The 115,343-nt window shown below is 63.0% G+C and carries 94 protein-coding genes and 1 pseudogene (2 of these 95 cut by a window edge); 38 read left to right on the top strand and 57 right to left on the bottom strand.

Features of this window, described 5'->3' with window-relative positions; genetic code table 11:
* From ACVMIH_RS25700 to ACVMIH_RS25680, 5 genes are all read right to left on the bottom strand, one after another.
* On the bottom strand, nt 1-151 hold the 5' end (the start) of the coding sequence (locus ACVMIH_RS25700; protein ID WP_456863828.1) for a recombinase family protein. 1,448 nt of this gene lie to the left of the window's left edge; the window shows 151 of its 1,599 coding nt (coding positions 1-151); the start codon lies at nt 149-151; its stop codon lies off the left edge, out of view.
* Between the two features lie 659 nt (nt 152-810).
* On the bottom strand, nt 811-2,484 hold the full coding sequence (locus ACVMIH_RS25695) for a RecQ family ATP-dependent DNA helicase (RefSeq protein WP_456863825.1): 1,674 nt from the start codon (nt 2,482-2,484) through the stop codon (nt 811-813).
* Nucleotides 2,485-3,197: 713 nt separating this feature from the next.
* Nucleotides 3,198-4,457, bottom strand: coding sequence for an arsenic transporter (locus tag ACVMIH_RS25690; RefSeq protein ID WP_456863822.1), 1,260 nt, complete (start codon nt 4,455-4,457; stop codon nt 3,198-3,200).
* On the bottom strand, nt 4,457-5,740 hold the full coding sequence (locus ACVMIH_RS25685; RefSeq protein ID WP_456863819.1) for an MFS transporter: 1,284 nt from the start codon (nt 5,738-5,740) through the stop codon (nt 4,457-4,459). The genes ACVMIH_RS25690 and ACVMIH_RS25685 overlap by 1 nt, the downstream gene beginning before the upstream one ends.
* A gap of 133 nt (nt 5,741-5,873) precedes the next feature.
* Nucleotides 5,874-6,323: a hypothetical protein gene (locus ACVMIH_RS25680; RefSeq protein WP_057021152.1), complete on the bottom strand. Its 450-nt coding sequence runs from the start codon at nt 6,321-6,323 to the stop codon at nt 5,874-5,876.
* A gap of 185 nt (nt 6,324-6,508) precedes the next feature.
* Here ACVMIH_RS25680 and ACVMIH_RS25675 point away from each other — a divergent pair, with 185 nt between their 5' ends.
* From ACVMIH_RS25675 to ACVMIH_RS25645, 7 genes are all read left to right on the top strand, one after another.
* Nucleotides 6,509-6,967, top strand: coding sequence for a hypothetical protein (locus ACVMIH_RS25675; RefSeq protein WP_199805383.1), 459 nt, complete (start codon nt 6,509-6,511; stop codon nt 6,965-6,967).
* A 105-nt stretch (nt 6,968-7,072) separates the two neighbouring features.
* Nucleotides 7,073-7,738 carry a response regulator transcription factor gene (locus ACVMIH_RS25670; RefSeq protein WP_076834811.1) on the top strand — a complete coding sequence of 222 codons (666 nt, stop codon included), beginning with the start codon at nt 7,073-7,075 and terminating at the stop codon, nt 7,736-7,738.
* Nucleotides 7,738-9,126, top strand: coding sequence for a sensor histidine kinase (locus tag ACVMIH_RS25665; protein WP_456863816.1), 1,389 nt, complete (start codon nt 7,738-7,740; stop codon nt 9,124-9,126). Before ACVMIH_RS25670 ends, ACVMIH_RS25665 begins: the two co-directional genes overlap by 1 nt.
* Before the next feature lie 213 nt (nt 9,127-9,339).
* Nucleotides 9,340-10,344, top strand: a complete 1,005-nt coding sequence (locus ACVMIH_RS25660) for a TAXI family TRAP transporter solute-binding subunit (protein ID WP_057021156.1) — start codon at nt 9,340-9,342, stop codon at nt 10,342-10,344.
* A 32-nt stretch (nt 10,345-10,376) separates the two neighbouring features.
* On the top strand, nt 10,377-10,970 hold the full coding sequence (locus tag ACVMIH_RS25655) for a hypothetical protein (RefSeq protein WP_225643109.1): 594 nt from the start codon (nt 10,377-10,379) through the stop codon (nt 10,968-10,970).
* 35 nt (nt 10,971-11,005) lie between these two features.
* Complete coding sequence (locus tag ACVMIH_RS25650; protein WP_057021157.1) at nt 11,006-11,620, top strand: DsrE family protein; 615 nt, start codon at nt 11,006-11,008, stop codon at nt 11,618-11,620.
* A gap of 123 nt (nt 11,621-11,743) precedes the next feature.
* Nucleotides 11,744-14,605 carry a hypothetical protein gene (locus tag ACVMIH_RS25645; RefSeq protein WP_456854478.1) on the top strand — a complete coding sequence of 954 codons (2,862 nt, stop codon included), beginning with the start codon at nt 11,744-11,746 and terminating at the stop codon, nt 14,603-14,605.
* Nucleotides 14,606-14,729: 124 nt separating this feature from the next.
* Here ACVMIH_RS25645 and ACVMIH_RS25640 read toward each other — a convergent pair whose 3' ends face one another.
* The 3 genes from ACVMIH_RS25640 to ACVMIH_RS25630 form a co-directional block, all read right to left on the bottom strand.
* Nucleotides 14,730-16,157, bottom strand: a complete 1,428-nt coding sequence (locus tag ACVMIH_RS25640) for an HlyD family type I secretion periplasmic adaptor subunit (RefSeq protein WP_057021159.1) — start codon at nt 16,155-16,157, stop codon at nt 14,730-14,732.
* Nucleotides 16,144-18,792: a type I secretion system permease/ATPase gene (locus ACVMIH_RS25635; RefSeq protein WP_456854480.1), complete on the bottom strand. Its 2,649-nt coding sequence runs from the start codon at nt 18,790-18,792 to the stop codon at nt 16,144-16,146. The genes ACVMIH_RS25640 and ACVMIH_RS25635 overlap by 14 nt, the downstream gene beginning before the upstream one ends.
* A gap of 576 nt (nt 18,793-19,368) precedes the next feature.
* Nucleotides 19,369-20,826, bottom strand: a complete 1,458-nt coding sequence (locus tag ACVMIH_RS25630) for a hypothetical protein (protein ID WP_456863813.1) — start codon at nt 20,824-20,826, stop codon at nt 19,369-19,371.
* A gap of 582 nt (nt 20,827-21,408) precedes the next feature.
* Here ACVMIH_RS25630 and ACVMIH_RS25625 point away from each other — a divergent pair.
* The gene (locus ACVMIH_RS25625; protein WP_456863810.1) at nt 21,409-22,146 is read left to right on the top strand and encodes a class I SAM-dependent methyltransferase; all 738 of its coding nucleotides are present in this window, start codon (nt 21,409-21,411) and stop codon (nt 22,144-22,146) included.
* Nucleotides 22,147-22,180: 34 nt separating this feature from the next.
* Here the strand turns inward: ACVMIH_RS25625 and ACVMIH_RS25620 are convergent, their stop codons facing one another.
* The 4 genes from ACVMIH_RS25620 to ACVMIH_RS25605 form a co-directional block, all read right to left on the bottom strand.
* Nucleotides 22,181-22,975, bottom strand: coding sequence for a hypothetical protein (locus tag ACVMIH_RS25620; protein ID WP_057021162.1), 795 nt, complete (start codon nt 22,973-22,975; stop codon nt 22,181-22,183).
* Between the two features lie 46 nt (nt 22,976-23,021).
* Nucleotides 23,022-24,335, bottom strand: coding sequence for an O-antigen ligase family protein (locus ACVMIH_RS25615; RefSeq protein ID WP_076834826.1), 1,314 nt, complete (start codon nt 24,333-24,335; stop codon nt 23,022-23,024).
* A gap of 132 nt (nt 24,336-24,467) precedes the next feature.
* Nucleotides 24,468-25,607 (bottom strand): glycosyltransferase family 4 protein, encoded by a 1,140-nt coding sequence (locus ACVMIH_RS25610; protein ID WP_076834944.1) that lies wholly within the window; start codon nt 25,605-25,607, stop codon nt 24,468-24,470.
* Nucleotides 25,608-25,670: 63 nt separating this feature from the next.
* Nucleotides 25,671-26,921, bottom strand: a complete 1,251-nt coding sequence (locus ACVMIH_RS25605) for a glycosyltransferase family 4 protein (protein WP_057021164.1) — start codon at nt 26,919-26,921, stop codon at nt 25,671-25,673.
* 200 nt (nt 26,922-27,121) lie between these two features.
* Here ACVMIH_RS25605 and ACVMIH_RS25600 point away from each other — a divergent pair, with 200 nt between their 5' ends.
* Together ACVMIH_RS25600 and ACVMIH_RS25595 are read left to right on the top strand one after the other, a co-directional pair.
* The gene (locus ACVMIH_RS25600; protein WP_156436591.1) at nt 27,122-27,268 is read left to right on the top strand and encodes a hypothetical protein; all 147 of its coding nucleotides are present in this window, start codon (nt 27,122-27,124) and stop codon (nt 27,266-27,268) included.
* Nucleotides 27,265-28,275 (top strand): polysaccharide deacetylase family protein, encoded by a 1,011-nt coding sequence (locus ACVMIH_RS25595; RefSeq protein WP_244559018.1) that lies wholly within the window; start codon nt 27,265-27,267, stop codon nt 28,273-28,275. Before ACVMIH_RS25600 ends, ACVMIH_RS25595 begins: the two co-directional genes overlap by 4 nt.
* Nucleotides 28,276-28,395: 120 nt before the next feature.
* On the opposite strand, the gene ACVMIH_RS25590 is transcribed toward ACVMIH_RS25595, so the two are convergent.
* The 4 genes from ACVMIH_RS25590 to ACVMIH_RS25575 all read right to left on the bottom strand — a co-directional run bounded on the left by ACVMIH_RS25590 (nt 28,396) and on the right by ACVMIH_RS25575 (nt 34,008).
* Nucleotides 28,396-29,337, bottom strand: coding sequence for an FkbM family methyltransferase (locus ACVMIH_RS25590; protein WP_244559019.1), 942 nt, complete (start codon nt 29,335-29,337; stop codon nt 28,396-28,398).
* A 70-nt stretch (nt 29,338-29,407) separates the two neighbouring features.
* Nucleotides 29,408-30,886, bottom strand: coding sequence for an oligosaccharide flippase family protein (locus ACVMIH_RS25585; RefSeq protein ID WP_245311904.1), 1,479 nt, complete (start codon nt 30,884-30,886; stop codon nt 29,408-29,410).
* A gap of 328 nt (nt 30,887-31,214) precedes the next feature.
* Entirely contained in the window at nt 31,215-32,342 is a 1,128-nt protein-coding gene (locus ACVMIH_RS25580; protein ID WP_076834827.1) for a GumC family protein, read from the bottom strand.
* Nucleotides 32,343-32,508: 166 nt separating this feature from the next.
* Nucleotides 32,509-34,008, bottom strand: a complete 1,500-nt coding sequence (locus tag ACVMIH_RS25575) for an undecaprenyl-phosphate glucose phosphotransferase (RefSeq protein ID WP_057021166.1) — start codon at nt 34,006-34,008, stop codon at nt 32,509-32,511.
* A 179-nt stretch (nt 34,009-34,187) separates the two neighbouring features.
* Here ACVMIH_RS25575 and ACVMIH_RS25570 point away from each other — a divergent pair, with 179 nt between their 5' ends.
* Together ACVMIH_RS25570 and asnB are read left to right on the top strand one after the other, a co-directional pair.
* Entirely contained in the window at nt 34,188-35,567 is a 1,380-nt protein-coding gene (locus ACVMIH_RS25570) for a polysaccharide biosynthesis/export family protein (RefSeq protein ID WP_253588587.1), read from the top strand.
* A gap of 233 nt (nt 35,568-35,800) precedes the next feature.
* A complete protein-coding gene (gene asnB, locus ACVMIH_RS25565) occupies nt 35,801-37,531 on the top strand; it encodes an asparagine synthase B (RefSeq protein WP_456854496.1) in 1,731 nt (576 codons plus the stop codon).
* A gap of 227 nt (nt 37,532-37,758) precedes the next feature.
* On the opposite strand, the gene ACVMIH_RS25560 is transcribed toward asnB, so the two are convergent.
* From ACVMIH_RS25560 to ACVMIH_RS25525, 8 genes are all read right to left on the bottom strand, one after another.
* On the bottom strand, nt 37,759-38,937 hold the full coding sequence (locus tag ACVMIH_RS25560; protein ID WP_253588589.1) for an acyl-CoA dehydrogenase family protein: 1,179 nt from the start codon (nt 38,935-38,937) through the stop codon (nt 37,759-37,761).
* Nucleotides 38,938-39,002: 65 nt separating this feature from the next.
* Nucleotides 39,003-41,015: a non-ribosomal peptide synthetase gene (locus ACVMIH_RS25555; protein ID WP_456854497.1), complete on the bottom strand. Its 2,013-nt coding sequence runs from the start codon at nt 41,013-41,015 to the stop codon at nt 39,003-39,005.
* Nucleotides 41,016-41,051: 36 nt separating this feature from the next.
* Nucleotides 41,052-42,092 carry a thioesterase domain-containing protein gene (locus tag ACVMIH_RS25550; RefSeq protein WP_244559021.1) on the bottom strand — a complete coding sequence of 347 codons (1,041 nt, stop codon included), beginning with the start codon at nt 42,090-42,092 and terminating at the stop codon, nt 41,052-41,054.
* 47 nt (nt 42,093-42,139) lie between these two features.
* A complete protein-coding gene (locus tag ACVMIH_RS25545) occupies nt 42,140-43,051 on the bottom strand; it encodes a 4'-phosphopantetheinyl transferase family protein (RefSeq protein WP_456863807.1) in 912 nt (303 codons plus the stop codon).
* Nucleotides 43,052-43,304: 253 nt separating this feature from the next.
* A complete protein-coding gene (locus ACVMIH_RS25540; RefSeq protein WP_076834834.1) occupies nt 43,305-44,468 on the bottom strand; it encodes a GNAT family N-acetyltransferase in 1,164 nt (387 codons plus the stop codon).
* A 381-nt stretch (nt 44,469-44,849) separates the two neighbouring features.
* Nucleotides 44,850-47,465 carry an AMP-binding protein gene (locus ACVMIH_RS25535; RefSeq protein WP_456863804.1) on the bottom strand — a complete coding sequence of 872 codons (2,616 nt, stop codon included), beginning with the start codon at nt 47,463-47,465 and terminating at the stop codon, nt 44,850-44,852.
* Between the two features lie 280 nt (nt 47,466-47,745).
* Nucleotides 47,746-48,756 carry a UDP-glucose 4-epimerase GalE gene (gene galE / locus ACVMIH_RS25530; protein WP_456854502.1) on the bottom strand — a complete coding sequence of 337 codons (1,011 nt, stop codon included), beginning with the start codon at nt 48,754-48,756 and terminating at the stop codon, nt 47,746-47,748.
* A 97-nt stretch (nt 48,757-48,853) separates the two neighbouring features.
* Entirely contained in the window at nt 48,854-49,774 is a 921-nt protein-coding gene (locus tag ACVMIH_RS25525; protein ID WP_057021175.1) for a LuxR C-terminal-related transcriptional regulator, read from the bottom strand.
* 460 nt (nt 49,775-50,234) lie between these two features.
* On the opposite strand from ACVMIH_RS25525, the gene ACVMIH_RS25520 reads away from it, so the two are divergent.
* Nucleotides 50,235-50,891 carry a LuxR C-terminal-related transcriptional regulator gene (locus ACVMIH_RS25520; protein ID WP_225162391.1) on the top strand — a complete coding sequence of 219 codons (657 nt, stop codon included), beginning with the start codon at nt 50,235-50,237 and terminating at the stop codon, nt 50,889-50,891.
* Nucleotides 50,892-50,943: 52 nt separating this feature from the next.
* On the opposite strand, the gene ACVMIH_RS25515 is transcribed toward ACVMIH_RS25520, so the two are convergent.
* Both ACVMIH_RS25515 and ACVMIH_RS25510 read right to left on the bottom strand, forming a co-directional pair.
* Nucleotides 50,944-51,360: a VanZ family protein gene (locus ACVMIH_RS25515; RefSeq protein ID WP_083715236.1), complete on the bottom strand. Its 417-nt coding sequence runs from the start codon at nt 51,358-51,360 to the stop codon at nt 50,944-50,946.
* A gap of 623 nt (nt 51,361-51,983) precedes the next feature.
* On the bottom strand, nt 51,984-52,220 hold the full coding sequence (locus ACVMIH_RS25510) for a DUF6894 family protein (RefSeq protein WP_028335246.1): 237 nt from the start codon (nt 52,218-52,220) through the stop codon (nt 51,984-51,986).
* A gap of 579 nt (nt 52,221-52,799) precedes the next feature.
* Between ACVMIH_RS25510 and ACVMIH_RS25505 the strand changes: the two genes are divergently transcribed.
* From ACVMIH_RS25505 to ACVMIH_RS25480, 6 genes are all read left to right on the top strand, one after another.
* Entirely contained in the window at nt 52,800-53,060 is a 261-nt protein-coding gene (locus ACVMIH_RS25505) for a hypothetical protein (protein ID WP_076834843.1), read from the top strand.
* A 221-nt stretch (nt 53,061-53,281) separates the two neighbouring features.
* On the top strand, nt 53,282-53,623 hold the full coding sequence (locus ACVMIH_RS25500) for a hypothetical protein (protein WP_456782899.1): 342 nt from the start codon (nt 53,282-53,284) through the stop codon (nt 53,621-53,623).
* A gap of 179 nt (nt 53,624-53,802) precedes the next feature.
* Nucleotides 53,803-54,519 carry a septum site-determining protein MinC gene (minC, locus tag ACVMIH_RS25495; protein WP_028335249.1) on the top strand — a complete coding sequence of 239 codons (717 nt, stop codon included), beginning with the start codon at nt 53,803-53,805 and terminating at the stop codon, nt 54,517-54,519.
* Nucleotides 54,520-54,540: 21 nt separating this feature from the next.
* Nucleotides 54,541-55,356: a septum site-determining protein MinD gene (gene minD / locus ACVMIH_RS25490; protein ID WP_057021178.1), complete on the top strand. Its 816-nt coding sequence runs from the start codon at nt 54,541-54,543 to the stop codon at nt 55,354-55,356.
* Nucleotides 55,356-55,634, top strand: coding sequence for a cell division topological specificity factor MinE (gene minE, locus ACVMIH_RS25485; RefSeq protein WP_026192121.1), 279 nt, complete (start codon nt 55,356-55,358; stop codon nt 55,632-55,634). Before minD ends, minE begins: the two co-directional genes overlap by 1 nt.
* Nucleotides 55,631-55,927, top strand: coding sequence for a hypothetical protein (locus ACVMIH_RS25480; protein ID WP_057021179.1), 297 nt, complete (start codon nt 55,631-55,633; stop codon nt 55,925-55,927). Before minE ends, ACVMIH_RS25480 begins: the two co-directional genes overlap by 4 nt.
* Before the next feature lie 156 nt (nt 55,928-56,083).
* Here the strand turns inward: ACVMIH_RS25480 and ACVMIH_RS25475 are convergent, their stop codons facing one another.
* Nucleotides 56,084-56,887, bottom strand: coding sequence for an NAD-dependent protein deacetylase (locus ACVMIH_RS25475; RefSeq protein WP_076834846.1), 804 nt, complete (start codon nt 56,885-56,887; stop codon nt 56,084-56,086).
* A 153-nt stretch (nt 56,888-57,040) separates the two neighbouring features.
* On the opposite strand from ACVMIH_RS25475, the gene ACVMIH_RS25470 reads away from it, so the two are divergent.
* The gene (locus tag ACVMIH_RS25470) at nt 57,041-57,421 is read left to right on the top strand and encodes a c-type cytochrome (RefSeq protein WP_229189985.1); all 381 of its coding nucleotides are present in this window, start codon (nt 57,041-57,043) and stop codon (nt 57,419-57,421) included.
* 20 nt (nt 57,422-57,441) lie between these two features.
* Here ACVMIH_RS25470 and ACVMIH_RS25465 read toward each other — a convergent pair whose 3' ends face one another.
* Nucleotides 57,442-58,599, bottom strand: coding sequence for an Ig-like domain-containing protein (locus tag ACVMIH_RS25465; RefSeq protein WP_456854504.1), 1,158 nt, complete (start codon nt 58,597-58,599; stop codon nt 57,442-57,444).
* A 185-nt stretch (nt 58,600-58,784) separates the two neighbouring features.
* Nucleotides 58,785-59,249, bottom strand: a complete 465-nt coding sequence (locus tag ACVMIH_RS25460) for an Lrp/AsnC family transcriptional regulator (RefSeq protein WP_057021181.1) — start codon at nt 59,247-59,249, stop codon at nt 58,785-58,787.
* Between the two features lie 161 nt (nt 59,250-59,410).
* Between ACVMIH_RS25460 and ACVMIH_RS25455 the strand changes: the two genes are divergently transcribed.
* Together ACVMIH_RS25455 and ACVMIH_RS25450 are read left to right on the top strand one after the other, a co-directional pair.
* Nucleotides 59,411-60,424: a 1-aminocyclopropane-1-carboxylate deaminase gene (locus ACVMIH_RS25455; protein ID WP_057021182.1), complete on the top strand. Its 1,014-nt coding sequence runs from the start codon at nt 59,411-59,413 to the stop codon at nt 60,422-60,424.
* A gap of 500 nt (nt 60,425-60,924) precedes the next feature.
* A complete protein-coding gene (locus ACVMIH_RS25450; protein WP_456866553.1) occupies nt 60,925-61,170 on the top strand; it encodes a hypothetical protein in 246 nt (81 codons plus the stop codon).
* 73 nt (nt 61,171-61,243) lie between these two features.
* Here the strand turns inward: ACVMIH_RS25450 and ACVMIH_RS25445 are convergent, their stop codons facing one another.
* From ACVMIH_RS25445 to ACVMIH_RS25420, 6 genes and pseudogenes are all read right to left on the bottom strand, one after another.
* Complete coding sequence (locus tag ACVMIH_RS25445; protein ID WP_456863801.1) at nt 61,244-61,567, bottom strand: hypothetical protein; 324 nt, start codon at nt 61,565-61,567, stop codon at nt 61,244-61,246.
* Complete coding sequence (locus ACVMIH_RS25440; RefSeq protein WP_456863798.1) at nt 61,564-61,737, bottom strand: hypothetical protein; 174 nt, start codon at nt 61,735-61,737, stop codon at nt 61,564-61,566. The genes ACVMIH_RS25445 and ACVMIH_RS25440 overlap by 4 nt, the downstream gene beginning before the upstream one ends.
* Nucleotides 61,691-62,260, bottom strand: a complete 570-nt coding sequence (locus ACVMIH_RS25435) for a type II toxin-antitoxin system VapC family toxin (RefSeq protein WP_456863795.1) — start codon at nt 62,258-62,260, stop codon at nt 61,691-61,693. Before ACVMIH_RS25435 ends, ACVMIH_RS25440 begins: the two co-directional genes overlap by 47 nt.
* On the bottom strand, nt 62,253-63,101 hold the full coding sequence (locus ACVMIH_RS25430) for a hypothetical protein (RefSeq protein ID WP_456863792.1): 849 nt from the start codon (nt 63,099-63,101) through the stop codon (nt 62,253-62,255). The genes ACVMIH_RS25435 and ACVMIH_RS25430 overlap by 8 nt, the downstream gene beginning before the upstream one ends.
* A gap of 6 nt (nt 63,102-63,107) precedes the next feature.
* A pseudogene (locus ACVMIH_RS25425) lies at nt 63,108-64,041 on the bottom strand (IS1595 family transposase).
* Nucleotides 64,042-65,286: 1,245 nt separating this feature from the next.
* On the bottom strand, nt 65,287-65,595 hold the full coding sequence (locus tag ACVMIH_RS25420; RefSeq protein WP_229193518.1) for a hypothetical protein: 309 nt from the start codon (nt 65,593-65,595) through the stop codon (nt 65,287-65,289).
* Between the two features lie 466 nt (nt 65,596-66,061).
* On the opposite strand from ACVMIH_RS25420, the gene ACVMIH_RS25415 reads away from it, so the two are divergent.
* A complete protein-coding gene (locus ACVMIH_RS25415; RefSeq protein ID WP_456863789.1) occupies nt 66,062-67,330 on the top strand; it encodes a S1C family serine protease in 1,269 nt (422 codons plus the stop codon).
* 159 nt (nt 67,331-67,489) lie between these two features.
* On the opposite strand, the gene ACVMIH_RS25410 is transcribed toward ACVMIH_RS25415, so the two are convergent.
* Together ACVMIH_RS25410 and ACVMIH_RS25405 are read right to left on the bottom strand one after the other, a co-directional pair.
* Entirely contained in the window at nt 67,490-68,431 is a 942-nt protein-coding gene (locus tag ACVMIH_RS25410; protein ID WP_456863785.1) for a metallophosphoesterase, read from the bottom strand.
* An 82-nt stretch (nt 68,432-68,513) separates the two neighbouring features.
* The gene (locus ACVMIH_RS25405) at nt 68,514-70,262 is read right to left on the bottom strand and encodes a flavin-containing monooxygenase (protein WP_456863782.1); all 1,749 of its coding nucleotides are present in this window, start codon (nt 70,260-70,262) and stop codon (nt 68,514-68,516) included.
* Between the two features lie 211 nt (nt 70,263-70,473).
* Between ACVMIH_RS25405 and ACVMIH_RS25400 the strand changes: the two genes are divergently transcribed.
* A complete protein-coding gene (locus ACVMIH_RS25400; protein ID WP_456863779.1) occupies nt 70,474-71,421 on the top strand; it encodes a DUF1186 domain-containing protein in 948 nt (315 codons plus the stop codon).
* Nucleotides 71,422-71,488: 67 nt separating this feature from the next.
* On the opposite strand, the gene recQ is transcribed toward ACVMIH_RS25400, so the two are convergent.
* Nucleotides 71,489-73,357: a DNA helicase RecQ gene (gene recQ / locus ACVMIH_RS25395; protein ID WP_456815159.1), complete on the bottom strand. Its 1,869-nt coding sequence runs from the start codon at nt 73,355-73,357 to the stop codon at nt 71,489-71,491.
* Nucleotides 73,358-73,489: 132 nt separating this feature from the next.
* Here recQ and ACVMIH_RS25390 point away from each other — a divergent pair, with 132 nt between their 5' ends.
* Genes ACVMIH_RS25390 through ACVMIH_RS25380 form a run of 3 tightly spaced genes read left to right on the top strand, consistent with a single transcriptional unit; the run spans nt 73,490 to nt 77,543 of the window.
* Nucleotides 73,490-74,833, top strand: coding sequence for a c-type cytochrome (locus ACVMIH_RS25390; RefSeq protein ID WP_456863776.1), 1,344 nt, complete (start codon nt 73,490-73,492; stop codon nt 74,831-74,833).
* Nucleotides 74,830-75,321, top strand: coding sequence for a (2Fe-2S)-binding protein (locus ACVMIH_RS25385; RefSeq protein ID WP_076834854.1), 492 nt, complete (start codon nt 74,830-74,832; stop codon nt 75,319-75,321). Before ACVMIH_RS25390 ends, ACVMIH_RS25385 begins: the two co-directional genes overlap by 4 nt.
* Nucleotides 75,318-77,543 (top strand): molybdopterin cofactor-binding domain-containing protein, encoded by a 2,226-nt coding sequence (locus ACVMIH_RS25380; RefSeq protein WP_456863773.1) that lies wholly within the window; start codon nt 75,318-75,320, stop codon nt 77,541-77,543. Before ACVMIH_RS25385 ends, ACVMIH_RS25380 begins: the two co-directional genes overlap by 4 nt.
* A 5-nt stretch (nt 77,544-77,548) precedes the next feature.
* On the opposite strand, the gene ACVMIH_RS25375 is transcribed toward ACVMIH_RS25380, so the two are convergent.
* Nucleotides 77,549-78,769, bottom strand: a complete 1,221-nt coding sequence (locus ACVMIH_RS25375; RefSeq protein ID WP_057021189.1) for a DUF2235 domain-containing protein — start codon at nt 78,767-78,769, stop codon at nt 77,549-77,551.
* A gap of 464 nt (nt 78,770-79,233) precedes the next feature.
* Between ACVMIH_RS25375 and ACVMIH_RS25370 the strand changes: the two genes are divergently transcribed.
* Nucleotides 79,234-79,761, top strand: coding sequence for a hypothetical protein (locus tag ACVMIH_RS25370; protein ID WP_210262845.1), 528 nt, complete (start codon nt 79,234-79,236; stop codon nt 79,759-79,761).
* Nucleotides 79,762-79,775: 14 nt separating this feature from the next.
* Here ACVMIH_RS25370 and ACVMIH_RS25365 read toward each other — a convergent pair whose 3' ends face one another.
* The 4 genes from ACVMIH_RS25365 to ACVMIH_RS25350 all read right to left on the bottom strand — a co-directional run bounded on the left by ACVMIH_RS25365 (nt 79,776) and on the right by ACVMIH_RS25350 (nt 83,524).
* Nucleotides 79,776-81,152 (bottom strand): vWA domain-containing protein, encoded by a 1,377-nt coding sequence (locus ACVMIH_RS25365; protein WP_057021191.1) that lies wholly within the window; start codon nt 81,150-81,152, stop codon nt 79,776-79,778.
* Nucleotides 81,153-81,158: 6 nt separating this feature from the next.
* On the bottom strand, nt 81,159-82,106 hold the full coding sequence (locus ACVMIH_RS25360; RefSeq protein ID WP_021078095.1) for an AAA family ATPase: 948 nt from the start codon (nt 82,104-82,106) through the stop codon (nt 81,159-81,161).
* Between the two features lie 300 nt (nt 82,107-82,406).
* Nucleotides 82,407-82,724, bottom strand: coding sequence for a hypothetical protein (locus ACVMIH_RS25355; protein ID WP_063790201.1), 318 nt, complete (start codon nt 82,722-82,724; stop codon nt 82,407-82,409).
* Between the two features lie 167 nt (nt 82,725-82,891).
* A complete protein-coding gene (locus ACVMIH_RS25350) occupies nt 82,892-83,524 on the bottom strand; it encodes an HAD-IA family hydrolase (protein WP_057021192.1) in 633 nt (210 codons plus the stop codon).
* A gap of 134 nt (nt 83,525-83,658) precedes the next feature.
* Between ACVMIH_RS25350 and ACVMIH_RS25345 the strand changes: the two genes are divergently transcribed.
* Nucleotides 83,659-84,420, top strand: coding sequence for a S1 family peptidase (locus ACVMIH_RS25345; RefSeq protein ID WP_057021193.1), 762 nt, complete (start codon nt 83,659-83,661; stop codon nt 84,418-84,420).
* Nucleotides 84,421-84,550: 130 nt separating this feature from the next.
* Here the strand turns inward: ACVMIH_RS25345 and ACVMIH_RS25340 are convergent, their stop codons facing one another.
* From ACVMIH_RS25340 to ACVMIH_RS25330, 3 genes are all read right to left on the bottom strand, one after another.
* Nucleotides 84,551-86,773: an acetate--CoA ligase family protein gene (locus ACVMIH_RS25340; protein ID WP_229191108.1), complete on the bottom strand. Its 2,223-nt coding sequence runs from the start codon at nt 86,771-86,773 to the stop codon at nt 84,551-84,553.
* Between the two features lie 170 nt (nt 86,774-86,943).
* A complete protein-coding gene (locus tag ACVMIH_RS25335; RefSeq protein ID WP_057021195.1) occupies nt 86,944-87,534 on the bottom strand; it encodes a class GN sortase in 591 nt (196 codons plus the stop codon).
* Nucleotides 87,535-87,760: 226 nt separating this feature from the next.
* A complete protein-coding gene (locus ACVMIH_RS25330) occupies nt 87,761-89,980 on the bottom strand; it encodes a marine proteobacterial sortase target protein (RefSeq protein WP_456856724.1) in 2,220 nt (739 codons plus the stop codon).
* A gap of 253 nt (nt 89,981-90,233) precedes the next feature.
* Here ACVMIH_RS25330 and ACVMIH_RS25325 point away from each other — a divergent pair, with 253 nt between their 5' ends.
* Nucleotides 90,234-90,998 carry a helix-turn-helix domain-containing protein gene (locus ACVMIH_RS25325; RefSeq protein WP_456815156.1) on the top strand — a complete coding sequence of 255 codons (765 nt, stop codon included), beginning with the start codon at nt 90,234-90,236 and terminating at the stop codon, nt 90,996-90,998.
* Nucleotides 90,999-91,269: 271 nt separating this feature from the next.
* On the opposite strand, the gene ACVMIH_RS25320 is transcribed toward ACVMIH_RS25325, so the two are convergent.
* Both ACVMIH_RS25320 and ACVMIH_RS25315 read right to left on the bottom strand, forming a co-directional pair.
* On the bottom strand, nt 91,270-92,490 hold the full coding sequence (locus ACVMIH_RS25320; protein ID WP_456815155.1) for an ABC transporter substrate-binding protein: 1,221 nt from the start codon (nt 92,488-92,490) through the stop codon (nt 91,270-91,272).
* Nucleotides 92,491-92,615: 125 nt separating this feature from the next.
* The gene (locus ACVMIH_RS25315; protein WP_456854515.1) at nt 92,616-94,157 is read right to left on the bottom strand and encodes an acyl-CoA synthetase; all 1,542 of its coding nucleotides are present in this window, start codon (nt 94,155-94,157) and stop codon (nt 92,616-92,618) included.
* A gap of 215 nt (nt 94,158-94,372) precedes the next feature.
* Between ACVMIH_RS25315 and ACVMIH_RS25310 the strand changes: the two genes are divergently transcribed.
* The 4 genes from ACVMIH_RS25310 to ACVMIH_RS25295 all read left to right on the top strand — a co-directional run bounded on the left by ACVMIH_RS25310 (nt 94,373) and on the right by ACVMIH_RS25295 (nt 98,630).
* Nucleotides 94,373-95,509, top strand: a complete 1,137-nt coding sequence (locus ACVMIH_RS25310; RefSeq protein WP_057021199.1) for an acyl-CoA dehydrogenase family protein — start codon at nt 94,373-94,375, stop codon at nt 95,507-95,509.
* 290 nt (nt 95,510-95,799) lie between these two features.
* Nucleotides 95,800-96,969 carry an acyl-CoA dehydrogenase family protein gene (locus ACVMIH_RS25305; protein ID WP_057021200.1) on the top strand — a complete coding sequence of 390 codons (1,170 nt, stop codon included), beginning with the start codon at nt 95,800-95,802 and terminating at the stop codon, nt 96,967-96,969.
* Nucleotides 96,969-97,625, top strand: coding sequence for a glutathione S-transferase family protein (locus tag ACVMIH_RS25300; protein WP_076834864.1), 657 nt, complete (start codon nt 96,969-96,971; stop codon nt 97,623-97,625). Before ACVMIH_RS25305 ends, ACVMIH_RS25300 begins: the two co-directional genes overlap by 1 nt.
* Before the next feature lie 174 nt (nt 97,626-97,799).
* Complete coding sequence (locus tag ACVMIH_RS25295) at nt 97,800-98,630, top strand: helix-turn-helix domain-containing protein (RefSeq protein ID WP_057021202.1); 831 nt, start codon at nt 97,800-97,802, stop codon at nt 98,628-98,630.
* A 143-nt stretch (nt 98,631-98,773) separates the two neighbouring features.
* On the opposite strand, the gene ACVMIH_RS25290 is transcribed toward ACVMIH_RS25295, so the two are convergent.
* A complete protein-coding gene (locus ACVMIH_RS25290; protein ID WP_456863770.1) occupies nt 98,774-99,997 on the bottom strand; it encodes an ABC transporter substrate-binding protein in 1,224 nt (407 codons plus the stop codon).
* A gap of 214 nt (nt 99,998-100,211) precedes the next feature.
* On the opposite strand from ACVMIH_RS25290, the gene ACVMIH_RS25285 reads away from it, so the two are divergent.
* The 4 genes from ACVMIH_RS25285 (at nt 100,212) to ACVMIH_RS25270 (ending at nt 106,392) form a co-directional block, all read left to right on the top strand.
* Nucleotides 100,212-101,078, top strand: coding sequence for a BKACE family enzyme (locus tag ACVMIH_RS25285; protein WP_057021261.1), 867 nt, complete (start codon nt 100,212-100,214; stop codon nt 101,076-101,078).
* 111 nt (nt 101,079-101,189) lie between these two features.
* Nucleotides 101,190-102,788: an AMP-binding protein gene (locus ACVMIH_RS25280; RefSeq protein WP_253588607.1), complete on the top strand. Its 1,599-nt coding sequence runs from the start codon at nt 101,190-101,192 to the stop codon at nt 102,786-102,788.
* Nucleotides 102,788-104,416, top strand: coding sequence for an acyl-CoA carboxylase subunit beta (locus ACVMIH_RS25275; protein WP_229191119.1), 1,629 nt, complete (start codon nt 102,788-102,790; stop codon nt 104,414-104,416). The genes ACVMIH_RS25280 and ACVMIH_RS25275 overlap by 1 nt, the downstream gene beginning before the upstream one ends.
* Nucleotides 104,413-106,392 carry an acetyl/propionyl/methylcrotonyl-CoA carboxylase subunit alpha gene (locus tag ACVMIH_RS25270; RefSeq protein ID WP_253588608.1) on the top strand — a complete coding sequence of 660 codons (1,980 nt, stop codon included), beginning with the start codon at nt 104,413-104,415 and terminating at the stop codon, nt 106,390-106,392. The genes ACVMIH_RS25275 and ACVMIH_RS25270 overlap by 4 nt, the downstream gene beginning before the upstream one ends.
* Before the next feature lie 129 nt (nt 106,393-106,521).
* On the opposite strand, the gene ACVMIH_RS25265 is transcribed toward ACVMIH_RS25270, so the two are convergent.
* The 8 genes from ACVMIH_RS25265 to ACVMIH_RS25230 all read right to left on the bottom strand — a co-directional run.
* On the bottom strand, nt 106,522-107,517 hold the full coding sequence (locus ACVMIH_RS25265; RefSeq protein ID WP_253588609.1) for an ABC transporter ATP-binding protein: 996 nt from the start codon (nt 107,515-107,517) through the stop codon (nt 106,522-106,524).
* Complete coding sequence (locus tag ACVMIH_RS25260) at nt 107,514-108,527, bottom strand: ABC transporter ATP-binding protein (RefSeq protein WP_076834870.1); 1,014 nt, start codon at nt 108,525-108,527, stop codon at nt 107,514-107,516. Before ACVMIH_RS25260 ends, ACVMIH_RS25265 begins: the two co-directional genes overlap by 4 nt.
* Nucleotides 108,527-109,420 carry an ABC transporter permease gene (locus ACVMIH_RS25255; RefSeq protein ID WP_016848340.1) on the bottom strand — a complete coding sequence of 298 codons (894 nt, stop codon included), beginning with the start codon at nt 109,418-109,420 and terminating at the stop codon, nt 108,527-108,529. Before ACVMIH_RS25255 ends, ACVMIH_RS25260 begins: the two co-directional genes overlap by 1 nt.
* A 217-nt stretch (nt 109,421-109,637) precedes the next feature.
* Complete coding sequence (locus ACVMIH_RS25250; RefSeq protein ID WP_057021208.1) at nt 109,638-110,585, bottom strand: ABC transporter permease; 948 nt, start codon at nt 110,583-110,585, stop codon at nt 109,638-109,640.
* A gap of 91 nt (nt 110,586-110,676) precedes the next feature.
* Nucleotides 110,677-112,272: an ABC transporter substrate-binding protein gene (locus ACVMIH_RS25245; RefSeq protein WP_057021209.1), complete on the bottom strand. Its 1,596-nt coding sequence runs from the start codon at nt 112,270-112,272 to the stop codon at nt 110,677-110,679.
* Nucleotides 112,273-112,687: 415 nt separating this feature from the next.
* A complete protein-coding gene (locus tag ACVMIH_RS25240) occupies nt 112,688-113,575 on the bottom strand; it encodes a TauD/TfdA dioxygenase family protein (protein WP_456782880.1) in 888 nt (295 codons plus the stop codon).
* A gap of 78 nt (nt 113,576-113,653) precedes the next feature.
* Nucleotides 113,654-114,352, bottom strand: coding sequence for a DUF2270 domain-containing protein (locus ACVMIH_RS25235; protein WP_456854522.1), 699 nt, complete (start codon nt 114,350-114,352; stop codon nt 113,654-113,656).
* 120 nt (nt 114,353-114,472) lie between these two features.
* Nucleotides 114,473-115,343: the 3' portion of an AMP-binding protein gene (locus tag ACVMIH_RS25230; protein ID WP_456854523.1), read on the bottom strand. 680 nt of this gene lie beyond the right edge of the window; only the last 871 of its 1,551 coding nucleotides appear in the window; its start codon lies beyond the right edge, outside the window; it ends in the stop codon at nt 114,473-114,475.

Here is a 115,343-nt window from a genome sequence, read left to right as displayed (position 1 = left end):
GAGCAGCATAGTCCCGAATCGCCTGTGATTGGTTGGCGGTTGAGTACTGTTGATGGTCGGTCGACATTCGCACGTATTCTGCCGCAAGCGGCCGCGGCTCGACTCGCTCCATTGCGGAAGTAGGTAAGTTTGATGATTCGAAGACGGTCATGACTGCCCCACTAACGTCAAGAAGGGGTGATGAACTGTCCGGGACGACGAGACTATATGCATCCCTGGCGGAAAAATGCTTCCTAAAGCGGGCAGATCTCTTCCAGTAGATTATGAGGCGCTAGCCACTGACTATGCGCTGCTGATTGCAGAAGTACTCCGCTCTGAGCTGGGTGATACCCATCAAGCACTTAAGCTACTGATCCGATGGACGGGAGCCAACGAGCGAACGGCCAAGAACTGGCTAGCGGGCGTTAATGGTCCGAGCGGGGAACACCTGCTAAGTCTCATGAGACATTCAGATGGAGTATTTGAATGTGTGGTGAAGGCGTCAGGACGCCGGCTGATTCTCTCTGATAAAAAGCTCGTCCAGGTTAGAGAGAGCCTCGAAGCGACAGCGGCACTTCTGTCCGATTTAATCGAACCAGCTGATACCAAGCATTAGGCCAGTCCTGGGCGGCAGTCGAAAGTCGCGAAGCTTTGTCGCATGATGTGCTGCCGCGTGTGCGGCTGGAGAGAGGACGTGCCATGCCCCATGTTTCGACTGAAGATCGCGGCGCGGTCCGTGTCATCATCTACGCAAACGCCACGTTTCGGCCCATGACGGCCGCCCAGACATCAGCAGCCGACAGGGATGTTGAGGAATTGCCGTTCCGTTCACTATTCGCCCAGCACCTTCCTGATGAAGGCGGGTGGCCCATGGCGGCTGATGAGGCGCTGTTGGCAAGCATCGCAACAAGCCACCTGCTGCTGCCGCACTCCGCGATCCGCAAACACGAGTTCTAGCAGCCAAGTCGAAAAGCTCCTGTGTGCGGCGCGTTTTTGTCCGGTGAAATACCCGACGAGAGCCTCGCGGAAGCATCCCCGGCTCGTCGTTAAGCGTGCCATCTGATCAATTTGAGCGGCTTTGTGGCTCGACACGGCCAGGGCCTCGGTAGCTGACAATCGCGCGTTCGCAACCGTCCGATCGGCCATAAACCGCAGGAGGCCGATATCCCGCCGCGCATTGTTCCAATCGTGGAGCAGCACTGCAACAGAGGCATTGCCGTCTCGGCCCGCGCGTCCGAATTCTTGCAAATAGTCCTCAATCGAGGACGGATGCTGCCAATGGATCACCATGCGAACATTTTTGATGTCAAGGCCCATGCCGAACGCGCTTGTGCAGATCATCCGATCAACCTCCGGCCGACTTTCCCCGGAAAACCGCTTCAAGAGCTGCTCCCGCTCCCAGGCGCTGCCGAACTGCGAATGATAGAAAGGCGTTTCCAGTCCTTGTTCGCCAAGCTGCTTTTGCAACGCCTCTCCAATCTTACGGGTTGGCACAAAAATCATCACCTTGCCGCTCCCCGGCATCCGAACACGGCAGAGCTGGGCGATTACACCAGGGCGTTCGTCGATTGGTACGCTCCATCGAAGAAGCGCAATATTGGGCCGGTCGACCCCACGAACGAAGATCTGCGCGTCGGGAATTCCGAGCGACTCCAAGATGCGCTCTTGCATTTCTCGTCCAGCAGTCGCGGTGAATGCCAAAATGGGAGGCGAGCCCAGGGCCTCGCGAACCTCCTTGAGGCGCCCATACTCCGGTCTAAAATCCCTTCCCCATTGGTCGACGCAGTGGGCCTCATCAACCACCAGAAATGCGGGACGAATCGACCTGAGCAGCTGCTGCTCATTGGTGTTCCGAACGAAGAACCGCTCCGGTGCCACATAGAGCAATTTGAAATGATTGCTCGCCAGCGATCGGTAACGAAGGCGCTTCTCGTCTATGTCGATATCACTGTTGATAAAGCTGGCCGGGATCTTGCGCCTCATCAACGAGGAGACCTGCTCGCCCATTAGGGCTTTCAGGGGAGAGACGACCACACTGATCCCTCGCCGCTGGACCGCCGGCAGTTGAAAGCACAGTGTCTTGCCAAAGCCCGTTGGGCTGACGACCAGCAGCGATCGACCTGTCAGAGCGGCTTGGACGACCGGCAGCTGGCCATCCCGAAAGCGATCCAGGCCAAACAGCCGGAGCGCCGGACCAAAGTTTTGGCTTTGCTCAGATACCGCGCCCTCTCGATCAAGCCACAGGGCAAGTTTAGCTGCCCAGCGTTCGATTGCCCGGCGAGCCAGTCCAGCAGCGAGGATGGGATGATGCGCTGCATGACAGCCGTCGCACAGGGTGATCAGATTGGATGGCTCATCGCTGCCGCCGGCAGAGCGTGGTAGTAGGTGATGAACGTCAGCCTCAGCTCGATTGCACGACGTTCCGCATTCGACGCACCTGAACCTGTCACGTCGAAGGATGCTCTCTCGAATCCTGCGCCAATCCGCTTCGACTGCCCCCGTCACGCTGATCTCGCCCTGGTAGAGGTGGCTGGATTCTCAAGCCGCCCATCTGCGACGGTGACCGACTGCCCTTCTCGGACGCCTATTCGCTCAGGTCTGGACTAGCGAACCGGTCGGAAAAAAGAAAGTGGCTGGCCGGGGCTACGGTCTTGCGGCGGTTTGGCGCACGTCGAGGCAGCGCGGACGGGCCAATGGCACAGATAATTCGACACAGCCTCAGGTCACCACTAGGGCGCATACGGCAGCTTCTTCCGCGGAAGCGGGCATATTGGACGCCGAAAGGCATTTCCGCCTTGGGTCACAAAGCGACACCCCTGGGGAGGGGGGCACGTGTCGGCCTTGCCCTCGGAAGCGGACATCACCGGATTTATGAGTGGTCGCTCTTACAGGACTGAAAGCGCATTCCTTTAGGGTCAGCAACTGTCCGGGCTGGCGGTTCGGGCTAATTTGCATCCCGAAGTGATACCGAGAGCCCTGGAGATTCGGATGTTCTCCCCTAGCGAGGGCACCCCAGCCGCAGCAGAAGAGCAAATTTTTTTCTAGATTCTCTCCCTCCGCCATTTCCACGATTTAGTGCGCCAAGCCGCGATCTTCTACGATTTTGTGCGACCGGCGGCGCGTATGCAGCGCTTACACAACATGCGCGGCCCCGCCAAGAGAAGTTGAGCCCTCTTGGAGCTCCCCCCCGTTTCTGGCAATCGAAGCCGCAACCGCTCTTATGAGGCAGACAGCGAGAGCGCAAGCAGCGAAAGTACCAATGCCGGCGGCATGACCACAATGCCGAGTTGCAGAAAGCGAAGCGCGCCAACATGCTCAGCCTCGCGCCGCAGCGCGATCAGCCACAGGATCGTGGCGAGTGAACCGGTGACTGAAAGGTTGGGTCCGAGGTCGACGCCGATCAGGATTGCGCCGGTGACGTGATGCGACGCCTGCGCGGCTTGCGTGGTCGTCGCCGCGATCAGACCCATCGGCAGATTGTTGATGAGGTTCGAGGCGATCGCCGTGATGACGCCGGCGCCCCATGAGGTTGCGTGCGGCGATCGCGCGGCGGTTCGCTCGAGCTCTTCCGCGAGTGCCGGCAGCACGCCGGTGCGATTGAGGCCCTCGACCAGGATGAACAGTCCGGCGACGAGAGGAAGGACCGACCATGAGATATCGCGCGCGATCGATAGCGGCGATGTGCGGCCGAGCAGGAGCACGATCACGGTCACCATCGCCCCGCAGGCAAATGTCGGGATTCCAAGATCCAGACCCAACGCCGATGTGGCGAGCAGGACCGCCGCCGTCGCGCCGATGCCGGCGGCGACGATCGCGGCACTTCTGGCAAGCACGGCCGGCTCTCCGTCGCGCACATCGACACTACCCGACAGGCTGTTCCGCAGGCTGAGCCGGAGCATGATGAAGGTCGCTGCAATCGCCACGATCGAGGGCAGCAGGAAGTAGTGCAGCCACTGCGGCAGCGTCGGCATCCGCGCGCCGAACAACACGAGGTTGGCCGGATTAGAGATCGGCAGCACGAAGCTGGCGGCGTTGGCGATGAACGCACAGACGAAAAGATACGGCAGCGGCTCGACCTTCGCGGCACGGGTCGCGGCGTAGACCGCGGGCGTCAGCACGACGGCGGTGGCGTCGTTCGACAGGAAAATGGTGACCAGCGTACCGACCGCATAGACGATCGAAAACAACCGCGACGCTGAGTTGCGCGAATGCTTGACGGCGAGTTCGGCGAACCAATCGAACAAGCCCTCTTTCCGAGCGACCTCGGCCAGCAGCATCATGCCGATCAAAAAGAAGTAGACGTCCGTTCCCTTGCCTGCCGCCGCGACGGCGTCTCGCCACGGCAACAGGTCGAAGGCGATCAGCAGGACGGCGCCGGTCACTGCCCAGATGTATTCCGGCAGATTCCAGGGGCGCGCAATGACGCCCAAGGTCGCAAGACCGGCGATTCCCCAGGTCGCGGCGTTGTGAGTGAACATCAGGCGACACTCGCGGCGCTTGAAACCATTGCATCCGATGCGTGCCCGGGCTTTGTCGCACAAGCAGGCTTCAACAACGGCGCGAAGACGCTCCACAGCGCGACTGAGACCGTGGCGCTGCCACCGAGAATGAGAAACATCGGCCCATACCCGAACTCCTGTGCGATCCAGCCACCGATCGCAGGGCTGAGCGAGGCACCGATGTTTTGGACCGTCATGACCGCGCCATGGCCGGCATTGATCCGCCCGGTCCCGTCGAGAATCCGCGCGACGAGGCCGGGCACTGCCACGCTCTGCAATCCCGCGCCGACGCCGTCAAGAATCTGTACCGGATAAACGCCCCAGCTGTTCAGGAGCCACGCCGCGATGAGGCTCCGGACCGGCAAGGCGATGAACGACACCAGCATGACCAGCCAGTAGCCCTCCCTTTCGGCCATCCGCATCGCAACCAGCGAGGTCAGGATCATGGTGCCCTGGGCGATGACGATGGTCATCGCGACGAAGCTCGCGGGGTCGGCCTGCTTGTCGGCCACGACCGCCAGGCCGTACAGCGGGAGCATCGCCGCATTGCCGAGGTGGAAGAACAGCAGAGTTGCGGCGAGGATCAGCAATGGCTTCGATTCGATCAGCACTTGCAACCCGCTCGCGCGCTTGTCGTCCGTGCTCTCGCGTTCGAGCCCGCGGGCTGCGTCGTCGTCGATGGACGCGCTCGGGATCATCATAACGGAAGCGATCGAGAGAACACCGAAGAGCGCCGCGAGCCAGAACACCGCGGTGAAGCCGTACACCCAGCCGACGAATCCGGACAGCCCGGCGCCGACCATGTTGCCGGCGTGGTTGAAGGCCTGGTTACGGCCGTTCTGTCGATTGAAGCCTGCCTGGCGGACGATACCCAGCGTGATGCCGGCGACGGCCGGACCGATCGCGGCGCCGGCAATCGCCGTCGCGACCTGTGAGGCTGCCACGAGCCAGAACTCCTGTGACAGCAGCACGATGCCGGAGGCGACGACACTGCAGATGCCGGGGATGATGACGAACAGCTTCTTGCTGCGCGTGGCGTCGATCAGGGCTCCGGCCGGCGTCGTCATCAACATCCCAGCAACGCCGCCCGCCGTCATCACCGTCCCGATCCAGCCGGCCTGCCAGCCCTGCGCGAGCAGAAATACGCCGAGGAACGGCCCGATGCCGGCCTGCATGTCGGCGATGAAGAAGTTCAGCGCGAGCAGCGGACGGAGCGCCTTCTCTGGACTTGCGCTGTATGAGGCCGTCGGTGCTATCGACACGTTGCATCCCGATGCTTGATTAAACAAACTGCCTGTCCGATGAGATCCTCGACGCACCCGAGCCGGTTGAGTCCGGTTCGGGTCCGGTTTCCTGTTACGGCTGCTCAGAGCGGCGTCAGTCGTCCCCTAAGCGTCAAGCAGCTTCGTGTCCGTTGCCGACGAGCTTGGCTTTCCGGATTCGTCCGCCCAATTCGACGTGCAGTTCGTAGGTCTCGCCGTTGCGCCGGCCGTCTATTTCGAAATGCTTGGGCTTGCGACGGGGCGTACCCATCGGTTCGAACCCGGCCGAGCGAGCGGCCTCGATCGCTGCGGCGGGGTCTGCGGGTTCGTGGTGGGCGTGCTCGGGCTTCTTCTTGTGCTGGATCGTCACGCCCGCGCCATCGCACGCGAAATGCGTCACCTTGAGCTCAGAAGGCTTCTGCTCGCCTTCCAGTTCGACATCGGCTCCGATCCGGAGCTTGACGAGGTCTGCTCCATGCGGCGTGAGATCGGCAAGCACCATGCCTTTCGGGGTCTGAACCACAAAGCGGTGCGCAAAAACGTGCACGATCCTGCCGGACAATTTGATCTGGTCTTCCGACATCCTGATCTCCTGATTTTCTACTGTTCGTGATTTGCTCAAAGCGCTTTGGGCCCAGGGGGCGGTGGCGGTGCTCCGGGCGGTGGTGGCGGGGCGTCAGCCCGCGGTGGTGGGGGTGGTGCCCCTGGGGGCGGCGGCGGAGGCGGCCCGTCGGCCCGCGGAGGCGGCGGTGGCGCGCCGCGAGGCGGATGCGGCGGAGGACCGAAGGCTTCGGTTCGGCCGTCGGCATGCGAGACGATTTGAGCGCGGAAGATCCCCTGATCGAACATTCCCTGGACCGTCACGATCTCTCCCCTGGTGACGGCATCGGCATTATCCCCACGCGGTCCGAGATCGATCAGGGCGCGGCCGCCGCCGTCCTCCATCAAGAACATGTGGCCGAAGATCTCAGCGACGTTGCCGCGCACGGCGGACGGACCGCCGGGTTGCAGCCTGTCGATCGCGGTCGGCTGCAGCAGCATGACGTTGCGCGGCGGCCAATTCTGGGCGACGCGAACGCCAGCGGCACCGGCCGCTGCGCCGGCGACAAGCACGGCAAGCGCGGCCCCTGCCAACAGGCCACGATGCCGGACCTGCCGACGCCCAGGCAGCGACGGGCTCGTATCCCTCTGTGCATCGCTTTCGGTCATTGGACGCTCCTTTCATGATTGCGATGCCTGAAGCCTAGGACACTGTCCCCAATCCAGCCTGAACCGTTCCGTTCAGCTTGAGTTAAGCTTGGGCGCCTAGTTCCGGTCCGAGGTGTGAGCCGAATGAAAATCCTTCTGGTCGAAGACGATCGCCTGCTCGCGCAAGAGATTGCCCGAGCCCTGCGTGAGGAGAATTTCGCGGTCGACATCGCCGCCAACGGCGAGGACGGACAGCACCTCGGCGAAACCGAATCCTACGATGCCGCGGTGCTCGATCTCGGGCTGCCCAAAGTGCCCGGCGTCGAGGTGCTGCGCGGTTGGCGGAAGCAGGGCCGGCACCTGCCGGTGCTGATCCTGACTGCGCGCGACGGCTGGACCGACAAGGTGGAAGGCTTCAAGGCCGGGGCCGATGACTATCTCACCAAGCCATTCCGGATCGAGGAACTGGTCATGCGCCTTCGCGCGCTGGTCCGTCGCGCCTCGGGGCATGCTGTGCCGCGAATTTCCTGCGGACCCCTGAGCTTCGAAACGCAGACCGGCGTGTTCGAGCTCGATGGATTGCCGTTGAAGCTGACCGGGTTGGAGTGGCGTGTTCTCGAATGCCTGATCCTGCGCAAGGACACCGTGGTCGAGCGAGGCCTGCTGTCGGAAAAGGTCTATGAGGGCGACGTCGGGACGGATTCGAATTCCATCGAAGTGATCGTCGCGCGGCTCCGGCGCAAGGTCGGCAAGGCGCTGATCGAGACCGAAAGGGGCCGCGGCTACAAGCTCAACTCGGGATCCCCATGATGAGCCGGAATGCATCGCTCGGCCGGCGCCTCATGATCGGAGCCGGCGTGTTCATCACCGCGGCCCTGATCGTCGCCGCGATCCTGATATCGTTCGTGCTGCATCGATTCGTGCAGGGGCAGATCGATCAGAGGCTCGACGCGCAGATCCTCTTCCTCGCGTCCATGCTTGAAGCCGACGGCGCCGGCAACATTCGTCTGGCGGGATCCGCCGACGGGCCGCCATTCGATCGACGCCGACGCGGCTGGTACTGGCAGATTTTGGGGCCAAAGAACGCCTTGCGGTCGCGGTCGCTCGACGGAGCGGATCTGGCTCCTCCCGATATCAGCAACAGACCCCTGCCGCCCCCGCCGCCGCCTCCCCCGATCGGCGAAGATCCGCCTCCGCGAGAACGCCCGCTGCCTGCCGACGGCAAGGGTCCATACGACAACGTACTCCACTTTCGCATTTTGAACGTCGCGGTGTCCGGCACTCCTGTCACGATCGTGGCCTCCGCGCCGAGAGACGCGGTGCGCGGGCCGTTGTGGGAAGCAATGCGCACGTTGGCCTTGTCGCTCGCGGTGCTCGGCATCGCATTGATCTTAGCGATGCTGATCCAGGTTCGTCTGGGGTTGCGTCCCCTCGAACGACTTCGTCAGGCGGTCGCCGATGTAAGAGCTGGACTTCGCGACAACGTGCCCGACGCGCAGCCGGGCGAGGTGCAGCCATTGGCCACCGAACTGAATGCGCTGCTGGTTCAGAACGCCACCAACCTGGAGCGGGCGCGCAAACACGTCTCGAATCTGGCGCACGGACTGAAAACGCCGCTTGCGACGCTGGCGGTCGCGCTGCAGAAGCAATCGTCAGGCTCAGAGGATCTTCACGGTCTCGTCGTCCTAATGGACCGGCGCATCCGGCATCATCTGGGTCGCGCCCGATCGGCCGCACTTTGCGGTCCGGTTCGGACAAGAACAGTAATCGCGCCACGCGTCGCGGATCTCGGTCTCGTCCTCGGCAAAGTGAACGCCGACAAGACGATCGATTTCGTCAATCATATACCAGCCGGCCTGGCGGTAGCCTGCGAACAGCAGGACGTCGACGAGATGCTGGGAAACGTGCTGGAGAACGCCTTCTCCTGGTGCGGCAGCAAGGTTGTCGTCGAATCTCGCGAGGAGACGCGAAGTGTCGTCCTCGTCGTCGAGGACGATGGACCGGGGCTTTCGCCGGAGCAGATGTCGCAGGCGGTGCAGGCCGGCCAACGGCTCGACGAAAGCTCTCCAGGATTCGGCTTCGGGCTGTCGATCACGCGGGAACTCACCGAGCTTTACGCCGGATCCCTTAGCCTGGACCGGTCTCCACTCGGGGGACTTCGAGTGGCGATACGTCTGCCGTCCGGGGGGCTGGAGTGAGGGAAATCCCGGATGTCTGGTGCCGGTGACCGGTCCCGCGCTGCCGCGGCGTGGGGACACGCACAATGGATAATCCGGAAGGAGTAGTGGGCTCCCCCATGGGGAGAAATAGCGCGCGCCGATGAACTGCATGAAACTACGACAAAATCACCGATCGGCGAGGGCGGAGATCCCATGGGACAGACCGCAAAAAGGGAATTGCACCCGTTGCGCATGCTGGCGCTGCTGATTCCGCTGCTCACGACCGTTCCGCTGTCAAACGTGGATGCACAGGCGCAACCTGCTGCACCGCGTCAATTGCGCCGTGAGCCGCCGCCGCAAAAGCCGCAGGTGACGATGAATGCCTGGACGATCGGCCTCGCCGGGGGCCTGCTCGAGGGCGCGCCCATTCGTCTCGCGGCCGAAATCGCCCGCGTGGTAGACGATGGCGACAAGCTGCATGTGTTGCCGGTCGTGACGCGCGGGCCGACGGAGAATGTGAACTCGCTGCTGTATTTGCGCGGCATCGATGCCGCCATCATCAATTCCGACGTGCTCGAGGAATACAGGAGCCAGGTGCCGGATATCCAGCAACGGCTGGCTTTCGTGCTGAACCTGTTTCCGTCCGAACTGCATATCTTCGTTCGTCCCGAGATCCAAAGCCTGAGCGATCTCGCCGGCAAGAAGGTGAACTTCAATAATCTGGGTACCGCGGCGGCCTATTCGGGGCCGCTGATCTTCAGCCGCCTTGGCCTCGATGTGGAAAAAACCTTCATTCCCCATCAGGTCGCGCTCGAGCAGATGCGCAAGGGCGAGATGGCCGCGGTCGTCTTCATCACCTCGAAGCCGGTGGATGCCTTCGTGCGCGGCCGCTGGGACCCGGGGTTCAAGTTCCTGCCTGTTCCCTATGACAGGAGGTTCGAAGACTTTTATCTTCCCGCCTCGCTCGAGGCCACGGAGTATCCCAATCTCATCAAGCAGGGCGAGCGCGTCACGACAATCGCCGTGCCGACCGCCCTGGTGGCTTTCAACTTTCCGGCCAAATCGAACCGCTATGAGCGCCTTGCGCGCTTCGTGGAGTATCTGTTCTCGCGGATCGACAAGCTGCAGCAGCCGGGCTTCGACCAAAAGTGGAAGACGATCAATCTCGCCGCGACCGTTCCCGGCCTGACGCGCTTCCCCGCAGCGCAGGCGTGGCTCGATCGCGAGCCGCGCGCCGCCGCAAATACATCGCAATGAGACGCGCGGCGACCTGCGCGGTGGCTGGAGTCTTGCTCGCAAGCGGCATTGCTTCGGCGCAGGCGGCAGGATATCGCCAGATCGCTCAGCTCCGCGATTGCTCCGCCAAGGAACGCTCCGAACGGCCGGAGTGCTCCGAGAAGACACCGCGGGCGTCGGCGCTGCCCCAGGCGAACCTGGGTAACAGCTGGGTCGTCAGCCTGACGACTTCACCGCTCGACTATTCACCGGTCGCCACCGCCACGACGTCATCGCGCGACGGTGCTGGCGAAAGCGCAATGACGCTTTCGATTCGCTGCCATGGCGGGCGGAGCGAACTGATCGTCGCGGGCTCCCGCGTGTCCGGTCGCGGCGATGGATATGCGATTTCCTACCGCATCAACGACGGTCCGCCGCAGCAAGTAGCGGCAGCTGTGCCTGCGTCCGGGACCGGCGTTGCGTTCGGCGGTGACGTGGTTCGCTTGCTGCAGTCCCTTCCGGACGGCGGAGGTCTCAATATTCACCTCGCACCCCGTACCGGACCGGCGCTGGATGCGGTGTTTCCGTTGGGCGGGATGGATGTGGTGCGCGCGAAGATCACCGCTGCCTGCAGGTGGCCACAACCGACCGCAAAACCCAACGGCTAGAGATTTCAATGACGTGTCTTTAACAGGAGGTATCCATGCGCGTGTTTCAGCATATTGCGAAGGTAACCATCATCGGAGCCGCAACGGCGCTCCTGGCCGCTTCATACGCTGCGGCGGAGCAAGGCGGCGGACGGTACTGGACACCGACAACAACGAACCGCACTGCGGACTATCAGCACGTTTCAGAAAAGGTCCAAAGGGTTCATATCTCGCGCAAGGCGACCACCCACAAGAGGGAACGATCTCCTCTCGACGCCAACGCCCGGCTTCCATCCAACGCCAAGTCGCACAACCTGATCCTGCAGGTGAACACGAACGATCCCGCAGCCATGAATCTCGCGCTCAACAACGCAGTCAACGTTGCGCAATACTACAAGGATCTCGGCGAGAAGGTGAAAATCGAGGTGGTCACCTTCGGACCCGGCCTGCACATGCTGCGCGACGACACCTCGCCGGTGAAAGCCCGTCTCGAGGAAATGGCGCTGAGCACGCCGGAGGTCTCGTTCAAGGCCTGTGGCAATACCCAGGAAAAAATGCACAAGGCCGAGAACAAGGATATCCCGATTGTTCGCCAGGCGGAGGTGGTGAAGTCAGGCGTCGTGCGCGTGATGGAACTGCAGGAGAAGGGCTGGTCCTATGTGAAGCCGTGACCTGTGGCCTAACCCGAAAGGGGTGGGTGGGGTCCTCCATGCGGGCTGTAGGCTTCGCGCTGCGGTACGGCGCATAATGCCGTACCTCAACAGATCGTGTCGCCACGCGACAGGTGATTGCGGATGGGCCCGGTGATCCTCAAGGACAAGGCAGTTGCCGGCTGCGACATCGCAGATTCGTCGCGCCGCCTGCTGCCCAAGGCGGGACGGTCCGCGCTGTCGTGGACGACTGCTGCCATGCTCGCAATGGTGTGCGCGCCGGAAACACGGGCTTCCCCAGATCCGGCGCGCCCTTCGACGCAACCGCAGCATTCGGCGGCTGCCGGTAGTCCCGCTTTCATCGAAGCGGCAAGGAACGGCGCTCCCGAAGCCTTGCCGCCGGGTCGAGGCGGCAATGACAGACCGGTGCAGGTCGCCCAAGCGAGCGTCGGCGACACGGGGCAGGCCTCGAAACGGGAATACAACTGGGCGGAGTCGCTCTCCTGCGAACTGACGAATGCAAGACGTGACATCGAGTTGCTGCAACGTCTCGAGCAAGAGCGCTATCGGGCCGAGTCGATGGAGCAGAGTCTAGCGGCGGCGCGCCGCGATATCGAGGCCCAGGCCGCGTTGACGGACAAGGCGGCCGAAGAGAAGCAGGCCGCGCAGGGCGGCGCGGAGTTGCTGAACTCCCTGCAAGAGACGCGTGAGCGGGCGGAGCGCCTGGAGCGGGATCTGGCGGCAGCGCGGCGTGATGTCGAAACCCAGACCGTGCTGGCGACAAAAACGGGTGAGGAAGCGTCTCGGCTGAAAGCAGCGGCGGAAGGTGGCGCGGCGGATCTGCAGCGGGAGCGCGAGCGGTCCGCGCGGCTCGAGCAGGATCTCGAGGCATTGCGCCGCAACGTCGAGACTCAGACGGCGCTGGCGGCAAAGGCAGGCGAGGAGGTTTCCCAGCTGAAGGGGATGCGTGAAAGCGGCGCTACGGAGCTGCAGTCGGCCCTGCAAAGGGAGCACGAGCGGAGCGCGCAGCTGGAGCAGGATCTGGCGGCAGCGCGGCGCGATGTCGAGACCCAGATGGCGTTGGCGACAACGACGAAGGAAGAAGCCCTGCGGCAGAAGCAGGCAGCGGACGTCGGAGCTGCCGAGCTCAGGCAATTGCGCGAACGAGCCGAGGCGCTGGCGCAAGACCTCTCGCTGTCGCGGAGCTCGATCTATGCATACGAAGCCCAAGTCCGTAAATCCGGAGACGAAGCGACGGAGCTCAGGCAGGCGGTTGCAAGCTGCACGGCTTCGGTCAGCAAATTCACACCCGACGAAGGTGAGCGGTTCGCACGGCTGGAGCGGGACCTTGCGGCTGCCCGCAGCAACGTCGAGACCCAGGCCGCGCTGGCGACCAAAGCCGGCGAGGAGGTTTCCCGACTGAAACAGCAAAGCGAAAGCGGAGCGGCCGAGTCGCAGGGCTCCCTGCAAAAGGAGCGAGAGCGGTCCGAAAGGCTGGAGCAGGACCTTGCGGTCGCGCGGCGTGATGCCGAGACCCAGACCGCGCTGGCGGCAAAGGCGGCCGATGAAGCCCTGCGGCAGAAGCGGACGGTGGAGGCCGGGGCCGCCGAGCTGCGGGACTCGCGTGCCAAGGCCGACGCGCTGACACAGGAGCTTTCCCAGACGCGAAGCACGATCTACGCCTTCGAGGCGCAGGCCCGAAAAGCCGGTGAAGAAGCAGCGGAGCTCAGGCAGGCGGCCGAGAGCGGCGCGGCTTCGGTTCACAAATCCACACCGGACGAACGTGAGCGACTGGTGCGGCTGGAGCAGGATCTTGCGGCTGCGCGCCGCGATGTCGAGACGCAAACCGCGCTGGCGACGAAAGCAGGCGAGGAAACCGCCCGACTGAAGCGGGAAAGGGAAAGCGGTGCGGCGGAGTTGCAGAACTCACTGCAAGCGGCGCGGGCCGACCGGCTGGAGCAGGATCTCGCGGCAGCGCGGCGCGATGTCGCGACCAAGACGGCGCTGGCGACGAAAGCAGACGAGGAAACGTCCCGGCTGAAGGCGGTGGAGAAGAGCGGTGCGGCCGAGCTGCAAAAGGAGCATGAGCGGTCCGCCCGGCTGGAGCAGGATCTTGCGTCGGCGCGCCGTGATATCGAGAGCAAGGCCGTGCTGGTGACCGAGGCGGGCAAGGAAACGTCCCGGCTGAAGGCGGTGGAGAAGAGCGGTGCGGCCGAGCTGCAAAAGGAGCGTGAGCGGTCCGCCCGGCTGGAGCAGGATCTCGCGGCGGCGCGACGTGACGTCGAGAGCAAGGCCGTGCTGGTGACCGAAGCGGGCAAGGAAACGTCCCGGCTGCAAGCTGTGGGAAAGAGCGCTGCGGCGGACCTGCAAAAGGAGCGTGAGCGGTCGGCGCGGCTGGAGCAAGATCTGGCGGCAGCGCATCGCGACAGCGAGACCCAGACGGCGCGGGCGGCAAAGGCAGGCGAGGAAATCTTGCTGCAGAAGCAGGCGGCGGAAGCCAGCGCTGCCGAGTTGAGACAATTGCGCGCCAGGATCGACGTGCAGCCCCAGCACCTCCCTTTGTCGCGGAGCGCAATCCATGCGTATGAGGCCGAGGATCGCAAGGCGCACGGCGCGGCGTTGACGACCGGTGCGACCGCGCGGGACAAGTCCATCGAAGTGGCCACCAATCCAACCGCCGAACAGACGCGAGCGGCGCCTGCTCGCGCGGTTGCCCAGCCTGCTCCCGAGCAGGCTGCGGAAGCCGGAGGGTTGGTTGCGCGGGCGAGCTCCTTGTTGCGTCAGGGCGACATAGGCGCGGCGCGGCTTGTACTCGAGCGCGCCGTGGAAATGGGCAGCGCCCAGGCGAGCTTCGCGCTGGCAGAAACCTACGATCCCCTGATTCTTGCGAAGTGGGGGACTTACGGCACGCGCGGCGACGAGCGCAGGGCGCAAGACCTCTACGCCAAGGCCAACGCCGCGGGAGTCCATGAGGCGAAATCGCGTCTGGAAGCGCTGCGCCGATAGCGCATGTGCCAATCCACCGGCAATTTCACCGCAATCGTCCTAACGACGGGCGCCACCGCGACGAGCTTCGCTCTCACGCGCGTGGCGCCCCGCCCGGCCGCAACGTCCGGCGACGGGCTTCGCTTTAGCGTTCGCGCAGGGCTTCCTGCCGGTAGCGTGCCAGCGGCGACAGCAGGTAGCTGATGATCCTGCGCGTGCCGGTCTTGATTTCGACCGTCACCGCCATGCCCGGCCCGAGCTTGACGAGCTTGTCCTCGATTTGCATGTGCGTCCGGTCGAGCGAAACGCGCGCGGCGTATTCCAGCTCCTGACCTTTAGGCTCGCTGCTGCTCTGCGCCGCGCCCAATGTCCGGTCATTGGGGTTGCCCTGTTGCTTGTCGCGCGTGATGGCATCCGTCGACACGCTGAGCACATCGCCATGAAGCAGCCCGTACCGGGTGAAGTTGAACGTATCGACCTTGATCTCCGCCTTCTGGCCGGGATGCACGAAGCCGATGTCGCGGTTCGACAGCATGGCCTCGATCTCGAGCTGGCTCTCGCTCGGGACCACGACGGCCAGCGCCTGAGCGGGCGTCACCACGCCGCCCACCGTATGAACGGCAAGCTGCTGCACGACGCCGTCGACCGGTGCGGTCAGGCTCTGCAGTTTCGTTCGCCGATCCGCCTTGACCACCTCCTGCGCGGCGCTCGCAGCTTTCTGCTCGGCCTTCGCAAGAGCATCATAGGTCGCGCGGCGATACTCCGCGGCAGTCTTGTCCTTGGTCTCCTTCAGCAGCGCGATCGCCGCATCGGCTTCGCGCAGCCGGCTCTGCTGCAGGACGAGGTCCTGCTGCATGGCGACCAGTTCCTGATATTCGGAGAGATAGACGACCTTCGACGCCAATGCCTTCTCGACGAGACCCTTGCGGATATCGACGCGCTCCTTCAGTACCGGAATCGTCGCCTCCAGCTTGTCGACGCTCGCCGATGTGGTCGCCCGTTCCGCCTCCTTCTGCCCCTGCTGACGCTCGATTTCAGAAAGCTTTGCGCTCTGTTCGGCGCGCTGGCTGATCAGGAACTGGCGATGCATCTCGATTTCGGCCGCACTTGCGTTTTGCGGCGGCCGGAAGGCCGCGAGCGGGTCTGCGGCCAGCGCGGCGCGCAGCCGCGCGACGTCCAGCTCGGCTGCAAGCAGATCGCTCTTCTGGCGTTCCTGGTCGGCTTCCGTCATTGTCGGATCCAGCTCGATCAGGACGTCGCCGGCCTTGACGCTCTGGCCGTCGCGGACGCGGATGGCGCGGACCACACCGGTCTCGAACGGCTGGATCAGCTTGGTGCGCCCGCCCGGCACGATCTTGCCGGTCGCGCTGGCGACGATATCGACGCTGCCGAGCGTCGCCCACAACAGCGCGATGCAGAACGCGGCGATGATGCAGGCCCCGATCGCGCGCCCGATCGGCGACGGCGGCGATTCGGCGATCTCGAGCGCCGCCGGCAGAAAGGCGATTTCGTGCTCGCGGCGGCGAGGTTCGCGTCTCGGGAACGCGACGACATTGCGGCTAGCGGACGTCATGGATACCGGCCTGCAGATAATGGAGGTTGGCGTAACGGCCGTTGGTGCGGATCAGCTCGTCATGGCTGCCGTCCTCGACGATGCGGCCATGCTCGAGGGTGATGATCCGGCTTGCATTGCGCACCGTCGACAGCCGGTGGGCGATGACGAACACGGTCCGGCCGGCGGAAATCCGCCTCATGTTCTGCTGGATCGCGCGCTCGCTTTCGTAGTCCAGCGCGCTGGTCGCCTCGTCCAGGATCAGGATGCGTGGATCGGTGATGAGTGCACGCGCGATTGCGATTCGCTGGCGCTGCCCGCCGGACAGGCTGCTGCCGCGCTCACCCACGACGGTGTCGTAACCCTCCGGCAGTTCGAGGATGAAGTCGTGGGCGCCGGCTAGCTCCGCCGCTTCGATGACGCGCTCCATCGGCATCGCCGGATCGGCCAGCGCGATGTTGTCGCGAACCGTGCAGTTGAACAGTACGTTCTCCTGCAACACGACGCCGATCTGGCGCCGCAGCCAGCTCAGATCGACCATCGCGAGGTCGACGCCGTCGACGAGCACGCGCCCGCTTTCCGGGACATAGAGACGCTGGATCAGCTTGGTGATGGTGCTCTTGCCCGAGCCCGACGAACCCACGATGCCGATGACCTGGCCTGGCTCGACGCTGAAGGACACGTCGTGCAGCACCTCGGGGCCGTCGATGCGGTAGCGGAAAGTCGCGTGCTCGAATGTGACCTGACCGCGGATCGGTGGCAGCGCCGCGCGGGCCGGCGTGAAGCTCGGCTCGGGAATGGTGTTGAGGATGTCGCCGAGACGATCGATCGACAGGCGGGCCTGATGGAAGTCCTGCCAGATCTGCGCGAGTCGCAGAACCGGCGCGCTGACACGCGCGGCCAGCATGTTGAACGCGACGAGCTCACCGACAGTCAGGTCCCCGCTGACCACCAGGCGGGCGCCGAAGTAAAGGGTCGCGGCGATGACCAGCTTGTTGATCATCTGGACCGCCTGGCTCGCCGTGTTGTTCAGGCTGAGCACGCGGAAGCTTGCGGACACATAGCCGGCGAGCTGCTCCTCCCAGCGGCGCTGCATCTGCGGCTCGACCGCCATGGCCTTCAGCGTCTCGATACCGGTGACGCTCTCGACCAGGAAGGCCTGGTTCTCGGAGCCGCGATTGAATTTCTCGTCGAGGCGCCGACGGAACAGCGGCGCGGCTCCCGCGGAGATGCCGATGTAAAGCGGGAAGGACGCCAGCACGATCCACGTCAACGTCGTCGAGTAATAGAACATCACTGCAAGGAAGACGACGGTGAACAGCAGATCGATCACCAGCGTGAGCGCCGAGCTGGTCAGGAACTGGCGGATGTTCTCGAGTTCGCGGACGCGCGCCACCGAATCGCCGACGCGGCGGGTCTGGAAATAGGCGATCGGCAGCGCCAGCAGGTGACGGAACAGCCTGGCGCCGAGCTCGACGTCGATACGGTTTGTCGTATGCGCGAACTGATAGACGCGCAGCGTCTCGAGAACGGCCTCGAACACGGTCAGTACGACAAGCCCGACGACCAGCACGTCGAGCGTGCTCATGCTTCGATGCACGAGCACCTTGTCGATCACCACCTGGAAGAACAGCGGTGAGACAACGGCGAAGATCTGAAGGAAGAACGACGCCGCCAGCACCTCGCCGAGCAGGCGACGATACTTTTGCATGGCGCCGACGAACCAGGAGATATCGAAGCGCCGCGCGAGGTCGGTCAGGCTGGCGCGCCGGGCCATCAGGATGATGCCGCCGTCCCAGATCGCCTCGAGTTGGGCCTGGGTGATTGCTTCGGGCCGCGGAGACAGCGGGCGCTGAACGAGAAGCTTGTCGTCGATAACCTTGCCGAGGATCAGGAAGCTGCCGTCGCGCAGCACCGCAATTCCCGGCAGCGGGGTGACGGCAAGCCTGTTCCAGCTCGTCCTCTGCACCTTTGCCTTGAGTCCGAAATCCTTGGCGCAGCGCAGGATTTCAGTAACGCCGAGGCGCGCCGCGCCGATCCGGTGACGAATTTGGCCGGGGTCGGCAGCGATGCCATGGCAACGCAGCAAGATCGCCAGCGCAATGAGCCCGGATTCATCGTCATGTTCGGATTCGACGCCGGCGGCCGGGGATTCGGTGTTTGTGTTCGCCGGATGGATTGCGGCATCGTCGTGAGGCCCGCGCATCAGGATGCCAGGTCTCATCGCCAAGAAGCTCTTCGTGAGACCGTCACGAGCCCGCATCAGGCCCTCGCCGGCGCGGTGCATCAGGCCGGCGCCCAGGTCAAACGAGCGCGTGCGGATGCCGGCAAATGCATGACGTGCGCGCTGCGCGAGGCTCTGTGATCCAGCACAGATCAAACCGCCATCCCAGATCGCTTCGAATTCCGCGCGCGTCATTCGGCTCGGATGCGGCGAGGTCGGGTGCAGCACAAGCGCCACCTGGTCGTCGATCTTGCCCAGCAGCAGAAATCCGCCGTCACGTAGCGAGGCGATTCCGGGCAGCTGGGTACCCGCTAGGCGGGTCCAATCCATTGTCCGCGAGCGGACCTTGACCCCGAATTCGCGCGCGCAGCGAAGCATCGCGCGGACGCCGATCTCGTCGCTCCCGCAACGATCGCGGAGCTGGTCCGGCACGGTATTCACGCCATGGAGGCGCAGGAACAGAGCTAGCGCGCGAAGCCCTAGATCTGCGGCGGGGGCATTTCCGTTCTGGATCGCCATTCTTACTCAACCCTTCGCGGCTACCCGGCCGCGTTAGTGTTCCTTCTCATGCATTTCCAAAGACTGGGAATTCCAATGCCGCGCATCGACAGAGCATGCGACATACCGCTTGCTCGCAGCCAAAAGGCGCAAGCAACATCAAAGCACTAGGGCCTCGAACCGCGAGGGGATTTCAAAGCAGTGGGATTTTAGACCTGCCCCCCGACTGCTGAACCGGTTCGTTAATGCGCAAAAATGGCGAAAAAAGTTTCAAATCTTGATTTTTGCACCGTTATGTTGCGCGCAAATTTGCCGCATACCCGAAGCTGTTGCGCCAGCACGCATTTTGATCGCTTGGAAACAGATGCGAGCGATGAAGCCAACCGAGACCAAGACCCGCGCGTGGCAGTCCCTTCGCCGTTACCGTCCGCGATCGACCGCCCGTTTCCGACTCCCAACACGTTGATGGTACTGCACCCGGGCGCAGAGCCCCCGGGTGCAGTAGCCGGATCAACCTTGAGGTTTGCTCAAGAACGAGTTGTGCGTCCAGCCGGTCCCATTCGACATCGCCGCCACGATCTGACCAGCGTCGACCCGACCGGTGCTACCGGCCAGATACTGGTTCAGCAGCGCAAAGCCCTGGCTTGCCTGGGACGCTCGCGCGCCTTGATCGGCCCAACCGGTCGTCTGCGATGCTGTGTTCGCCAGGGTGCTGGTGTCGCCCATCTGCTGCTGCAACTGCGCAAAGCCGTGGTTTGCCCAGCTCCCGGCGTTTCCGCCAGTCGAGCTGGACGGCCGGGGATCCGTCACGCGGATCGTCTGCGGGTCCGACGACATCACAGCGCCGGTGGTCGGATCCATAGCGCTCGCGGTCAGCGTGAGGTTCGCGACCGGATGAGCATTGCCCTTGTAGTACGATGTCAGCGTCAGTCCGCTGTCGACCTGCGCGGACGTCAGGGTGATGTTGTTGCCCCTGAGCGTCGTGCCGTCGCCGGTCGTGATCGTCTCGTATCGCGGCAATCCCATGATACTGAGGGTGAGGTTATCGTTGGGGTCGGTCGTCGTAATGGTCGTCCCCAGGTCGACCTGACCGCCTCTGCCGGCCACCCAGAGCGACTTGTCCGCGACGTCGAGCACCGGTGCGGTCACGCTCGGAGTCGTGGGGGTTGTCGGCGTCGTGGGGTCGGTCGGCGTCGTCGGCTGCGCCGGTATCGTCGGATCGGTCGGCGTCGTCGGTGTCGTCGGCTGCGTCGGCTGCGTCGGTGTCGCCGGCGAAGAGGCGCCCTGCAGCGGAGGCGGCAGATCGCCCTGCAACTGCGTCGCATTCATCGTTGTGAAATAGAGTTGCTTATAGCTGGTTGTCAGATCGACCCAGTTGCTCATCCCGACGCCGGGATTATTCACGAATACGCCATTCTGGTAGACGTACCCGGCGGTGGCGTCTCTCCACCAGTCGGCACCGATATTGGCAACGTAGTGTTCGTTCGGATTGTCGACCTTCATGCTCGCCGTGACGAAAACGCCGTCGATCGTTCCGGGCGTGTAGGTGCCGCGGGATCCGCCCGGCCAGAAATGGTCGTTGTATCCGCTGGTCGGTGCATCGACGGATACGCTGCCATCCGCGTTTGTGGTTTGATTCCATGCAATGTTCGCGTTCCCGACGAAGTCAGCGGTGAAGTGGGCGCCTCCGAGGGAGCTCGTGTCCTGGTCCTGCACCTTGACCCAGCCGCCGCTCGTGAGATGCACCCAGGTCTCGAAATTTGCTATGTCGACGCTGCCCGGATTAACCGTCTGCCCGACCTCGGGATAGATCTGACCCCATCCGGTGATGGCCGAGAAGCCGGCAGGAGGGGTGCCTCCGCCACCGTTTCTGCCGGAATACCAAGAGTAGGATGAAGGAACGCCCAGCGGGAATCCTTCGCTATTGCCTGTGGTATTTTGAGTGATGACATCGTCTAGAGCGGCCAAGCTAATTCTCCATTGCAGACCAAATTGAGGACGAAGAATTCCACTGCCGCGCATGGGGGACGCGCGACATACTGCATGCTCGTAAGGTCTTGCGACCACGAACAGATTTCAATGCACTGCAGGCCTCGAACCGCGAGGAGATTTCAAAGCAGCGGGTTTAATGAATTTGCCCCCCCGACTGCTGCGCCGTTTGGTTAATGAGCAAAAATGGCGAAAAAACCTTCAAATCGTGATTTATACACACGTATATGGGGCGCAAATCCCTTGTTCTCGACGCACGTGTGTCGCGGCGACTGATGCTTGTCGATGCAAGCGCGGATCGAGTTCTGCGCGCCGGGGTAGCCCGCAAGGATTATTGCGACAACCTCAAGATCAAGAACACACTCGCCGGTGGAGATGGATCGGTTCTCTTTGAATGGCGGCTCGTGGATTGGCGAATCTGAAGCCCGACAATTTGGCGATCCAACAGCGCTGGAAGGACGCGCGGTCGCCTGATCGCGTACGACGAACTCGAACGCACGCCCTCGGCGCGGCTGTGGTTCGCAGGCTGAGGCGAGCGCAATTCAATTGAGGGAGAGAACGATGGCTGTCGTCAGAGAGGCAGAGTTCGGGTCCAACGATCTCTATACCGGGAAAGGTTATGCTGAAGCCCATCCAGGCTGGCATGACGAAGATGCAGGAACCAAGGCCGCGAAGATCGCCAAGATCGTGCGTGACAACAACGTCACCTGCCGGACGATCGTCGACATCGGTTGCGGAGTGGGAGGCGTTCTGAACGCTCTGCTCGAGCACGACATCTTCCGTGACTCGACCGCCGTCGGCTACGATATCGCTCCGTATGCCATCACCGCCGCCAAATCGCGCGAGCGGGACAATTTGCGATTCCACTGCGGAGACTTCTCGCATACCAGCGAAAATTACGATCTTCTATTGTGCATCGATGTCTTCGAGCACATCGATGACTATATGGGCTTTCTGCGAAGGATCAGAGAGCGCGCGAAATACTACGTGTTTCACATCCCGCTCGACATGACCATCCTCGGCGTTCTGCGAGGTCTGCCCCTCCAGCGGCGCAAGGAGGTCGGTCACCTGCATTATTTCGACCAGACGACCGCTCTGGCGACGCTGCGCGATACCGGTTTTGAGATTATCGACAACCAGTACACCCGGATGGAGGATTTCCTCCATGTTCATCCCGAATGGCGAACCGCGAAATCAACCCTCGCCATGGCTGGGCGGCAATTGGTTCGGAGCATTGCCGGAGAGGACCTTTCGGTGCGCGTCCTTGGCGGAGCCTCGTTGATGGTCCTCGCCAGCTAGTCGGAATTCCATCGGGAGCCAGAGTTCAGATCGGCTATCGCAAGGGCGGCGGTGGATCGGTCTGCAGCTGCGATCTGGTCATGGTTGTGAAGAAAAAGTACTGGTAGGTCGTCGTCAATCTGACCCACGCACCCATGCCGATGCCAGGATTGTTCACAAACACTCCATCACGGTAGAGGTACGGAGCCGAGGTGTCTCTCCACCAGTCTCCGCCGAAGTTTGCAATCAGATTTGCGTTCGCGCTATCGGTGCGCAGTTCTGCCAACGAGAACACTCCGTCGACCGTTTCAGGAGCATACGAGCCCCTCGGCTCCATCCAGAAATGATCATTGTAGCCGGGCGACGGCGAGCTCATCCTGATGCTTCGGTCGGGCTCAAGAATAAGATCCATCGTTGTAGAGGAGTTGTCGGAGAAATCCGCCACGTAGTGCCCGCCATCGACCGAATTCGTTGCCTGATCCTGCACGAGCCTCCAGCCGCCACTCGTCAAGTGTACATAGACGCGATAGTCCTTCAGATAGATATTGGCAGCAACGTTCGGAGCACCAGCTTGCGGATAGATCTGCCCCCAACCCGTCAGTGAAGTGAAATCAGAAGGCGGAGCCCCGTTTCCGGTGGCAGCAGCGCCTCCGGCATACCACGAGTAGGAGGTTCTGACACCGTGGGGATAGATGCCGGCGTCCTGCCCGGAATTTTGCGATACGACGCATTCGATAGATAAGGACACGCAAATGGGCTGATGAGCACGCTTGCCCCCGGCACCCGGTGACGGGACGAGAGCTTCGAGGACCATGAGCGCGGTGAGGGAAATGGCAAGGTATGTCTTCACGCAAGAATTCCTAGCAGGGGCCAGTAGAACAGCAGCGAAGTTCGGCTCAGATGGCTCCAGGGCTCCCCAATGCTTCAGTCCGCGAACCGGCGATCATTGGGGTCGGCGATTCACGCGATCCGGGGGCGCGTTCAACAGCAGCTTCAGGTTGGGCCAGCACCAGGAAAATGCCGAGTATCAGGTACGACAACGCCACCGTTTCCCTGTTGAAGCTGTCATCGAACAACGCCACCAGCGTTACGCCAATGAACATGGCAATCCAGAGGTTCAGAGGTTGGATTTGCGCCGACCTCCTTCCATAGCAAGCAACAAGCTTCTGCCGGTCCGACATTGCGGCCAGCGGAAGGCTGAACCAGAACACGGTAAAGGAGATCAGGCCGACCACGCCGGTTTCGAAGAACATTTCTACGAACGCACTATGCGCAAGCAGGACGAATGGGCTGTAGAGCGCCGTTTGACCGGGGCCGTATCCAATCAGCGGTTGTTCGAGTGCAAGCGTGGACAGATAGTACCAATGGTAAATGCGCCAATGGACGGAGCTCGGAGCCGTGCGCCAATCCCAAACCGTGTAGTTTCCGCTCAAGATATAATCCGGAATCGAGCTTAGCTCCGAAAACGATGCTCCAAATGGAGATGTCCATATGACGACAACGAATGCTGCAGCGAACGCCGGCAAGAGGGCAGGCCGCTGAGCAAAGATATATATGGCGAAGGTTACCCCGAGTAGCGCGACCCCAGTCCTTGACGCAGCGAGGGCGAGGGCGACGAGAAAGAACAGATAAACGACAATGTCATTGTATCCCATGGAGAGGCGTAGTTTGCGACGCGACAGCTCGCAAAGGAAGAAGACCAGCACCAATTCGAGACTGAAGGATACCGGGTGCGCCGAGGGCCCCGCCGCTCGTGCATGCTTGTCGTATGGCGATGCGAGCTCGGTATATCCGGCCAGGTATTGGAACAATGCGATCGCCGACATCAGAAACAGCAGAACCATAAAAACACGATGGATGTTCGGGCAAAAGCCGGGAGATTGATAAATGGAAGAGACCAATATCACAAGCATGAACAGGTAGACGTACCTGATGATTTCGTACCACGCGGCGTATTGATCGATGATGCTCCTCGTATTGACGACAAGCGACAGTACGGCAGTGGCCGTGAAGACCGACAAGCATATTAACAGCGTGAAGAGTCTCCGGTGTATCCTGACATCGCGCATGTTCCAGGCTGCCACGAGGCCGACCGCGACGATGATCAACGAAAGAGTCGATGAAATGCCGGTGCCGTACAGACGATCAATTCCGTTGGAGAACGATCTCACAAAAACAAAGAAAAGAAAGAATGTCAGGAGGGCATTCATCTTGAGCGCAACTCCGGCTCAGTCAGGGGTCGAAAGACAGCCCGAATATCGGCGCGGCGTCGCGCCGGCTGGGGACGCTTCCAGCGCAAGGCGGCCAGCACGTGCTTGCCGCCACGCCACCCGAGCAACGCGCTAGGCTGCATGGGGAGGGGCGGTCCGGCGCCGCACGTCCTGGTGTGGCTCGATGGCTCTGCGATAGCATCCGAGCGTTCGTTCGGCGACAGAGTGCCAGTCCTCTCGCTCTGCCAACCAGCGGCGCGTTTTCTCGCGGAGTTCGGGCGGCCACGGACTGCTTGCAAAGAACGCCAGGCGACCCGCGAGCGCTGATACGTCTCCCAAATGGAAATAGTGCGAGTCGTCTAATCCGATCTCCAGAAGAGCGGGAATGTCACTGGCGACGACTGGCAGGCCGAAACTCAAGGCCTCCAGCAGCGCGATCGGCAAGCCCTCGTGCGAAGAAGGGAGGACGAAAATGCCGGCATGGGCGTACAGCTCCTGTAGCGCGATGCCGTACTGAAAGCCTGCCACGACTGTCCCAGAGGTCGCCTCGGCGCGCGCTGTCACCTCCGCGGTATAGGCATTGGGATGTTCGGATGTCCCGACCAGCACGAGCTTCCATTCGTCGAGCCTGGCAGCGGCAAAGGCCTGAATCAAGTCGAGGTGCCGTTTCTCCGGAACCAGCCGGCCCACCGTCAGCACATATCGTCCCGGCGTAAGCCCGAACTTCTCGAGCGCTGAGGTGCTACTTGGTACGTCGGGCAGGGTGATGCCGTTTGGAATAAGGTCTGAGTTCAAGCCGTACTTGTCCCGCACCAGCTTCCGAATGGTCTGCGAGATCACGATGCGGCCGTCGGAGAACCGCATGCCCCAGGCTTCGCCAGCGTGCAGAACCGCCTTGGCCAGTCGGCCCCACTTCTCGCGGTCGTAATCCGGGCCATGATGCGTCACGACAACATGCAGTCCCAGCAATCGCGCGAGCGGCGCCATCAAAGCCGGCCCGATGGCCTGGATGTGCAATACGTCCGGTCGTTGCCATGCGGCGACCAGCACGCCGAGAAACGAATGCACAATCGTCTCGAGGCCGGACGCTTTCGGGCACCATACCCGCTGGTAGCGCACTCCGTGCCACTCGTCGCCACGACTGGGCGGCATATACGAGGAGCGGACGATCACTTTGACATCGCACCCCAACTTCTTGAGATGGGGACACAGATGCTCCGCGTGAGTTTCAACCCCTCCCTGCACATTGGGGAATCCACGCAGGCCAAGCATGATTACCCTCAGTACGAGATGATCCGCACTCACTACAAATTCCTCCTAAAATCTACAAACTATTCATGGACTCCTTGCGCCATTTACCGCTGCCGCCACCACCGAGGTTCGCCCCGGCAGCAGTGATCGGTAGACGGCAATCAGCTCGGCGTTGTGCTTGTCGAGGGAGAAGTGCTTCTCTACACGAACCCGTCCGGCGGCCCCCATCTGTGCGCGGAGCTCGCCGCTGCCCATGAGGCACTCGAGATGGGTTCGAAGCTCGTCGACATTGCCGGGCTCGAACAGAAATCCGGTCTCCCGGTCGTTCACGAGCTCAGGAATGCCGCCAATGCGGGTCGCAATGATGGCCTTGCCCTGCGCCATCGCCTCCAGGACCGACATCGGGCAATTCTCGCACCACTCCGAAGGCACAACCACTACGGATGCTTCGGCTATTGTTGTGCTCAGCGTGTCTCCGGAGAGGTGACCCGCAAACTGCACGTTTCGTGCAAACTGCGACTTCAAGTCATCAGTCAGCGGGCCCGTGCCCGCAATGACAAGTGGCCACGAACATCCCGCCGCCTGATGGGCACGCAACAGCGTCTCAGCACCCTTGCCCGGTGCGAGCCGGCCGCAGTAAAGAACGTATCCGTTGTCCCGGCCGCGCGGCGAAATGTTCCTGACATCCACGCCGTTGTAGAGCAGCACCGTTCGGTCTGGGGAGAAGCGGCGGGATACCGAATCCTGCATGAAGAGACTTGGTGCGATAAAGCGATCCACTTTCTCGTAGCTTCCGAGCCACTGTTGCGTGACCGCTTCGAGGTAAAGCGTGGCACTCTGCGCCAACGAGCCGTCGGAACAACGATGCGTCAGCACGTGATGGAAGCCGCCGGTGAGGCACAGCGAGCACAATTGGTTTCCGAGCGCTCGCGTGTGTACCGGACAGACCGGCTTCGTATCATGCAGCGTCAGGACAACCGGGATTCCGCGCGACTTGGCGACGCCGACGATCGATGGCGTCAACTGATGATAGACGTTGTGACAGTGCATCAAGTCTGGTCGCGTCTCGTCGATCAGCGATGCGAGCTTGCTTACGGCCTCGCGCGAGTGGATCAGCGCGAGGGCGCCCCTTATCCTGGCAAGGTAGCCGCCGTTGCGATAATCCTGGCGAGACACAAAATGAGTCGAGTAGGGTGACTCGATATTCCGCTCGTGCTGCATTGCGAAGTCAATGACTTCCACCCCGCTGCCCGTCAGGAATGCTCGTTCCTGAAACAGAACGGTCTCTGCGCCACCATTGTTGAAGAGGTATTTGTTAGCGAGGAGTACCTTCATTAAGGAGCCGTTCCATCGATACGCAGATCACAACAGCCACCCGCGCCTGGTGCTTTTTGTGCTCGACAGAAAAAGGCTACCTTGAAAGCTATCCGAGGCAGGTGGCGCATTCAGGGTGGGATGGGCGAATTGAGGGGTACCTATGAGTGAGTACCGGTGTCGCAGTTGCGTAGATGCAGCGGTTCCACGATAAATAGGCAATGCCTGCCAGTGCCTACGAGACGCTCACTGTTCTCACGATGGACAATTTGAAGATGAATATCGGCAGCGCGCCGCGCGTGGAATTAAACCGGCCTCAGATTCATGTGGTGAATTCTCTGACCAGCGGTGACGAGGGGGCGCCGTGAGGCAGAGTTTCAAGGCAGCCGTATTCCAGGCGGTGCGTTGGTCCGGACTGACGCCAGCTCTGCGCAAGATTTTTGCAGGCAGAGCCGCTATTCTGATGTTCCACGAGGTTCAGCGGGATTTCCGCTCAGAACTGATGACCGGAACGTCAGAGGACTTGTTTGAGTATTCGCTCAAGTGGCTGCGCCACGAAGGGTGGGAGATCGTCAGCCTGGAAACATGTCTTGAGCGGTTGGCAAATGATTCGCAGCCGCGCCGCTATGCTGTGGTTACCTTCGATGACGGTTATCGAGACAACGTTTCGACGGCGCTTCCGATCCTCGAGCGCAACAACGCCCCGTTCACGGTCTACGTTCCTACGGGCGCTCCGACGCGGACGCTGCAGTCATGGTGGCTCGGCTTGCGCGAAGTTCTTCGCTCGCGAGACACCGTTACCATTGACGCGATGGACATCCGGTTTTCCTGTCCCGATCTGAACAGCAAGGCGTCGGCCATGAGCAAGGTAGCGAAGTGGGTTCACGAAGATTATAACCGGGCCGAATTGCTCGCCCCGACGTTCCGCAATGCGGGTGTATCTCTATCGGCCTTGAACGACGTCTATTTCCTGGATGAACGCGAGCTTCAAGGCTTGGCGCAGCATCCTCTCGCTTCAATTGGCGGCCACACGGATTCCCACCCGGCACTGGCCTGTCTGGATGCAGCCTCAGCGCGAGCCGAAATGGCGGGCAACCGCAGCTATCTGGAGAATTTGCTTCAGAATCCCGTCCGGCATTTCGCCTATCCTTACGGCACCCCCGGAGCGTGTGACACTCGGGAGGAACGTCTTGCGGAGGAAGTCGGTTTTTCGACCGCGGTGACTACGCGGCATGGGCAGGTGTCCGATCGCAAGCCAAATCCACTGGCACTGCCTCGTATCGGCGTGGGTGGACAATTCGACACAAAGCTTGCGTTCGAGGCCCGAATGAACGGTATCCAGTCGGCGATGCACGGACTGCTGGGTCTTAGCTAGCAATCTTACACTCTGGTGATGGCGGTGAGCCGCTCGTGCGTGAGGCACGAAATCAGATCGCTCGGGCTCTCAATCTATGAGGCGCTCCGCCAAGATCATCCGTAGCGAGGCCCGGCGCGCTTATGCGCGACCGGCAGCCCGCTCCATCCACTGGTGGAAGCCGCTCCCTGGTGGGCAGGTTACGAAATTGTAGCCAATTTTCGGGTTCGTCTTGACCCTGTCCAGAAGGCCGAGTTCCTCGACCTTCGTAATTGCCCCGTCCATAGCGATGGAGAAGACCGGAAATCCTTCGGTATCGAGCATGTACCTCGTGGTCGTGTGGCTCCGGTCGTTGCCGTGATCCTCGTAGATGATCAGCGTATCGCGCTTTAGCACTTCGCGCGCCCCTTTGAAGGCCGAGATTTCCGCACCCTCGACGTCAAGCTTGACGACGAGCCGATCGCGGTCGGTCATCTGCAGCTGCCGTGCCAGCGAATCAAGCGTGATCGATACGACCGGTTCGACGTGCTTTGAGCGCATACCTTGCGACGTAACGATGTGTCGGGCGTCATGAGATCCGTCGTCGGAGAAGGACAACATCTGTCCGTCAGTCTCGAACAAGGCCTTGCGGCAGATCTCGAAGCGCCGATCGTTGGCGCTACGGTTCTGCTCGAGAATCGCGAGCGTTTGCCGCGATGCCTCGACAGCTATTGCGCGCTTGCGACCCAGCATTTCCGACGTGACGAGAACGGACCAGTACCCGATGTTGGCGCCGCAATCGAAGAACGTGTAGTCGACATCCTTCAGCCGCAGCAGAAGCATCGCTATGTCTGATTCGTAGGTACGATGGGGCTGACCGACAAAAAACGCATTCCAGTAGGCGTCGTCCAGCTCAAAGTACAAGCGGCTACCGTCCGCGAAATGGACGCAAGGCGTCTGGGAATGGATGAACGGACGGACCGCTCGCATTGCTAGTCCCATTCCACGCCCCGTACTCCGCGCAACAATCGTGTGCAGAAGCTTCACCAGCCCGATCGAAATCGGGTTTCCCGACACTTCGTAATCGAATGTATCCTGGTCCATGAGGTGCCGTCTCTCGCGCCCAATTCCGATTACAGCAGTCGCGTCCTCGTATGGCAACGAACGCATTCAACTATCTCCCCGAATCACGCACGTCGTGTCCCGACCGCCGCACGCGCGGCCGCAAGTCGAGAATGGTCGCGCCGGTTTCCGGCCGCACCGCGTCCATGAGCCGTTCGGATGGGCCTCGCCGCATTGTGCGCCTTACTAGCGCAATGAGCGTCGTGGTGGCCGTGATATCGATCCCCTCCGCGGCGTACATGTAGGCCGCTGTCCATACCCTGGTTGCCACGCCTGCGCAGGAGCCAGCAACTGCCGCTCCTAGAGCCCCAAAGGCCCAGGTCGCGCTGATCATGGCCAGGAGTCCCACGGCCCAGGTTGCTACCACGATTTGCATCGCGGCCCGCTGGTGTCCGGTCATATTCAGTGCGATAGGGCCGATGCCGAAGTATGTCGAGATTAACAGGCCGATTGCCAAGACCATCAGGACGCTGTAGGCGCGGGTGAAGTCTGCTCCGAACGTCATCAGCGCGAGGTCGCCGGCGGCCGCCAATGTTGCAACGCAGCCGAGGACGGCGACGAACGCAGCCAGTGTCGCTCCTGATGTGATGCGTGTGATTTCCGCATGACGATTTTCATCGAACAAGCGTGCCATGAGGGGCGCTGCGGGTACGCAGAAAGTTGCCAGAAAGAAATCAAGCAGGAACGCGATCCGGGTGGCAGCGTAGTAATATCCGCCGGCTTCCGGGCCGACCATCACCGAGACGATGATGACATCTATCGTGCCGCCCATCACGCTGGTGATGCTGGTTACCCAGAACGGTCCCGAAGTGGAAAGGATGTCGCCAATCCGATCATTCGATCGCTTCACCGCCACGGTGAATACGTTATAGCCCTCTGCGAGGCGTCGTAGGTAACCGTTCTGAGCGGGGATCAGCACGACCAGGATGCCGGTCGCAATCATCAGAACGTCTCCCGCCTGCAGCGGGCGGCCAAACGTCGAGAAGAGAACGCCGCTCAACAGAATGATGAGCAACCGCCACAAAACATCCTTGGTCATAAGCGCGAGGTTGACGGAACCGAGCGCGCGCCCCAACGAGCCCTGCATTTCGATCAAGGCCAATGGCAAGATCAGCAGCACGCTCGTGCAGTATTGCCACCGTCCGAATATACCATCGCGGCCGTGCGCGACGACGAACAAGAGGAGAGAGACCAGAGTAACGGCAATGCTGCCGAGACACGCCAAACGAACCTGCTTTGCAACAATCGAACCGATCTCTGGGAAACATTTCCGGACGGCGATGCTTGGTATTTCCCGCAGCACGCGAAACTGCTGGCCGAAGAGGCCGACCGTGGAGGCGACGACCGCGAATGTCATCAGCGACATGAGCGCCCCGTATTCCTCTATGGTCATCATCCGCGCAAAACTCACGCCGAAGAGGAAGGACACGGCGGCGCCCGAGCAGCGATAGACCATAGCCAGCCATGACTGCCGGAGGATATTGCTGAGCATGGTCACCGATCCGCCGGACGCCTGAAAAAAGCTCGTCATTGCGCATTCCAACGTTGGCTAACGCTACGCGACGCCCAGCGATTGTAATCGAGCTCTTCGCGGGCGGATGGTGGGTTGCGCACTGACTGAAGGTTCAAGAGCCAATTTTCCATCGTGTGGCGGATTGTCGCATGATAGAGGCCGAATGTAACTTCGTGGATGCGGAGGGCATTCGGCCCTTCCGGACTACCTACTCCGGTGGCCGTAACGAGAAACATGCTGCCTTCATCGCGATGAAGGCGGTTCGCCGACGAGCATTGTTCGACGGGTGATGTACGGGGCGTTTCAATCGAGCTTGCGGTATCGCGATCGGAGCCAATTCATGCGACTATAAGTCAGGATTGGCCTCCTTGTAGGTGTGTTGCTTCTCGACCTTGAACGAACCATCGAAATGGGGCTTGACGCCGTTCGCCTTGAGCCCCTGGACGACTGCAGTTCCTCCGGATGCGGTGGCTGCAGACCTGCGCGCGGGCGCGCGTTCCCGGTCCGACCTGTCGCGCAGCAATCCTATTCCGATCCCCAGGAGCATGCCGCCGAGGATCGCTGATCCAAGTATCAAGCGGGCGTTTGGCGAGCTGGCCGTGTAGGGGTGAGACACCCCCGTGAGCAGACGAGCCTCGAACACCGGCGCGGATTGCTGCTGCATGGCGTCCATGTAACGCAGCATCCGGAGGAAATTGTCATACGTTCTGGTGGCGGCGTCCGCCGTGGCTTCCAGTTCGCGGAGTTCGTCTTGCGTCGCTCCGGTCGATTGCGACGAGGGTGGACCTGCCCCAGCGGTGTTCGCGGGAGCCGCGACGCCATTCCTGGCCCTGTTGTAATCCGCTACGGCCTTTTTGGCAGTCGACGCCTGGCTGCTCAGTTCGTTGACACGTTCCTTGACCCATTTCTCGTTTTGCAGACCCCATTTGTATTTCGCGTCCATTTGCGTCGTGATGTAGGTCTCTACGACGGTGTCCAGGACCTGCGCTGCCCGATCGGGATCGGCGGAGCTGAAGGCGAGATCGACTATGTAGGTGAGGCCGGCGCGCTTCACCGAGAGCTTGCGCGCGAATGCTTCCATCGCATCACGCGTGACGACGTCCGTGTCCGGTCTGCTCCATCCGAGCAGCCGGGACGTCGACCGACCGAGTCGGTGCAGGACGCCGCCTGAGAATTCCGGATCCCCCGCCAAACCGAGCTTCGCGATCGCCGCGCGAGCGACGCTCTCGGACCTCAGGATTGCGACCTGACTCTCGACGGCCGTCGTTGCCGACGCCGTGTCGTTGGAAGAAGTCGTCTTGGCGTCGACGATGAGTTGCGCGGTTGCCGTAAACGTCGGAACTGCGACAACGAGATAGAGCAAGCCGGCGCCAAACATCAAGAAGCACGTCAGCAGTATGATCGAGAGGCGGCGGCGCAAGAAGGCGAGACCCTCCGCCACGAATTCGGCCGGCGAACCAAATTCAGGCGGCATCGTGTCCTGAGGTGCCGAATTGTCAGTTCTGTGAGATTGCAGCATTGTCTCGAACCTGCAGTTACTGGTGGCCTACCGAAGCCTCCGCCGATCAAACGGGAACGGGATCGACTGCAATGCCCTTGCGATCTTGCTGTACGGACTGCATGCAGCAATCGTCATCGCGCTAGAAGGCATTCCAATAGACCTTTCTGGAGAAGAGGGTCATGACGATGATCTTGAGATCGAGAAGGAATGACCAATTGTCGATGTAATAGAGGTCATGCTCGATACGACGTTGCATCTTCTCCAGGGTGTCGGTTTCGCCACGATAACCGTTGACCTGTGCCCAGCCGGTAATGCCGGGCTTGACGTTGTGACGGCGGGAGAATGACGAAATCAGCCGGGCGAAGCTCTCGTTCTGCGAGGTCGCGTGCGGACGAGGCCCGACGAGTGACATATCGCCGACCAGCACGTTGAAGAGCTGTGGAAGCTCATCGATATTGGTGTGGCGCATGAAGCGTCCCAACCGGGTCACACGTGGATCGTGTCTGGTCACCTGCTTGAAATTGTCGCCGTCCTCCGTCACGGTCATCGATCTGAATTTCAACACGCGAATAGTCTCGTTGTTGTAGCCGTGCCGCGTCTGACGAAATAGCACCGGCCCGGGCGAATCGAGCTTGATTGCGATTGGAATGATGACGAAGAGGGGACTGATGATGACAAGTCCGGCAATTGCGGCCGCGATGTCGAAGGCTCGTTTGATCGCCCGGTGGAACGGCGTCAGGGGAGACTGGAAGATGCGCATCGTCACCATGTTGCCGAATTGCGTGATGCGCGACACGGCCATGAGGTCGATTGCACCGACCGGGACGACGTGAACGTCGACCGGGAGCTCTGACAGGGCGCCGGCGAGCGCGAGGGCCGCCCGAACATCCGATTCCGAAGTCAGAATGACAATGTCATCCGCTCGCAGGGGCCGGCACTCTGCGATCAGTTCGCGGACATGGGATAGCACTTCGACCGCCCCGAAGTGCTCCGATGCCGAAGAGCCCTTGCGAAAGGTCGGCAACTCGAACGAGCGAATGGTCCGGATTCCGGTGGCGCTTACTCGTGCGGAAAAATCCAGGCAGTGGCTCGGTTCACCTATGAGGATGACGCGCCTGGCGTCGATCAGTCCGGATGCGATGGCAGGCTGCAGCAACGAGAAGCATATTGCCCGCGCGAAGAGCACCATGACGATAACGCTTGCCGCCTGGGCCATCACGGTCGCGCGCGAGTAGCCATCCGAGATCTTGAGAAGAAATATCGTTGAGATGAAGAAGGAGAATACGAAGAAGACGGCGCTGACGCCGCTCCATAGGAAGATGTGGCGGGGCTGCGTCTGGATCCGCGAATACTGCCGGAGCCCAACGGATACGAGCAGTTGCAACGTGGCAATCAGAAGAGATTCCAGGATGTATTTGGGAGTGTCCGGATAGTCGAGCGCAAGGACCAGCCGATAATAGAGGACGGCAGCGGCAAAAGCCCCAACGGCTACGAGGAGGAACTCGGCGCCTGCCGCCAGCACCAGCAAGGCGGCCAATCTGTTCTTGCCAAGGTCAGCCGCAATCGCCTTGCGGCCAGTGACCGAATGCGCCGAACGCTCGGTAGGGGCCGGCGAATTGGTGAAAAACGCATAACTCACCGGTTACTCCCAAGCAGTCCGTCACGCAGTCCGTCCCCCTGACAAAAACATAGCATTCGGGTCAGGAGGCGGATTGGCAATAAATGGGTAGCCGGGAGTAACTACGATGGTCAGTTGAGCCGAGGCGCTGCGGGATTAGATTGTCGATCAATCCGTGAGACCGAGCCATTGAGCACGCCATGCCGCACGCCAAGCTGCGTAATTTCCTCCGTCTTGACAACCGTCGCGGTCAACCAGGCCGTTGCGTCAGGTGGGGCCTGGTGGCTGTTGGCCTGACGATTTCCGCGCAGGCGAAAGCCGAATATCGAGTGAGCGTCGGAGATGTTCTGGAGGTCGCGGTAGCCGGCGTGCCGGAGCTGCGGCAGCGCGCGCCCGTCCAAGTCGATGGCAATATCTCTTTGCCGCTGGTCGGGATGGTCCCGGTCGCCGGCCTGCCGTTGCAGGAGATTCGGGCCAAGGTCGGGGCCGCAATGACGAGCAAGGTCTTTCGACAGAGGACCGTGGACGGCCGCGAGGTCGTGGTCGTGATAGATGCAGATCAGGTCACGGCGATCGTGGCGGAGTACAGGCCTGTTTACGTCAACGGGGACGTGTCGAAGCCAGGGGAGTATCCTTATCGTCCCGCGAGCACCGCGCGCCAGCTCATCGCCATGGCGGGTGGCTACGACATCATGCATATCAGGATGAACAACCCGTATCTCGAGTCGGCCGACCTGAGAAGCGAGTATGGTTCGCTTTGGACAGAACTCGCCAAGGAACAGGCGCGTATGTGGCGCATCAAGAGCGAGCTCGGGGAAGGGACGCAGATCAATCCAAGCGCTTCTCTTGCCGACCTGCCGATAGCCCGGTCGGCGGTTTCGGAAATCGTCAATGCGGAAGCCGAATATCTGAAGACGAAGCAGAGTGACTATCAGCAGGAAAAGGCGTACTTGCAGCGCAGCGTTCGGCAGGGAGACGACGAGGTCCGCGTGCTGTCGGAGCAGCAAAAGAAAGATGAAGAAGGACTTCAGTCCGACGTCGAGGACCTTCAGAAAGCGACCGACCTGTTCGGCAAGGGATCGTTGATCAGCCCTCGCGTGACGGATGCGCGTCGCGCGGTTCTGCTGTCGGCGACCCGGAGGCTGCAAACCTCTGCGCAATTGCTCCAGGTCAAGAAGTTGCAAGACGAGTACGCCAGACGGTTGGCAAAGCTCGACGATCAGCGGAAGCTTGATCTGTTCCGTGAGCTGCAAGAGACCAGCTTAAAGCTCAATCAGATTCGCGAGAAACTGCAGAGCGTCGGTGAGAAGCTTCAATACACTTCGATGGTTCGATCGCAGCTCGCACGGGGAGCCGGTAGTAAGCCGGATATTGCTATTATCAGAAAGAGCGAGAAAGGGCCGGAACGGATTGTCGTGAACGAGGATGCCGAGTTGCAGCCGGGTGATACCATCGAGGTCTCGCTGCGATACCAGGATGGTCCCGACGCGGCACCCCGAAAGCTGAGCAGTTCAAACGTTCCGGTCGTGATAGGCCGGACCGACGTGACCGCGGCAGACTCGCGGCGTGACAGCAGGTGACAAAGCCGGAAGCGGCAGAGTGATCGGGATTGGCACGTCGAGAAGACACGAGCAGCCACGGAGTTTGATGCCGCTTGTCCGTATATTTTTAGCCTATGCGACGGTGTCGCCGCTTAGGCATAGGCATAGGGTAATTCCGCTTGATCTGAACCTTGAATATTTTGTGACTTTTGCCGTTCTCGATCCGCTGTTCCGCTTCGCTGCGATCTGAACTTACAGAAGGGGCAACCTCCTTGTGCGGCTTCGTTGGCATCTTTGGATTTAAAGAATCGCTCGAGACGGCGCGCGGCCGGGCGCTCGAGATGGCCAAAACGGTCAGGCACCGCGGGCCAGACTGGAGCGGCATTTATTCCAGCGACGGCGCAGTGCTCGCGCACGAGCGCCTTTCCATCGTCGACGTGGAGCACGGCGCTCAACCCCTTCTCGACGTGACCGCGGGTCGCGCTTTGGCCGTGAACGGAGAGATCTACAATCATGTCGGTTTGCGCGCGGCGCTGAAGCTGCCGCACGCATGGAAAACGAAGTCCGACTGCGAAATCATCCTGTATCTCTACGACGAGTACGGCCCTGCCGTGTGCAATATGCTGAGTGGAATCTTTGCATTTGCCCTCTTCGATGAGCGCAGTGGCGATTTCTTCGTCGCCCGAGACCACATCGGCATTGTTCCGCTTTACATCGGATGGGGCAGCGACGGCACGACTTACGTCGCGAGCGAAATGAAAGCCCTCGATGGCGTATGCGAGACGATCCGGGAGTTTCCTCCGGGACATCATTACAGCGCCAAGGCCGGAAAGTTCGTCAAGTGGTATGATCCACAGTGGGCACATACTCTTCCAAGCAGGAAGGTGTCGCTGCAGGAGCTCCGATCTTCGCTCGAAGCTGCGGTCAAGCAGCAGATGATGTGCGATGTGCCTTACGGGGTGCTTATTTCCGGCGGGCTCGACTCGTCGCTTATCGCGGCGCTCGCGGCGCGCCACCGCTTCAAGCGGATCGAGTCGGGAGAAACCGAAGAGGCATGGTGGCCGAGGCTGCACTCGTTCTCGGTCGGCCTCGAAAACTCACCTGACATGAAGCATGCGCGAGACGTGGCAGCTCACATCGGCACGGTTCATCACGAGATTGTTTTTACCGTGCAGGAAGGATTGGACGCATTGCCGGACGTGATCCGGCACCTGGAGACCTTTGACGTCACCACCATTCGTGCCGGCACGCCGATGTATCTCATGGCGCGCAAAATCAAATCAATGGGCATCAAAATGGTGTTGTCTGGAGAAGGCGCTGACGAAGTATTCGGCGGCTATCTCTACTTCCATATGGCGCCGTCAGCAGAAGAATTCCACGACGAGACTGTCCGAAAGATCTTTGCGCTCAGCAAGTATGATTGCTGTCGCGCGAACAAGGCAATGGCGGCGTGGGGGGTCGAAGCCCGTGTGCCTTTCCTGGACAAGGAATTTCTGGACTACGCAATGTCGATAAACCCCGCCGAGAAGATGTGCCCTGGCGAGAAAATCGAGAAGGGCATATTGCGGGAAGCATTTACCGATCTGTTGCCGCAAGCGATCTTGTGGCGTCAAAAGGAGCAGTTTTCCGACGGGGTAGGGTACAGCTGGATTGAAAGCTTGAAGCGTCAAGCCGAGAATAAAGTCTCGGATCAGATGCTCGCAGAGGCGAGCAAGCGCTTTCCGCGGCAAACGCCGACGTCCAAAGAGGGATATTTCTACAGGGCCATCTTTGATGGCATTTTCAACAACCCGACAGCCTGCCTGACTGTGCCCGTCGGTCCTTCGATCGCATGCTCCACGCCGACCGCGTTTCTTTGGTCTCAGCAATTTGCGAGCATGAATGACCCATCCGGAAGGGCAGTGAAAGGGATCCACGTTCAGGCCATTGATCATGTTCGGTCAGTTGAAAACCTCAACAGTTCGAAGGCCCCATCGGGCGGACGGGTTGCAGCGGCGGAGTGAAATCGTCCTTCAAGTGAATTTCGGATTCCACACAGCGTCGCCCGGTGTTCGGCGGCAATGACGCCTGCCGGATTTCGTGGGTGAATCCGGCGCGCCGTATGCTGCGTCGGTCGCCGCGACCCGGCCCGGATGCCGAGACCATTCAAAGCCCGGCCCGCCGCGCGAAGCGCCGGCACTTGGCCTTTCTGCAAGCAACGCCAGAGCGACGCCTCAACGCCGCGTCAGGATCATGACATCGATGCGACCACCTCAAGCATCACTTCGGTCGCGCCGCCGGCGATGGAGAGGACGCGGGCGTCACGCGCGACGCGCTCGATCGCGCTCTCGCGCATGACGCCCATGGCGCCGTGGAACTGCACGCAATCATACGCGACCTCGTTGACGAGCTCGCCGCAGATGGCCTTCAACATCGAGATCTCGCGCAGGCAATCGTCATCGGCCGCCATGCGCCAAGCGGTGGCATAGAGAAACCCGCGGCTTGCCTCCACTTTCGCAGAAAGCATCGCGAGCCGTTGACGGATCGCCTGCATGTCCCAAAGGACGCCCCCGAATGCCCGGCGGGTTTTCACGTAGGTGAGGGTCATGTCGATCGCTGCCTCGGCCATCCCTATCGCCATGGCGGCGAGGACAAGGCGTTCGTTCTGCAAGTTGCGCATGATTGAGTAGAAGCCTTGTCCCTCCGCGCCGAGCACGTTGTCGGCGGGGATGCGGCAGCCGTCGAAGACAAGTTCCGCCGTGTCGGAGGAGCGCCAGCCGAGCTTGTCCAGCTCGCGCGCGACGCTGAAGCCTGGCGTTCCCTTCTCGACGAGGAACATCGTGATCCCGTTGCTTCCGGCCGAGGGATCAGTCTTGGCCGCGACGCAGTAGAGATCCGCGTGGACGCCGTTTGTGATATAGAGCTTGGTGCCGTCGAGCACGTAGGAGTCGCCGTCCCGGACCGCGCGCGTGCGGATGGCTTTCACGTCCGAGCCCGCATCCGGCTCCGTGATGGCGATCGCGGTGATCACCTCGCCGCTGATAATGCCCGGCATCCAGCGCGCCCGCTGGGCTTTGGTCCCGTCGTGAAAGACGTACGAGGAAGCCATGTCGGCATGGACGAGCATCGCGTCGGCGGCGCCGCCATAGGTCGAGCGCCCGAGCTCCTCGGCGAAGACCGTTGACGCGACAGAGTCCATTTCGGCGCCACCATACTCAGCCGGGTAGCGGATGCCGAAGAAGCCGAGTTCGCCCATGCGGCGCAGGATCGAACGGGGAATGAACCCGTTCTCTTCCCAGTGATCCGCGCAGGGCTTGATTTCCTCCTTGACGAACCGGCGGACCTGGTCCCGCAAGAGCTCATACTCCGCCGCCATCCAGGGCAGCTCCGGCTCTCGTGCCGCGTTCCAAGCTTTGTCCATCATCTTCATCCGATCTGCTGCGAGCCTGACTCAAAGGCTCCTGTCCCGCCCAAGACCAGGCGGAGACCTTCCGGCTAGAGTTCGACCTCCTCTCTCGGTCCCTCCGAGAGGGAAGGGGCATTGGAATCGGCCACCCAGCGCATTCCGTCGATGACTTCCGCCAGTTCGGCCAGTGTCGGCCGCTCAAAGAGGTTGCGAAGCTGCACGTCGACGCCGAAGATCTTTCGCATGCGCGACACCGCCCGCACCACCAGGAGCGACTCCCCGCCCAGTTCGAAGAAGTTGTCGTGGCGTCCGATCGACTCGAGCTTCAGGAGTTGACACCATAGAGCGGCCAGCGCCTTCTCGGTCTCTGTCGAGGGGGCGGCGAAGACCTGCGCCGGCTGGATGTTTTCCGCCGTCGGCTCGGGAAGCGATGAGCGGTCGATCTTGCCGTTGGGCGTGAGCGGCATCCGCTCGAGGCGAACGTAGTGCGTCGGAATCATGGACTCCAGCAGTTCTTCGGCGAGGTGCGCGCGCAGGTCCGCCACGGTCAGGGGTTTCGACGCAACATAGTAGGCCACAAGTCGTGCGATGCCGTCTTCGGGCGTCGACGGTTCGCCATGGCCGATTTGGGTCGTTTTCTGTGTCGCTGCTCTCGTCATCGAGGCGGCGACGGCGCATTCCTGAACGTCCGGGTGCTTGAGAAGCCGTGCTTCGATCTCGCCGAGCTCGATACGGGTGCCGCCGACCTTCACCTGATGATCGGCGCGGCCGAGAAATTCCAGGCGTCCTTCCGAGTTCCAGCGGGCGAGATCGCCCGTCTTATAGAGCCGCAGCTTCGAGCGCCCATCTCGGGGATCGGTGACCGTGCGGAAACGCTCGTCGGTCAGATCGGGGCGATTGAAATAACCTCTCGCGAGACCGTCGCCGGCAATGAACATCTCACCGATAATCCCGGGGCCGGTGGGCTGATATTCTATGCTGAGGACGTAGATGCCCGCATTCGCGGCCGGAACGCCGATCGGCACCGATGCGGATTGATCCCGATCGGTGTCGAAGCGGTGAATCATGCAGCCCACCGTGGCTTCGGTTGGTCCATACTCGTTGTAGATCTCGACAGGATGGGGAATAGCGTTGGTGATATCGCGAGCCAGCGCGGCCTTGAAGTCCTCACCGCCCACGATGAATTTGCGCAGTCTTGTGGTCTCTAGATTGCGGTCGCGGATCATCGCGAGATGCGCCGGCGTCAGCTTGATGATATCCACTGCATTGTCGTCGATCACCTTCAGCACGACCATGCTCTGCACTCCGGGATCGCCAAGATAGACCGCGATGCGGCCGCCGGTGATGAGTGGCGTAAAGAGCGTTGTGACCGTCAGGTCAAATGCGAGAGATGAGAAAAGGGGCCATGCGAGACTTTCGCCGGAACTGTACACCCGGGCGGCCCACCAGATGTAGTTCACCAGGCTTCGGTGCTCGATCTCGACGCCCTTGGGAGTGCCGGTCGAGCCGGAGGTGAAGATGATATAGGCGGCGCCGTCCGGCGTGGCAGCGGACGGTCGGGCCGAGGCCGGCTGATTCGAGATCGACTCGAGATCGGCGTCGAGCACGAAAATTTCGGCAAGGTTCGCGGCAATGCCCGAACGCAGGCTCGACTGGGTGATCGCCACGGGCGCCCGCCCGTCGGTCCCGTTGGAAATGTCCTGCAGGATTGTTGTGATACGCCCCTTCGGCGTTGCCGCATCCACCGGCACATAGGCCGCGCCGGACTTCAGCACGCCCAGGATCGCAACGACGACTTCAATGGAGTGCTCCATGAAGACAACGGCAATCCGGCCCGGGCCCACGCCGGTCGAGCTCAAATACGCGGCCATCTGGTTGGAGCGTTCGTCGAGCTGCCGGTAGGTCAGCGTTGCATCGCCAAAGCGGATCGCTTCAGCGTCAGGACTACGCGTCGTCTGGTCGCGGAAGAGATCGATGATCGTCTTGTCCGACGGATAGCGTGCCGCCGTGGCGTTGTAATCGACAACCAGCGCCTGATGATCGGAATCCTTCAGCAGGGGAAGCGCTACGCCCTCCGGCGCGATAGGTAGGACTTCGTTCATGAAATACGCTCCCGTCGGGAAAACTAAAAACGAAAATCACGTGTTCTGCTTCTGGGTTGCCTGGCGATAGAGGTCTGCGATGGCAGGTGCGTCAGGTTCCATCAGCATCGAGGCTTCGTTGCAGTCATCGGGCCCGAAGTAAAATTCGGCATGCGGCACTACTTGTAGCCATCGGTGTGGCGCGGCGCCCGATCGCAGCCAGGCTTTGTTGGGAAGGATGATGCAAACCCGACCGGAATACGGAGTGGGAGTGTAGCGCTGAAAAGCCGCGATCGCCGTGGATTTGAGCAGAGCCCTGCTCGCCAATACCGGGTCTGTCGCGACAGGCTCATTGCTCTTGCCAACGAGGGGTACGAGGGCGCGGACGTGCTCGCGCAGGCGACTGCCGAAATATCGGAGACGGGCGCCGAATGTCGGCAGCTTCGCTGTCTCATGCAGGAACGATTCCGCCTTGCCCCTGGCAATGAAATACAGCCGGCGCGGCCATTCCCCATAGGTGGTGGGGTGAAGCGGGCCAAACAGCGCAACGCATGAGACCTCGGACTCGCGCTGTCCCAGGATTCTCGCCAGTTCAAAAGCTGTTGGAGCGCCCGAGCAATAGCCGACGATGATGTACGGACCGGTCGGCTGATATTCGACGATCTGGCGGGCGAAGTACTCGGCGATATCTTCGACGCGATCCATCGGCTCGCTCTGCCCATCGAAGCCAGGCGGTTGGAGGGCGTAGAACGGTTGATCGACGCCCAGGTGCTTCGAGAGGTCCAGGAATGAGGACGGTGCCCCGACATGACCGGGGACTGCGTAAATGGGTATGCGTGTGCCGCGAGACTGCAACGGAACGATTGCAGACGGTTGCTTGGCCGCGGCTGTGGCCATGTTCAGAAACGCGATGATCTCGCCCTTCCGCCCCTGCAACTGATCGCGAAGCTCCGCCGTCAGCGCGCCGGCCGGGGCGTTGCAGCGCAGCCGGTCGCCATCCACCCAGACCTTGATGTCCTTGACCGCGAGGTCTGCGAGCAGCTCCGAAAACTGCATCACGTGCGCTGACATCGGGCTTTTCATCGATGAAGCTGACATTTCCTGTTCCGTGCGCCATCGCGGTGACTTCGACTCCGGATGACAGTTCATTTCCGGACGACCACGCTCCCAACATATCCAGGTTGCGGTACGAAGCTTCGGACAGCCCAATCCCTTTCATCCCAGGAAATCGGCTGTCCCAAGCCACACCCCAGCGCCTTGGAGACAGCCTCCAGCCGGGTCCAACGCTGGAGGAAGCCTTCCAGCCGGTCTTCCGGATCGAGGGCGGCGTAGGACTCGTATTCGGAGGTGGAAAGGCAGAGCGCTGCGATCTCGTCCGCTTCGGGCACAGGGAGGATTGCCTCGATGTCCACGCCGACCTCTTGCCTGATCGAGAGGGCGATGACCGCTACTTCTCCAGATCGCGAGGCGCTGAAGCGCACGTCGCGGGCGGGCATGCGGCGGGAGAGGTGGGGTTTGCCCAGCCGTCCATATTCCAGCTCGATCTCTGAAGGCGAAATTCTCAGTCTGGAAGCGAGGACCTGGCGCAGCTGCCCGCGGCTAACAATGAAGCGGCGGCGATCGCGCTCCAATCTCAATCCCGCGGCGCGCCGATGTTCTTCCTCGTTGAGGCAAGCGCTTAGCTCCCGGATGACGTCCTGCTCCACATGGAGCATGAATGCCAGGACCTCCAGACCATCATGCTCGAGAACCGGCGTGATGACCCCGGGTCTCAGCTCAACTGCTTTGTCCAAAAAGCTCAAAGGGGCGGTGCCGGCTCTGCGAGCCCCACATTCAAGTTTGCGATAGCCTCGCCCGTCAAAGGAACGACTATTTTCCCACTCGCTCTGTTCACAGGCACCCGTGCGAAAAGCCATCACAACTTGCTTTCTATTAGCCTCGATCCGGATTGCCGCCGGTAGGTTGCGAACGGTATTGCGATGGGCATTCGAGCGGACTGCTGATTGAAATTTTAATCGCGCACCGCCATGGCTCAATGGACCATCGTAATTACCCATTTTTTGCCAGTTCCCGTCCGGTGCCACGGATCGGACTGCTTGAGTTGAGTGACCTGGTGGCAAAGTGCCGCGTCCTTCCGCCAAAAGCGCAAGCGGGGGAATATTCCTGGGGGAATCGGACCGCTAGACGGTCAATGGATGCAGTCCAGGCGTCAGCGCCTGCCCCGGCCGGCAGTCAGAGGGGGAGAAGCACCGACATGGCCACATCGCTGACCTGGACATTGGTTCTCGCCAAGGAGCCCAAACCGATCGACTAGGAGCCAGCCCCGAATACGGAATACAGAGCCGCGGTCTTTTTTGGAAGATTCGTGGCAATGGTCCGTAGCATCCGCTTGGCACTGCGGAGCTTGGCCTCGATGTGGCGCTCTGGACTGTCTCTGCCGACAGCGATCCACGCCATGGCCTGCTCCCTGTTGGCCAGATGGGACTTGTGCCCGCCGCCACCGGCCAGGAAGTCGTAGCCACTTTCCCCGCGTGCAATGCTGTCCTCAATAGCCAGCACATGGCTGACGAGCCCGGGCTTGAGCCGGCTATCGCTCTCATAGAGAAAGCCGCTCTGGTAGTTCAGGACACGGCCGTCATGCACGAAATTGTACACGACCCCAATTGTCTCGTTCCCAACCAGCGTCCGTGAGATACGAACGGCCCCCGTCGGGACTCCGCGCGCAATCAGCTCCTCGTGAAACGGACGGAAGCCGGGATTGGCGAAGGCTCCCCTGCGTCCCCATCGCGACCGATGAAAGTCGCCCAGCAATTCGAATGCGGCGAGGGCCTCCGTCGTCGTTTCCATGATCCGGAGTTCAACGGGGCCGCGTTCGGCATACAGCCGCATGGCGCGGTTTACGGCCTGGCGCGTACTGCGGCCCAATGTGGCGCGATAATCCCCCCCGCGCTGGCGGACCGGGGCAAAATCGACCCACAATGCCGCATCAGCTTTTTTCACCTCGGTCACGAGCCCGGCCCGGCCTGCGGCGCGACTGGCAGTCGCCTCAAGGTCCGGATCAATTCCGGAGAGCACCAGCTGATCCGAGCGGTGCAAGCGGGACGTCAACGCATTGAGGCCTGCGGATATGATGGCATCGGATTGCTCTGCAAGAATACCGTTGTACTCGATGAACAATCGGTCGAAGCGAGTATCTCCCGTTTCATTGAGCAGCCAGCGCGTCCGCGCATGCGGCCCGAGACTCCACGCCCTCCGCCGGCAAATAATCGCCAGGCCAACGATCTTGCCTGATGACCGGGCCACGAGGACGTGTGGTCGCGCGCCATCCGGGATATGCCGCACCCAAGTGCCGATCCAGAGCCAGGACAGGAAGAACGAGTGAGTCACTCGCGCTTCGAGCTCCTTCCATGAGGATTCAAGCCACGCAATGCTCTCCAGGGCATCCAGGCTGACATCGGTAACCGTCTCAGGCATGCTTTCCCGTTCCAACGCCGGAGGGCTGAATGCGCGACGTGACGGGAATACCGAAGGATCGAGCTGCAATGTTCGCGCAAGATCCGATGATGGATGGCTCGTCACGCGCGGATATCCCTCTGGCAGACACGTCCTGGTTGGGCGTCTCTGACCGTTGTCTCGGCGGAGGCCGATGACGGCAACTATATCCGGAATTCGATCGAGGCGCGGACCCTTTCTGATTACCCACGGTAGCTGCTTGTGCCAGCGCAGCAACTGTGCCGAGGTGAAGCTGTGATCGACCGGGTTCGAGGCTGGTGCAGCGCGCTCCGGCCTTCGGCGTCCGATGGCCTCGATGCTCCGCCCGCTCATCGGGGCGTGTCATGGCTGACGTCCGATTTCTCACGTGGCGCTCGATCCCGAGGCGAGTTTTTCAAATCTCCGCCGCAGGTGATCCACGAGCAGTTCCGCACCGATCAACAGGCAGCCCGGATGTCCGCCGGGCACCTGTATCAATTCCAGTTGAGGGCTGAGATGCCGCCACGCTCGGCCATCGTGGTCGGCCGCGTAAAAGGCCACCGGGATCTCGAGCGGCGCCGGACAATACCGCGCCATTGCGATTGAATGAGCGTCCCACAACGCCGTTGGAATTGCGACCTTGGCGATCGCAGGCTGTTCGTTCGCCGGAAGCTTCAGGTATCGCTCCAGTCTCACCATTTGCTCGAAGGTCCAACGCAAGAGATAAGGCGAAACCAGCGGCTTCAGCAGCCCCAGGATCGCCCGTGGCATTGGACGGGCACTGACGGTCGGCGGGTCCACCATCGTAACCACATCAACCGTGTGGCCGGCAGCCATCAGCTGGCGGGCCACTTCGAACGCCACCATGGCGCCATTGCACTTGCCGCCCAGAAGAAAGGGACCGCTCGCTTGCCTTGCCAGGATGAACGGCAGGCGGTCGGCGGCCATCGCCTCGATCGAGCCCGGAATCGGCTCGCCATGAAGACCGTGGGGATTGATCGAGATGATCGGATAATCCGGCCCCAGAAGCTCTACCACCCGCCGCACACTCGCGTGGCCGCTGACAAGGTCGCCGTTGAAAAAGTACAGCGGAGACCGCGTGCCAGGCGCATGGGGCTGGAAGAACGGCGTCGTCCACGTGTCCGTTGGTGCGGAAACCCTTGCGGCAAATTGCCGGACGGTTTCTGCCCCGAACATGATGGTTTCCGGCACGGGATAGCCGACGAGCCGCTCGACCTCGATCAGCATCTCCATCGCGAGAAGGGAGTCTCCACCGCTGGCAAAAAAATCATCGTCAACGGTCACGGCCTCGTTCTTGAGCAGCCTGCGCCAGAGGGGCAGCAACTCGGCTTCCAAATTCAACGGCCCGTTCGCGACGGGCGCCGGCGTCGTCGCCTGGTGCCCCCGTGGCCGGTCGACCAGCTCGCGCAGACGTCGCCGCTGAACCTTTCCCGTCACCCCCTTCGGCAGATGGTCGAGCGTCAGAATGCGTCTCGGAATCTTGAACGAGGCCAGCTCGCGTTGAAGGAACAGGCGAAGCTCCGCAGCGCTCGCCTGCGCGCCGCGATGAGGGACGATGGCGACTGCGACGTCCTCGCCCAGGCGCGGATGCGAGATCGCGAAGGCCGCAGCTTCGGCGATGGCCGAATGTCGCAATAGCGCGGCCTCGATCTCGGCGGGAGAAATCTTCTCACCACCGCGATTGATCAGCTCGCTCAGGCGGCCGTGCAGCGAAAGGAAGCCGTCTTCGTCGAGGCTGCCGATATCGCCGGTGCGAAACCAACCCTTCGTGAAAGCGGCTTGATTGAGTTCCGGCGCATCGAGATAGCCCGACGTCACGGTCGGTCCACGAATCCAGATCTCTCCGCGCTCGCCGGCTGCCAGGGGATGTCCATCCTCGCCAACGATGGCCACGGTATCGGGCCAGGGTCTTCCGCAGGTGCCCGGCCTGTTCGGACCGGGCGGCAGCTGGTTGGCGGCGATCTGGGCCGCCTCGCTGGAGCCGTAATGCTCGAGCACCGGCACGCCGAGAGCGTGTTGCAGGCCGTCCTGCACGGCCCTCGGGAGCGGCGCGCCGCCCGACATCGCGAACCGCAAAGTGTGCGCCGGCTGTGCATTCTCGAGGCTTTGTGCCTTGTCCAGCACCGTGGTGTGAAGCGTCGGGCCTGCCGAGTACCAGGTCGGCCGCAAGACATCGAACCACTCATCGAGTGCGACGACGGCACTGTTCGCCGGGATGGCAATGCTGCCTCCCGTCAGCAACGGCGTGAAGACCGTCACTTTGAGCCCATGGGAATAGTAGGGGGGCGACACGCTCAGGCATCGGTCCCGGGACGTGAGGCCGAACCAGGCCTGAAGGCGTTCGGCCGCCGCCAGCATATTGTCATGGCTGAACGGAATGAGCTTCGGCTGCGCGGTCGTGCCCGACGTCTGCAGAATGAAGGCGGGGGAGCGCGGATCCGGCTCGGCGTCGATGGCAGGGGAGCCGGCAACTTGCACGGCGATCTCGAGTCCAAGCTGGCCCTGTCCGACCGGAGCGGCTTCTATGACGGCAAGCGTTCTGCGTGCTGCGGCCTGGCGAGCTTCAGGGGCACTGCCCTGCAGCACAACGAGGGCGCTCAAGTTGAGCATGTCGAGGCGCTGCTCGATTTCAGGCAGGGAGAGGCGTGGGTCGAGGGGCACCGCGACGGTACAGCAGGCGACTGCCACGATGGCGAGAACCGCCTCCGGGCCGTTCGGCATCAAGACCCCGATCCGGGTATTACAATCGAAACCGGCCAAGCGCAGCCGCCGGCGGATTGCGTTCAACTGGCGTTCAAGACCGTTGTATGTCAGAGGCTCGAAAGCGCTCGAGACGATCGCCGGCTGGTTCGGAAACCGACTGGCAGTTCGACCTATGACCTGGCTTATTGTGAGCCGGGCTTCCGACTCCCCATGGTCGCGAGCGTGGAAGCTCTCGGAACACATGGTGGCGGCAGGCGTCTCGTTGTCCAGAAGCATTCCGTCCTACCTTGAACAACGTAAGTCGGCTCGCACAACCATAGCGCGCCGCTCCCGAAGATGCCTTGCTGTACAGCAAGTGATGGCGGCAATTAGGGATTAGCCAATATTCGGTGCGTCATCCTGCCATCCTGCCGATTGCGACCATTGCTGAGTGGTGGCGTAACCAGGCGGCGGCGCGACTTGAGCTCGCCGATGCGAGCAGTCGTCCGGCTTGCTCGGGATTGAACAGGCCTCGAACAAGACGGAAATTCTCGAAGACGGAGATCGCTCTCGCCGACTACGCGCCGCGATAGCCATTCGGGTTCTTCATCTGGAAATGCCAATGGTCGGCACACATCTGTGTCAGCGATCGCGCTGATGTCCAGCCCAACAGGTTCTTCGCGAGAGTTGGATCGGCATAGCAGATTGCGACGTCACCGACCCTGCGTTGGTCGATCACATACGGCACGGGCCGGCCACTCACTTCCTTGAATGTCCGGATCACGTCCATGACGCTACTGCCGCTTCCTGTTCCGAGATTGACCGTCAGAAGGCCGGGCTGTCTCAGTTGGCTAAGGGCGCTCAGATGTCCGGATGCAAGATCGACAACGTGAATGAAGTCGCGGATCCCGGTGCCGTCCGGAGTATCATAGTCGTTTCCCCAAACATGCACCGTCGGACGTCGTCCGATCGCCACTTGTGCCACAATAGGCAACAGATTGTTCGGCACATCCAGGGGATCTTCTCCGATCAGTCCGCTTTCGTGGGCGCCAACCGGATTGAAGTAGCGCAAGATGGCAATCCGCCAATCCTTGTCGGACTCATGAAGGTCCTTCAGTATTTCTTCGATGAAGTATTTTGTGCGGCCGTACGGATTGATCGGTGCGACGGGATGCTTCTCGTCCAGCGGCAGGTACGCGGGTGTCCCGTAAACGGTTGCGGATGAACTGAAGACCAGCGTCTTGACGGATGCTCGCGTCATGGCCGACACGAGCCGCATCGTTCCCACGACGTTGTTGTCGTAATAGGTGATGGGTTGAGCGCTGGACTCGCCCACCGCCTTGAGGCCGGCGAGATGAATGACCGCAGTCACGTCGTGGGCGCGCAGGATCTGGTAGATCGCCTCTTCATTGCGAATATCGGCATGCCGGAAAATGACCGATCGCCCGCAGATGGCTCGTATCCGTTCGAGAGAGGCGCTGTTGCTGTTGGAAAGATTGTCGACCGCGACGACATCGAGCCCGGCGTCGAGTAGGGCGACAGCGATGTGGGATCCGATATAGCCGGCACCGCCGGTCAACAAGATCATTTCCGCTTCCGTTTCGCGTCTGCGTGGTCAATGCTCACCGCGCGCGGGAAATCATCCCGCGCGGTGATGCCGATGCGCCAGACCGGACGAGTCTCAGCTATTTCCGCAGTCGGATCGCCCCGTCGGCTTTTGAGCTCATGTCCTTGCGGGTATGGCCGTTGGCGAGGGAGACTTCGAAGTAGTTCTCCGCATGGTCGATCGCGCCAAGTGGCGCCGGCCGGCCCGCTCTCGCAATCTTGGGAATTTCCCGGCCAGATGGGAGGAGCCGCTCGGTTACGTCAACGATCTGATGCGCCGAACTGCTGTTTCTCGACCAAGCCGCAGATCGATGGTTCAATCCCCAGATTGCTGCCTGCGTTCTGTTTTGAACCCGAATCTTGCGAAGGATCGCCTTGATGTGAACCTTCACCGTGGCTTCGGCAATCTTGATCTTGCGCGCAATGCACTTGTTGGAATCGCCTTCAATCAGGCACTGCACAATTGAAACTTCCCGCGGCGAAAGTTGCTGAGCCAGCGTGTCATCTGCCGTTGCGACGGCATGATCGTCATCGTTGGGTACAGGAGCATCGTCCACCTCGCGTTTCTCGGTCTCGAGAGCGGACTCCAAGAATGCCGGCGGGAATACCGTCCCACCCATCATGACGAGTTCGATGGACTTGATGAACGCGTCGCAGTTCATCACGTCGATGAAATATCCGGTGGCGCCGGCTCGGAATGCGGCAACCAGATCATTCAGATGAAAGTGATCCGCGACAACTGCGACACGTGCATCCGCGTGACGGCGCTTGAACGAGTCGATTTGCTCGACTGTCGGGCGAAAATCATCGCCACTATGAACGATGAGGAACAATGACGGACTCGCGGGGGCTTTCTGAAGCGCCTCATCGCTGGGCCAATCATCGGCGTCGTATATCGAGGTTAGGACGAAATTCTCCGAATTTAGAATTCTTGCAAGGCCTTCTTTGCGAAGACTATTTTCACCAACCAGTGCAATGGCAAAAGGATATCGTCGTCTCATGGAAACTCTCCCGGACGCTACAATGATACAAGCGGTTGAAGGGTTGAACCCGATTCATTTTTGGTGGCCCGCCCAGCTGAAAAGAACGACGTAAAAACAAGCTTCCTCAGATTCGGTCGATAGAACAAACCTGGGACGAAAAGCGCTTAACTCACTCCGAAAATATTTAAGAATGTTAGATGCTAATCCCCAATATCCCTATATACCGTTGGTTATAGGCATTTGGGGCCGCCAAACTGACGAGGGTGGTCTCTCGGTCCCGGTCGACAGGCACTCGCTGAGGGTGCCTCGGATCGTCGCTGCGATTACGCGTTGTGGAATCTGGTTATCGGCGCGCTCCAGGCGGTAGATTCACGGGACCAAACGACAACAAAACCTTACTGAAATATCTCATATTGGAGTAGCTTATTAATGACATGGGCGCCGATCTGAACTGAGGGGGATTGAGGGTTGATCGGAAATGCATTTCAGTCGTGTAGTCATTGCCAGTAGATATCCAGTCGTTTTATTGGGTCTGAACTGCCTGCTCGAAGCAGAGCGTGATTTCAAAGTTGTTGCTCGCTGCAATGATATTGCGAGCTGCTTCAAGGCAATACAGAGCCTCGCGCCCGACATCGCCATTTTGGACATGTCGATGCCTGACATTTCTGGGCAGGCCATGCTCGAGGTCGCAAACTCCGGGGCGCTTGGTGTGCGGCTCGTGTTTCTTGCCGCCTCGGTTGAGGATCGCGATCTCGCCATGCTCGCAGCAGCGGGAGCTTGCGGTGTTCTTCTGAGCGAGGAGGAGCCCGAAACGCTCTTGCAGACGTTGCGGCAAGTCGCCGACGGCCAGAAGACATTGCCTCCGCCCTCGTACGAAGAAGCCATCCCTTATGCGCAAACGACGATCCCGGAGAAATATCTTGCGGTGCTGACGGACCGCGAGCGTCAGATCATGCGTTTGGTGTCGGAGGGCTTGTCGAACAAGGAGATTGGCCGCCGTCTGAAGGTGGCCGACGGTACCATCAAGGTTCATCTGCACCACATCTTCCGCAAGCTCGAGATCAGCAACAGGACCGTCCTTGCTACGCTTGCCGTCTCATATTCCGGGCCGACCGGGTCTCCATCCGTCGAATAGCGGCGACGGACCGGCGTTTTTCATCGAGCTTCATGCGCGATGATCATCCCCGCTAGGCCAACGGGCTGTCTGTCCGCCTGGAGATTGCGGAAAACGAGCGTCTCAAGGCAGTTGCGATGAAAACGCCTGCACAACAGCCGGCGCCTTTGACGAACATGTCCTTTACGTATCCATGTCTGTCGGGGAGCAGTCTTTGGATGAGTTCGAAGCCGACGACGATAGCGAGAAGGACGAGCAGGATTGGCAGCACGTGCTTCGGATAGGCGAGCGAAAAGGCGACCCCGATAATGAACAGAGCTGCAAAACGATCGATGTTCGCCGATATCAACGTGTGCGGACGGAATGCCAGCGGTGTATCGGTGACGATGAAGAGGCCTAGGATCAAACCCCAAGCCAAGCATCGGAATACGGTTTGCGTCATCCCTTGTGGTTCAGCAAGAGCGCAGTAACCTGGTTTCATCATTCGCATTCGCAACTACTCTTCAGGCGCGGCCGTTTTAAAGAGATGGATCGTCGTTGCACGATGGGGGCAAGCTCAACTGCGGATCACCATGGCGGGCTAGGTTTTGCCAAGCCACTGGCCAATGTCTCTGGATCCGATGACCCGTTTGGGCCGGTACGGGTTGATCGTTCCAGCTGAAAGTCTCTCGATGCGCTGGTCCTCCGCCAGTTTCCTTGTGAACTGCTTCGCATCCTGTTCGGATACGAATGTCGCAGTCCTTCGTGCGTGCCTGTCGGGCGGAGCATCGCGTTGATCAATGAAGGAGACGTACCAGATGTGCCTTGCTGTCATGCGGGACCTCCGAGGTCAGGTCTAGGCGCGAATACAAATTCGAGACACCAGGCGGTGATATCTGAAAGCTGATCGGCAGAAAGCTTCTTCTCCATTGTGTAGTCGTGATTGGTTTCTGCGAGCCAAAGCAGGCCGGCGATTGGTCCGTCCGCAATGGACGGGAATTGCAGCTTTCGCTCAGCGTGTCGCCGGGGCTTTCAGAGTACTCCTCCTGGACATCAAGCTTGCATGCTTCGTTCCATCGCGAAGTTTGAAGATGGCCACGAGGCGCCGCAAGCGAGCGCTGCGTTCGCTGCTATTCATGCCGCAATGGAAAACTGAAGGACGAACAGTGACTGGCCGCCCGGCTCGGGGCTGTCGCTGATTTCGACATGCCAGCGAAGATGACGCAAGAATGGCTCCGTCACGTCGTGCTTGAGTATCTCGCCGCTCAGTTCAATCGCCGTCGTCCGTGCGGCGAAAATGTCGGGAAGATCCAGGCCGACATCATCGAGCACTGAATGGCCGCCGTGGATATGAAAAAAATACCGCGGCATTGGTGTCTCCGGATGAGGCGAACATTCCGACGACTGCGACGAGCTCGACGCATCAAAGTGGTGTCATCGCACCACGGTGAGGCGGACGGCAAGCCGCTATTCTAGGAGGGCGGATCATCATTGTTGGGTACCCCGACGTGGACCTGCACCATCATCGGTTCGGAAGGTCGAGCGACGCATCGGGTCGACAGAGGAGACCAGCCGAATTCGTGTTGGCTTGTCGGCAATGAGCCAGCGATTCGGTCATCGTGATTTCGAGACAATGGCAAGCGGCTGGCGGGAAGCAGAGAGCGCCGCTCGTCACCGCGAATACAATCACGCCGTTACAGAAGCTGAGGCAGGCGGCCGACCAGCGGGAAACGGCTGCGGACCACCGGACGCGCCGAGATCTCTCGGATGGTCAGGGAAGCGTGCGGCAATGCCTAGCACCCGAAGCTAACGAGCAGCATTTTCACGACGGCCCGTGGTGCTCGCCAGCGACGCCGGCGATCAATTATTTGTGCGGTGCGGCAACATTGATATTGCATTGCAATAATAGCTGACTAACTCTGCTTATCACGTGCCACTGAGGAGCCTTCCGTGATCAAGATTTCCCTCTCCACCCTTGCCGCCGCTCTCGCGATCGCAACCGCCGCGTCCGCTGCGGAGCTTCCGACCTATGAGGCTGCGGGTCTGCCGATCTCGGCGGTGCAGGCCGGCGTGATTGGCGCCGCCAACGCCCGCGAGCAGGCGCCTGTTGCGACCACATCGGCGACGCCGCATCAGCTCAGCGTTCTGACGCCCCGCAACAAGATGACGACCGCGCGGGCCGCTGCCCGCACCGACCGCTCGGTCCACTGATCGGCATAGCCGTTCCCGGAAGGCCCGCGACGACGTCGCGGGTCTTCGGCGGGCGTAGAGCAAATACATCGCGCGCTCAGCTGCGTCCGACGCAAGCTCGCGCCGCTCGCCGCCGCCAAGTGGCGCCTCACGCCGTTGGCGCGAACTCCCGCAGGTGGAGTTTGATTGCGGCGTCGACCTCGTCCGGGTGATCGACCTGAGGCAGTCGCCGAGGTCGAGAAATGGTGGCCGATCGTCAAGTCGGCGAATATCAAGGCGGAATAGCTACAACGATGATTTTCGGCGTGATCGGCAGATGCGCGTTAAGGCATCCGCTGTCATGGCAGGGCTGGCAGCTTGCAGGCTCGGCACTGGAAATCGTCGCCGCGCTCGTCGGCGCGAACTTCGAATTCCTCCGAAACCCGAACAATTCGGTTGCGAAGCGGGGCGACCTCGGAAAGCTCAGCGTGGCCCGTGCGTCGGCATTTCGGGCACCGCAGGATCTCAATCCAGTAGGTTTGGGTCATGACGTCGTCTGCAAACGCTCGCGCAATGATAACCCCGACTGGCGCGAAGAAAATTGATCCAGCTCAAAAACGCGGCCGCATCTCCTCCAATTCCGCACCTGTTCAAACGCCAAAGCGCGTTTCGAGGCCCCGGGGCGAGCGCTGCTCAAATCGGTGAAAACCCTGACCGCGTTAACCTTTGATTAACCATGCGGTCCGATTGTTAACCATTCGACAAGACAACCGAGTCAGGGGCGATGGACGCAACTCAACAGGTCGCACGTCAGCAGGTCCGCATGCGCGGCCGTTCCTACGTTGCGTTCGTTTTCTCGCCGGTCGTGCCTGTCGTGTCCTGGCTGGCCGAGATCGACGCGACGCTGGCGAAGTCGCCGGGCTTCTTCACCGGAAAGCCCATCGTGCTCGACCTCTCGGCGGTCGATCTCAGCCAGACCGCGATCGCGCATCTGATCGGCAGCCTCGGCGAGCGCAACATCCGCATCCTCGGCATCGAGGGCGTCGACGAATCGAAGCTCGGCGCCAACATGCCGCCGCTTCTGACCGGCGGCAGGGCCTGCGCGATCACCCATGTCGAGCCGCAGAAGCCGCAGGTGCAGGAAAAAAACAAGGACAAGGACAAGACCAAGTTGCCGTCGCTGCTGCTGGAGAGCCCGGTCCGTTCCGGCCAGTCGATCGTGTTTGCCGAGGGCGACGTCACCGTGCTCGGCTCGGTCGGCTCCGGCGCCGAGATCGTCGCCGGCGGCTCGATCCATGTCTATGGCACGCTACGCGGCCGCGCGATGGCCGGCATCAACGGCAATTCGGCGGCCCGCATCTTCTGCCAGAGGATCGAGGCCGAGCTGCTCGCGATCGATGGCTACTACCAGACTGCGGAAGAAATCGCCGACAGCTTGCGCAACCGGCCCGCCCAGGCGTGGCTCGAGGGCGAAATGCTGCGCATTACACCATTGAACTGACCGACCACAAGGAGAGAGAGAATGGCCAAGGTATTGGTCGTGACGTCTGGGAAGGGCGGGGTCGGCAAAACGACCTCAACCGCCGCGCTCGGCGCGGCGCTCGCGCAAATGGGTCAGAACGTCGTCGTCATCGATTTCGACGTCGGCCTGCGCAACCTCGATCTGGTGATGGGCGCGGAGCGTCGGGTGGTGTTCGACCTCATCAACGTGGTGCAGGGCGTCGCCAAGCTGCCGCAGGCGCTGATCCGCGACAAGCGGCTGGAGAATCTCTGGCTGCTGCCGGCGTCGCAGACCCGCGACAAGGACGCGCTGAGCGAAGAGGGCGTCAAGCACGTGATCGCCGACCTCAAGACCAAGTTCGACTGGATCCTGTGCGACAGCCCGGCCGGCATCGAGCGCGGCGCGACGCTCGCGATGCGCTACGCCGACGAGGCCGTTATCGTCACCAATCCGGAAGTGTCGTCGGTTCGCGACTCCGACCGCATCATCGGCATGCTCGATTCCAAGACGGTCCGCGCCGAGCGCGGCGAGCGCGTCGAGAAGCATCTTCTGGTCACCCGCTATGATGCCGGCCGCGCGGCGCGCGGCGAGATGCTCTCGATCGACGATATCCTGGAGATCCTTGCGACCCCCTTGCTCGGCATCGTCCCGGAAAGCCAGGACGTGCTGCGCGCCTCCAATGTCGGCTGCCCGGTCACGCTGAACGCAGCAAGCAGCGCGCCGGCGCGGGCCTATACCGATGCGGTGCGCCGCCTGATGGGCGAGGCGGTGGAGATGACCGTGCCGGTTCAACGCAAGGGACTGATGGATCGGCTACTGCGACGGAGGGCGGCATGATGAACGTAATGCGGCTGTTCGGCGGCCGCGCCGCATCGGCGCCCGTCGCGCGGGAGCGGTTGCAGATCCTGCTTTCGCATGAGCGTGGCCGGACCGGCGCGCCAGATCTCCTGGAGACACTTCGCTCGGAAATCCTGAGCGTGGTTTCCAAGCATATCGACGTCGACCCCGACAAGGTCGTGGTCCGGATGGACCGTGGCAAGTTCGTCTCGATGCTCGAGGTCGACATCGAGGTTCCCAATGGCGTGCAACGATCGAAGATGGTGGCGGCCACATGACGGCAGACAGCGATAGTCACATTGCCTGGCAGCGCGCGCAGCTCAAGAAGCTGCGGGCGGCGTTGAGGGCGATCGAGGCCGATCAGCTCGGCAAGGCCAATTGCGGCCGCGCGACGCAGATGACGATCGACGAATTGCAGCGCAAGATCGGCGAGTCGGGCCGCTGCATCGCGGAGTACGAGCGCCGGACCCGTCGCCCGCTGGCGACGGACCTCGGCAGCCTCGCCAGCGTCAGCTGGACGCACTGGAACGCCAACATGCCGATGGCCAAGGCGCCGCGCCACCGCGCGTAGTGCGATAATTCTCCCGTCGTCATTGCGAGCCACCCGGTCGGCGCAAGACGCCGCCGGATGACAGGCTCCGCGAAGCAATCCATTTTTCCGCATAGGCGGCTCGATGGATTGCTTCGTCGCTATCGCTCCTCGCAATGACGTGGAGAGAGCAGCGACCTACAGCAAAAACGCCAGCGCGCTCTCGCAACTATCCTCGACTTTGAGGGTGAGCAGCTCGTCGGCGCGGGTGCGGCCGAGATTGACGGCGGCAATCGGCAGGCCGTGCTGCTCTGCCATCCGGACGAAGCGAAAGCCGGAATAGACCATCAGCGAGGAGCCGACCACCAGCACGGCGTCGGCCTGCTCGAGATGCGCCTGCGCCGACGCGACCGTATCGCGCGGCACGTTCTCGCCGAAGAACACCACATCGGGTTTCAGCACGCCGCCGCAGGCTTCGCAGGCCGGCACCACGAACGACGAAAAATCTTGCTCGAGATCGGCGTCGCCGTCGGGAGCGTCGGCGGCATCGAGCGTGAGCCAGGCGGGGTTTCGTTGCGCGAGCTCGTGCTGGAATTGTTCGCGCGGCATCGTCGCGCCGCAGCCGAGGCAGCGCACCACGTCTAATCGGCCGTGCAGGTCGATCACCCGCCGGCTGCCGGCGGCCTGGTGCAGGCGGTCGACATTCTGGGTCAGCAGCAGCTCGCAGCGCCCCTGCTGTTCGAGCTTGGCCAGCGCGCGATGCGCGCCGTTCGGCGCGGCGCGGCCGAACCGTCGCCAGCCCACCATGCTGCGCGCCCAGTAGCGCTGCCGCGTCGCCGCCTCGCCCAAGAACGCCTGGATGGTGACCGGGCGCGTCCGCTTCCAGTTGCCGTCGCTGTCGCGATAGTCAGGAATGCCGGAATTGGTGCTGCAGCCCGCCCCGGTCAGGACAAACAGGCGCTGGTGGCCGGCGACGAAATCCTCGAGGGCGGGGTGTGGCATGGCAGCACATCTAGTGCGGCGTGCGTATCTGCGCCAGATGTGGGGCCTGCCGCGAGCGGACCTTTCACGCCGCCTCTGCGTTGACGGCATGGCACCCGAGGCGTGGTGCTGCGCGCGCCTGTTTGCCTGGCGCAATTGCCGACGGAGTGATCGATGCGGCCGGGATTCATCGTCGTCGTTTGCGGGCTGATGTCGTTGGCCTCATCGCCGTCCCATGGTCAGGATGCGGGCGTGTCCGGCGAGCAGGCGTTCAACAATTCCTGCCGCACCTGCCACACGGTCAAGGACGGCGACAACCGCGTTGGCCCGAACCTGCACAATGTCGTCGGCCGCAAAGCCGGGTCGGTTGCGGACTTCCCTTATTCGGAGGCGATGAAATCATCCGACATCGTCTGGGATGAGAGCACGCTGCTGCGCTTCATCGAAGATCCCGAGGCCGTGGTGTCGGGCAACGGCATGAAGCCGTATACCGGCGTGCGTTCGGCGGAGGATCGCGCCAGGATCGTGGCGTTCCTGAAATCCCCCGGCAAGTGACCGTTGGCGGAAGGCCGGTCTCACCTTGCCGGCACGACGAAGACCTGGCCGGGATAGATCAAATTGGGATTGCGGATCTGCTGCGAGTTGGCCCGATAGATCACGGCGTAGCGCTGTCCGGCGCCGAATGCGCGCTGGCTGATCCGCCACAGGCTGTCGCCGCGGGCGACGGTGGTCGTCGTGATCTTCGGCACGATCACGGCGGAGGGGGACTTCACATCGGATGCGGTGGCGGTTGCCGCCGCGGCGAGCTGCGGTTTGACCACATCCGCGCGGCCGGACGAGGTTGGCGATGCCGGGATCGATGCGGTCGTCATCATGTCCGGAACGTTGAACGGCACCTCGGCCCGCGCGCGGACCTTGCCGGAGCTGGGATCGACGTCGTCAAGCCGCACCTGATAGTTGCCGGCGGTCACGCCCTTGTTGATCGTGACCGAGAGATGTCCCGCCTCGTCGGCCGTCGCGGACGTGATCAAGCTGCCGTTGAGATAGAGCCTGACGGTCGCGCCGGGAGCTGCCTGACCGCTCACATGGAGCTTGCCGTCCGGTTCGGTTTCGACGGCCTCGATGGCCACTTTCCCAGCGGCCGGCGCCGTGGCCGCAGGTTGCGACAGCACGCGGACCGGTTTGTCCGGTGCCATCAGCGCCACCATCGGCCGCTCCCGCGTCGCAGCCTCGAGCGCCACCGCCACGCTTTGCTTGGAGGTCACCTGCTTACCGTCGCGCGTCATGCGCAGGGTGAGGTCATAGTTTCCCGGCGGAAGCGGGCGCGGGACCATGACGAACTGGCCGGACTTGTCCACCACGACGCGATCGTGCACCTCGCCATTGCGCAGCAGTTCCACCGTCGTGCCCGGTAGCGCCCGGCCGGCAACAACGGTCTCGCCGGTCGGCTCTATGTTGACGACGTCGAACTCCGGCACCGCGTCGCCGCCTGGTGCTGGCGCCGGTCCCGCCAGCACGTCGGCCAAGGCCGCGGTCTCGGTTTGCGCCTTTGCCAGCGCGGTCTTGTTTTGGTCTCGCGCCGGAGCCGCTGGCGCGGATGGTGCCGTCGCCGTCAAAGGCGTGCTCCCGCCCAGGATTTGCTGGGTTTGGCGGATGCCGAAGACGAGCGCCGCCGTGCCGCCGGCGGCAAGTGCCAGCAACGGAATGACCAGTCGGATCGCCGTGGCGTTCATGATTGTCATCCGCGGATGATGTCCCCCGCGCATCCGCGCGCGACCCCCGCCCCCCGCGGGGATTTAGTGAGAGACTGCGCCGGTTTGCGCCGGCCATCAAGTCGGATGAAGGGATTACTTCTCTCGGGCAGGCCGGCCGATCTGGCGGCTCGCGGCGCCCGGCCCGGGTCGGGATCACGTCAGGTTCAAAATTCCAGCGCCGCATTGTCCACCACCTCCTTCATGACGAAGAAGGTGCGGGTCTGCCGCACGCCGGGCAGCGCGATCAGCTGATCGCCATGGATGCGCTTGAAGTCGTCGACGTCGCCGGCGCGGATCTTGAGGAAGTAGTCGAAATCGCCGGCGACGAGGTGGCAGTCGAGCACGCATTTGAGCTTCGCCACCGCCTGCTCGAAGCTCGCAAAGCTTTCCGGTGTCGAGCGGTCGAGCACGACGCCGACCATCACCAACGTGCCCTTGCCGAGCTTGCGCGGCGCCACCATGGCGCGGACGCCGCTGAGATAACCCTCGTCGAACAGCGCTTGCGTCCGGCGATGGCAGGTGGCGGGGCTGACGCCGACCTGATCGGCCAGCTCGGCATTGCTGAGCCGGCCGTTCTTTTGCAGCAATCTCAACATCTTGAGGTCGATGCGGTCGAGTCGGGCGGACATGGAAGAATCTCTCACTATTGGTCGATTTCATGAGAGAAAATATACCATCAGGGCCAGATCCGGCAATCTTCGGCAATTGTGCAAGCTGAGTTAGAGAGCACCTTTCGCGCCAGGGGTGATAGCTGTGGTCGCCGTTTCAGACCACCAAAGAGGATGCCAGCATGCTGGAGAAGTTCGCGCGCTATCCACTCACATTCGGGCCGACTGCCATCGAGAAGCTCGATCGGCTGTCAAAGCATCTCGGCGGCAAGGTCGAGCTCTATGCCAAGCGCGAGGATTGCAATTCCGGGCTCGCCTATGGCGGCAACAAGCTGCGCAAGCTCGAATACATCATCCCCGATGCGATCGCCTCCAATGCCGACACGCTGGTCTCGATCGGCGGCGTGCAGTCGAATCACACCCGCATGGTCGCGGCCGTCGCGGCCAAGATCGGCATGAAGTGCCGGCTGGTGCAGGAAAGCTGGGTGCCGCATGAGGACGCGGTCTATGATCGCGTCGGCAACATCCTGCTTTCGCGCGTCATGGGCGCCGATGTGCGGCTGGTCGACGAAGGCTTCGACATCGGCATCCGCAAGAGCTGGGAGCAGGCGATCGAGGAAGTGAAGGCGGCGGGCGGCAAGCCCTATGCGATTCCGGCCGGCGCCTCCGTGCACAAATTTGGCGGGCTCGGCTATGTCGGCTTCGCCGAGGAGGTGCGCGCGCAGGAGCGCCAGCTCGGCGTCAAGTTCGACTACATCATCGTCTGCACGGTGACCGGCTCGACCCATGCCGGCATGCTGGTCGGCTTCGCCGCCGATGGGCGCGCGCGCAACGTGATCGGCATCGACGGTTCGTTCACGCCCGCGCAGACCAAGGCGCAGGTGCTGTCGATCGCGCAGAACACCGCAAAGCTCGTCGAGCTCGGCCGCGACATCGTCGAGGATGATGTCGTGCTGATCGAGGACTACGCCTATCCCGCCTACGGCGTGCCGTCGGAGGAGACCAAGGAGGCGATCCGGCTCAGCGCGCGGCTGGAAGGCATGATCACCGACCCCGTCTACGAAGGCAAGTCGATGCAGGGCATGATCGATCTGGTGCAGAAGGGCTATTTCCCGGCCGGATCGAAGGTGCTCTACGCCCATCTCGGCGGCGCACCGGCGCTCAACGGCTACGCCTACGCGTTCAGGAACGGCTGAGGCGAGCGGGCTTCTAATTTCGTGGCTTCGTAGCCCGGATGAAGCGAAGCGCAATCCGGTAAGGTCTCTCGGCGGCACGATCCCCGGATTTCGCGGAGCCTGTCATCGGGCGCGCGTTCGCGCGACCCGTTGGCTGCATCCGGGCTATGCATTCTTACCTCCCCTTGAAAAGGGGAGGTCGCTTTGCTCGCAGAGCAAAGGGGGTGGGGATCTGCTCTCTCCGCTTGCAGCGTCGCCTGTAGCTGACCCCCATCCCGACCTTCCCCCTTTCAGGGGGAAGGGGAAGAGAAGTCCGTAGCCGGGATGAAGCAAAGCGTAGTCCGGCAGGCTTCAGCAGCGCGGATAGAAAGTCCCGGATTTGGCGGAGCCTGTCATCGGCCACGCGTTCGCGCGACCCGTTGGCTCCATCCGGGCTACGTTCGATGTCCCACGTCAGGTCCGCGTCAGCTTCGCCCGGTAATTTCACTGGGCCGGGCGAGTTGGGAGACCATCGCGTGAGGATGATGAATGCGGCCGGCCGAGCCATCGCCGCGCTCGGCGTTGGCATCGTCGCCGTGGGGCACTGGGTCTGGACCTATCAGGGCCACGGCACCGCGCGGCACGCCCGCCTGCTGGCGATGAATCACGCAGTCGAGCTCTATGCCGGCATCTTCCTGATCGGCGTCGGCGTCCATGCCCTCGCATCCTGGTACTGGTTCAGCGATCCAAATCCGCCGGCGCGCTCCTCGGTCGGGGAGCCGCAATAGCGTCCGCCTTGGCGGCAATGCTCCGGTTGAGCTGCTGTCCTGGTTAGGGGGATTATATACTTGACAAGTACCACTAACCTCCGCGCGCCTCGTCCAAGATACCGACGCCGCCAATGCAGGTGAGCCAACCGGAAACTATGAGCCCGATGGAAAGCGGAAAATCCAGCAACCAAACAACAATCTTTTGAACGCCTATCCACGACAGGGATGGGTCTGGAATCGTTGCTCCGAGATGGATGATCGCGAGCGCGTCTCTAATGGCAAATGGTGTCCAGACGCCGTTCTGTAGCCATAGGAGGCCTTGGTAGGCGATCACTGCGGGCCCGCATAGTCCAATGACTACGCCGCCGATAGCGACAACAAGGCCAAACGCCACCCCGGCTTCGTCCTCATTCATTTCTTGCGTGGCTCAGGCTTCTTCGTCGCCAGCCGCTTCATGAGTTCGTCCGCAGCGGATTTGTCTTCGTCCGCCTCGATCTCGCGAGCCTTGTCGATGAAGGCTTTCGAATGCTCGGGGTTGTCAGGCTGATCCCGATGCTTTTTTTGCGTCTTCAGTTTTGGATTCATCAATGAACTCTTCCATAGGGGTTTTCGGGGGCGCGACAGGCTCGGCCGGCTTGGGCGGCTCTGGCGGCAGACAAATTTTCAGCATTTTGCCATCCAGCCGCGCGATCTTCCCCGATAGATCGATGAGATTCTCATGGTCGAACGTATGAAGTTCATCGACGTTGTTCAAAAGCGCCGTAGCAACATGAATTCCATCTTGCGGCTTCACGATGGTCGGATACTTGCGGAGCAACGTTCTCGCGCAGGTCCCAACATCGTAATCGACTTGTACCCGCGTTACGAAGCTCTGCAGAATATATGCTTCGAACTCGGAGTCTTTGTCGGGCGGCAATTGCTTCGCAAGCCCTTTTGTCAATGGGCGCTTGTATACCTCTGCGAGAGTAAAGTTTGAGGTCCAGATTTCAACGCCACCTGATTGCGCTTGCTCAATAAGGTGTTTCAATCTGCTGAATCGACCTTCCTCTTGCTGGATCAAAGCGATCCACGCGCACGCATCCCAATAGTACTTCGTTTTCTCAACCAAGAGTCCCGTCTCTCAATCGATTAAGATATTCGCTAATGGAGAGGCCGGATGTGAAATCCCTGTCTCTGATGTCCTCAAGAGTGACCTTTCGCTCTTGAATCTTACGGACGTCGCGAGCCTCAACGAGAGCTATCGCGCCGTTCTTTCCGTATTTTATAGTGCCACTGACAATGACGCGGCTATGTTTCCAAAAATCTTCGTATCTGGCTTTGTTCGCCAACTCGGTCTGCAGGCTACCGCTCAGCACGCACCATACCGGCTTCTTAGTTCTGCTATCGACAACGGAGATCGCGGGGCGCCCTCTATAAGTGTCCAGGTTGCTGAAGACCCCTTCGATAGATCCAACTTCCTCTTTCGCATGCTTGAAATCATAAAGTTCTGGATGCTCTTTATGCTCAAGAGTCTCAACAGCCTTGCGCGCGAACGCAGGCGTAATTTGAAACGGCTCTCCGATTTCGAAATCAACAGTCGTCACGCCGACGCCGTTTAAGTTTCTGCGGTATAGGTGCTCAGCGATTTCGATTCGCTTTTTCCCCCATGTATTGATGTCGGGTATTTCGCCTCGCTCAATTGTCCTGAGGCCATCTATGACGCTGTTCTTTTCCATCCGCGCAATGACAGAAACGTCTACTCCCGGCTCAAGGCTGACAGCCTCTCCCGTAACCTCGAAAGGACTATTCGTGCTTGCCCGAGAGAGCTTCCATTCGATCCCCTGATCGCCTTTGGGTCCAGCAGATAGGAGATTGAAAAAATCCAATACCTGTTGCATTGCGTCCTGAACGGTCAAGACGTCGGGATGTGCGCCAGAGGCGCGAACAGTTATCGTTATCTTTTCGGTCACGCCTCTTTACTCGGTTACGCTTGGGACCGACGAGTCCCGGTAGGTCAACCTCTTCCCGACAATACCACGAAGCGCCCTGGTGGTGCGAGCCTCGTCGGGGACGCCGAGAGCCATTCTTTCATTATACCTAAAGTCGAATTCAGCCAGATAGCGCTTCAAGGGCTGCTGGCTGACGTGGTGGTGCGCACCGTTAATGCCACGCTTCAAAATGGAAAAGTAACCTTCAATCGTGTTCGTGTGTGCGCCGCCGCGAACGTACTCGCCAGCGCCGTGGTTGACGGTTTCGTGCAGGTCGTAGTCACCGCCTATAGTTTTGGCGACAAGACCCTCATCGGTCATCACGGCAGTCTTGCCATCGACCTGCGCTTGCAAGGTCGGGCGCAGAGTCTTTGCAGTGATCTGTGGGACGTGGTGAGAGCGGACCTTGCGCCGCGCTCGACCAGAGAGAAAACCGCTTCCTTGCCCGCGCCACCCGTTCCCAGATGCTTGCGCTTGCTGCGGTGCTTGTTCTTCTCCAGCCCGCCTACGTAGGTCTCGTTGATCTCGACCGTCTTGCCTTCGCCGCCCATCGGAAAATGGCCTTCGCGCATGGCCTCGCGCAGCCTGTGCTCCATGAACCAAGCGGTTTTGTAGGTAACCTTAAGGGTGCGGTGCAGTTGATGCGCGCTGATGCCCTTCTTGCTGGATGCCATCAGGTGTGCAGCTTGAAACCAGATGTGCAGCTTGACGTGGCTGCGCTCGAAAATGGTTCCGACCGTGACCGTAAACTCGCGCTGCAGGGACCACAGCGGCGCAGACCAGCCCGGCCGCCCTTGACGTCCGTAATGCGGTCAAAGCCGCCACAGCGCGGGCAATGAGGCCCCTGCGGCCACACGATCTCCTCCAGCCGCGCGATAGCTGCGGCCTCATTGTGGAAGTGCGGTGCGGACAGGACGGACACGGCGGATTCCCTCTATGGTTGACTCAACCATAGACCGCTCGTACTTGCCAAGTATATAATCCCCCTGCTTAGGGCACTCCTAGAGGGGAATTCGGACACCTGATGCCCGGTGGAATCTGGACATGGGACACTGCCGCTGACTGACATACGCTAAAGCGCCCGCCGATCCGACGTGTAATGCTTTGAACATTATGTTCAGGACAGATTTAGATGGCGTCGAGTTCAGCCTCATAGGCTTGGCGGGGATATCGCTCGTCGCGTTCATCATCAGCTTAGGCTGGCTTCTGATCGGCTGAACTGCCGTAGCTCATTGGAAACGTCAACTTGGCCTTAGCGCTCTCCCGGCGCTGGGGCCGCTTTCTAATCAGGACACCTCCAAAATCAACTTGGGATACGGGGCCTAAATGCGGACAGCACCCCGGTTGAGATGCTGTCCCAGTTAGGACATTCGCTTGGGGAAATCAGGACACTCATTCACATATGCAAATGCCCTTCCGTACCATCGAGGTTCTAGCTCACGCGGGGGTGTCCATAATCTTTCCCTACCCCACGGGCGCTCCTCGGCCTCAGCCTCCTTGCCCGAGTGCTGGGGCCGTTTGCTTGAGTGCCGCATCGCATCTGCGATGAAATGCAAGCTGACTTTCCTATGCAAATGCGGGAACAGACCTATTGGGCGCAGGGTCGAGTTCTCATGGGAATGACAATCCCTCTGGCCCCCCGGCGCTAGCTACGTGCCGGGGCCGCCTTATTCTCAGCGGCGCGGTAAGGCGGCCTCAGCGTTCGTTCCAACGCGCTGGGGCCGTTTCCTTGAGGGCGTCACGGGGAACAGTCTCGCTGGAAGGCCTGATTGATCGCCACTCTCTACAGTAGCATCTCGGATTGGTGTGCCAGCATACGCGATTGGGCTGCGACGTTCCGGACAATGGCGCGCTCGGGAGCGAGTAGCTTCAAGGCCACATCATCACACTGCGCTGCCATCGCTCGCATCTCTTCCGACGTCATGGTGTCGTATTAGAGGGCGCTTCGACCGGGGCTGCATTTGCCTATGTTTCAGCCCCAAGCCGGGGATTGTGCCGGAGATTCAGCCGCGAGCTTGCGGAGGATGGATCGCAACTACAGGAAGGGACGCGCCGCTCTCATTTGGCGTGACGGCTAACTCGGAAGCAGAAGTGCGCGAGCGATTTGAATCGAGCTTGCGCCGATGGATCGAGATCATAAACGGAGAGGCCGCCAACTGAGGCGGCCTTACTCAACGACGCCTTTGATATCGGACCTTCGCCGGAACAGTTTTATTTGTCCGATCAGCGGTCGGATCAGATATTTTAGAACAAGGCCGAGACCTATGATCGACACCAGGATTGGCCAGTAGGCCAAGATCGCAAGAACGGCCAACCATTCCGGGCTGCGCTGCTCCCGCCAATACACCGACGCCGCGATGACGTGGGCCACCAATAGCGCGGCCCAAATAGCTAGCGCGACGATGACGGGCTCATCGAATGTCAACGCTTCCCACGCGGCTTCACCCGGCCCTGAAGGCGCACTTTCGCTTTCCATGGCTTGGTCGACCTCCCTCAGCTTCCAACCCCTGCGATGGCGGGCTTATTCCATCGGAATGCTAAGGGGGACGGTAGCGGAGGCTGGAACTCCGTTCACCCACGGAGAACCCCGGTAACACTTCTGCCCTGTGGAGCGAGAACACTTGGCGGATTGCAAAAGCCAGAACATCTGGCGTGCGCCTCAGTAGTCTTGCCGAGAACATCGGCCAAGTTACGGTTTTCGTTCGCTTAATCGGAATTAAGACACTCCAAGATTCAACTTGGGACACGGGGCTTAAATACGGCCAGTACCTCGGTTGACATAGGAACATAATAGGAACATAGGTTCTGTAACCTGAGGGTGTGGCGATCGCCTCATCCGCGGCGGACTTGCGTGGCCGCAGGACCAAAGACCAAGCCGCGCACCACTTGCGGATGAATTTCGACGCCTCCTATGATGGGTTGTGGCTGGGGGAGTGCGCGTCATGAGAGTTGCGATCTGGGCGGCGGCCGTTGCGGCCGCGTGGCTGTTTGCGTCTGCAACTCCGTCGAGCGCCCGCGGTCCCTACGGCTCGATCACGGTCGGCAACTGGAAGGGCGGCGCTTTCACCAACGACAAGAATGGCGCCTTCACCCATTGCTCGGCGGGCACCACCTATCAAAGCGGCATCTTCTTCATGGTGTCGATCGCCGAGAATGGCAGCTGGCGGCTCGGCTTTGCCTATGACAGCTGGCGTCTGACGCCGGGCGAGGCCTTTCCGCTGGCGCTGACCTTTGACGGCCAGCCGGCGTTCAACGTCTACGGCATGCCGCTCGGCACCCAGCTCGTGAATGTCGAGATGCCGGTGAATTCCAGCCTGATCAACCAGTTCCGCAAGGCGCGCCAGATGACGGCATTCGCGCAGGGACAATTGTTTCAGTTCAACCTCAATCAGACCGCGCAGCTGTTGCCGGCTCTGCTCAACTGCGTCGTCTCGGTGAAGAAGAACGGCGTCTCCAATGCCGGCGAGTTCGCGGTCGCGACAAAGCCTGCGGCGGCGCCGCCGCAGCAGGCTGCAGCACCCAGCGCGCCGCCGGCGAAGCAGGCGAGATCGGGGACCGGCACCGGCTTTGTGGTCAGCAGCAGCGGCCACGTCGTCACCAATCACCATGTCGTCGGCGGCTGCAGCGAGATCACGGGCAACCTGAGCGGCGAGGCGCCGGTCAAGCTGCGCCTGGTGTCCGATGACGAGACCAATGATCTCGCGTTGCTGCAGGCGCCGACCCCTTTCAAGGATGTCGTCAGCCTCAGGCAAAACCCCATCCTGGTCGGCAACGGCGTAGTGGCGATCGGTTATCCCTATCACGGATTGCTGACATCCGATTTCACGGTCACCACGGGCATTGTCTCTTCGCTGAGTGGCATCCTCAACGATACCCGTCATCTGCAGATCAGCGCCGCCGTGCAGCCGGGCAACAGCGGCGGTCCGCTGTTCGACCTTACCGGCGCGGTGGTCGGCGTGGTGGCTGCCAAACTCGACGCGGTCAGGATGGCGCGGGCGACGGGGACCATCCCGGAGAACATCAATTTCGCGATCAAGACCGGCGCGCTGCGCGATTTTCTCGACAACAGCGCGGTGGCGTACCGGACCGCCGAGTGGCGCGAGGAGATGAAGAAGGAAACCGCCGAGATTGCCAAGAATGCGCGCGGCTACACGCTGCTGATCACCTGCACGGTGAGCGAGCAGAGCGCGAACGCGAAGAAGGGCAATTGAGACCTCCGCTACGCCCTCTTCCCGTCCTTACGGCAGGGCAACTGCATCTGGCTACCGGCCACGCGTCTTTCCTTGCGACGTCCGGGCGGCCGCCGACTCCTTTGCATGGGGTTGTTTTCGATATTTTGGCAATGGGCGCCTGCCAGGTACGGGCGGAGCTCAACCGAGCCGCCGCAGAGTATGCACGGTGATCTCGGCCGGGCAATTCAGCCGCACCGGCGCGAGGCTGGTGCCGGCGCCGGCCGAGGTGTAGCCGGCAAGTTCACCGAAGCGCCAGGCGCCTCGGCCCATCCGGCGCGGCAGCCGCGCCTCGAGCTTGATCGCGATGCCGCCGGGCAGGCAGAGCTGGCCGCCATGGGTATGGCCGCTCAGCATCAGGTCGAAGCCGGCTGCCGCCGCCGCGCGGTAGGATTCCGGCGTATGTGCCAGCAGGATCGAGAATGCATCACGCGGGATCGCCGTGGCAGCCCTTGCAATGTCGTCGGTGCGGTAGAAGTGCGCGTCGTCGATCCCGGCGAGGTGGATCGTCGCGCCATCGCGCGTGATCGACTCCTGCTCATTGAACAGCATCCTGATGCCCATCGCCTCCAGCGCCGGCGTCATGCGGATGCTGTCATGATTGCCGAGGATGCCGTAGAGCGGCAGCTTGATCCGCGCGCACAGATCCCGCATCAACGCGAGGCTCGTTTCAAACGGCCCATACGTCTTGCCGCGGTAGTCGCCCGTGAGAACGCAGATATCGCAGGCGATGTCGCGCACGATGTCCATCAGATGCCGCATCGCGTCCTGGCTGATGTCGGCGTGGAGATCGCTGAGATGCAGGATGGTGAAGCCGTCGAAGGCCGCCGGCAGGCGCGCCGACGTCACCAGGTTGCGTCGCACCTCAACTTGGTCGGCGTTGCGCCGCGCGCGGCCGTGCAGGCCGGTCACCTTGAGCGCAGTCTCGATGATCCGCGGCGCCAGCTTCCAGTTCTCGACGTTGAACAGCAGCGTGCCCTGGCCGAACACCTGCTTCTCATGCGCGGCCTCGATCCCAAGCCGGCGCACGACGTGATCCGCGCCGATCCGCTCGACCAGTCCCTGCAATGCCGTGTCGGCCATCGTCCCCCGTGCGCTCCGCGATGCCAAGCGCGGACCGGCGCGACACTATCATGCGCAATCCCGGTGGGGATACCGCCGGCACTCAGACCACGGGAACCCGCTTCGCGGCGACCGCGGCCGGCGAGATCACCTCAATGTCGAGCGGTACCTGCCAGCGCTCGGTGAAGCGCACCTGCGGCGGTGCATTGCCGTTGCGCCCACCCTGCAGCACGAAGCCGTCGTAACCCGAGTTCATCACCTCATTGCACTTCTGCACATAGATCGGGAAGCCGCCGATATAGGGCATGAACACGCGGGGACGGCCCGGGATGTTGGCGCCGACATACCACGAGCTGCAGGTCGAGCGCAGCGAGACCGTGGAGACGTCGTTGACATGGGCGACCCAAGCGTCCTCGTCGTCGCGGACCGCCTCGATCGTGCCGGCGCCGATGTCGCGCATATGACTGATGCAATCCGCCAGCCAATCGACATGCTGCTCGATCGCCTGGATCATGCTGGCGAGCACCGACGGGCTGCCGGGCCCGGTGATCATGAACAGGTTCGGAAAGCCCTCGGAGGCAAGGCCGAGATAGGCACGCGGGCCCGCCCGCCATTTCTCGGCCAGCGTCTGCCCGCCGCGGCCGGTGATCGCGATCTTGTCGAACGAGCCGGTCATGGCGGCAAAGCCGGTGGCGGAGACGATCGCGTCGAACTTGTATTCGGTGCCGTCGACGACAATGCCTTCCGTCGTGAAGCGATCGATCGGCGTCGTCGACACGTCGACCAGTTTCACATGCGGCAGATTGTAGGTCTCGAAGTAATTGGTGTCGACGCAGAGCCGCTTGCAGCCGAACACGTTTCGCGGGCACAGCAGCTCGGCCGTCGCAGGATCCTTGACGATGCCGCGGATCTTCTCGCGCGCGAAATCGGCGATGGTGTCGTTGGCGGCCTTTTCGAACAGGAGATCGCCGAACGCACCGAGGAAGGGCAGGCCGCCGCGCTGCCAGGCCTCCTCATAGAGCCGCTCGCGTTCTTGCTCACTCGCCTGCAAGGCGGGCTGGGCGTTGAACTGGAAATAGAAGCCGGTCGGGCGCGCACGGGCTTTGGCACGCAGCTCCGGATAATGCGCCTTGGCTTCCCTCAGATATTCCGCCGACAGCCGCTCATTCCATGCCGGCACCGACCAGGTCGCGGTGCGCTGAAACACCGTGAGCTCGGAGGCCTGCTGCGCGATGATCGGGATCGACTGGATCGCCGACGAGCCGGTGCCGATCACGCCGACGCGCAGGCCGCTGAAGTCGACACCCTCATGCGGCCATTCGCCGGTGTGATAGATCGGCCCGCGGAAATCCGCCATGCCCGGGAAAGCCGGCCGGTTCGGCGCCGACAGGCAGCCGACCGCCATGATGCAGAACTTTGCGGTAACCCTGTCGCCGCGGTCGGTCTCGATCAGCCAGGTGCCTGCCTGCTCGTCGAAGGTCGCCGCGGTGACGCGGGTGTCGAACACGATCTGGCTGCGCAGATCGAAGCGATCGGCGACGTGATTGGCGTAGGCGAGAATTTCAGCCTGCGGAGAATATTTCTCCGACCAGCTCCAGTCCTGATCGAGTTCCTCGGAGAACGAGAAGGAATATTGCAGGCTCTCGACGTCGCAGCGCGCGCCGGGATAGCGATTCCAGTACCAGGTGCCGCCGACGCCGCCGCCGGCCTCATAGACCCGCGCGGTGAAGCCGAGTCCGCGCAGCCGATGCAGCATGTACATGCCGGCGAACCCAGCGCCGATCACCACGGCATCGAACGTTCCGGTCTCGGCAGGGCGCACAGTTTTGCGCGCGGTGCTATCCTGAGCCATGGGCCGTCTCTTCCCTATATCGTTATGTCTTGTCCGCGCCTCGTTGGACGCGGTAGGCAAAGATTAGGGCGAGGGCGGCGCGGCCCGCAAGCAAGCGTATTGCCGTCCAGCGAATAGCTCCTATGCTGTCTCTGGGAGAGGATGAGGGTAAGCGGTGATCGGGTAGTTGTTCTGTCGTGACCGTTCATCTGCCGGCAAAGATCGAGGTCCCATGAAGAAGGAAGAAGTAGAAGCTATCTTCGAGCGGGGCGATTTGGGGCCGATCGAAGACTATCTTGAGGCCGTCGCGACCGAGAAACAATTGCCTGCGGTCGCAGTCGGAATGTGCCTGATCAGAATGGAAGAAGCGGCCCCCGCGCTGCGCGCCATCGTCGCCCGGGCAGGGAACGGCGAGGAACTGTCCGACGATGAGGCCAGGCTGCTGTTCCGAGGTGTCTACATCCTCGGTGGAGCTCGTGACACGGATGTTTGCCGCGACCTGCTGCGACTGCTGCGCAGACCCGAAAGCGAACTTGATGACCTGTTGGGTGACTGCCTGACCGAAAGCATGGCGCGCATTGTCGCGGGTGTCTTTGACGGGGACGTCGACGCCTTGTTGAGTCTGGTCGTGGATCAGTCCGTCGATCAATTTGCGCGCGAGCAGGTTCTCGGCGCGGCCACCTTCCTCACATGGAATGGGATGATCGGGCGGGAGCGCATGCAGCGCCTGCTCAAAGCATTCCACGAGCAAAATCTGGCGGATGACGAGAACCATGCCTGGTACGCGTGGCAGCAGGCAATTGCCCTCCTGGGGTTGCGCGAGCTGGCGCCCTTGGCGTATCGCGCTTTCGATGACGGGCGTATACCCGATTGGATGACAGAACGCCGCGAGTTCGACGAAATGCTCGTCGATGCCGAGCAGCGACCCGAGGAAATCGCACGATTCGAGGAAGTTGGCCTCGGCTATATCAAGGATGCGGTCCAGGAAATGGAAGGGACCGACTACGGCTACAACGAGACCTTCGACGATCTGGATGCCCCCTTTGGGGACGATCTCGATACATTGTGGAGCCACACCGAACCCGTGAGGAATCCCTTGCGCCATGTCGGGCGCAACGACCCATGCCCGTGCGGCAGCGGCAAGAAATACAAGAAATGCTGTCTCGCTGACCAGCGTTGAGCTGCGGCTCCCTCGGTCTCAGCGCCGGCCAAAGCGACTGTCGTCGCTTCGGCGTAGAGAGGACCGGTCACGCTCCTGTCGTCTTCACGATCCGGATCAGCTCGTCGCCGTAGTGCTCGAGCTTCTTGTCGCCGATCCCTGCGATGTTGCGCAGCTCGCTGAGCGTGTCCGGCCGCATCGCGGCGATGCCGTCGATGGTGGAATCGTGCAGCACGACATAGGCCGGCACGCCGCGCTGGCGCGCGACATCCGAGCGCCAGGCGCGCAACGCCGCATGCAACGCGGGATTTGCGACGCCACCCGGGCTGTCGGCCGCTGGCACAAGCTCGCCGCGGCGCGACTTGCCGCGGACCGCGCGGTTGCGCGCGCCTTCCGGCTGCTCGCGCAGCATCACCGCGGTCTCGCCCTTCAGCACGCCGCGGGCGCTGTCGGTCAGAACAAGCGCGCCGAAGGCATCGCTGTCGGCGCGCAGATGGCCCATCGCCACCAGCTGGCGCAGCACCGCGCGCCATTGCTTCTCGTTGAGCTCGCGGCCGATGCCGAACACCGACAGCTGGTCGTGGTTGAACTGCTTGACCCGTTCGGTGAGCCGCCCGACTAGCACGTCGATCAGGTGCATGGCGCCGAAACGTTGCCCGGTGCGGTAGGCGCAGGACAGCAGCTTTTGTGCGAGCACCTTGCCGTCGCGGACGCGCGGCGGCGTCAGGCAGTTGTCGCAATTGCCGCAGCTTTCTTCTGCGCGGCTCTCGCCGAAATAGCCGAGCAGGCGCTGCCGGCGGCAATGCACCGTTTCAGCCAGCGCAACCAGCGCGTCGAGCTTGCCGACCGAGACGCGCTTGAAGGCATCGGAGCCGGTCGATTCATCGATCATGCGGCGCTGTTGCACGATGTCGGACAGGCCATAGGCCATCCATGCCGCCGACGGCTTGCCGTCGCGGCCGGCACGCCCGGTCTCCTGGTAGTAGGCTTCGATGCTCTTCGGCAGATCGAGATGCGCGACGAAGCGTACGTCGGGCTTGTCGATCCCCATGCCGAAGGCGATCGTGGCGACGATCACGAGCCCGTCCTCGTTGAGGAAGCGGTCCTGGTGCCGGGCGCGCACGCCGGCATCGAGCCCGGCATGATAGGGCAGTGCCGGAATGCCGGCCTCGCTGAGCGCCGCCGCGACGTCCTCGACCTTGGCGCGGGACAGGCAATAGACCACGCCGGCGTCGCCGGCATGCCGCTCCTTGATGAAATTCTTCAGCTGCGTGGTCGCATTCTGCTTGTCGACGATCTCGTAGCGGATATTGGGCCGGTCGAAGCTCGCGACGAATTGCGGCGCGTCGGTAAGCTGCAGCCGCTCGGCGATCTCCCTTCGGGTCAGCGCGTCCGCGGTCGCGGTCAGCGCGATGCGCGGCACCTTGGGGAAGCGCTCGGCGAGTGCGGACAGGCCGATATATTCCGGGCGGAAGTCATGGCCCCATTGCGAGACGCAATGCGCCTCGTCGATCGCAAACAGCGCGATCTGCGCCTGGCCGAGCAGATTGAGGCAGCGCGGCGTCAGCAGCCGCTCCGGCGCCACATAGAGCAGGTCGAGATCGCCGGCGAGCAGCCGCCGCTCGACCTCGGAGGCTTCCTCATAGGACAGCGTCGAGTTCAGCACCGCGGCGTTGACGCCGGCTTCAGTGAGGCCCGCGACCTGGTCGCGCATCAGCGCGATCAAAGGTGATACCACGATGCCGCAGCCGTCGCGCAGCAGCGACGGCAATTGGTAGCACAGCGACTTGCCGCCGCCGGTCGGCATCAGCACCAGGCAATTGCCGCCATCGGTGACGTGACGGATGATGTTTTCCTGCGCGCCGCGGAAGCCCGACAGGCCGAACACGGAACTGAGCACGGACAGCGCATCGCGAGACGGGGCGGAGGCGCGATCGAGGGCGGGCTGGGCGGTCATGATCCCTTGCGCGATCCCTTTGGGATTTTCCAGGATTCCTTGAGGTCAACAGGCGGTGATCGAGGTCTTCTGGCCGAACGATACCGGAATGAAAGGTGTTAATACACGTCCCAACAACAAACTCAATTCAGCATGACTGGTCAGCTGCGGATCATCACAGGCATTGCCGCGATCGTGCTGGTCGCGGGCGCGGCGGCGGCCTTTGCCGTCGCCTGGCGGCCGCAGATTGCCGCGATTGCGCCGCCGCGGGCCGATACCTTCGACCCTGATGTGGTCAAACGCGGCCGCGAACTCGCCGCGATCGGCAATTGCAACACCTGCCATACCGTGCAGGGCGGCGCGACTTATGCCGGCGGGCTCCCGGTTCCAACGCCGTTCGGCATCGTCTTCTCATCCAACATCACGCCGGATGCCGAAACCGGCATCGGGCGCTGGCCGGAGGAGGCGTTCGTCCGCGCGATGCGCTCCGGCGTCGCCCGCGATGGCCAGCATCTCTACCCGACCTTTCCCTATGACCATTTCACCAACGTCTCGGATGCGGACGACCGGGCGCTGTATGCGTTCCTGATGACGCGACAGCCGGTCCGCGCGTCGCCGCCGGCGAATCAGCTTTCGTTTCCGTTGAACTATCGACCTCTGATTGCAGGGTGGAAGCTGCTGTATCTGCGCAGCGGCGATGCCCCTCAGGACTCGGCGAAGGGCGCGGAATGGAACCGCGGCGCCTATCTGGTGGAGGGGCTCGCGCATTGCGGCGCCTGCCACACGCCGCGCAACGCGCTCGGCGCCGAGCGTGTCAATGCGCAGTTCGCGGGCGGCGAGGTCGACAATTGGCACGCCTACGCGCTGAACGACACCTCGCACGCCCCGGTGCGCTGGACCGCCGACGCGCTCTACGCCTATTTGCGCCACGGCTGGCAGGCCGATCATGGCACCGCGCGCGGGCCGATGGCCGCCGTGATCGGCAATCTGGCGACGGTGCCCGACAGCGACGTGCGGGCCATCTCCGTGTACATGGCCGATATCTCGGGCGCGCCGGCGCCGGATCGCAAACGGCCGGCCGACGTCGTCGCACAATCGTCTTCCGATGATGCGGCACAGACCCATGCGGCCGGCGCAGCGATCTATGCCGCGGCGTGTGCCTCCTGCCATGAGGGCGACCGCGCGCTGCCCTATGGCGGCGTCAATCTCGCGCTCAGCACGGCGATCGCAAGCCCCGACCCGCGCAATCTCCTCAATATCGTGCTGTCGGGCGTCGGCGCCGTCGAAGGCGAGCGCAGCCCGATCATGCCGGGCTTCGCCGGCAGCATCGATGATACGCAGATGGTCGCGCTCACGGCCTATCTGCGCGAGCGGTTCGGCAAGCGGCCGGCGTGGGCCAATCTCGACAAGGCGGTGCGCGATGCGCGGGCGGTGCAGGCCACGTCGCTTGCGGCGCGCGACACGCCAGCGGAATCCAGACAGCGAGGCAAGCCATGATGACATTGAAGGTCAATGGCAGGGATCATCAGGTCGATGCGGAGCCGGATACGCCGTTGCTCTATGTGCTGCGCAATGATCTGGCGCTCAATGCCGCCAAGTTCGGCTGCGGGCTCGGGCAATGTGGCTCCTGCACGGTGATCGTCGACGGCAAGGCGGTGCTGTCCTGCGTCACGCCGCTGGTCCTGGTCGAGGGCAAGCAGGTGACGACGCTCGAAGGGCTCGGCACCGTGGCTGCGCCGGCGCCGATCCAGCGCGCCTTCATGGAGGAGCAGGCGGCGCAGTGTGGCTACTGCATCGCCGGGATGATGATGCGCGCGCAGGCGCTGCTGATGCGCAACCCGAAGCCATCGGATGCGCAGATCCGCGCCGAGCTGGAGCCCAATCTCTGCCGCTGCGGCACCCATATGCGCATCCTGCGCGCGGTGCACCGCGCCGCCAGGTTGATGGATACGGCCGACGCCGCAAGCGACAGGAGCGTCCGATGACCGCGCCGGTAATTCTCGATCGCCGCAGCGTGCTGGCCGGCGGCGGTGCGCTGATTGTCAGCTTCTCGCTGCGCCATGCGGTGGCGCAGGAGCAGAAGGCTGCGCAGGGCCCGGCGTTGCCGGGCAGCCTGGCCAAAACGCCCAATCTGGATTCCTGGATCCGTATCGATGCCAATGGCCAGGTCACGGCCTTCACGGGCAAGGCCGAACTCGGCCAGGGATTCCGCACCGCGTTCCAGCAGATTGCGGCCGAGCAGCTCGATATTCCCTTCGATGCGCTGAAGGTGATCACCGCCGACACCAAACTCACGGCGAACGAGGGCTACACGTCCGGCAGTCATTCGATGCAGGACAGCGGCACGGCGATCCTGCATGCCGCGGCGCAGGCGCGCATGTTGCTGGTGGCCGAGGCGGCAAAGCGTTTCGGCTTGCCGCCCGACGGCTTGCGAACCGAGAATGCGGCCGTCATCGCTCCCGATGGCCGGCGTCTGGGCTATGGCGAGCTTGTCGCCGCGGACATGTTGCACGTCCAGGCGCAACCGACATCGAGCCTGAAGGATCCGGCGAGCTTCAAGGTGATGGGCCAGCCGGTGCCACGCGTCGATATTCCGGCCAAGGTCACGGGCGGCGCCGCCTATGTGCAGGACATGCGGCTTCCCGGCATGGTGCATGCGCGCGTGGTGCGCCCGCCGAGCTACGGCGCGCAGCTCGTGGAATGCGACACGGCCGCGATCGAGAAAATGCCCGGCGTGATTCAAATCGTGCGCGACGGCAACTTCCTGGCCGTGGTGGCGGAGAAGGAATTTTCGGCGGTCAAGGCCATGCACGCGCTGGCCGCCGCGGCGAAGTGGCGGGAGAGCGCGAAGCTGCCGAACCAGCACGATCTGGCCAACGTGCTGACCACGCTGCCCTCTCAGGATTTCGCGATCTTGCAGCGTAGCGATCCCACGGTGAGCGGCGCGCGGTCGCTCGAAGCGACCTATGCGCGGCCTTACCAGTCGCACGCCTCGATCGGGCCGTCCTGCGCGGTCGCGCAATTCGTCGACGGCGCGATAACGGTGTGGACGCACACGCAGGGCGTCTATCCCGACCGGCAGGCGATCGCCGAGATGCTCGGCATGACGCCCGCCAGCGTCCGCCTGATCCATGTCGAAGGCTCCGGCTGTTACGGCCACAATGGCGCCGACGATGCCGCGGCCGACGCCGCGCTGATCGCCCGGGTGCTGCCAGGGCGCCCAATTCGGGTGCAGTGGATGCGCGAGCAGGAGCACGGCTGGGAGCCGTATGGTCCGGCGATGGTGACAAAATTGAGCGCGTCACTCACGGCCGACGGCAAGATCGCCGACTGGAATTTCGCGGTGTGGAGCAACACCCATTCGATGCGGCCGGGCGGCGCCGGCGCGCTGCTTGCGGCCCAGCACATGGCGCGATCATTCGCGGTGCCCGCACCAAAGCCGTTGCCGTTGCCGGAAGGTGGCGGCGATCGCAACGCGATTCCGATCTACAATTTTCCGAACGCGCATGTGATGCATCACTTCATCCCCGCGATGCCGCTGCGGATCTCCGCGATGCGCGCGCTCGGCGCCTATCACAACGTGTTCTCGACCGAGAGCTTCATGGATGAACTGGCCGCTCTCGCCGGCGCCGATCCGGTCGAGTTTCGGCTCAGGCATCTCGACGATCAGCGCGGCCGCGCGGTGGTCGAGAAGGCCGCGGAGGAATTCGGCTGGACGCGCGGACAGCAGCCGCCGCGAAATCGCGGCTACGGCTTCGCTTTCGCGCGCTACAAGAATCTCGCCGCCTATTGCGCCATTGCATCCGAGGTCGAGGTCGATCGCGAAACCGGGCGGGCCCGGCTGGTGCGCGCGGTCGCCGCCGTCGACGCCGGCCAGGTCGTCAATCCGGACGGCATCACCAACCAGATCGAGGGCGCGATCGTGCAGTCGACCAGCTGGACGCTCTATGAAAGCGTCACCTTCGACGAGACAAGGATCACCAGCATCGACTGGCAGACCTACCCGATCCTGCGCTTCAATGCGGTGCCCGACAGTATCGCCGTCCACATCATCAACCGCCCCGGCCAGCCATTCCTCGGCAGCGGCGAGACCGGGCAGGGCCCGGCCGCCGCCTCGCTCGCCAATGCCATCGCGCATGCAACCGGCAAGCGGCTGCGCGAGCTGCCGCTCAGCCGCAAACGGATCAAGGACGCGATCGACGCGTAATGCGGTCAAGCCGTTGCAGCAGGGGGAGCCGGGGGCGGCGTCATCGGCTCGACGTTGTAGGTCATCGGCATATTGATCGGCTTGTAGGCCGGATCCTTCTCCATGCGCTCCAACACCGAGGCATGGATGGTCGCGCCGTCCGCAATCGGCCGCGGCTCGCCGCGCGGCAGATAGAAGCCGAGGAAGGATTTCCGCTCCGACCATTCCTTCCATTTGTCGCTCTTCGGAATCCATTCCAGGATTTCCCAGGCGGCGGTCAGCGAGTTGTGCAGCGGAGCGGTCGCGCTCGGCGGCACATATTCGTGCTTGTGCGGCGGCAACGGCATCCCCCAGGCGAGATGATCGATCAGCGCCTGATCCATGTGCAGCCCGGCTGCCTTGGCCTGCTCGAGCATCCAGATCAGCGGAAACTTCGACGGCCCGCTCTGGTCTTCCGGATAGCCGCCGCCGACGTCGGAGTGCACGCCGGCAAACCAGACCTGGCGGATGTCCTGCTCCACCTCCGTTGCCGGATCGAATGGATCCGAGCGAAATTTCTGCGGCTCGATCCAGCGATTGAGTCGGAACATGCGCCTGCGCTCGTCGATCGAGATCGCCTGGCGGAACCGTTTGACGCTGGAATTGGTGCGGGTGAACAGCAGCGTCTGCAAGTCGAACAGGAAATTGTCCTGTCGCGGCACGATGATCGAGGCCACGGTGTCCCAGACCCCGACGAACTCGATATCGATGTTGCGGCCGCCGGCAATCTGGCTGAAATGCCAGGCCTCCTTCAACGGAGCATAGTCGAACGAGCCGTCGGACTTCTGGGCGTCGGAGCTGGCTTTCTTGTAGGTGCCGAAGGCGTAGCTCGCGAGGTCGAGCTGGTCGACGGGCAGCAGGCCCATCACATGGACGAAGGCCGCGAGCACGCGCACCGTGTAGGCACCGCGGCTGAAGCCGAACATCCAGACCCGGTCACCGGGCTCCCAGGTTCGGCACAGGAACAGGTAGGCGCCGAGCGTGTCCTGGTCGAGACCGGCGCCGAAGGCCAGCCCGAACAAGCCGCGCATCTGCTGCTTGAAGCGGCCCCAGGCGTTTTGCAGGCCGATGGTGCCGAGGCCGGGATGATAGTAGATTCGCTGCCGGTCATTCTTGTCGGCGACGCGGAACAGCTTCAGCACGTTGGAAATATTGTCACCGATCTCGTTGCCGGTGCCGTCGCAGCAAATCACAATATCCTTCGGCATCCGTTGCCCTCGCGGCCGCCGTGAAAATTCGCAGCCTCTATGTACGGCAGAATGCGGTGAAAATTCAATCTCCAATTGAAGACGGTTCTGTGGCGGCGGCGTGACCGCCGGTGGTGCCGGGTAGCGAAGCGCGATGCGCGCCGGCGTTGCCTGCCGTTGGCTTTCGAATTCAATCTCGCCACAGCCGGCCAAAGCTGCGCCAAGGACGGCATCGCTTCAGCTCGCCGATGCCCGGCCGTGACGGAGTGTCCGTGAGAGACCCAATTGCGTTCGCGATGCTTTGGGCCAGCCGCCAATGGCGCTCTCAAAATTCAATTGCAACACTTCGGAAAAGATGGAAATCTGCTCGTCGATCATTGCCATATGCGTCGACATTTTCTCCCTTTCAGGGACTCCGCGGTGCACGCGATCATCTTTCCTGCGGCTTCCCGCAGCTTCCTCAGCAGTAACAGGAACAGGTCGGCATGAGCCCTCAAGCTCTCGTGACGGCCATTCTCTTGGGACTTGTGGTGGTGGCGTTCGGGCTGTTCTGGTGGGTCGGCAGCTATTCCGATCGCGTGTTCGCAAGCAGGTTCCGCACCCGCTTTCCGGAGAAGACGCTGAGCTACACCGGCGACCAGCTCGGCGAGCTGGTGCAGTCCGATCTGCGGATGAAATATGTCTTTCCGATCCTGTTTCCGCTCGACCTGATCGTCATGCTGGCGCTGGCGGGTGCGATGGGGGCGGCGTCATCGCACTGGCTCAGCCGGATCTACCCGTCCGCTGCGTGGCTCGGCCTGGTCGTGCCGGCGGTGTACCTGCTCAGCGACCTGATCGAGGATTGTCTCCTGGTATGGCTGCTGCTGCACGGCGACCCGCATGCGGCGGCGCGGTCTGTCTCGATCCTGAAGGCGATCACGACGATCAAGCTGGTCGGCATCTTCGCCTCGATCGCTCTGACATTGGCTGCGTTCGTCGGGTGGCTGTTCCACGGCGAGTCGCTTGCCATCTAAGTGCGGCGGGCGGCCTATTGATAGGTCGCGACGATATCCGACACGGCACGCTCGAGCTGCTGCGCGGTCGCGCACTGCCGCAACACGCTGCAGAAGGTCGCGTAGCGCGGCATCTCGGAATCGCCAAAACCCCAGACCATGCGGCCCTCGGGATTGAGCCAGACCAGCCGTTTGGAGCGCTCGCCGATCCGGCGCAGGATGTCGGCGCGCGGATCGAGGTTGTTGCTGCGGGCGTCGCCGAGCACGATCACCGTGGTCTGCGGCGTGATCGCGCTCATCCAATTGTCCTCGAAATCGGCGAAGGAATTGCCATAGTCGGATGAGCCGAAGCCGACCTTGGACATGATCTCCTTCATCGCCTCTTCCGGCGATTTCGATTCCAGGATGTCGCTGACCTCGATCAGGTGGCCCGAGAAGGCGAACGAGCGGACGTCGTCCACCACTTCGTGCAGGCTGTGGATCAGGAGCAGGAAGAAGTCCGAGACGCGGGCGACCGAGCCCGAGACGTCGCATAGCGCGACGATCTTCGGCCGGTCGCGATGCTTGCGCTTCCACGCTGTGAGGAAGGGGACGCCGCCCCAGGCTGCGTTGCGGCGTAGCGTGCGGCGGACGTCGAGATGACCGCGGCGCTGGCGCTTGCGCGGCTTGGAATAGCGCTCGCGCAGCCGGCGCGCGATCTGGCGGATCAGCGCGCGCATCTGCTCGACCTGCCGCGGCTCGATCCGCGCCAGCGGCGCGTTGCGCAGGATCTCGTTGCGCAGATTCTCCGCTTCCTCGCGCCCGTAGAGCAGCAGGGCCTGCGAGACCGCATCGCGAACGGTGCCGCGCAAGCCGTTGAGCGCCTCCTGCAGCCGTTCGGCGAGCGCGGGATTGCGCGTGGTCTGGTCGTCGATGTCGTCGCGCAGGCGCTGGATCCCCATCGCATCGAGGATGCGGGTCTGGAAGATGCCGCGCTGGGTGAAGTAGCGGATATCCGGCAGCGAGGCGGCGCCGGAGGCGTTGGCGATCGCGCTCGATATCGCGGAGCGATCCTGCGACAGCAGCATCTGCGCCAGCGGCCCGACGTTCTCGCTGGCGGCGCCGCCCGACGCATCGCCATGCTCGTCGGCCGATGGGTTGGCACCGGATTCGCTGCCGTCGTCGGTCTTGCTCTGCTCGGCGTTCTCCTGCTGCGGCTCGGGCTGGCTGAAGAACAGGTCGAAGCATTCGCCGAGCGCGCGCTTCTCGTCCTGGGTCTTGGCCAGCGTCAGCAGGAAGGTGTCGCGCAGGATGTCGCGATCGGCAAAGCCGACCTGGGCGACCGCCCGCATCGCATCGATGCTTTCGGCGGGCGAGACCCGGACCCCGGCTCCCCGCGCCGCACGAAAGAAGCGATGCAGGTTCTCGCGCATCTTGGTTTAGCTGAACACGCCCTGGCGCGACGCCTTGGCGATGAAGGACGAAATCTGCGGTGTCGCGGCCTCGATATCGGCCTCGTATTTCAGGAGCACGTTGAGCGTGTCCTTGACGATCTCGTGGTCGAGCTCGCTGGCCTGCAGCAGCACCAGCACGCGCGCCCAGTCGATCGCCTCGCTGACCGAGGGCAGCTTCTTCAGGTCGAGCGAGCGGATCTCGTGGATGAAGCCGACCATCTGCTTGCGCAGCGTCTGCGAGATGCCGGGCACCCGGCTCTCGACGATGCGCTCCTCCAGCTTCTGTTCGGGGAAGCCGATGTGCAGATGCAGACAACGCCGCTTCAAGGCATCGCCAAGATCGCGCTCGCTGTTCGAGGTCAGGATCACGGTCGGCGGCGCCACTGCGGAGACGGTCCCGAGCTCGGGGATCGTGACCTGGAAGTCCGAGAGGATTTCCAGCAGCAGCGATTCGAATTCGGCATCCGACTTGTCGATTTCGTCAATCAGGAGCACGCAGCCGGCCGGCTGCTCCAGCGCCTGCAACAGCGGCCGCGGCTCGACGAATTCCTTGGAGAAGAACACATCGCCGAAGGTGTGGAGCTGGTCGAGCGCAGCCGCCAGCGACTGTGCGCCGCCGAGCACCTCGCCGAGCTTGTCCTTCAGGATCTGGGTGTAGAGCAGCTGCTTGGCGTATTTCCACTCATACAGCGCCTTGGCCTCGTCGAGGCCCTCATAGCATTGCAGGCGGATCATCTTCATGCCGCGCCATGCGGCGATCGCCTTCGCCAGCTCGGTCTTGCCGACGCCGGCAGGGCCCTCGACCAGGATCGGCTTCTCGATCTGCTGCGACAGATAGACCGCGGTCGCGATCTGCCGGCTCGCAATATAGCCTTGCGCGGCGAGGCCGCTTTCCACGGCCTCGATCGAGGCGGTGGGCCTGGTGTCAGCCACGAGGATCAGCTCCGAATTTGCCTTGAACTCGGACCTGTTCTGCGCCCGTTGCGGACAAAGCACAAGGCTCGTTTGGCCCGCATAGCGCATGGTTCCGGGGTATTCCGCCAAGCGCAATACGGGCTACGCTTGTTAGCGTGTAGTTCGAACCTCCCCTTGAAAAGGGGAGGTCGCTTTGCTCGCCAGAGCAAAGCGGGTGGGGATCTACTCTCTCCATCAACGCCGGCGTCTGCGGCTGACCCCCATCCCGACCTTCCCCCTTTCAGGGGGAAGGAGAAGAATCTCGTAGCCCGGCTACCGTCAACCCGCGCAGCTCTTCACGAAATCCTTGCGCTGCGGGCCCGTGATCTTTTGGTCGATGGCCTGCTTCAGGCAGTCGAGCCGCGCCTGCGCCATGCAGAGCTGCATCTGGTCGTGCCGCTCCTGACCCTTCAGCGCCTTCGCCGCGCTCTGGCAGGCCGCGCGCTTCGCGCCGGGCACGGGCGCCGCTGTCGACGCGCTCTGTTGCGCGGGAGCTGCCACCGGCGCTGTTGTGGGGGCTGATGTTGTCTGCGCGAGCGCTGCGACCGGGATCAGCAGCGAACCAGCGGAGACAAGGGCGACGACAAGACGTTTCATGGGAAGTGCCTCCGCGAGGCATGATCCGGAGAAGTGGACGTCGGTTTTCCGGAACGTCATGCTCAGACCAGGAAAGGGGTCACGATGCGATCGCGCCGTGACCCGGGGGGAGGCCGACAATTAGAAGCCGCCGCGTGAATGCGGCATGAACAGGCGCGTAGCCCGCTTCACCTCAGCGTGAGGCCGGTCGCGGCTTCAAGCTCGCCGATCGCCTGCGCGGCATTCGCGACCTTGATCGTGGTCATGCCCATCTCGCGCGCCGGCTTCAAATTGACGCCGAGATCGTCGAGATAGACGCAGTTCTTCGGGTTCACCTGCAGCGTCTCCACCATCATCTGGTAGATCCGTGGGTCGGGCTTGCGCAGGCCGATCTTCGCGGACTCGATGACGTGATCGAACAGCGCCATCACCTCGGCGACGTAGAGCGTGCGTCCGCTGCGGCTGCCGATCGCGTTCGCCGGCAGGTTGTTGGTGATGCAGCCGGCCTTGAATTTCGCCTTGATGCGCTTCAGCGCCTCGACCATCTCGGGGCGCAGGTCGCCGGAGAGCAGCGGCAGCACGTCCTTGCCGCGCACCTCGGCGCCGAGCGCCTTCGATTCCGTGGCGAACAGCGCGTCGAACGCGTCGATATCGATCTCGGCGCGCTCGAACTTGGCCCAGGCGTTCTCGAGATGATTGGCGGCGTTGGTGCGGCGGATGATGTCGATCGGCAGGCCGCGCTCGGTCTCATAGCGCGCGAACGCCTCGAACGGCGAGGTGGTCAACACGCCGCCGAAATCCCAGATCACTGCCTCGATCATGCTTTCCTGCCCAATGATGCGTTGCTTGAGGAGCGGCTAACACGGATCGCAGACCGGGACCAGCCCGATCCGGCGCTTGTTCGGTGCTCGTTCGGTGCTTGGCGACCCGCGCGGAGCGGGCTATTGCTTCGCCGATGAAGACATCCCGCCTGATCCTCGCCGTTCTCGTGTCGCTGGTCTGCCCTCCGGCTTTCGCCATCGTCGGCGGCGGCGCGCCGTCGACGGATGGCGTTGCGCGCTCCGTCGTCACGATCGTCGGCTCGCGCGGCAATTTCTGCACCGGTGCGCTGATCGCGCCGAAGGTCGTGCTGACCGCGGCGCATTGCGTGCAGCCCGGTGCCGATTACAAGATTGTCGAATATGGCGCGGACAGGCAGCCGAAGCTGCAGGACGTCAGGACGGTTGCGATCCATCCCGGCTTTCGGATGCAGGCGATGACCAATCATGTCGCGACCGCCGATGTCGCGCTGCTGCAGCTCGCGGCGCCGGCCGCAGGCAAGGCGCCGGCCGCGCTCGGCATGCCAAACATTCCGATCCAGGTCGGCGGCCGCTTCACCATCGCGGGCGTCGGCGTCACCGTGCGTGGTGACGGCAAGAGCGGCGGCGCCACCCGCGTCGCCGGCCTGATCGCGAGCGGCAAGCCGGGCACGTTGCAGATCCGTCTCGTCGATCCGGTCGGGCAGGGCGTGCGCGACGGGCTCGGGGCCTGCACCGGCGATTCCGGCGCGCCGGTGTTCGAGGACAAGCAGGGCGGTCCCGCAATCGTCGGCGTGGTGAGTTGGTCGACGGGACCGAACGGCGCCGCCGGCTGCGGCGGCATCACCGGCGTGACGCCGCTGACACTCTATCGCGACTGGGTGATGCAGACCGCGCGGCAATGGGGCGCGAGCTTTTAGCCCAAGATGCATGCTTCGGACAGACCGCACACTCGCAGTTCCGTCATCCTGAGGCTCGCTTCGCTCGCACCTCCAGCGACAAAGGCGAAGCCTTTGCGCGGGGATGACGGTGATGAATTTGCGATGAACCCTAATGCCCCGCGGCCTTGTTCGCGGCGGCGTTGTTCAGCACGATCAGGCCGTCGACGGCGACGCCGAGCTTGCTGTTGATCAGGAACGGGTTGACGTCGATCGAGGCAATGCGGCCATTGGCGTCGGCCATCAGGTTGGAGAGCCCGACCAGCGCCTTCACTGCCGACGGCTCGTGCAGCGCGGGCTTGCCGCGATAGCCCTTCATCTTGACCCCGGCCTTGGTCCTGGCGATCAGCTCCTTCGCCTCGGCGGCGTCGAGCGGCGCGCCGGCGAGCGCGACGTCCTTCATCAGCTCGATGTCGACGCCGCCGGTGCCGAACAGCACGACGGGGCCCATCTCGGCGTCGAGCGAGGCGCCGACCACGAGCTCGAGGTCGGCCTTGACCTGCTGCGCAATCAGGATGCCCTCGAGCTTCGGCTTGCCCTTCAGCTTCTTCACCCGCGCGGTGATGTCGTTGAAGGCTTTCTTCACCTCGGCCGCATTGGCAAGGTTCAGCACCACGCCGCCGATATCGGATTTGTGCAGGATGTCGGGGCTGACCACCTTGGCGACCACCGGGAAGCCGATTTGCTTGGCGATCTTCACGGCCTCCGCCGCGGTCTGCGCGACCTCTTCCTTCGAGATCGGGATGCCATAGGCCTTGAGCAGCTTCTTCGAGGCAACCTCGTCGAGCGCGGCGGCGCCGTTGGCGGCCTTCAGCGTCTTCTCCAGCACCGCGCGCGCAGATGCCGTCGAGCTCGACGCGATATCGGGCACTTCCTTGCGCAGGCCGGCATATTCGATCAGCGACTTGATCGCGCCGACCGCGCGGTCAAGGCCCTGCATGACCGCGATATCGGGCAGCGACTTGCGCAGCCCCTTGGTGAATTCGGTGAAGCCGATCGACATCGCGCTGATATAGATCACCGGCTTGTTGGCCTGGCCCGCCATCTCGTTGACGATGCGCAGATTGCGCTCGCGCAGCTCGTGCGGCGCCTTCGGCAGCTCGGCATCGATGATGACGATATCGGTGTCGGGATCGTCGATCATGATCTTGATCGACTTCATGTAGACGGAGGGATCGACCACCGCCGCGAAGCCGGCGTCGAGCGGATTGCCGACGATGCTGCCGGGGCCAAGCATCTTCGCCAGCTGCTCCGAGGCGTTCGGACTCAGCGGCGCGAAGTTCAGCCCGGCGGAATAGAACGCGTCGATCAGGAGCCCGCGCTTGCCGCCCGACAGCGACACCGCCGCGAGGCGGTTGCCCTTCGGCGGATCGGCATGGACGAAGCACTCGGTGGTTTCGATCAGTTCATCCAGCCCACGCACCCGGATCACGCCTTCGCGGGTCGAGATCGCATCGAAGGTCTCGATCGAGCCGGCGAGCGCGCCGGTATGCGCCATCGCCGCCGCGCGGCCGCCTTCGGAGGCGCCGAGCTTGAGCGCGATCACCGGCTTGCCGGCGGCGCGCGCGGCCTTGCAGGCATCGCGGAATACCTTCGTATTCCTGACGCCTTCGAGATAGACCACGATGACACGGATGCTCGGATCGGCGGCGAAATAGCTCATCAGGTCCGGGGTCTCGAGGCCGGATTCATTGCCGGTCGTGACCATGTAGCCGACGCCGACCCCACGATCCTCCAGCGCCTGGCGGATCGCCATCACGATCGCGCCGGATTGGCCGGCGATCGCCACCGCGCCCTGCTCCATGGTGACGATGCGGTCGTCGATATTGGTGAACAGGTTCTCGCCGGCGCTGAGATTGCCGAGGCAATTCGGACCGGTGACCGCAAGCCCGGTCTCCTTGATCGCCTGCTTCAGCTCGACCGCGAGGCGCTGGCTCTCTTCATCCTGCAATTCGCTGAAGCCGGAGGTGACGATGGTCGCCGAGCGCGCGCCGGCCGCCGCCGCATCGCGGATCACCTGCACCGCAAACCGGGCCGGCACCAGCACCAGCACATGGTCGGGTTTTTCGGGAAGGCTAGCGAAGTCCTTGTAGCAGGTGACGCCCCAGATCGCTTCGCGCTTGGCGTTGATCGGATAGAGGCCGCCGGCATATCCGTATTTAACCAGATTGTTCCAGATCCGTTCGGCGTAATTGCCGGGCTTGTCGGTGGCACCGACCAGCACGATGTTGCGCGGATGCAGCATCGCGTGGATGCTCTTGACGATATCACTGGCGTCAGCGGGCGGCGCCCATTCGTGGGACACATGAGACGCGGTGCTTGCGAAAGCTTCCATGGAGCCTGCCCTTATCCTTGTTGTCTTTGTTTCCTCTGGCCACGGCGGATCACCGTGAGGCGCGCGATTTTTCATTGTTTTTATGGCGAGGGAAAGGGGGTAGCAACTCATGCCGGCGCAGGTCAGGGCACCGCGCGCAATATCCCGGCAGGCGCAAAATTGATTGCGTATCAGGAACCCGATCCACGCGGGCGCGAATCCGTTTCGACCAAAGTCGCGTGCAACAGATAACGCTCGGGCCCCGATGTCAGCGCATCGAACGGCCAGCAGGTCGACAGCACCAGTTCACGACGGTCGGTGAGCGGATCGATCCCCGATTGATCGAAGCGGACCACCGAACTGCGATCGGCCCGATAGCGAAACATCTTGCCGTCGCTGCGCGTGACGTCGATCTCGTCACCGATTGTGACATCCCTGAGAAAGTGAAAATGCGTATCGCGGTGAGCGGAATAGACCGCCACGCCCCGCTCGCCGGCATCGACTGTCTGTTCGACATGGCCGGGGCCGAACGCCAGCGCCTGGCCGCTGCTGCCGGCAAGCACGATCGCGGAGGCGTGCAGACGCTTCACCTCGATCCGCGCCACTGGCCAGGTATCGGCCCAGCTCCACGGCCTCACCGGCTGGCCGGTCGCGATGCTTTGTGTGAAGGCGCGCTCCAGCAGCACCTGTGCGAGCAGCGCCTTGGCGTGGATATAGGCGCCCTGGCCGAACAGGATCAGGCCGATGAGGGCGAAGGCGAGGAGTGGGATGAAGCGGGGCATTGTTGCGCCTGTTGCTGTCATTCCGGGATGGTCCGAAGGACCAGACCCGGAATCTCGAGATTCTCAGGCGCGCAAGCGCGCACCATAGTTCGATGCTGCGCATCGCCCCGGAATGACATTGCGGGTTGGAAAAAAGTTGCGCGCGCGGCCCCTGGGGGACGGGTGGGAACGCCGCGCGCGCTCTTGAAGGAGGAGGTTGGGGGGCACCTCCTCCTTTCATCCGACGTCATTGGGGCGACGTCTGACGCCGGTTGAACACCAGGAGGAGAATGCTCACCGTGAGCAGGATCACGCCCGCGATCATCTTCAGCTCCGCATCGGTCGCGGTCTTCGGCAGCTGGATCGTGCCGGGACCTTGCGTGGCGACCGGTGACCGCTTCAGCGCAGCGAGCTGCAGCTTGCCGTCGCCGGCGTCGGCGCGCCGCTCGCCCGGGACGGCCGGCAGACTCGGACGCTCGCCGAACAGCTTCGCGAAATCCCAGCCGGCGGGCAGGTTGAGCGGGAGTTCGCTCAACTTCAGCGGCTCGCCTTCCGGGCGGCTCGGCGTCTTGTCGACCGCGACAAGGCTGGTCAGCCGCGTGACGAGCTGATGCTCCAGCGCCAGCGCGAGGATGGTCTTGTCGGCGTCCTCGGGGTTCTGCTGCCGCGTGGTGCGCGCCACTTCGGCATCGGCGATCTTGCGCCGGGCCCACAGTTTCGACAGGCCCTTGCCTTCAGCGGCATTCGCGAGCGGCAGCGTCACGCTCCACGGGCGATCGCCGATACGGCCCTTGATCTCGACCGAGCCGGCCAGCTTGTCGAGCTTGGCGGCCAGCACCAGCGGCTCGTCGCGATAGACGTCAGGCAGTGCCGACGGCGTCAGGTCGGCCGCCGCCTCGGAGAATTTCGCGGAGAGGCTAGTCACCGCGGGATTTTCCAGCTTGGCGAACAGGCCGCGCATGCGCTCGTCGACCTGCTCGACCGAGCCGATATGGGTGAAGGTGCCGCGGCCGAGTTCGGCGGCGCGCGTCATCAGATAGGTGTTCGGCGCCGAGCCGATGCCGACCATGAACACCCGCGAGCGGCCGTGCAGCGCGCTGATGGTCTCGAACAATTGCTGCTCGTTGCCGATGGCGCCGTCGGTCAGGAACACGACCTGACGGACGTAATTGGCGTCGTCATGGTTGGTGTCGGACAGCGCTGCGCGCATCGCCGGCACCATCTCGGTGCCGCCGCGGGCCTGCAGCGCGCTGACGAACGCCGTCGCGTTGCCGACATTGGTGTTGTTTGCCGCGACCGGTGCCGGATACAGCGTGTCCATGGTGTCGTCGAACCGGATCACGTTGAAGCGATCGGTCGGCTGCAAGCGACCGAGCGCGTAAGTCAGGCTCGCTTTGGCCTGGATGATCGAGGTGCCACCCATCGAACCGGAATTGTCGATCACGAAGATCACTTCGCGCGGCAACGGCTTCTGTTGCGCCTGCTCGACCGACGGCGGGGTGACGAAAGCGAGCAGATAGTCGGAATTGCCGACATGCTCGCGGAATAGCCCGACCGACGGCGCCTTCTCGGCGGCCGGCTTCCAGGTGAGCTCGAAATCACGATCGGCCGGCACCGGGCCTTCGGCGAGCTTGACGAGCCGCGTGGTGCTGTCGGGGCTCTCGATCCTGACCTGGTGGAAATGGCTCTTCACCTCGCCGAGCGGGAAGCCGGCGTTGAGGCGCACCGTGATGTTGGTCGGATTGACCGGCGCATTCTCCGCCGGATCGAGCACTTGCGAGGCAATGCGGTCGCGGTCCGGCACGGGATCGGTTGACGTGGCGCCCCAGCCGTTGCCGTCGGCGCGGAGGTCGACGCTCTGCACCACCGGACGCGGATTGTAGCGCGGGCCGACCACCATCGGCACCCGCAGCGAGAACTCGTTGCCGTTCTGCTGCACCGGCTCCTGATATTCGATCTGCACCAGCACGGTTTCGCCGGGGCCGATATTGGCGACGGAGTTGGTGAAGATGTTGGGCCGCTCCTGTTCGGTGAGCGCGGCCTTTTGGCCATTCTGCTTGGCCTGCTCGTAGATCGCGCGAGCCTGCTGCCGCTCCTTGATGTCGCCGACCACGACGCGGTCGCCGACCACCATCTTCAGCATGTCGACCGCGCCGCCCGCCGGCAGCGGATAGACATAGGTCGCCTCCACCCAGTCCTTGGTCGGGTTGCGGAAGATCTGCGTGACGCGGGCGCGGACCGTCGGACCCGACACCGCGAGGTCGACGTCAATGCCGAGCCTGGTCGCGTCGGCATAGCCGTCGTCGGTCTTGAACAGCAGCGAGCCGGAGCGCGCATCCGATGGCCGCAGCACCGCCTGTTGCGGCAGTTCGGCCGACCACACCGGATCGAAACTCAGGAATAGCGCCGCAAAGCCGATCACTAGCGCGGCCACACCTTCCACCAGAAAGAACAGCGCAATGCGCATCCTGCGCGACAGGCGGATCTGCGGGCTGTTCTCACATGCATCGTAAATCGTCATTTTCGTCACTCCCGAGCGAGGCTTTCGCTGCCTCGCGATCATGGAGAACGGCGGTTTTGGCGCGAGCAGAATGATCGGCAATGATTGGCCGCCGTCCGGCGCGGCCCGCCGCCGGCTGAGGCGGATTTGTGCGGTTTGGTGATGGATTGTCCGGTCTGCTAGACTGCGCGGAATCAAGGGGAACCGGGCAGGAATCTGGATGCCGACGCCTGATAAGCAGCTATCCGCCGAGCAGAGCCAGCAGGTCGCGGAGACCATCCGCGAGGAAATCGCGCGCCGCCGCATCTCGCGGCAGACGCTGGCCGAGCAGGCCAAGCTCAGCCTCTCGACCCTGGAGAAGGTGCTCGGCGGCCGCCGCCCGTTCACGCTTGCGACCACCGTGCGGCTGGAGCAGGCGCTGGGTGTGTCCTTGCGCAAGCTGCCGGAGACGATCACGGTGGCCGCACCCGCCAATGGCGGGATCGCACCCGACAGCCTCGGGTCCTATTCGCGCCGCGCGGTGGCGCGGATCGAAGGGACCTACATCACGGTGCGGCCGTCGTTCGGCGAGCAGGGCGCGCTCTACGCCTATCGCACCGAGATCGCCTGGGACGAAGCGGCGTCATCGCTCGGCTTTCGCGAGGGCGAGCGGCAGGACGCCGACTATACGCAATGCGGCGAAGTCGCGGTGCCCAATGAATCCGGCTTCGTCTACCTCGTGACCAACAGGCACGGCCAGCATCGCGTGATCACGGTGTCGCGCCCGCGCAATTCCGGCGAGATGTACGGCATCATCACGACGCTGCTCGCCGGCCGCGGCTCGCTGCTGACGCCGGTCGCCGCGCCGATCGCGTTCCTGCCGGTGAAGAACGTGCCCAAGCCCAGCCTCGGCCGGGTGTCGGCGGATGACGCGAACTACGCCGCCTATCGCGAGCATTTGCGTCGAACGATCGATGAGCCGTTCGCGATTTTCTTGCCGGGATGACAACGGCAGAGTTAGGTCCGTCATCCTGAGGTGCGAGCCTTGCGGCGCGATTGCGCCGCTGGGCGAGCCTCGAAGGATGCACGGCCCGTATGCATCGACTCGGGAGAGAGCCCGGCCGTCGACCCTTCGAGACGCCGCTTCGCGGCTCCTCAGGGTGACGGTGAGATAGCTTGCGCGTCGCTCGGCTTCACCCGCGATCCGCAAAAAGCAACGAAGCCGCCCGGATGGGCGGCTTCGCGATGGCTGATGTTTGGTGGCGGTGCGCGTCGCGCTAGCCGCCGGTCTCGGCGCTGATGATGTCACCGAACAGCTCCCACTGCCCGTTCTTGAACTGCATCATCTTGAGCTGCTCGACCGGTGCGAAGTCGGTCGCGCTGGTGTTGATCCTGATGCCGGGGATCAGCGTGTCGGGCGCAAAATCCTTCAGGCTGGCGGCCTGCTTCATCACGTTCTCACGCGTCAGGTTGTCGCCGGCCTGCTTCAGCACCTGCACCATGGTCTGCGCGGCGGCGTAGCCATAGACCAGATTGGCGTCGGCGAGGTTGGCGCCCGGCATGTACTTCTCGGCGAAGGCCATGAACTTCTTCATGCCCTCGTCATTCTTCCACTGCGGATCGGACGCGTCCTTCAGATAGCCGGCCGACAGCACGCCTTCCGAGGCCTCGAGTCCGGCCGGTTTCATGACCGCGCCGATCGAGATCGAGACGTCGGTCATCACCTGCATCGGCTTCCAGTTGAGCTCGGCGATCTTCTTGATCGCCTGCGCCGCGAATTTCGGCGTCGAGATGTTGACGAACACGTCGGCGCCGGTGTCCTTCAGCTTGACGATGTGGGAGTCGATCGACGGTTCGGTGGTCTCGTAGCTCTCTTCGGCGACGATCTTGACGCTCGACTTGTCGAGGATCTCCTTCAGGCCGACCAGGTAATCCTTGCCGAAATCGTCATTGGCATAGAAGATCGCGACCTTGGCATCCGGCTTGGCCTTCAGGATGTACTTGCCGAAGATCCGCGCCTCGACGCGATAGCTCGGCTGGAAACCCATGGTCCACGGGAAATCCTTCGGATCGTTCCACTTGCTGGCGCCGGTGGCGAGGAACAGCTGCGGCACCTTCTTGGCGTTGTGATACTTCTGCACCGCGGTCTGGGTCGGTGTGCCCAGCGCGTTGAACACCAGGAAGACCTCGTCGCTCTCGATCAGCTTGCGGATCTGCTCCACGGTCTTCGGCGGCGAGTAGCCGTCGTCATAGGAGATCCAGTTGATCTTGCGGCCGTTGATGCCGCCCTGGTCGTTGATCATCTTGAAATAGGCTTCTTCGGTCTTGCCGATGACGCCGTAGGCGGAGGCGGGACCGCTATAGGCCTCGACATTGCCGATCTTGATCTCGGTGTCGGAGGCGCCGGTATCATACTTCTTCTGTGCAAAGGCGGCCTGGGTGGAGAGCAGGCAGAGCGCCGTGACGGCTGCCAGCAGCGACAGTGTTGTTGTTTTCATAAAGGCAATTTCCTCGATTGATCTTGGATGGGGACTTACGCAACGAACCCGCAGCCGGTCCCGGCAGACGGCAGCGGGGCAATCCTTGTCGGGGCGAATCCCGGAACGCGCGGCGCGCGTCTGGCTCACGCTGCGGTATCGGTTGGCTTCGGCCGGCTGAATTGCTGCCGGAGCGTCGGCTTATGAATTTTGCCTGTCGCGTTCCGAGGCAGGACCTCGATGAATTCGATCAGGCGCGGGCATTTGAACCGCGCCAGATTGGCCTGGCAATGCGCGTGGACCTCGGCCGGGGTCAGCGAATGGCCGGATTTCACGGCGATGATCGCCATGCCGACTTCGCCCCATTGCTCGTCGGGGATGCCGATCACGGCGGCTTCGGCGACGGCGGCCAGTTGATGCAGCACGCTCTCGACCTCGGCCGGATAGACGTTCTCGCCGCCCGAGATGTACATGTCCTTCCAGCGGTCGACGATGTAGTAGAAGCCTTCCTCGTCGATCCGCGTGGCGTCGCCGGTGTGCAGCCAGCCGTCGGTGAAGGAGGAGGCATTGGCGTCCGGCCTGTTCCAGTAGCCCGGCGTGATGTTCGGGCCCTTGACCCAGAGCTCGCCGAGCTCGCCGACTGCGGCGTCGCTACCGTCGGGCCGCACGATGCGGACCTCAGTGTGCAGCACCGGCTTGCCGGAGGAGCCGGCCTTGCGCGCGGCATCCTCGCGGTCGAGCACCATCACCGCCGGCGAGGTCTCGGTCATGCCGTAGCCCTGCTGCAGTGCGACGCCGCGCGCCTCCCAGGTCTTGAGCAGCGGCACCGGCATCGGCGCGCCGCCGACGCCGCCGATCACGAGGCGGCTGAAATCCGCCGTAGCGAAGGACGGGTGCTGCGCCATGAACTGGTAGATCGCGGGCACGCCGAAGAACACGTTGATGCCCTGCGCGGGATCGTCGATCAGCTTCAGCGCCTCGCCGGGATCGAACGCGCGCATGATCAGCACGGTGCCGCCGGCATGCAGCACCGGGTTGGTATAGCAGTTCAGACCACCGGTGTGGAACAGCGGCAGCACCGTGAGCAGCACCGAGGCCGGCGAGATGTAGGCGGGGCCGCCGAGATTGACGCAATTCCAGAACGTCATCCCATGCGTGATGATCGCGCCCTTCGGCTGGCCCGTCGTCCCCGAGGTGTACATGATGGTCGAGATGTCATCGAGCATGACCTCCTCGAACCGTTCGAGCGGCGCGGCTGCCGCAATGCCGGTCTCATAGGCGCCGCCCGGGCCGAGCCTCACGGTCGCAGCGACATTGCAGAGCTTTGCCACCGCAAGCGCGGTCTCGGCGAGGTCGTCGTCATGGATCATCACCTTCGGCGCGGCGTCGCCGGTGATGTAGCGCAGCTCGGGAACGGTGAGGCGGGTGTTGAGCGGCAGAAAGATCGCGCCGATCCGGAAGCAGGCGAACTGCACCTCCAGCGTATCCGTCGTGTTCAGCGCCAGCACCGCGACGCGGTCGCCGCTGGCAACCTTGAGCCCATCGCGCAGCCAGGCCGCGAGCCGCGACACGCGGGCGTCGAGCTCCGCATAGCTGAAGCGGCGTCCGCTGGCGAGATCGACAAGCGCCATCTTGTCCGGCGTGCGCCGGCGATGATGCGCGATCCAGTCGTAGTAACGAACCGGCAAATTTCCCTCCTCCGGAACGGCAGTCTTGCGCCGCCTGTTCCTGGCTCAATTGATGCCATGAATTGGCAGTGGAGGGGGCGTATAAGGATACTGTCTTGCGTTTAGTGGCTGGCAAATCGCCGGACCGGGCGTCGGCACCGATGGCAGCCACTCGACGCAAGTGAACCGGGAGAAATCCGGACATCGTCGGAGGGAAGAATCAACGGAGCACGCGGATGGCAAACCCGTTCTACACCGGCGAGCATGAGGCCTTTCGCGAGGTGATGCGGCGCTTTGTTGCCAGGGAAATCGAGCCTTATGCCCATCAATGGGACGAGGACGGCGAGTTTCCGCGCGAGCTCTATGCCAAGGCGTCCGCGATCGGGCTACTCGGCCTCGGCTTCCCGGAAGAATATGGCGGCATCGCCGCCGACCAGTTCATGAGAATCGTGGCCTCGCAGGAGCTGGCGCGTGCCGGCGCCGGCGGCGTCTCCTCGAGCCTGATGAGCCACACCATCGGTTCGCCGCCGATCGCCCGTGCCGCGCGACCCGAGGTCAAGGCGCGGGTGCTGCCGGAGGTGCTCGCCGGCAAGAAGATCTCCGCGCTCGCGATCACCGAGCCGAGCGGCGGCTCCGATGTCGCGAACCTGCGCACCAGGGCGCGGCGCGACGGCGATCACTACGTCGTCTCCGGCGAGAAGACCTTCATCACCTCGGGCATGCGCGCCGACTATCTGACGGTCGCGGTGCGCACCGGCGGCGAAGGTCCCGGCGGCGTCAGCCTGCTGTTGATCGAAGGCAATACGCCGGGCCTGTCCCGCACCAAGCTGAAGAAGATGGGCTGGTGGGCGTCGGATACCGCGACGCTTCACTTCGACGAATGCCGCGTGCCGGTCGAGAACCTGATCGGCGAGGAAGGGCAGGGCTTCAAGATCATCATGCAGAACTTCAACAGCGAGCGCATGGGCATGGCGGCGAGCTGCACCGCCTATGCGCGCGTCTGCCTCGACGAGGCGGTCGCCTATGCCAAGGAGCGCAAGACGTTCGGCAAGCCGATCGCGCAGCACCAGGTGATCAGGCACAAGATCGTCGACATGGCACAGAAGGTCGCGGTCTCGCAGGCGATGCTGGAAATGCTGGCATGGCGGCTCGGCCAGGGCGAAAGCCCGGTCGCCGAGATCTGCATGATGAAGAATCAGGCGACCCAGACCATGGCGCATTGCGCCTCCGAGGCGGTGCAGATCTTCGGCGGCGCCGGCTTCATGCGCGGCGTCAAGGTCGAGCGTATCTACCGCGAGGTCAAGGTCAACGCCATCGGCGGCGGCACCGAGGAGATCATGAAGGACCTCGCGAGCCGGCAGATGGGGTTGTGATCGCGTCAGGTGATGATGTGGTCGCGGCGAAAAGGCGGATTGTGAACCCTCCCCCTGAAAGGGGGAGGGCAGGGTGGGGGTCAAGCCGCGAGTCGGACTGCTAGTTTGACCCCCACCCGACCCGCTCGGCATAGCCGAACGTGCCGACCTCCCCCTTTCAGGGGGAGGGGAGAAGGCAAGGTCATTCCGGGGCGCGCGCCAGCGCGAACCCGGAATCCAGAGGTAATGGATCGAGATTCCGGGTTCGATGCTTCGCATCGCCCCGGAATGACAAAGGATAGTTCGAGAACATGCTCTTCACCGCCGACCACGACGAACCGCGCCGCGCTCTACAGAAGTTCATCGCGGCCGAGATCAATCCCCATGTCGACGAATGGGAGAAGGCCGACATCTTCCCGGCGCATGAGCTGTTCAAGAAGCTCGGCGATCTTGGCTTCCTCGGCCTCAACAAGCCGGTCGAGTTCGGCGGCCAGGGACTGGATTATTCCTACGCGCTGATGATGGCCGAGGAGCTAGGCGCCATCACCTGCGGCGGCGTGCCGATGGCGATCGGGGTGCAGACCGACATGGCGACGCCGGCGCTGGCGCGGTTCGGCTCCGACGAGGTGCGGCGCGAATTCCTCAGCCCGGCGATTGCCGGCGATCAGGTCGCCTGCATCGGCGTCTCCGAGCCCGGCGCCGGCTCCGACGTCGCCTCGATCAAGACCAGTGCGCGCGCCGACGGCGACGACTACGTCATCAATGGCGGCAAGATGTGGATCACCAACGGCACCCAGGCCGACTGGATCTGCCTGCTCGCCAACACCAGCGACGGCCCGGTCCATCGCAACAAGTCGCTGATTTGTGTGCCCATGAAGACAAAGGGCGTGCAGATCGCGCGCAAGCTCGACAAGCTCGGCATGCGTTCGTCGGATACGGCGCAGATCTTCTTCGACAATGTCCGGGTGCCGAAGCGCAACCGGATCGGCGAGGAGGGCCAGGGCTTCACCTACCAGATGATCCAGTTCCAGGAGGAGCGGCTGTGGGGTGCGGCCGCCTGCCTGAAGGCGCATGAATTCATCATCAACGAGACCATCGACTACACTCGCAACCGCAAGGCGTTCGGCGGCTCGATCCTCGACAATCAGGTGGTTCACTTCAAGCTCGCGGAAATGCAGACCGAGGTCGAGCTGCTGCGCTCGCTGATCTATCGTGCCGGCGAGGCGCTGGTGGCCGGCGAGGACGTGACGCGGCTCGCGACCATGGCCAAGCTGAAGGCCGGCCGGCTCGGCCGCGAGCTTACCGATGCCTGCCTGCAATATTGGGGCGGCATGGGTTTCACCAACGAGACGCCGGTCAGCCGCGCCTATCGCGACAGCCGCCTGACCTCGATCGGCGGCGGCGCCGACGAGGTCATGCTCATGGTATTGTGCAAGATGATGGGCACGCTGCCTGGCCTGAAGCAAAAGGGAAACGCCTGATGATCACGCTCTATCACTGCGACGCCGCGCGCTCGTTCCGTCCGCTGTGGATGCTGGAGGAGCTCGGGCTTGCCTATGAGCTGAAGATGCTGCCGTTCCCGCCGCGCGTGTTCGCCAAGGAATATCTCGGCATCAATCCGCTCGGCACCATCCCGTTCATGATCGATGGCGAGACCAGGATGACGGAGTCCTCCGGCATCTGCCATTATCTCGGCACCAAATACGGCCCGACGCCGCTGATCGTCGGCGTCGACGAGCCGGCCTATGGCGCGTTCCTGAACTGGATGTATTTTTCCGACGCGACGCTGACCTTCCCGCAGACGCTGGTGCTCCGCTACAGCCAGCTTGAGCCGGAGGAGCGGCGCAACCCGCAGGTCTCGGGCGATTATGCAAAATGGTTCCTGGGCCGCCTGCGCGCGGTCGAGGCCGCCGCCGCGAAGTCGGAATTCCTCTGCGCGGAACGCTTCACCGCGGCCGACATCGCCAACGGTTATGCGCTCCGTCTCGCCAGCAATATCGGCCTCGCCAAGGATTTCGGGCCGAATGTCGCGGCCTATTGGGCGCGGCTGCAGCAGCGCGACGGTTACCAGCGCGCGGTCGCGGCGGAGCAAAAAGCCGGTCAGGAACAGAGCGTTGCGCCGCGGGCGCGGCGTTAGCGCTCGTCATTCCGGGATGGTGCGTTAGCACCAGACCCGGAATCTCGAGATTCCGGGTTCGATGCTGTCGCATCGCCCCGGAATGACGACGTTTCGTTGCAGTGACAGCGTGCGAATTTGCGTTATGGTAGCTCCGCCGCAGCGGCCCAAAGAGCCGCGCGAGGAGGAACCGCCATGGACGCGATCGTGGACGCGAAGTGCCAGAGCTCCAGCCAGCAATCCGGTCACCGGATGCTGATCACGCCGGAACGGGTGTTCTATGCCGGGCTGCTCGGACGCCCGCGCGAGCGCTGTCCCGGTGCATTCCATGTCTATGTCGCGATCCGCGACGGCTTGCATCTGTCGACCAGCGAAGGCCGCGAGTCGCATGGCGAACTCGCGGTGACGATGCCGAACCTGCGCCACACCATCACCAGCGAATATCGCTCGGCGATCTGCGTCGCGATCGAACCGGAAAGCGTGCCCGACGGCACGCTCGAAGCCGTCGCCCGCCGTCTGCAAGGATCGGACTCCCATCTGTTCGCCAATCGCATTCGCAACGCCTATGCGACGCTCGCCGAGATGCAGCATCGCGATGCGATCGCGAATGCCGAGTTCGACACCATGTGCTTCGGCGACGCGCTCCCGCAGCGCGTGCTCGATCCGCGTGTGGTGCGCGCGATCGGCCGCATCGGGCAGTTCTCCGGCGAGCCGGTGACCGCGGCAGGCTGCGCCGCCGAGGCCGGGCTATCGCCCTCGCGCTTCCTGCATCTGTTCAAGGAGGAGACCGGGATTTCGTTCCGCTCCTTCCGCGCCTGGAAGCGCGCGCGGCATCTGCTGCACTTCGCCAACCAGGACATCAACCTCGCGCATCTCGCGCAGGATATCGGCTATCCCGATAGCACGCATTTCAGCCACTCGATCCGCCGCTTCTATGGCTTGAAGCCGCGCGCGATCTTCTCCGGCTCGCGGGACCTTGCGATCTACCGCACCGGGCAAACCGCGAGCGAGCGCGCGCTGACGTAACCTCCGCTGTCGTCCCGGCTTTCGCCGGGACCCATACCGCGTGATCTATCCGTGATGCGGGATGGCAGACGCGCTGTTAAATAATGAGCAGCGGTGGTTATGGGTCCCGGCCTTCGCCGGGACGACATTGGGGTTGTTCTCCGCTACAAATTCGCGCCCTGGATCACCTCCCCGAACCGCAGCCAGCCCGGACCTTCGATCCGTTGCAGTTGAAGCTGCTGCAGCGGGTGATGATTGGTCGGGCTGGTGTTGACGCGGATGCCGGGCAGCAGCGTCGGGACCTCGATGTCCTTCAGGTTGTTGGCCTGCGCCATGATGTTGTCGCGGCTGAAATTGCCCTTGCATTGCTCGAGCACGATCTTCAGCACCTGCGCCACCGTGTAGGCGTAGAGGTTGTAGCCCTCCTTCGGATTGCCGTCGGGGAAGTACTTCTCCATGAAGGCGAGGAAGTTCTTCACGCTGGGATCATTGGCCCAGGCCGGGTCGGCGACGTCCTTGACATAGGCCGATGAGATCGTGCCCTGCGACTTGTCGAGGCCGACAGGCGCGATGGTCGAGGAGATCGAGGCGGCGCCGCTGGCGATGAAGTGCATCGGCTTCCAGCCGAGCTCATAGATCTTGCGAATCGACTGTGCACAGAACTTTGCCGTGGTGCCGGAGATCAGCACATCCGGGTTTGCGCCGCGCAGCGCAACGATCTGGGAATCGATCGTGGGATCGGTGACCTCGTGCGAGGCCACCACGGCCGCGGTCGCGAACCGCTCGCCGAGCACGTCCTTGGCGCCGGCGACGAAATCCTTGCCGAGGTCGTCGTTCTGGTAGAGCACCGCGAATTTCGCGTTCTTGTTCTGGCTCAGTGCATACTTGACGAACACCTGCGCCTCGGTCCGCGCGCTCGGCGCAAAGCCCATGGTCCAGGGATAGGTCTTGTAGTCGCCCCATTTGTCGCCATTCACCGACAGGAACAAGTGCGGCACCTTGGCGGCGTTGATGTATTTGACGACCGACGAGTTCGGCGCGGTACCGAGCATGTTGAACAGGAAGGCGACATTGTCGCTTTCGATCAGGCGGCGCACCTGCTCGACCGTCTTCGCCGGGTTGAACGCATCGTCGTAGTAGATGTACTTGATCTGCCGGCCGGCGATGCCGCCCTGCTCGTTCAGCATCTTGAAATAGGCTTCCTGGCAGCGCGCCTGCACGCCGAGCGCGGATACCGGGCCGCTCAGGGAGGTGGTGCTGCCGATCCTGATCTCGGTCGCGGTGACGCCTGGCGTGTCGTCGGCCAGCGAAGGCTTAAGACCCGCGACCGCGGCAAGTCCCGCGCCTGCCGCGCCGGTGAGCCATGTGCGCCGGTTGATCGAGACCATGACGTTCTCCCCGTGATGCCGGCTTGTTGCGCCGCTTCTGCTTGGCAGCAAGGTTAGGCGTGATACGGGCGCCGCGTCTTGTGTTAACCGGCTGGCGGCAGATCGTGTCGTCGCCGCATCCACTTAGCCAGTCAACGCAAGATGGCGCGAAGGCAAAGTTCTCATCATGGCGAAATCAGCAGCGCATGTGCGCTGCAAAGCGGACAAGAGACCCATGAGCGACAAGGCCGTCATCACCTGCGCGCTGAACGGCGTGCTTACCGACCCGAAGCAGCACAACGTTCCAGTGACGCCGGAACAGATGGCGCGCGAAGCCAAGGCCGCGTTCAACGCCGGCGCCAGCATCATGCACATCCACCTACGCCAGCAGGAGCCGAACAAGGGCCACCTGCCGTCATGGGATGTCGGCGTCAGCAAGGAGATCCAGCAGGCGATCCGCGAGGCCTGCCCCGGCGTGATCATTAACCACACCACCGGCACCTCTGGCCCGAACTACCAGGGCGCGCTCGATTGCGTGCGCGAGACCAGGCCCGAGATCGCCGCCTGCAATGCCGGCTCGTTGAATTATCTCAAGGTGAAGGCCGACAACACCTGGGCTTGGCCGCCGATGATGTTCGACAACGCCGTCGAGAAGGTGCAGGACTATCTCGACGTGATGAAGGCGGCCGGCACCATTCCCGAATTCGAGTGCTTCGATGTCGGTATCGTGCGCTGCGTTGGCATGTACCGGCAGACCGGGATGTATTCCGGTCCGCTCGAATACAATTTCGTGATGGGCGTCGCCTCGGGCATGCCGGCCGATCCGGAGCTGTTGCCGATCCTCCTGAAGCTGAAGGCGCCGGAGGCGCATTGGCAGGTCACCGCGATCGGCCGCGCCGAGATCTGGCCGCTGCACCAGCGCGCCGCCGACCTCGGCGGCCATCTGCGCAGCGGGCTCGAGGATACGTTCTATCTCGGCGACGGCACCAAGGTGACGTCGAACGGGCAGCTCGTCGAAGGTCTCGCCGCCTGCGCGCGCCGCGCCGGCCGCGAGATCGCGAGCCCGGCCGAGGCGCGGCAGATTTTTGGAACGCGACACTGACCGTCATTCCGGGGCACGCGAAGCGTGAACCCGGAATCTCGCGCCACACCTCTGGATTCCGGGTCTGCGCTTCGCGCATCCCGGAATGACGGAGCCCGGGAGGAGAAACGCATGCACAATCTCGCAGCAACCGGCGGCGTCACCGGGCCGGGTCGTATCGGCCGGGTCGCGATCGGCGACCTGTTGAAGCGCGCCGCGCGGCGGTTTCCGGATCGCATCGCGCTGACCGACGGCAGCAGGCAGGTCACCTTCACCGAACTCGAGCGCGACGCCAATCGCTTCGCCAATCATCTGGTGCAGCGCGGGCTGAAGCCGGGCGAGAAGATTTCGACCATCTGCAACAACTCTGTCGAATTCGTCAAAGCGCTGTTTGGCATTCACCGCGCCGGGCTGGTCTGGGTGCCCATCAACACCATGCTCGGACCGGCTGATATGGACTACATCCTCGGCCATGCCGAGGTGCGTTTCGCCATCATCGATGACGCCCTTCATGCCCAGGCCGACCGCCGCGCCGCGCTGGAAGCGCGCGGCATGGAGATGATCGCGATCGATCTGACCGGCAATGCCGGCAAGACCGGATTGCAGGAGTTCAACGGTCTGTTGGAGGGACAGTCCGATATCGAGCCTGACATCGAGATCAACGACCGCGACCTCGCGATGATCATCTATACGTCAGGTACGACCTCGCGGCCGAAGGGCGCGATGCATTGTCACCTCGCCGTTGTCATGGCCGTGATGAGCAATTGTATCGAGATGCAGCTCTCGCGCGATGACGGGATCACCGGACAGTTTCCGCTGTTCCACTGCGCCGGCCACGTGTTGCTGCTCAGCTATCTCTCGGTCGGCGGCCGCATGGCGCTGATGCGCGGCTTCGATCCGGTCGCGTGCATGGAGGCGATCGTGCGCGACAAGCTCACCGTGTTCGTCGGCCTGTCGTTGATGTATCAGGCGATCCTCGACCATCCGCGCCGGCGCGACTACGACCTGTCAGGCCTGCGCTGCTGCATCTACACCATGGCGCCGATGGGCAAGCCGCTGCTCGAGCGCGCCATGGCCGATCTCTGTCCGAACTTCGTGCTATCCAGCGGCCAGACCGAGATGTATCCGGCGACGACGATGTCCCGCCCGGAGGTGCAGCTCGACCGTTTCGGCAATTACTGGGGCGAATCGCTGATCGTCAATGAGACCGCGATCATGGACGACAACGGCAATCTGCTGCCGCGCGGCGAGATCGGCGAGCTGGTGCATCGCGGACCCAATGTGATGATGGGCTACTACAAGGACCCCAAATCGACCGAGGAGGCGCGCAAGTTCGGCTGGCACCATACCGGCGATCTTGCTTTGATCGACGGCAACGGCGAGGTGCTGTTCCTCGACCGCAAGAAGGATATGATCAAGTCGGGCGGCGAGAACGTTGCCTCCGTCAAGATTGAGGAGACGTTGCTGGCGCATCCCGCCGTGCAGAACGCCGCCGTGGTCGGCCTGCCGCATCCGCAATGGGGCGAGGCGGTCTCCGCCTTCGTCAAGCTGAAGCCCGGCGCGGTGGCCGACGAGGCCGGCATCGAGGCGCATTGCAGAAAGCATCTCGGTGGCTTCCAGGTGCCGAAGCTGGTGCGTATCCTCGAGGAGATGCCGATGACCGCGACCGGCAAGCTACGCAAGGTCGAGCTGCGGCAGCAATACAGTGGGCATTTTGTGGAGCGCGCCTAGTGGCCATCATCGAGAACACGATTTCCACCGGCAGCGCCGCCTTCCAGGGCAATCGCGACGGCATGCTGGCGCTGATCGCCCGGATGCGCGCCCTGGAGGAGCGGACGCGCGCAGCCTCCGCCGCGGCAAAGGACCGCTTCCACAAGCGCGGCCAGCTATTGCCACGCGAGCGCGTCGCGCTGGTGCTCGATCCCGGTTCGCCCTTCCTCGAACTGTCGACGCTCGCCGGTTACATGTTCGACGTAGCGGATGCGGACAAGAGCGTGCCCGGCGGCGGACTGGTCGCGGGCATCGGCTTCGTCTCCGGCATCCGCTGCATGGTCAGCGCCAATGATGCCGGCATCGACGCGGGCGCATTGCAGCCTTACGGCCTCGACAAGACGCTGCGGGTGCAGGAGCTCGCGCTGGAGAACAAGCTGCCCTATGTGCAGCTGGTCGAGAGCGCCGGCGCCAACCTGCTGCGCTACCGTGTCGAGGACTTCGTCCGTGGCGGCAACATCTTCCGCAACCTGGCGCGGCTGTCGGCGGCAGGGCTTCCCGTCGTTACCGTCACCCACGGCTCCTCGACCGCGGGCGGCGCCTACCAGACCGGTCTCTCCGACTACATCGTGATGGTGCGCGGCCGCACCCGCGCGTTCCTTGCCGGGCCGCCTCTGCTCAAGGCGGCCACCGGCGAGATCGCGACCGAGGAGGAGCTCGGCGGCGCCGAGATGCACACCCAGATCTCCGGTCTCGGCGATTATCTCGCCGAGGACGACCGCGATGCGCTCCGCATCGCGCGCGAGCTCATGGCCAAGCTGCCTTGGGATCGTTCTTGGGATCGGCCGGCCGCCGAACCGGCCGCGTTCAAGCCGCCACGTTATGACGCCGAGGAACTGCTCGGCATCATGCCGATGGATCACAAGCGCCCCGTCGACATGCGCCAGGCGATTGCGCGCTTCATCGACGATTCCGACTTCACCGAGTTCGGCGCCAATTACGGCCCGGCGACGGTCTGCGGCCACGCGCGCATCGAGGGGCAGGCGATCGGCATCATCACCAATAATGGCCCGCTCGACGTGCCCGGCGCCAACAAGGCGACGCATTTCATCCAGGCCTGCTGCCAGTCGCGCACACCGATCCTCTACATGAACAACACCACCGGCTACATGGTGGGCCGGGCCTATGAAGAGGCCGGCATGATCAAGCACGGCTCCAAGATGATCCAGGCGGTGACCTCGGCGACGGTGCCGCAGATCACGCTGTATTGCGGCGCCTCGTTCGGCGCCGGCAATTACGGCATGTGCGGCCGCGGCTTCCATCCGCGCTTCTGCTTCTCCTGGCCCAACGCCAAGACCGCCGTGATGGGCGGCGAGCAGGCCGCCGAAACCATGGCGATCGTGACTGAGGCCGCCGCCGCGCGGCGCGGCAAGCCGATCGAGAAGGAGAAGCTGGACGCGATGAAGGCGCAGATCACCGGGGTGTTCGACAGCCAGATGGACGTGTTCTCGACCAGCGCCCGGGTGCTCGACGACGGAGTGATCGATCCGCGCGACACGCGGACGGTGCTTGCCGAGGTGCTTACGATCTGCCGCGAGGCCGAGGCCCGCAGCCCGCAGCGCATGCAGTTCTCGGTGGCGCGGCCATGAGCGGGGCAATCGTGAAGCGGACGCCGTTCTTCAAGATCCTGATCGCCAACCGCGGCGAGATCGCGCTGCGCATCATGCGATCGGCACGCCGGCTCGGCCATGGCGTCGTCGCGGTCTATTCGGACGCCGACCGTGACGCGCTGCATGTGCGCGAGGCCGACCAGGCGGTGCGGATCGGCGAGGCGCTGCCGGCGCAATCCTATCTGAAGATCGACGCGATCATCGCCGCGGCCAAGGCGAGCGGCGCCGGCGCGGTGCATCCCGGTTATGGCTTCCTCGCCGAGAACGAGGATTTTGCGCATGCCTGCCGCGATGCGGGTCTGGTGTTCATCGGTCCGTCGCCGGAAGCGATCCTTGCGATGGGCAACAAGGCCGGCGCCAAGGAGATCATGCAGCGGGCCGGCGTGCCCTGCGTGCCCGGCTATCAGGGCGCCGACCAGAGCGATGCCGTGATGCTGGCGGAAGCCAGGGCCATTGGTTTTCCGGTCATGATCAAGGCGGTCGCCGGCGGCGGCGGCCGCGGCATGCGGCTTGTCGCCGATGCGGCGGCATTTCCCGACGCGCTGCGCAGCGCGCGATCGGAGGCGCAGGGTGCGTTCGGCGATCCGACCGTCATTCTGGAGCGCGCGATCGTCAATCCCCGCCACATCGAGATCCAGGTGTTCGGCGACCGCCATGGTAACGCCATCCATCTCGGCGAGCGCGATTGCTCGGTGCAGCGGCGACACCAGAAGCTGGTCGAGGAGGCGCCGTCGCCGGCGGTGACGTCGGAGCTGCGCGCGCGGATGGGCGCGGTCGCGGTGCAGGCGGTCAAGGCGATCGGCTACGAGGGCGCCGGCACGCTGGAATTTTTGCTCGATCGCGCCGGCAATTTCTACTTCATGGAGATGAACACGCGGCTGCAGGTCGAGCATCCCGTCACTGAGGCGATCACCGGGCTCGATCTGGTCGAATTGCAGCTGCGCGTCGCCAGTGGCGCGCCGCTCGGCTTGACCCAGGAGGACGTCAAGTTCTCCGGCCATGCCATCGAGGTGCGGCTCTGCTCGGAGGATGCTGCGCACGATTTCATGCCGCAATCCGGCACGATGGCGCGGTGGCAGATGCCCGACGGTATCCGCGTCGAGCACGCGCTGCAGTCCGGCTCGGAGATTCCGCCGTTCTATGATTCGATGATCGCCAAGGTTATCAGCCATGGCACGACCCGCGAGGAGGCGCGCGGCAAGCTGATCTGTGCCCTGGAGCAGGTCACGGCCTTCGGCGTCACGACCAACCAGGGCTTCCTGATCGACTGCCTGCGCTACCCTGTCTTTGCCAGGGGCGAGGCGACCACGGCCTTCATCGGCGACAACCGCGATGCGCTGCTGGCGCCGCGGCCCGATCGCGGCAGCGATCTCGCGCTTGCGGCGCTGCTGCTCTACGTCACCAATCCGCACGCACCGCCATGGCAGCGCGGGCGGTCGCTCGCAGCGACATTCCCGCTCGGCCTGCGGATCGATCTCGGCCGCGGCGTGCAGGAGATCGAGATTGTCCGCGAGCGCGACGGCAGCTACATCGCGACCCGCAACGGCGATCGCTTCAGCTTCGTGATCGACGAGCTCAGCCGGGACAGCATCCGCTTCCACCACGATGGGGTGATGGAGCATGCCCAATTCCTGCGCGATGGCGACCGGCTCTATATCCTGCATCGCGGCGTCACGCTGTCGGTGCGCGATCTCGCCCTCGCGCCGCCGGAGAGCGCGACGGCGGCCGGCGGTGACGGCAAGGTCCGCGCCGCCATGAACGGCCGGGTCGTCGCGGTGCTGGTGAAGCCGGGCGACAAGGTCGCGGCCGGCCAGCCGGTGATGACGCTGGAAGCGATGAAGATGGAGCACGTCCACACCGCCGGCGTCGCGGGCACGGTATCGTCGATCGATGTCGCCGAGGGCGAGCAGGTGACGACGGGGAAGATCGTGGTGGAGATCGAGGCCGCCACATAACCGCCGTCGTCCCGGCGCAGGCCGGGACCCATAACCACCGCTGTATGTTGTTGGAGCAAGCTGTGGCCCCAGTTTGGCAAATCAACGGGCATTCGGGGTAATGGGTCCCGGCCTTCGCCGGGACGACATTTATGAGGCCGCTTGCCCGGTCCCGTCATTCAGCCAGCAGGCGATCTGATGCGCCGGGCCGGCCGCCTGCAGCGCCGGGCGTTCGCTTTTGCAGCGATCCATCGCGTAACGGCAGCGGGTGTGGAAGGCGCAGCCTGAGGGCGGGTTGATCGGGCTCGGCACGTCGCCGTCGATCAGCGGTGCGGTTCGCTTGGCCTTGGGATCGGCAATCGGCACCGAGGCGAGCAGCGCCTGGGTGTAGGGATGGCGCGGATTGGCGAACAGCTCGTGCTTGTCGGCGATCTCGACAATGCGACCGAGATACATCACCGCGACGCGGTGGCTGATATGGGCGACGACCGCCAGATCGTGCGCGATGAACAGATATGAGAAGTTCTGCTTGCGCTGCAGGTCGATCAACAGATTGATCACCTGCGCCTGGATCGAGACGTCGAGCGCGGAGACCGGCTCGTCGCAGACGATCAGCCGCGGCCCGAGCGACAGCGCACGCGCGATGCAGATGCGCTGGCGCTGGCCGCCGGAGAACTGGTGCGGAAAATTCTTCATCTGGTCGGGCCGCAGGCCGACCTGCTGGAACAGTTCCGCGACGCGCTCCTGCTTCTTCGCGCCGGTCGCGAGGCCATGCACAATGAGGGGCTCGCCGACGATGTCGCCGGCCGTCATGCGCGGGTTGAGCGAGGCGAACGGATCCTGGAACACGATCTGCATCGAGCGCCGGTACGGCCGCAGCGCCGTCTTGCTGAGCGGCGCGATGTCCTCGCCATCCAGCTTGATGGCGCCGCTGGTCGGCTCGACCAGCCGCAGCACGGTGCGCGCCACCGTCGACTTGCCGCAGCCGGATTCGCCGACCAGGCCGAGCGTTTCGCCGGCGCCGAGCGCGAAGCTGACGCCGTCGACCGCATGCACGGTGCCGACCTGCCGGCGCAGCACACCGCCGCGCACCGCGTAGTGCTTGACGAGGTCGGTCACCTCGAGGAGCGGGCGCTGTTCGGTCATGACGCCTCCGCCATCTCGCCGGCGCGCCAGCACGCGGCCCAGTGATTGCTCTTGATCTCGTCGAGCGGCGGATATTCCTGACGGCAGCGGTCGACCGCCAGCTTGCAGCGCGGCGCGAAGGCGCAGCCGGGCGGCAGCTTGGTCAGCGACGGCACCATGCCGGGGATTTCGGTCAGCCGCGCATCGGTCTTCGCGCCGAGCGCGATCACCGCCGGCATCGAGGCCATCAGTCCGCGGGTGTAGGGGTGCAGCGGCGTCTCGAACAAAGCTTCGACCGTCGCCTCCTCGACCTTCTTGCCGGCATACATCACGATCACGCGCTGCGCGGTTTGCGCGACGACGCCGAGGTCGTGGGTGATCAGGATCAGCCCGGTGCCGAGCCGCTTTTGCAGATCGACGATCAGCGCCAGGATCTGCGCCTGGATGGTGACGTCGAGCGCCGTGGTCGGTTCGTCCGCGATCAGGAGCGCCGGCCGGCACGCCAGCGCCATCGCAATCATCGCGCGCTGGCGCATGCCGCCGGACAGCTGATGCGGATATTCCTGCGCGCGGCGCTCCGGCTCCGGAATCCGCACCAGCCGCAGCATGTCGACCGCCTGCTTCCAGGCCTCCTTGCTGCTGACCTTCTGGTGCAGCCGCACCGCCTCAATGATCTGGTCGCCGATCCGCATCACCGGATTGAGCGAGGTCATCGGCTCCTGGAAGATCATCGAGATGCGGTTGCCCCTGATGTCGCGCATCGCGGCATCGTCGAGCTTCAGCAGATCGGTGCCCTCGAGCGTCACCGAGCCGCCGACGATGCGGCCGGGCGGATCGGGCACCAGCCGCATGATCGACAGCGCGCTGACGCTCTTGCCGCAGCCGGACTCGCCGACGATCGCCAGCGTCTCGCCGCGGCGGACCGAGAACGAGACGTCGTCGACCGCGCGGAACAGGCCGGAGTTGGTGAAGAACACCGTTTGCAGGTTCTTCACGTCGAGAATCGTATCGAGCGTCTTGGCCTCGCTCATCAGCCGCGCTGCCTCGGATCGAGAATGTCGCGCAACGCGTCGCCGAACAGATTGGTGCCGAACACCGCAAGGCTGATCGCAATGCCGGGGAAGATCACCAGCCACGGCGCGGTGCGGACATATTCGGCGGCGGATTCGGACAGCATGCGACCCCAGGACGGATAAGGCTCGGGGATGCCGAGGCCAAGGAACGACAGCGACGCTTCGGTCAGGATGGTTGAGCCGAGTTGCGCGGTGGCGAGCACGATCAGCGGCGCGATGGTGTTGGGCAGCACGTGGCGCAGCGCGATCCGCATCTCGCTCATGCCGATCGATTTGGCGGCCTCGACGAACGGCTGCTCGCGCAGCGCCAGCGTGTTGGCGCGGATCACGCGCGCGACCGTCGGGATCAGGGGAATTGCGATCGCCAGGATCACGTTCGGCAGCGAGGGACCGAGCGCCGCGGTCATGACGAGTGCGAGCACCAAGAGCGGCAGCGATTGCAGGATGTCGGTCACCCGCTGGAACACGAGGTCAACCCAGCCGGAGAGATAGCCGGAGGCAAGGCCGACGATCACGCCGAGCGTGGCGCCGAGCGTCGTCGAGCCGATGCCGACCGCAAGCGAGATCCGGGCGCCATGGATGATGCGGCTCCAGACGTCGCGGCCGAAGGAGTCGGTGCCGAACCAGTGCAGCGCGGACGGCGCAGCCAGCCGGTGCGCGGAATCGACGCTGAGCGGATCGTAGCGGCTGATGACGTTCGCGAAGATCGCGGTCAGCACGAACAGCAGCATGATGACGAGGCCGACCGTGCCGAGCACATGGCGCTGCGCGAGGAACGCAAACCGTCCCCAGCCACCGGTGGCGTTGGCCCCGGCACGTCGCAATTCGCTGTCGAAATTGATCGTCGCCACGTGTCAGCTTCTTCGCCTGATGATTGCAGAACGGTCTTCTCCCTCTCCCCGCTTGCGGGGAGAGGGTTGGGGTGAGGGGGGCTCTCCGCAAGCGCGGTGGGCGTTGGATTCGCGGTGAGCCCCCCTCACCCGGATCGCATCTGCGATGCGATCCGACCTCTCCCCGCAAGCGGGGCGAGGTAAGAGTTGGACTCGGCCTTCGACCAATCCTGTCATGTCACTCTCCAAACCGGATACGTGGGTCGATTGCCGCATAAAGCATGTCGACGATGAAGTTCACCACCACCACGACGACGGCGATGAACATCACGAGGTTCTGCACGATCGGGTAGTCGCGCCAGCGCAGCGCCTCGACCAGGAAGCGGGCGATGCCAGGGATGTTGAACACGGTCTCGGTGACAATCAGGCCGCCGATCAGGAACGCGGCCTCGATGCCGATCACGGTGATGACCGGCAGCACCGCGTTCTTCAGCGCGTGGTGATAGTTCACGGAGGCCTCGGAGGCGCCCTTGGCACGCGCGGTGCGGATATAGTCCTGGCGCAGGATCTCCAGCATCGAGGAGCGGGTGATGCGCATGGTGAGTGCCGCGCTGCGGAAGCCCACCGCCATCGCCGGCACCGCATAGATGGTCAGCGCCTCGAGCCAGGTTTTCGGGTTCGGATTGAAGATCGGCATGGTGCCGAACAGCGAGACCGAGGCCATCAAGACCAAGAGGCCGAGCCAGAAAGACGGCAGCGACAGGCCGCTGAGGCTGACGACGCGCAGCGCATAATCGAGCCGTGAGCCCTGGTGGACGGCGCTGATGACACCGAGCGGAATACCGATCGAGGCGGAGAACAATAGCGCCAACCCGGCGAGCCGCGCCGTGATCGGAATCCGCGGCAGGATTTCCTCCAGCGCCGGCTTTTCCGAAACGTAGGAATAGCCGAGATCGCCGTGCAGCAGGCCGCCGATCCAGTGCAGATACTGGATCACGATCGGCTGGCTCAACCCGAGCTCGCGCTCGAGATTGGCCTTGTCGGCGGGGTCGACGAAGCCCGCGGCGTCGAACAGGATGTCGACGATGTTGCCGGGAACGACGCGCAGCAGCACGAAGATGATGACCGAGATCCCGAACAGGGTCACCAGCATCAGGAACAGCCGCCGCACGATATAGGCAAACACCCTGGCTCTCTCCTTGATCCCGCCTGTGTCTTGTCTTCCGACGCGCTTTCTTTGCGCGAACCGGTATCCACTTCGCCCGAAAACGCTACGCCTACTTGTCCAGCCAGACGTCTTCGTAACGATAGCCGTTATAGGAGCTGTTGGACATGATCGTGACATTCTTCACGTAAGGCTGCCAGCAAGTGCCGGTGCGGGCATGGAAGATGATCGGACGCGCGACGTCTTCCTGCAGCTTCTTGTCGATCTCCCAGACCAGCTTCTTGCGCTTGTCGACGTTGGTCTCTTCCGACTGCTGGTCGAACAGCTTCTCGATCTCCTTGTTGCAGTAGTTGGTGTAGTTCCGCTCCGAGCCGCAGGCGTAGTTCTCGTAGAACGACTGGTCGGGCTCGTCGACGGCATTGCCGGTGAGGTTGAGACCGAGCGAATAGTCCTTGCGGGCGATCTTCGGGAACCATTGCGCGGTGTCGACGACGTCGAGCTCGGCGTCGATGTAGATGCTCTTGATCTGGTCGATCAGGATGATCGCGGGATCGCGATAGACCGCGATGTTGCGGGTCGAGACCTTGATCTGCAGGTGCTTGTCCGGGCCATAGCCCGCCTTCTGCATCAGCTTGCGGGCTTCCTCGCGGTTCTTCTCGATGTCGGGACCGTAGCCGGGGATCTGCTCCAGCATGTCCTTCGGCATCGCCCACAGCCCGTCCGGCGCCGGCTCCATGGTACCGCCGATGTCGCCCTGGCCTTCGAACATGATCTGGATGAACGCCTTGCGGTCGAGCGCCAGCGCCAGCGCGCGGCGGATGTCGAGATTGTCGAACGGCGGCGCGGTCGAATTGATGATGATGTTGGTGGAGACGTTGTTCGGTTCCACCATGCAGACCGCATTGGCCGCCTGCGACTTGACGTCCTTGAGCAGCGGGATCGAGACCTCGGTCGGGAACGTCATGTCGAACTTGCCGGAGACGAAGCCGAGGATTGCGGTCGAGCGGTTCGGGATGATGGTGAACTCGATACCGTCAAGATAAGGCAGGCCCTTCTTGAAGTAATCCGGGTTCTTGGTGAGCTTGATCGATTCGTTGGCCTTGAACTCGACGAACTTGAACGGGCCGGTGCCGACCGGCTTGGTGCGCATCTCGGCCGGCGACACATGGCAGGGATAGACCGGCGAGTAGCCCGAGGCGAGCAGCGACAGCAGCGCCGGCTGCGGCCGCTTCAGCTTGAACGACGCCTCATGGTCGCCGTTGGTCGTGACCTCTTCGACTTGCTCGTACCAGGACTTGCGCGGGTTCTGCCGGAACTTCTGCTGCGACTTGCCCATCAGCATGTCGAAGGTGCATTTGACGTCGGCGGCGGTGAACGGCTTGCCGTCGTGCCATTTCACGTCCTTGCGCAGCTTGAAGGTCAGCGTCTTGTTGTCGCCGCTCCAGGCCCAGCTTTCCGCAAGCTCGGGCCGGATCGTGCTGGTGCTGTTCTGGGCGATGTGCTGGTCGAAGATGACGAGATTGTTGAAGATCGGCATGAACGGAACGTTCAGCGAATAGGTCGCGCCCTCGTGGATCGAGGCGCTGCCGGGGCTGTCGCGGTGATAGATCCTGAAGATGCCGCCCGGTTTCGGCTCGGCTGCGCGTGAAACGTCGCTGATGATCAGCACAGACAACACCGCGACGGCCAGCGCTTGCACGCTCCGCATGGTCCCCTCCCACATTTCGGTCTCAATGGCCGATTGGCATCGACGATACCACGGTGAGGCTGTCGGGCAACCAGCGAGGATCGCGCGGGGATTGGCAATTCGGATGACCCCACAACATTAAAATTTCCACGGATCGGGAATAATGGCTGTGATTGCGGGGAACCTGGGTCGTTTTGCTATGCAGCGGCGAAACTCCGTTTGAATTCGGTTGCCGATGCCGATGTGTGCGGCGTGAAGCGGGCTGCAATCAGCGACAGTATGTCGCCGATGTAAGCCGCGCACTGCACACGCTCTCCGTCATCCTGAGGAGCGCGAAGCGCGTCTCCAAGGATCGACGGCCCAGCTGGTGGCCGTGCATCCTTCGAGGCTCGCTCCGCTCGCACCTCAGGATGACGGGGAAACATTCGCATTCACCTCACTCCGCCGCCTGCGGCGAAGGCAGGTGCATGTTGGCGACGCCATCGGCCTCGGTCGCCGAGATCGTGGTGCGAATCATCAGGCGGCCCTCATGCGCCGGCCAGGGGCGGCCGCGATGCATGGTGGCGCGGTTGTCCCACATCACGACGTCGCCCTGCTTCCATTGATGCAGATAGCTGACGCCGGGCGCGGTCGCGGCTTCGGTCAATTGCTCGATCAGCGCCCTGCCGGCCTCGGTATCCATGCCCTCGACGCCATAGGCATGGGAGGCAAGATACAGCGCGCCGCGGCCGTTGACGGGATTGCGCCAGACCATCCGCCAGCATACCGGCGGCAGCGCGTCGACTTCTTCAGTCGTTGCGAGGCCGGTGGCCACCTTGCTGCGCGAATGCGCGTAGGAGTGCCAGGCGAACGCGTTCTCCAGCCGACTTGCCGCGTCCTTGTCGAGCCGCTCGAAGGCAAGCCGCATCGAGACGAATTCGGTCTCGCCGCCATGTTCAGGAATGATGCGCGCCGACAGGATCGAGGTCAGCGCCGGCACCTGCTTGAAGGAAGAGTCGGTGTGCCAGAGCTGGTTGGCCCTGGCGCGCAGCTGCTGCCGGTGATCGGATGGAACCACCTTGCCGTCGGGCCCGAAGGTCGAGAGGATCACGAAATGCGAACCGGTGCCCATCGAACCGACCTTGGTCACCTCGGGCGGACCGAACCGGCGCGAGAAGGCGAGCTGGGTGTCGTTGCTGACCTCCTGGCCGCGGAACACCAGCACCGAATGTTCCTCGAACGCCGCGCGCACCGCCGCATAGGCGGCATCGCTGGCGGCAACGTCTGACAGCGTGACGCCGCGCAGCTCGGCACCGAATCCCGGACGCAGTGGGATCACTTCCATCGCAAGTCCTCCCTTTTCTTTGTTGTTGCGGCGAGGTTAGGGGAAAAGCCCGCGATCGGCAACGCGGCCCGCGGCGCCTCAGCCCATTGCGATCAGATTGTGCCGCGTGCGCCGGTCCGCGACCTCGATGCGATGTGTGACGAAGGCGAACAGCGCCCAGCTGGAATGGAAGGCGACACCGGCCAGAATCACGATGGCTCCGGGAATCGGACCGATCGAAGCGCGGTCCAAGATCGCGCTCATCGTGGTCAGCGGTAGCGGGTGGATCGCCAGCTTGCCGTAATAGGCGATGGCCTGGATCGCGAAGATCCAGCCATAAGTCCGTCGCAGGCGCCGGCCGATCGCTCTGACATAGCTGATGTGATAGCTGGGGCGGCGGTAGTCGTTGGCGAGCAGGTCGGTCCAGGCTGCGTTCGGTGTGGGGCCCTCGCCGCGGATCATCGGTGCGTAGAAATCGGTTTCGAGCAACCGCGCCCGGGCGCGCCAGACGTTGAAATAGCGATAGCGCCGCGCCTCGAATAGCAGGAATACGGTCACCAGCAGTCCGACCAGGACCATCGGCAAGGGCGAGGCTTCCGCACTGCTGTAGGTCGCCGACAGCGCGATCCCGGTCGTGACCACCGCCCAGTTGGTCGAACTGTCGAGACGGGTGCGCCAGACCGTGCTGCGATAGACCTCGCCACGATAGAGATGGGCGAGTGCACCGATCTCGGCGGCAGTGAATTCGAGCCTTCCGGCCTGCACCGGCTCCGGCTCGCGCGGCTGGGGCAATGGCATGGCGGCCTCCGGCGAAGCTGGCTTACGATCCCGGAGCATAGCGCGAAATCCGCGCGACCGGCGAGTCCGTTGCGTCCGTCGGCTTGGTTGGCAGCATCAGTCCGGATGCCGCACCGCCGCTCACACGATCCGCGAGGTCTTGTTGCCCCAATAGCGGTCACGCAGCAGGCGCTTGTAGAGTTTGCCGGTCGGCAGCCGCGGCAGCTCGGCTTCGAAATCCACCGAGCGCGGCACCTTCTGGCGCGACAGCGAGCCGGCGCAGAACGCGATCAGTTCCTCGGCAAGCTCCGGCCCCGGCGCGATGCCGTCGACCGGCTGCACCACCGCCTTCACTTCCTCGCCGAGATCGACATTGGGCACGCCGAACACCGCGGCGTCGGCGACCTTGGGATGGGTGATCAGGAGGTTCTCGCATTCCTGCGGATAGATGTTCACGCCGCCGGAGATGATCATGAAGGTGGCGCGGTCGGTGAGATAGAGGAAGTTGTCGTCGTCGACATAGCCGACGTCGCCGACCGTGCTCATGCTGCCGTCGGCCGAGCGCGCCTCGCCGGTCTTGGCGGGGTCGTTGAAATATTCGAATGGCGTGGCGGTCTTGAACCACACGGTGCCCGGCGTTCCCTTGGGGCAAGGCTGCATGTTCTCGTCGAGGATATACAGATCGCCGAGCAGGACCCTGCCGACGGTGCCGCGATGCGCGAGCCACTCCTCGCTGTTGCAGGCGGTGAAGCCGAGCCCCTCGGTCGCGCCGTAATATTCGTGGATGATGGGGCCCCACCATTTGATCATGTCGTCCTTGACCAGCGCCGGGCAGGGCGCGGCGGCATGGATCGCGATCTCGAGGGTCGACAGATCGTAGCGGGCGCGAACCTCCTCGGGCAGTTTCAGCAGGCGCGAGAACATGGTCGGCACCAGCTGGCTGTGGGTGATGCCCCATTGCTCGACCAGCTGCAGATAGCGCTCCGGGTCGAAGCTCTCCATGATGACGACC

The sequence above is a fragment of the Bradyrhizobium sp. USDA 4503 genome (assembly GCF_054055815.1).
This window is presented reverse-complemented; position numbering and strand designations above follow the sequence as displayed.

What these genes read in the sequence shown, in the direction of transcription:
- ACVMIH_RS25690 (WP_456863822.1), bottom strand. Translation starts at nt 4,457, where the DNA reads ATGTTCACTCACAACGCCGCGACCTGGGGAATCGCCGGTCTTGCGACC.
- ACVMIH_RS25680 (WP_057021152.1), bottom strand. Translation starts at nt 6,323, where the DNA reads ATGTCGGAAGACCAGATCAAATTGTCCGGCAGGATCGTGCACGTTTTT.
- ACVMIH_RS25675 (WP_199805383.1), top strand. Translation starts at nt 6,509, where the DNA reads ATGCGGCGGAGGACCGAAGGCTTCGGTTCGGCCGTCGGCATGCGAGAC.
- ACVMIH_RS25670 (WP_076834811.1), top strand. Translation starts at nt 7,073, where the DNA reads ATGAAAATCCTTCTGGTCGAAGACGATCGCCTGCTCGCGCAAGAGATT.
- ACVMIH_RS25665 (WP_456863816.1), top strand. Translation starts at nt 7,738, where the DNA reads ATGAGCCGGAATGCATCGCTCGGCCGGCGCCTCATGATCGGAGCCGGC.
- ACVMIH_RS25660 (WP_057021156.1), top strand. Translation starts at nt 9,340, where the DNA reads ATGCTGGCGCTGCTGATTCCGCTGCTCACGACCGTTCCGCTGTCAAAC.
- ACVMIH_RS25650 (WP_057021157.1), top strand. Translation starts at nt 11,006, where the DNA reads ATGCGCGTGTTTCAGCATATTGCGAAGGTAACCATCATCGGAGCCGCA.
- ACVMIH_RS25645 (WP_456854478.1), top strand. Translation starts at nt 11,744, where the DNA reads ATGGGCCCGGTGATCCTCAAGGACAAGGCAGTTGCCGGCTGCGACATC.
- ACVMIH_RS25640 (WP_057021159.1), bottom strand. Translation starts at nt 16,157, where the DNA reads ATGACGTCCGCTAGCCGCAATGTCGTCGCGTTCCCGAGACGCGAACCT.
- ACVMIH_RS25625 (WP_456863810.1), top strand. Translation starts at nt 21,409, where the DNA reads ATGGCTGTCGTCAGAGAGGCAGAGTTCGGGTCCAACGATCTCTATACC.
- ACVMIH_RS25615 (WP_076834826.1), bottom strand. Translation starts at nt 24,335, where the DNA reads ATGAATGCCCTCCTGACATTCTTTCTTTTCTTTGTTTTTGTGAGATCG.
- ACVMIH_RS25610 (WP_076834944.1), bottom strand. Translation starts at nt 25,607, where the DNA reads ATGCTTGGCCTGCGTGGATTCCCCAATGTGCAGGGAGGGGTTGAAACT.
- ACVMIH_RS25605 (WP_057021164.1), bottom strand. Translation starts at nt 26,921, where the DNA reads ATGAAGGTACTCCTCGCTAACAAATACCTCTTCAACAATGGTGGCGCA.
- ACVMIH_RS25600 (WP_156436591.1), top strand. Translation starts at nt 27,122, where the DNA reads ATGCCTGCCAGTGCCTACGAGACGCTCACTGTTCTCACGATGGACAAT.
- ACVMIH_RS25590 (WP_244559019.1), bottom strand. Translation starts at nt 29,337, where the DNA reads ATGGACCAGGATACATTCGATTACGAAGTGTCGGGAAACCCGATTTCG.
- ACVMIH_RS25585 (WP_245311904.1), bottom strand. Translation starts at nt 30,886, where the DNA reads ATGACGAGCTTTTTTCAGGCGTCCGGCGGATCGGTGACCATGCTCAGC.
- ACVMIH_RS25580 (WP_076834827.1), bottom strand. Translation starts at nt 32,342, where the DNA reads ATGCCGCCTGAATTTGGTTCGCCGGCCGAATTCGTGGCGGAGGGTCTC.
- ACVMIH_RS25570 (WP_253588587.1), top strand. Translation starts at nt 34,188, where the DNA reads ATGCCGCACGCCAAGCTGCGTAATTTCCTCCGTCTTGACAACCGTCGC.
- ACVMIH_RS25560 (WP_253588589.1), bottom strand. Translation starts at nt 38,937, where the DNA reads ATGAAGATGATGGACAAAGCTTGGAACGCGGCACGAGAGCCGGAGCTG.
- ACVMIH_RS25555 (WP_456854497.1), bottom strand. Translation starts at nt 41,015, where the DNA reads ATGAACGAAGTCCTACCTATCGCGCCGGAGGGCGTAGCGCTTCCCCTG.
- ACVMIH_RS25550 (WP_244559021.1), bottom strand. Translation starts at nt 42,092, where the DNA reads ATGTCAGCTTCATCGATGAAAAGCCCGATGTCAGCGCACGTGATGCAG.
- ACVMIH_RS25545 (WP_456863807.1), bottom strand. Translation starts at nt 43,051, where the DNA reads ATGGGTAATTACGATGGTCCATTGAGCCATGGCGGTGCGCGATTAAAA.
- ACVMIH_RS25540 (WP_076834834.1), bottom strand. Translation starts at nt 44,468, where the DNA reads ATGCCTGAGACGGTTACCGATGTCAGCCTGGATGCCCTGGAGAGCATT.
- ACVMIH_RS25535 (WP_456863804.1), bottom strand. Translation starts at nt 47,465, where the DNA reads ATGCTTCTGGACAACGAGACGCCTGCCGCCACCATGTGTTCCGAGAGC.
- galE (WP_456854502.1), bottom strand. Translation starts at nt 48,756, where the DNA reads ATGATCTTGTTGACCGGCGGTGCCGGCTATATCGGATCCCACATCGCT.
- ACVMIH_RS25525 (WP_057021175.1), bottom strand. Translation starts at nt 49,774, where the DNA reads ATGAGACGACGATATCCTTTTGCCATTGCACTGGTTGGTGAAAATAGT.
- ACVMIH_RS25520 (WP_225162391.1), top strand. Translation starts at nt 50,235, where the DNA reads ATGCATTTCAGTCGTGTAGTCATTGCCAGTAGATATCCAGTCGTTTTA.
- ACVMIH_RS25515 (WP_083715236.1), bottom strand. Translation starts at nt 51,360, where the DNA reads ATGCGAATGATGAAACCAGGTTACTGCGCTCTTGCTGAACCACAAGGG.
- ACVMIH_RS25510 (WP_028335246.1), bottom strand. Translation starts at nt 52,220, where the DNA reads ATGCCGCGGTATTTTTTTCATATCCACGGCGGCCATTCAGTGCTCGAT.
- ACVMIH_RS25500 (WP_456782899.1), top strand. Translation starts at nt 53,282, where the DNA reads ATGGTGGCCGATCGTCAAGTCGGCGAATATCAAGGCGGAATAGCTACA.
- minC (WP_028335249.1), top strand. Translation starts at nt 53,803, where the DNA reads ATGGACGCAACTCAACAGGTCGCACGTCAGCAGGTCCGCATGCGCGGC.
- minD (WP_057021178.1), top strand. Translation starts at nt 54,541, where the DNA reads ATGGCCAAGGTATTGGTCGTGACGTCTGGGAAGGGCGGGGTCGGCAAA.
- minE (WP_026192121.1), top strand. Translation starts at nt 55,356, where the DNA reads ATGAACGTAATGCGGCTGTTCGGCGGCCGCGCCGCATCGGCGCCCGTC.
- ACVMIH_RS25480 (WP_057021179.1), top strand. Translation starts at nt 55,631, where the DNA reads ATGACGGCAGACAGCGATAGTCACATTGCCTGGCAGCGCGCGCAGCTC.
- ACVMIH_RS25475 (WP_076834846.1), bottom strand. Translation starts at nt 56,887, where the DNA reads ATGCCACACCCCGCCCTCGAGGATTTCGTCGCCGGCCACCAGCGCCTG.
- ACVMIH_RS25470 (WP_229189985.1), top strand. Translation starts at nt 57,041, where the DNA reads ATGCGGCCGGGATTCATCGTCGTCGTTTGCGGGCTGATGTCGTTGGCC.
- ACVMIH_RS25465 (WP_456854504.1), bottom strand. Translation starts at nt 58,599, where the DNA reads ATGAACGCCACGGCGATCCGACTGGTCATTCCGTTGCTGGCACTTGCC.
- ACVMIH_RS25460 (WP_057021181.1), bottom strand. Translation starts at nt 59,249, where the DNA reads ATGTCCGCCCGACTCGACCGCATCGACCTCAAGATGTTGAGATTGCTG.
- ACVMIH_RS25455 (WP_057021182.1), top strand. Translation starts at nt 59,411, where the DNA reads ATGCTGGAGAAGTTCGCGCGCTATCCACTCACATTCGGGCCGACTGCC.
- ACVMIH_RS25450 (WP_456866553.1), top strand. Translation starts at nt 60,925, where the DNA reads ATGATGAATGCGGCCGGCCGAGCCATCGCCGCGCTCGGCGTTGGCATC.
- ACVMIH_RS25445 (WP_456863801.1), bottom strand. Translation starts at nt 61,567, where the DNA reads ATGAATGAGGACGAAGCCGGGGTGGCGTTTGGCCTTGTTGTCGCTATC.
- ACVMIH_RS25440 (WP_456863798.1), bottom strand. Translation starts at nt 61,737, where the DNA reads ATGAATCCAAAACTGAAGACGCAAAAAAAGCATCGGGATCAGCCTGAC.
- ACVMIH_RS25420 (WP_229193518.1), bottom strand. Translation starts at nt 65,595, where the DNA reads ATGGAAAGCGAAAGTGCGCCTTCAGGGCCGGGTGAAGCCGCGTGGGAA.
- ACVMIH_RS25415 (WP_456863789.1), top strand. Translation starts at nt 66,062, where the DNA reads ATGAGAGTTGCGATCTGGGCGGCGGCCGTTGCGGCCGCGTGGCTGTTT.
- ACVMIH_RS25410 (WP_456863785.1), bottom strand. Translation starts at nt 68,431, where the DNA reads ATGGCCGACACGGCATTGCAGGGACTGGTCGAGCGGATCGGCGCGGAT.
- ACVMIH_RS25405 (WP_456863782.1), bottom strand. Translation starts at nt 70,262, where the DNA reads ATGGCTCAGGATAGCACCGCGCGCAAAACTGTGCGCCCTGCCGAGACC.
- ACVMIH_RS25400 (WP_456863779.1), top strand. Translation starts at nt 70,474, where the DNA reads ATGAAGAAGGAAGAAGTAGAAGCTATCTTCGAGCGGGGCGATTTGGGG.
- recQ (WP_456815159.1), bottom strand. Translation starts at nt 73,357, where the DNA reads ATGACCGCCCAGCCCGCCCTCGATCGCGCCTCCGCCCCGTCTCGCGAT.
- ACVMIH_RS25390 (WP_456863776.1), top strand. Translation starts at nt 73,490, where the DNA reads ATGACTGGTCAGCTGCGGATCATCACAGGCATTGCCGCGATCGTGCTG.
- ACVMIH_RS25385 (WP_076834854.1), top strand. Translation starts at nt 74,830, where the DNA reads ATGATGACATTGAAGGTCAATGGCAGGGATCATCAGGTCGATGCGGAG.
- ACVMIH_RS25380 (WP_456863773.1), top strand. Translation starts at nt 75,318, where the DNA reads ATGACCGCGCCGGTAATTCTCGATCGCCGCAGCGTGCTGGCCGGCGGC.
- ACVMIH_RS25375 (WP_057021189.1), bottom strand. Translation starts at nt 78,769, where the DNA reads ATGCCGAAGGATATTGTGATTTGCTGCGACGGCACCGGCAACGAGATC.
- ACVMIH_RS25370 (WP_210262845.1), top strand. Translation starts at nt 79,234, where the DNA reads ATGAGCCCTCAAGCTCTCGTGACGGCCATTCTCTTGGGACTTGTGGTG.
- ACVMIH_RS25365 (WP_057021191.1), bottom strand. Translation starts at nt 81,152, where the DNA reads ATGCGCGAGAACCTGCATCGCTTCTTTCGTGCGGCGCGGGGAGCCGGG.
- ACVMIH_RS25355 (WP_063790201.1), bottom strand. Translation starts at nt 82,724, where the DNA reads ATGAAACGTCTTGTCGTCGCCCTTGTCTCCGCTGGTTCGCTGCTGATC.
- ACVMIH_RS25350 (WP_057021192.1), bottom strand. Translation starts at nt 83,524, where the DNA reads ATGATCGAGGCAGTGATCTGGGATTTCGGCGGCGTGTTGACCACCTCG.
- ACVMIH_RS25345 (WP_057021193.1), top strand. Translation starts at nt 83,659, where the DNA reads ATGAAGACATCCCGCCTGATCCTCGCCGTTCTCGTGTCGCTGGTCTGC.
- ACVMIH_RS25340 (WP_229191108.1), bottom strand. Translation starts at nt 86,773, where the DNA reads ATGGAAGCTTTCGCAAGCACCGCGTCTCATGTGTCCCACGAATGGGCG.
- ACVMIH_RS25335 (WP_057021195.1), bottom strand. Translation starts at nt 87,534, where the DNA reads ATGCCCCGCTTCATCCCACTCCTCGCCTTCGCCCTCATCGGCCTGATC.
- ACVMIH_RS25330 (WP_456856724.1), bottom strand. Translation starts at nt 89,980, where the DNA reads ATGCGCATTGCGCTGTTCTTTCTGGTGGAAGGTGTGGCCGCGCTAGTG.
- ACVMIH_RS25325 (WP_456815156.1), top strand. Translation starts at nt 90,234, where the DNA reads ATGCCGACGCCTGATAAGCAGCTATCCGCCGAGCAGAGCCAGCAGGTC.
- ACVMIH_RS25320 (WP_456815155.1), bottom strand. Translation starts at nt 92,490, where the DNA reads ATGAAAACAACAACACTGTCGCTGCTGGCAGCCGTCACGGCGCTCTGC.
- ACVMIH_RS25310 (WP_057021199.1), top strand. Translation starts at nt 94,373, where the DNA reads ATGGCAAACCCGTTCTACACCGGCGAGCATGAGGCCTTTCGCGAGGTG.
- ACVMIH_RS25305 (WP_057021200.1), top strand. Translation starts at nt 95,800, where the DNA reads ATGCTCTTCACCGCCGACCACGACGAACCGCGCCGCGCTCTACAGAAG.
- ACVMIH_RS25300 (WP_076834864.1), top strand. Translation starts at nt 96,969, where the DNA reads ATGATCACGCTCTATCACTGCGACGCCGCGCGCTCGTTCCGTCCGCTG.
- ACVMIH_RS25295 (WP_057021202.1), top strand. Translation starts at nt 97,800, where the DNA reads ATGGACGCGATCGTGGACGCGAAGTGCCAGAGCTCCAGCCAGCAATCC.
- ACVMIH_RS25290 (WP_456863770.1), bottom strand. Translation starts at nt 99,997, where the DNA reads ATGGTCTCGATCAACCGGCGCACATGGCTCACCGGCGCGGCAGGCGCG.
- ACVMIH_RS25285 (WP_057021261.1), top strand. Translation starts at nt 100,212, where the DNA reads ATGAGCGACAAGGCCGTCATCACCTGCGCGCTGAACGGCGTGCTTACC.
- ACVMIH_RS25280 (WP_253588607.1), top strand. Translation starts at nt 101,190, where the DNA reads ATGCACAATCTCGCAGCAACCGGCGGCGTCACCGGGCCGGGTCGTATC.
- ACVMIH_RS25270 (WP_253588608.1), top strand. Translation starts at nt 104,413, where the DNA reads ATGAGCGGGGCAATCGTGAAGCGGACGCCGTTCTTCAAGATCCTGATC.
- ACVMIH_RS25265 (WP_253588609.1), bottom strand. Translation starts at nt 107,517, where the DNA reads ATGACCGAACAGCGCCCGCTCCTCGAGGTGACCGACCTCGTCAAGCAC.
- ACVMIH_RS25260 (WP_076834870.1), bottom strand. Translation starts at nt 108,527, where the DNA reads ATGAGCGAGGCCAAGACGCTCGATACGATTCTCGACGTGAAGAACCTG.
- ACVMIH_RS25245 (WP_057021209.1), bottom strand. Translation starts at nt 112,272, where the DNA reads ATGCGGAGCGTGCAAGCGCTGGCCGTCGCGGTGTTGTCTGTGCTGATC.
- ACVMIH_RS25240 (WP_456782880.1), bottom strand. Translation starts at nt 113,575, where the DNA reads ATGGAAGTGATCCCACTGCGTCCGGGATTCGGTGCCGAGCTGCGCGGC.
- ACVMIH_RS25235 (WP_456854522.1), bottom strand. Translation starts at nt 114,352, where the DNA reads ATGCCATTGCCCCAGCCGCGCGAGCCGGAGCCGGTGCAGGCCGGAAGG.